The following is a 115,343-nucleotide window of genomic DNA, read 5'->3' as shown; positions in this document are numbered from 1 at the left end:
ACGACCTCCCCCGTAAGTGACGACGCCCTCGTCACGCACCCCTGCGGCGTACCCCGCCGTCCACAGCCCGCTTCCCTACGATGGGCCGGGTGACCAGTGACACCGCGACCGACGCCGTAGCCCGCAGCGCCGACCAGCCCGACCGGCGGCCGCCCGCGTGGCAGCGCAGGCTGCGCCGCTTCGGCCACGCGGACGGCCCCCGGCCCGATGTCCGCACCCGGCTGGTGCCCGCCTTCCCGGAGCCCGGCACCCGGCTGTGGGAGCTGTGCGGCGCGCGCCCGGCGCTCGCGGCGCGGCTGGCCCGCGCCTCCGGGTGGCTCTGGCCGCTGCTGGTGACGGTGTTCGCCGGGGTGCTGCGGTTCTGGCACCTGGGCAGCCCGGACAAGGTGATATTCGACGAGACGTACTACCCGAAGGACGCCTGGTCGCTGCTGCAGTTCGGCTACGAGGGCACCTGGGACAAGAACGCCAACGACGCGCTGGTCGGCCATCCCGCGCGGATCCTGCTGAACTCCGACCCGTCGTACGTGGTCCATCCCCCGATGGGGAAGTGGCTGATCGCCGTCGGTGAGTGGGCGTTCGGGATGAATCCGTTCGGCTGGCGGTTCACGGTGGCGCTGCTCGGCACGCTGTCGGTGTTCCTCATCTGCCGGATCGGGCGGCGGTTGCTGCGGTCGACGGCGCTGGGCTGCCTGGCCGGCGCGCTGCTCGCCGTCGACGGGCTGCACTTCGTGATGAGCCGGACCGCGCTGCTGGACCTCATCGTGATGTTCTGGGTGGTCGCCGCGTTCGGCGCGCTGCTGCTGGACCGGGACCGCACCCGGGCCCGGTTGGCGGCGGCGCTGCCCGTCGACGCGGAGGGGCTGGCGCATCCGGACGGCTCGGTCGGCGATCGGCTGCGGCTGGGCTGGCGGCCCTGGCGGATCACCGCCGGGATCTGCCTGGGCCTGGCGTCGGCGACGAAGTGGAACGGCCTGTACTTCCTCGCCGCGTTCGCGCTGATGTCGGTGGTGTGGGACATCGGGGCGCGCCGCACCGCCGGGGCGCGGCGCCCGGTGCGGTCGGTGCTGCGGCGCGATGTGGTGCCGGCGTTCGGCGCGACGGTCGTCGTGGCGGTCGCGACGTATCTGGCGTCCTGGTCGGGGTGGTTCGCCACCAAGGGCGGCTACTACCGCGAGTGGGCGACGACCCCCGAGGGCCGCACCGGCGCCTGGACCTGGCTGCCGGACTGGCTGCGCAGCCTGTGGCACTACCAGACCGAGGTCTACGCCTTCCACACCGGCCTGACGACCCCGCACACCTACCAGTCCAACCCGTGGAGCTGGCTGGTCCTGGGCCGCCCGGTCTCGTACTTCTACGAGGACCCGAAGGCCGGACACGACGGCTGCACCGCGGCGGAGGGCTGCGCCCGCGAGGTCCTGGCGATCGGCACCCCGCTGCTGTGGTGGGCCGCGTGCTTCGCGCTCCTGTACGTCCTCTACCGCTGGGTCTTCAAGCGCGACTGGCGCGCGGGCGCGATCGCCTGCGGGGTGGCCGCCGGCTATCTGCCGTGGTTCCTCTACCAGGAGAGGACGATCTTCCTCTTCTACGCCGTGGTGTTCATCCCGTTCCTCTGCCTGGCGCTGGCGATGATGATCGGCGCGATCATCGGCCCGCCCGGCTCCACGGAGCGCCGCCGCACCGTCGGCGCGGTCGGCGCGGGCGTCCTCGTCCTGCTCATCGTGTGGAACTTCATTTACTTTTACCCGATTTACACAGGTCTCCCGATTCCGAAATCGGACTGGCACCGGCGGATGTGGTTCGACAGCTGGGTGTGAGGCCGTTCCTCCGCCGACGGGAAGGCTGTCCCGGCGGGAGCCTGGGAAAGCAGGGCCGACCGGGGTCAGCTCCGGCGGGCCGGGCTTCCGGTGGCCGTCTCCGTGCGCTCCGCCGTCGTCGTCAGGATCCGCGCGGCGTGGGTCCACAGCAGCGCCCCGCCCGCGTCCGGGACGAGGTGGCGGCGGGCGCCGGGGATGCGGGCGGTCAGGCGGGCGCCGTGGTCCGGGGAGTGGGTGGTGTCCTCGGTGCCGTACCAGATGTCGGTGGGGACGGTGATCGCGGCGAGGTCGAGGGGCCAGCGGGACATGGCGAGGACGGTGTCGCGGGCGTAGCCGGCCGCGCCCTGGGCGAAGCCCTCGTCGAGGGCGCGGCGGTAGGCGGCGGCGAAGGCCTCGGTCTCGTAGACGGCGCGGTCGCAGGCGGGGCTGGTGGCCAGGACCATCTCCCGCATCGCCGCGGCGGTGAAGGCGGCGAAGAACTCCTCGGCGGCGGCCGGGTCGCGGGCGGTCAGCGCGACCAGGTCCCGTAGCCCGGCGTCGAGGCCGTCCGCGGTGGCGACCTCGTCCGCGGCGGAGACCAGGGCGAGGGATCCGGCGACGCCCGCGACGGCGCAGGCGAGGGCGAACGGCGCGCCCTGGGAGTTGCCGACGACGGCCGGGCGGCCCAGGCCGCGGGCCCGGCACAGCGCCGCCAGGTCGGCGGCGAAGCCGGTGAGGGTGCGGCCGGGCGCCGGGCTGGAGGCGCCGAGACCGGGGCGGTCGACGGAGACGAGGCGGACGCCGAGCCCGTCGACGACGTCCGCGCCGAACCCCAGCCACCGGCTGGTGGCGGCGCCCGGACACAGCACCACGGGCCGCCCGTCCGCCGGCCCCCACTCCGCCCAGCCGAGCAGCCGCCCGTCGGGCAGCCGGTCCGTACCGGTGCGGGCGGGGTTTCCTACGGGTGCCGGGGGCGCGGGGCGTGCGGTCATGGCGTCATCCTCGGCCGGGGGCGAGGCGGGGCGCATCCGGTTTTGCGGCGGGTGGTGACGGCGGACCCAAAGTGCCCCTTTACAACAGGGAACGCGCCCCGCACCGGAGCGTTCATCCGACCGTGCCCGGATCGAGACGGACCGGCACTCTCCGGGTTTCCGCCGTCCCATAGAGTGCGCACCAGGCCCCGGCTGAGCGGGGTGAGGCATCGGGAGGGGAACGGTCGCATGCGCCGTGAGGTGAAGTACGGGCTGATCGGCGGATCCGCGGCGCTGGTCGCCGGGGTGGTCGGCGGGTTCGCGCTGTTCGGCGGCGGTTCGGACGGTTCAAACGCGCAGGGGGTGACGGCCGCCGACGCCAAGAACGGCGGCTCCGGGACGAAGGCCGGGCCGGCGTCCGCGCAGGAGATCGCCACCACGTCCCGGGACTTCCTGGCCGCCTGGCAGTCCGCCGACGCCGCGAAGGCGGCGGAGCTGACCGACGATCCGGCCGCCGCGAAGACCGCGCTCGCCGCCTTCGCCAAGGAGGCCCACTTCAGCCGGGTCACCGTCAAGGCCGGCGCCCCCAACGGCGACAAGGTGCCGTACACCGTCAACGCGCAGATCTCCTACCAGGGCCACCAGGCGCCGTACTCCTACACCTCCGCGCTGCACGTGCGGCGCGACGGCGCCACCGGTGAGCCCCGGGTCAACTGGAACCTCGCCGTGCTGCACCCCTCGCTCACCAAGGGCGACACGCTGCGCACCGGGCCCTCCGGCACGGCGCCGATCAACGCCGTGGACCGCAACGGCAAGCCGCTGACCGCCAAGGACCACCCGGAGCTGGCCGGGGTGCTGGAGAGCCTGCAGGACAAGTTCGGCGGCAAGGCGGGCGGGACGCCCGGGATAGAGCTGGCCGTCCGCCACGCCGCGGACGGCAAGAAGCCCAAGCCCGACACCCCGCTGAAGGTCCTCAGCAAGGGCACCCCGGGCACCTTGAAGACCACGCTGGACCTCAAGCTCCAGACGATCGCGCAGCAGCAGGTCGACGCCCGCAAGAACGCCTCCGCCGTCGCGCTCAAGCCCAGCACCGGCGAGATCCTCGCGCTCGCCCACTCCCCCGCCAAGGGCTTCAACGTCGCCACCGGCGGCTCGCTGGCACCGGGCTCCACGATGAAGATCGTCACCGCCGCGCTGCTGATGGACAAGGGCCTGACCTCGCCGGGCAAGCAGCACCCGTGCCCGAAGTACACGAAGGTCGCGGGCTGGAAGTTCCACAACGACAAGATGAGCGAGATCCCGCACGGCACCTTCGCGCAGAGCTTCGCCGCGTCCTGCAACAACGCCTTCATCGGCGAGGCGAAGAACCTCAACAACGACGATCTGACGGTCGAGGCGCGGGACGTCTTCGGGATCGGCCTCAACTGGCAGACCGGCATCCCGACCTTCGACGGCACGGTGCCAGTGCAGGACGGCGCGCAGATGGGCGCGTCCCTGATCGGTCAGGGCGGGGTGCGGATGAACCCGCTGAACGTCGCCTCGCTCGCCGCGACCGCGCAGGCCGGTGTCTTCCGCCAGCCGTACATCGTCTCCCCCGACGTCGACCACCGGAAGCTGGCGACCGCGGCGCGCCGGATGAAGCCGGGGACCGCCTCGGCGCTGAAGTCGCTGATGCGCACCACCGCGGTGGCCGGTACGGCGGTCAAGCCGATGGCCGGGCTCAGCGGTGACATCGGCGCGAAGACCGGCTCGGCCGAGGTCGACAACCAGAAGAAGCCGAACGCCTGGTTCACCGCGTACCGCAACGACATGGCCGCGGCGGCGCTCGTCCCGGCCAGCGGCCACGGCGGCGACAACGCGGGCCCGGTGGTCCGCGCCCTGCTCTCCGCCGGCTGAGCATCCCGCGTACCGCGACCGCCCCGTACCGCCCTCCGGCGGTGCGGGGCGGTCGCGTTGCACCCGGAAAGTGAACGGATGGTGGCCGGGAAGAGGCCGTCCGGCATACACCTCGTGGCCGGCCGGTGAGAGACTGCTCACCTTTTCATCGCGTGGCCCGTACGCCCTTCGCTAGCGTGCGGGGCATGAGCGCCTTCCCGCCCAACCTCCCCCGTCCCGCGGCCGATCGGGCGCGTGCCCGCCGGGCCGCCCTCATCCGCCGGCGCCGCGCCACCGCACCCGCGGCGAACCCCGAGCCCACCGCATGACGCCCCTCGTCGTCGTGGCCGTGCTCATCGCCGCGGTCACCCACGCCAGTTGGAACGCCATCGCCCACGGCATACGCGACCAACTCCTCGCCTTCACCCTGGTCGGCGGCGCCGGTGCCGTCTGCGGCCTGGTCCTCCTCCCGTTCACCCCGCTCCCCGCGGCCGCCGCCTGGCCCTACCTCATCGGCTCCGCCGTGCTGCACGTCGTCTACCAGGCGCTGCTCATGCAGTCGTTCCGGCTGGGCGAGTTCGGGCAGATGTATCCGATCGCCCGCGGCACCGCGCCGCTGGTCGTCACCGTCCTCGCGGCGCTCTTCGTCGGCGAGGTGCCCGGGCCCTGGGCGCTCGCCGGGGTCGCGCTGGCCTCGGCCGGACTGCTCGGCGTCGCCCTGTGGGGGCTGCGCGGCTCGGGGGCGCGCCCGCAGTGGCCGGCGCTCCTCGCAGCGCTCGCCACCGGCCTGTCCATCGCCTCGTACACCACCGTCGACGGGCTCGGCGTCCGGGCGTCGGGCTCCTCGCTCGGCTACATCGCCTGGCTGATGCTGCTGGAGGGCATCGCCATCCCGCTCTGGGCGCTGGTCGTGCGGCGGCGCCAACTCCTCGTGCAGCTCAAGCCGTTCGCGCTGCGCGGGGCGGCCGGCGGGGTGCTGTCGGTGTTCGCGTACGGGCTGGTGCTGTGGGCGCAGACGCAGGCGGCGCTGGCGCCGATCGCGGCGCTGCGGGAGTCGTCGATCATCGTCGGCGCGGCCATCGGCGCGCTGTTCTTCAAGGAGCGCTTCGGCGCCCCGCGGATCGCGGCCGCCGGGCTGATGGTGGTCGGCATCGGGCTGATGCTGCACAGCTGACCCACCGGCACCATCAGGGGGCTCCGGCGCGGCCGGGGCTCCCTGCGCCGTTCAGCGGACGGGTGCGGAGGCGGCCAGGGCGCGGACGAGGGCCTGGGCGCGGGGGTCGGCGGTGACGCCGCGCTGCATGCCGTTGGTGACGTACCCGAGGGCGAGGCCCGACTCGGGGTCGGCGAAGGCGAGCGCGCCGCCGCGCCCGGGGTGGCCGAACGAGCCGGGCGCCAGCAGCGGCGAGGCCGCGCTGTGCAGCATGAAGCCCAGGCCGAAGCGGGTGTTCACGACGAGCGTGCGGTCCGGGCCCGCGGACTCCTCGGTGCGGGCCAGGGTCAGCGTGGCGGGTGCGAAGAGGCGCGGGTGGCCCTCGGGCGCGCCGGTGCCGTCGGCGTCGACCGGGCCGATGAGCGCGGCGTAGGCGCGGGCCAGCGAGCGGGCGGTGGCGATGCCGGCGGAGGCGGGCAGCTGGGCGGCGCGGTAGGCCGGGGCGTTCTCGTCGGGCGCCGGGGTGATGGCGGCGAAGGCGCGGCTGGTGAGGGACGCCGGGTCGCGGTAGGCCTCGGTGACCGACCGCTTGGGGCGCACCCGCAGGCCGCCCGCGGGGTCCTGCTCGGGCGCCGGGGCCTCGGCGAGGCGCCCGGCGCGGGCCTGCTGACCGGGCGGCAGACCGAGCCAGAGGTCGAGGCCGAGGGGGCCCGCGATCTCGTCGGCGATCCAGGCGCCGATGGTGCGTCCGGTGACCCGCAGGACGAGTTCGGCCAGCAGCCAGCTGTAGGTCTGCGCGTGGTAGCCGTGGTCGGTGCCGGGCGTCCAGGCGGGGGCCTGCGCGGCGAGCGCGGCGGGGCCGCTGACGCCGTCGACGGCCTGCTCGGGGGTGAGCGGGGTGTCGAGGACGGGCAGTCCGGCGCGGTGCGAGAGCAGATGGCGGACGAGGACGCGGTCCTTGCCCGCGGCCTTGAACTCCGGCCAGTACGTACCGACCGGTGCGTCCAGATCGAGGAGTCCGCGCTGGTGGAGGAGGAGCGGGACGACGGCGGCGACGCCCTTGGTGGCGGAGCGGACGACCTGGGCGGTGCCTTCCTCCCAGGGCGCGTCGGGGCGGCCGTCGGCGGCGGGGCCGAGGTCGTCGCCGCCGTCGCCGTGCTTCGTACCGGCCCAGAGGTCGACGACCTTGCGGCCGTCGCGGTAGACGGCGACGGCGGCGCCGCGCTCGCCGCGGTGGGTGAAGTTGGCCGTGAAAGCGTCCCGGACCGGCTCGAAGCCGTCCTCGACCCTGCCCTGGACGTCCACCACGTGTTTCCCGCTTCCCACTGTTCCGTCGCTTTGGTGACCCTTCAATGGTGCCTCGCGCGAAGCGGTGCTCATGACCGGGGCCGGTGCGGCGTGGGCTTCGTCACAGCGCCGCGGCCCCGCGTCGGCCGGCCCCGCGGGCGCCGGACGCGGCCGAACCGGCGCGGCCGTACCGGACGGTGGGTACGCCTCAGCTCGGCGCCGCGGTGCGGCCCCCGCGCAGGCCGGGCGAACCGGCCGACGGTCCGCCCGGCTTGGGCGGAGACGTCCCGATGGCCCGCCCGGCCCGCCGTACCCGCCCGCCGAGTTGCCGCCCGGCGGTGGCGGCGGAACGATGAGACGGGTGAGCGACGCACGCGAGGCCGTCGGGCCGCACCCGGAGCCGGATCCCGCCGCACCGCCCGGAAGGCTGCGCCGGATGCCGGCGCCGCCGGGCCCACCGGCCGCGTCCTACCTGCGGTATCCGCATCTGAACGGCGATCTGCTCTGCTTCACCGCCGAGGACGACCTGTGGGTCGCGCCCCTCGTGCCGGAGGGCACCGAGCCGGAGCGCGCCCGGCGGCTGACCGTCGACCGCACCCGGGTGGGCCATCCCCGCTTCTCCCCCGACGGCCGCCACATCGCCTTCACCACCTGGCGCTCCCTCGACCCGGAGGTGCACCTCGTCCCGGCCGAGGGCGGTCCCGCGCGGCGGCTGACGTACTGGGCCAGCACGGATGCCCGGGTCTGCGGCTGGACGCCGCCGGACCAGGACGGCGTCTCCCACATCCTGGCGGTCGCCTCGCACGGCCAGCCGTTCTCGTACTACTCGTGGGCCTACCGGCTGCCCGTGGACGGCGGGCCCGGTGCGCGGCTGCCGTGGGGTCCGGTGTCCGACATCGCCGTCGCCGATCTGGCCGGGGAGCGGCGCACCCTGCTGCTCAGCGGGAAGCCGCCGCACGAGCCGGCGTCGTGGAAGCGGTACCGGGGCGGTGCGATGGGCCGGATGTGGCTGCACGGCACCCGGTTGCTGCCGAAGCTGCGGGGCCATCTGGACGCGGTGATGTTCACCGGCGGGCGGATCGCGTTCCTCTCCGACCACGAGGGTGTCGGCAACGTCTACTCCTGTCTGCCGGACGGCTCCGACCTGCGCCGCCACACCGACCACGACGACTTCTACGCCCGGCACGCCTCGACCGACGGCTCCCGCATCGTCTACCAGTGCGCCGGTGACCTCTGGCTGGTCGACGACCTCGCGCCCGGCGCCCGGCCCCGGAAGCTGACGGTCCGGGTCGGCGGGCCGCGCACCGGGCGCCGGACGTACCAGGTGCCGACCGCCTCCAACGTCACCTCGCTGGCGGTGGACACCACCGGCCGGGCCAGCGCGATCGGCGTGCGCGGCAGCCTGTACTGGCTCACCCACCGCGACGGTCCGGCGCGCGCCCTGCACGATGTGCCGGGCGTGCGGGTGCGGCTGCCGGAGATGCTGGGCGACACCGGCCGGATCGCGTACATCACCGACGCGGAGGGCGCGGACGCCGTCGAGATCGCCGGGCTGCCGCGGGCCAGCGGGGCGGGCGAGCCGCGGCGGCTGGCGGCGGGGCGGCTGGGCATGGTCCAGGAGACGGTGGCGTCGCCGGACGGCACCCGGCTGGCGGTGGCCGCCCACGACGGCCGGCTGCTGCTGGTCGACGTGCGGCGGCCCGAGGACCGCGAGGCGGAGGAAGAGTCCGGGGTGGAGGGCGACGACTCCTCGGCCGAGCGTCAACTCCCCGACGAGGTCGCCGAGTTGATCCGGTCGGCGAACGGTCCGGTGCGCGATCTGGCGTTCTCGCCGGACTCGCGGTGGCTGACCTGGTCACATCCGGGGATCGGCCGGTCGCTGCGGCAGATCAAGATGGCCCGGCTCGCCGACCGGATGATCGTGGACGTCACCAACGGCCGGTTCGAGGACGAGCAGCCGGTCTTCACCCGCGACGGCCGCTATCTGGCGTTCCTGTCCTGGCGCGGCTTCGACCCGGTCTACGACGTGCACACCGGCGATCTGTCGTTCCCGCTGGGCTGCCGCCCGCACCTGGTCCCGCTGTCGTCCGCGACGCCGTCGCCGTTCGCGCTGTCGCCGGAGGGCCGGCCGGCCGCCGGCGGGCTCGATCCGGAGGAGAACCCGCCGCTGTCCGAGGGCCCGGTGCTGATCGAGGTGGAGGGGCTGCCCGACCGGGTCACGCCGTTCCCGGTCGCCGCGTCCAAGTACTCCTCGCTGCGGCCGGTCGCGGGCGGCGGTCTGGTGTGGCTGCGCTGGCCGATCTCCGGGGCGCTCGGCGAGACGTTCGCCAACCCGGACAACACCTCGGGCCAGCCCACCCTCGAACACTTCGACCTGGTCAAGGCGCGGCGCACCGAACTGACCTCCGCGCTCGACCGGTTCGCGCTCAGCGGCGACGGCACCCGGCTGGTCGTCAACGACGAGGGCGACCTGCGGGCCGTGCCCGCCACCGAACAGGCCGACAGCGACTCGACGGTCCATCTCGATCTGCGGCGCATCCTCCACGAGGTGCACCCGGAGGCGGAGTGGCGGCAGGCGTACGAGGAGGCGGGCCGGATCGTCCGGGCGTACTTCTGGGACCCGGGGATGTCCGGCATCGACTGGGACGCGGTGCTCGCGCAGTACCGTCCGCTGCTGGACCGCGTCGCCACCCCGGACGAGTTCGCCGATCTGCTGCGGGAGGTCCTGGGTGAGCTGGGCACCTCGCATGCGTACGTCGTCGGGGCGCGGCGCAACGAGGGCCCGCCGCACTACCAGCGGGCGATGGGCCTGCTGGGCGCCAACTTCGTGCCGCGCGAGGGGCGTTGGGTGCTCAAGCGGATCCTGCCGGGCGAGTCGTCGGACTCCAAGGCCCGCTCGCCGCTGGCCGGTACCGGCATCCGGGAGGGCGCGGCGCTGACGCACATCGACGGCCGCCGGGTCGATCCGGTGGCAGGTCCCTCGCCGCTGCTGTCGGCGGCGGGCGGGACGACGGTGGAGCTGACGTTCGCCCCGGCGGAGGGGACCGGGCCCGCGCGCCGGGTGGCGGTGGTGCCGCTGGTCGACGAGCGGCCGCTGCGCTACCAGGACTGGGTGCAGCGGCGCCGGGCGGTGGTCCGGGAGCTGAGCGACGGCCGGTGCGGCTATCTCCACATCCCGGACATGGGCGGCTCGGGCTGGGCGCAGTTCAACCGCGATCTGCGGATGGAGGTGTCGCGCCCGGCGCTCATCGTCGACGTCCGCGGCAACGCCGGCGGCAACATCTCCGAGCTGGTCATCGAGAAGCTGACCCGCACCATCATGGGCTGGGACCTCACCCGCGACGCGCAGCCCGTCTCGTACACGCAGAATGCGCCGCGCGGGCCGGTCGTGGCGGTCGCCGACGAGATGACCTCGTCCGACGGCGACATGATCACCGCGGCGTTCAAGCTCCAGGGCATCGGCCCGGTGGTGGGCATGCGCACCTGGGGCGGCGTGGTCGGGATGACCGGGCGGCACCGGCTCGGCGACGGGACGACGATCACGGTGCCGATGAACGCGGCGTGGTTCAAGGTGTACGGCTGGGGCGTGGAGAACCACGGCGTCGAACCCGACATCGAGGCGCTGCGCTCCCCCCTGGACTGGGCCGAGAACCGCCACCCGCAGCTCGGCGTCGCCGTCCGCACCGCCCTGGAACTCCTCGACCGCCACCCGGCGGCCACGCCCCCCGATCTCTCGGAGGCGCCCGATCTGCGGCGCCCGGAGCTGCCGCCGCGGTGAGGGCCCTGGGCGGGGCGGGGCGGGAGCGTACGGGCGGGGCTGCCGCCGGGAGCCGGGACGGTGCGGGCGTGCGGGCTCGGCGTCGGGGCTGCCGACGGGCCGGGTGAGCCGCCCAGGGCCCGGCCCCAGCTGCCGCCGCGCCGGGTGAGCCGGGGGCCCGGCCCCGGGCGGCCGTACATGCGGAAGGCGCACCTGGTGTGTGGTCCGGGTGCGCCTTGCGCATACGGGGCGGGCCGCCGGGGTCAGTACCCGGTGGGCTCCGTCGGTTCGGTGCCGCTCTCGGGCTCGCCCGGCCCGTCGGTGGTCCCCGCGCCGCGCCGGGCCGCCTCCGCGTCGGCCTCCGCGCGCGCCCGCTGTGCCAGTTGTTCGGCCTTGGCCTGGAACTGCTCCCTGAGCCCCATGCTGTTCACTCCCGTCCACTGTCGGGTGCCGGACGCGACCAGCCTTGCACGCACCGTGGGCACCCGCATTTCGATCAACCGGTGTGCGGCGGGCGGACGGCTGCGTGATCAACGGGGCGGCGCGGCCGGTTGGTTGACCGCCGGGCCGGGGCCGGGAAGGCCGCGGCCGGGCAGGTCCGGCACCCGGCCCCGCGGCCCGTCACCCGCCGCACGTCACCGCCCGGCCCGCGTCACCGCCCGGCCCGCGCCTTCTCGTCCGCCTCGCCGCCGGCGCCGACCAGCCCGACGTCCATCCCGTCGAGCCGGTCCCCGAACCGCCGCATCTCCCGCTGCCCGACCGTGCCGATCAGGGCGGGCAGGTAGCCGCGGACCGACTGCATCCCGCGCAGCCACCACTGGCCGTAGACGTGCGCGGAGCGCCGCTCGACGCCGTCCGCGATCCGGTCGACGGCGGGCCCCAGCGGATACGTCTTGTTCGACGGCCAGGGCAGCCGCGAGCGCAGCTCCCGCATGATGTCGTCCTGGTCGGCGCCGCGCACCATGTCCGTATCGGTCCAGCTCAGATAGGCGACACCAACCCGTACGCCCTTGTGGCCGACCTCGCCGCGCAGGCTGTGCGCGAACGCCTCGACGCCGGACTTGGAAGCGCAGTACGCCGTCATCATCGGCGCCGGGGTGAGCGCGGCGAGCGAGGCGATCTGGAGGAAGTAGCCGCGCGACTCGGTGAGGACGGGCAGGAAGGCGCGGGCGGTGACCGCGCCGCCGATGAGGTTGACCTCGATGACCCGCCGCCACGCGTCCGGATCGGAGTCGGCGAACGGGCCGCCGGTCGCCACCCCGGCGTTGGCGACGACCGCGTCGACCTTCCCGAACCGCTCCTTCACCTCGGCGGCGACCCGCGCCATCGCGGTGTGGTCGGTGACATCGGCGTACCAGTGGTGGGCCGGGCCGCGCAGCGAGAGCGCGACCTCGCGCAGCGCGTCCGGCTCCAGACCGACCAGCGCGAGGGTGGCGCCGCGCGCCGACAGTTTGCGGGCCAGCAGCTCACCCACCCCGCGCGCCGCCCCGGTGACCACCACGACCTGCCCCTGAAGCCCGTCGCGCCCGCTCATGCCGCTTCCCCCTTCGTCTTTCCGCCCTTACGCCGCGACGCGGTGTCGCCTGCCTTCTCTCCGGAAGGCTCCCTGAGGGATTCCCCGGGCTCCCCGGCTTTCTCTCCGGAAGGCTCCCTGACAGATCCCCCGGGCTCCGCCGTCAGATGTTCGGCCACCAGCGCGCGCAGCCGGGCCGCCACCGCGCCCGGGTCCTCCAGCGGGGTCATGTGTCCCAGGCCCGGCAGCTCCGTCAGGCGGCGGCAGTCGGGCAGGACGGACGCCAGCCGTCGCGCGTGCACCACCGGGGTGAGCCGGTCCGCGGTGCCGACCACGACCTCCGTCGGTACGGCCAACCGCGCGGCGCCGCCGGTGAGTTCGAGCCCGTACAGCACGTGTCCCCAGTGGGCGCGGACGCCGGCCGGGCAGGCGTGGACGATCCGGGCGCACGCCTCGACCTGTTCGGGGGAGGAACCGGCGCCCATCGTGGCGTACTTCAGGGCCGCCCTCGTCACCGGGCTGACGGGACCGAGCGGCGCCCGGGAGCCGAGCATCAGCCGGTGCGCCCGGCGGCGGCCCTCCGGGGTGCGCAGCGGGATGACCCGCGATTCGGCGGAGAGGTCGGCGGCGCCGGTGCTGCACAGCAGGGCGGCGGCGGCCCGGTCGCGCAGTGCGGGGCGGTCGGCCGCGGCCATGATCGTCATGCCGCCCATGGAGTGGCCGCCGACGACGGCGCGTTCGCCCGGGGCCAGCGTCGCCGCAAGGACGGCGATCAGGTCGTCGGCGAGGGCGGTGGTGCTGTAGCCGCCGGGCCCGGGGGCCGGGCTGCGGCCGTGTCCGCGCTGGTCGTAGACGATGACGCGGTGGTCGGCGGCGAGGTCGCGGACGACCGGCGCCCAGAAGGCGGTGGAGCAGGTCCAGCCGTGGGCGAGGACGACGGCCGGGGCGTCCTCGGGCCCGTGGATCTCGGTGTGCAGCCGCGCGCCGCCGGAGACGACGTGCAGCGTTTGGCGGGGCGACGGCGGGGCGTACGGTCCGCTGGTGACGTGTCCGGGGCGCTTCATACGGCGGCCTCCTCGGTGCGGGCGGCGGGGGCGGGGGTGCGGCGGCCGGCCGGCGGGCGCAGCAGGGCGTACTCGGCCAGGTCGACCCGGCGGGTCTCGCGCCGGAACTCGGCGGTGGTGCCGGGCCAGGCGGTGGTGTTGCGGCCGTTGGCGTCGAGGTACCAGCTGTCGCAGCCGCCGGTGGTCCACACGGTGCGCCGCATCCGCCGCTGCATGTGGTCGCTCCAGGCGGCCACCGCCTCGGGGCGGGCGTCGAGCGCGATCTCGCCGCCGAGGACGTCGAGTTGGTGCAGGTAGTCGGCGAGATAGTTCAGCTGGGACTCGATCATCAGGATCATCGAGCTGTTGCCCAGGCCGGTGTTGGGGCCGATGAGGGTGAGGAAGTTGGGGAACCCGTCGGCGCTGCCGCCGCGCAGCGACTCCATGCCGTCCTTCCAGCGTTCGGCGAGGGTGATGCCGTCGGCGCCGGTGACGCGCTCGGCGATCGGCATGTCGGTGACGTGGAATCCGGTGCCGAAGACGATCGCGTCGGCCTCGGTGCGGCTGCCGTCCGAGCCGATCAGGGTGGCGCCGTCGACCTCCCGCAGCCCGGCGGCGATCACGTCGACATTCGGCTTGGTGAGCGCCGGGTAGTAGCTGTTGGACAGCAGGATGCGCTTGCAGCCGATGCGGTAGTCGGGCGTGAGCTTGGCGCGCAGCGCGGGGTCCTTGACCGCCAGCCGCATGTGCGCGCGGCCGACGGCTTCGACCAGACCGAGTTCGTTCGGCCGCTTGGTGAAGGCGCTGACCTGGAGTTCCCGGATGCCCCAGAGGATGCCGCGGCGGGCGGCGCGGGTGGCGGGCACCGTGGCATGCAGCCAGCGCTCCAGCCCGGTGATCTTCCGGTCGGCGCGCGGCAGCACCCAGGCGGGGGTGCGCTGGAAGAGGCTGAGGCGGCCGACCTCGGGCTGGATCGCCGGGACGATCTGGATGGCGGAGGCGCCGGTGCCGATCATGGCGACGCGCTTGCCGCGCAGGTCGTAGTCGTGGTCCCAGCGGGCGGAGTGGAAGACCTTGCCGGGGAAGGTGGCGAGGCCCGGGACGTCGGGGATCTTCGGGTCGGAGAGCGGCCCGGTCGCCGAGACGAGGACGTCGGCGGTGAGCGGTCCGCGGGCCGTCTCGATCTCCCAGCGCAGCGCGTCGCCGTCCCACCGCGCGTGCTCCACCTCGGCGTGGAAGCGCAGGTGGGGGCGGAGCCCGAAGGTGTCCGCGACATGCTCCAGATAGGCGCGGATGTGCGGCTGCCCGGAGAAGTTCCGCGGCCAGCGGGGGTTGGGGGCGAAGGAGAACGAGTAGAGGTGCGAGGGCACGTCGCAGGCGCACCCCGGATAGCTGTTGTCGCGCCAGGTGCCGCCCACCGACCCGGCGCGCTCCAGGACCACGAAGTCGGTGATCCCCTCCCGGCGCAGCCGCACGGCCGCCCCCAGACCGCCGAACCCCGATCCGATCACCGCCACCCGCACGTGTTCCCGCTCGGACATGCCACCGCCTCCCCGGACCACCGACACCACCAATCGCGCCAGCAATCACTGGCACGGTTGGAGCGTAAGGCAGCTCCGTACCGAGCGGTAGAGGCCGCGCACAGGGAAGTTACCGGCGGTCGCACCCCGGGCCGCCGGCCGCGCCGCACATAAGGTGACCGGGTGGCCGCGAACGAGAACCCGAACGACCAGCCCAAGCAGCGCGAGTTCCGGATGACGGAGCTGGCCGCCGAAGCCGGTATCACCGTCCGGACGCTGCGCTTCTACCGCGAACGCAAGCTGATCCCGCCGCCGCGCCGCGAGGGCCGTATCGCCTGGTACAACGAGCACCACCTCGCCCGGCTCCGCTCCATCGCCGCCCTCCTGGAGCGCGGCCACACCCTCGGCGGCATCACCGAACTCCTCGCCGCCTTCGAGAGCGGCCGCGACGTCGGCGAACTCCTGGGCCTGGACTCGACGTTCGTGACCCCCTGGTCCGACGAGACCCCCGTCCGCCTCACCCCCGAGGAGCTGGCCGACCACTTCAGCGGCGACGTCACCGCGGAGAACCTCGCCGCCTCCCTCGACATCGGCTATCTCGCCGTCGACGGCGACGAGGTCGTCCACACCAGCCGCCGCCTCCTGGACGCCTCCACCGCCCTCGTCGCCCGGGGCATCCCGCTCGCCGCCGTCCTGGAGGCGGGCCGCGCCGTACGCACCCACGCCGACGCCGTCGCCGCCATCGCGACGACCCTGATCCGCACCCACCTCGTCGACCCGCCGACCGGCACGCCCCCCGCCCCGCAGGACATCGACCACCTCGCCGCCACCATCGAGGAACTCCACCCCGTCTTCCAGGCCGTCATCGACGCGGAGATCACCATGGCGATGGACCGCCGCGTCCGCGCGGAGCTGGACAGTTGGATGCGGGGGGAGGCGGGGGGCGGGGACGGGGAACGGGCGGAGGGCGAGGGAGGCGCTTAGCCGGGCGCCGAGCCGCCGCCGCTCAGCGCAGAGCCGGGATGTTCCCCTGCCGCCAATCGTCCACGCGTTTACGGATGCTGGGCACCATTGGCAGTCCGTCAACTTCCTCCGGAGCGAACCAGCGTACGGCCGTGGACTCATCCGATACAGCCGGCGTCCCCCCGACCGGTCGGCCAAGAAAACAGATCGAGAACTCTTGGCGCACCTCCCCATCGTCATAGGCAAACACATGCCCGGGATTGGTGTAGGTGCCGATAATTCCCGTCAACTCAATGTCGATTCCGGTCTCTTCACGGGTTTCCCGTACCGCACACTCGGGGAGCGATTCACCGAAATTCATGGCTCCACCCGGCAAAGCCCACATGCCGTTGTCCACGCGCCGTTGGAGCAGAATGCGCCCGGCCTCATCCACGACGACCACCGAGGCGGCCGGCACCAAGCTGTTGGCTTCCGGGGCGTTCGGCTCGTTCTCGTAGTCGCGCCTAGCCATCGCTTGCGTCTCCCCATACGGGCGTGCCGTTGCTCCACAGTTCCTCAACGTGTGAAGCGAAGCGGTCGAACATGCCGTCATCTTGGTAGCGGCGCAGATGAAGCGTCGGTGCATCATGCCCGACGCGATGCGTCAGGAGTGGAGTGGCGATCATGTCGTGGTCGAAACGGAAGATGGACAGGTACGCGTGACCGCCACTGAACCGGGCTTCGATCCCCGACTGAGACCTGATCTTGTCCAGCTCGGAGAGAGTGACACGGATACGGGTGGAGAGATTGAGCGCTACGCCCTCCTCTTTTTCCCGAGAACGAGTCAACTCACTGTCCGGGTCACCGATGAGGAACCGGACCCGACATCCTTGCGCCGCCTTTCGGCGTAATGCGGTCCCGAACCGGGACTGCTCAAGCCAGAAGAAGTAGTTGGTGTATCCGGCGAAGGTCAGCTCACGCTCCGCATTGGTGATCAATGACCGCCACAGGGACGCGGGACACCCGGAGCGGTACGGATACACCGAGACCACCTCGCGGTCAGGGCCAATCTTGACCGCCTTCTTCGCTGCTGCCGGCCACAACACGGACTCCCCCTCTCCAAGCACCTCACAGGTGATCCAGCGATGCCGTGCACGGGGCACTCTGCCGGTCTCGGTGATCCACCGGCCAACGGTCTTGATGTCCACACCGCACCGCTCGGCCAACTGGCGGTCCGTGACATGCGCTTGAGCCATGGCGCGCCGCAACGCTTCGTTCAAGGCTTCTCCCCAGGACGTTAGGGACGAATTCCACGGTAGACGTTCTCCGTACTCAACGGTCCCCGTACGGAGTGGAAACGCCCCTCACGAGGCGAAACGGTTGGACCATGAACGATCAGCAGACGAGAACCATGACGCCCCCGGTCCATCTGCCCTTGCCCGCCCTTGCTCCCGCCCCTGTCGCCGGATGCGCGGTGTGTGACGCGCTGAGCCGGCAACGGGACGATGCGCGGGCACGGGGTGACATGTCCAAGGTCTCGGACCGGAACGTCGAGATGCGCCGGCATCCGCACACAGGGGTGGGGAAGTGACCCGTACCGCGTACCGCTTCGTACCGTTCACCATCAAGCAGGACCTGGCCGCTGAGCCGACCTACTCGGCGTTCTGCGTGTCAGGGGACGAGAAGGAGTGCGAACAGTCATCGGACGAGTGGCTCACCCCGCATCCTGTCGAGGTCTGGATGCGTGAGCACACGAGGGAGACCGGTCACAGCCGGTACCGGCGTGAGTTCGTCGACTACGCAGAGGTGACGCAGCACGACGTCTAGTACCGAGATTCCCGCCCCGGCCTCTCCTACGAGAGGGATGGCGGCCGAGTCGGCGTAAGCGGTTCAGGGGTACAGAAGCCCCGTCCGGCGACGGTGAGGATGACCACGCCGGACGGGGCTGCCTGCTACCCGCTACACGTCAAATACGGCCGTCACCGGCGCATGATCGCTCCACCGCGTGTCATAGCTCTCCGCGCGTTCCACGAACGCCTTGGTCGCGCGGCGGGCGAGGCCCGGGGTGGCCATGTGGTAGTCGATGCGCCAGCCCGCGTCGGTGTCGAAGGCGCGGCCGCGGTAGGACCACCAGGAGTACGGGCCGTCGGTGTCCGGGTGCAGGGCGCGGACGACGTCGACGTAGCCGCCGGCGGACTCCGACAGCACCTCGGTCAGCCAGGCGCGCTCCTCGGGGAGGAAGCCGGACTTCTTCCGGTTGGCCTTCCAGTTCTTCAGGTCGGCTTCCTGATGGGCGATGTTCCAGTCGCCGCAGACCAGCACCTCACGCCCGTCCGCCGCCGCACGGGCGCGCAGGTCGGTGAGGTACGGCAGGAATTCCGCCAGGAAGCGCTCCTTCTCGTCCTGGCGCTCCGTGCCGACCTCGCCGGACGGCAGGTAGAGCGAGGCCACCGTCACACCGGGCAGATCGGCCTCGACGTAGCGGCCGCTCGCGTCGAACTCCGCCGAGCCGAAGCCGACCCGTACGGCGTCCGGCTCGCGCCGCGTGTAGAGCGACACCCCCGCGCGCCCCTTCGCCTCGGCCGGGGCGTGCACGGTGTGCCAGCCCTCCGGCTCGCGGACCTCCGCCGGGATCTGGGCGGTCTCCGCGCGGACCTCCTGAAGGCACAGCACGTCCGCGGCGGTCTCCGCCAGCCACGGCACGAAGCCCTTCTTGGCGGCGGCGCGCAGACCGTTCACGTTCACGGTGGTCACGGTGAGCAAGGCGGGCTCCTCAGGTTCGCAAGCGGCGGCAGCAGTCCCACGCGTTCCCCGTCACGGTGAGCACCCCGGCACGATAACCGGCCCACCGGGCCCGCCCGCAAAGCCGCTCGCCCGGTCCGGCGGGTGCGCCGTACGCTTTCCGGAATGGAGACCGGTGTGGAGATACGTCCCGTTCGCTACGACCACCCCGACGCGGTGGTCCTCGACGCGCTGGTGCAGCAGGAGTACGTCCGCCGCTACGGCGAGACGGACTTCACACCGCTCGACGCCGCGATGTTCGTCCCGCCGCGCGGCACGTACCTGCTCGCCTACGACGGCGACCGCCCGGTGGCCACCGGCGGCTGGCGGACCGAGGAGGACACCGCCAAGGGGTACGCCGCCGGAGACGCCGAGATCAAGCGGATGTTCGTGATCGAGGAGGCCCGGGGCCGCGGTCTGGCCCGGCGCATCCTGGCCGCCCTGGAGGCCGACGCCCGGGCGGCGGGCCGCACCCGGATGGTGCTGGAGACCGGCACCGAACAGCCGGAGGCGCTGTCCCTGTACGCGTCCTGCGGATATCTGATGGTCCCCGAACCGGAGAAGTTCGGGGAGTTCCGGACGTACGACGACAGCCGGTGCATGCGGAAGGCGCTGGCGTAGCGGCACGGGCCGCTCCGGCCCGGCCTTTCCCTCCGGAGCCGCCCGGTGCCGAAGAGGCCGCCCCGGGGCACCCTCCTGCGGGGCTCCCCCGTACTAGGGCCTCCCACGGCACCGCCGCGGTGGCCTCGGTCCGCCTGCGACGCCGACCGTGATCAGGTGGACGAAGCGGTGGCCGTCCGCCCGGTTTCCCTGACACGATCCGGGTGTGACCACGTTGTTCCTGATGGTCGGCCTGCCGGGGGCGGGGAAGACCACGAGGGCCCGGCAGCTCGCCGAGGAGCACGGCGCGCTGCGCCTGACGCCCGACGACTGGATGATTCCCCTGTTCGGCACGGCGGAGCCGGACGGGAAGCGCGATGTGCTGGAGGGGCGCATGCTCCGGCTCGCCTTGGACGCGGTCGGGCTGGGCACCGGCGTGGTGGTGGATTACGGCTGCTGGTCCCGGGACGAACGGTCCGCGATCCGCTGGCTGGCCAGGGCCGAGGGCGCGCGCTTCCGCATGGTCTACCTCCCGGTGGACGAGGAGACCCAACGCGCCCGGATCGCCCGCCGCCGGGCCACCGCCCCCGAGGAGACGCTCCCGCTGACCGAGGCCGACATCCGGCACGGGCGGGCGCGCTTCGAGGAGCCCGACGCGGCGGAGCTGGCAGGCCGTGGGGCCGCCGGCCCGCCCCCCGGCTGGGCGGACTGGCGGGCGTGGGCCGCCGACCGGTGGCCGTCGTTCACCTGACGGTGTGAGCCCCGCGCTCCAGGTCGCCCGCGAGGCCCCGCGCTCCCGCATGCGTCCGCGCCCCGCCCCGGGCGGCGTTTCCGTACCCTCCCGCCGGGCGCCTCCTCCTGTTTGACAGGTCTCCGCCGACCTCTCCATACTCATTCCACTAATCAACTAGCTAAAGGGGTGAGCCGGGTGCGCGACCAGAGCCCATGGGCGATCGAGGCCGACGGCCTGGGGAAGAAGTACCGCCGCGGCTGGGCGCTGCAGGACTGCTCGTTCCGGATCCCGGCGGGGCGTATCTGCGCGCTGGTCGGGCCCAACGGCGCCGGCAAGAGCACCTTCCTGGGGACCGCGACGCGGCTGGTGCAGCCGTCCACCGGCTCGCTGCGGCTGTTCGGGGTGCCGGTCTCCGACCCGGCGGCCTTGAAGCGGTTCGCGTTCCTCGCCCAGGACAAGCCGCTCTACCCGCGCTTCACGGTGGCCGAGACGCTGCGGATGGGCCGCGAGCTGAACCCGGACTGGGACCAGGCCCTGGCCGAGCGGATCGTGAAGTCCGGCAACGTCCCGTTCACCGCCAAGGTCGGCACCCTCTCCGGCGGCCAACGCACCCGCGTCGCCTTCGCGCTGGCCTTCGGCAAGCGGCCCGATCTGCTGCTGCTCGACGAGCCGATGGCCGACCTGGACCCGCTGGCCCGCCACGAGATGGCCGGGCTGCTGATGGCCGAGGCCGCCGAGCACGGCACGACCGTCCTGATGTCGTCCCACATGCTCTCCGAGATGGAGGACATGTGCGACTTCCTCCTCGTCCTCTCCGAGGGCCGGCTCCGGATGGGCGGCCCGACCGACGAACTGGTCCCCGCGCACTCCCTGGTCACCGGCATGGCCGCCGGCAACGGCCTCCCGGACGAGCTGTCGCGCCACCACACCGTCGTCGAATCCAAGGTCACCGGGCGGCAGTTCACCGCCCTGGTGCGCCCCGGCGGCCCGCTCTCCGACAGCTGGGACGTGCAGGTGCCGGGCCTGGAGGAGGTCCTGCTGGCGTATCTGCGGTCGCCGCAGGCGCCCACCTTGATCGCGGACGAGGCCCGCCTCGACGGCCCGGCCGCCGGACGTGCGGCATGACCACCGACATCCGGGCGGAGCACCGCCCCCGCCACGAGGAACACACCCCCGACATGAGCGACACCACCACCGGACGCGCCCGGGGCGGGCTGCTGCACGGCCTGCCCTGGCTGGTCTGGCGCCGCCACCGCACGGCCCTGGCCACAGGCCTGATCATCACCGTGCTGCTCTCGGCGTACTTCGCGTACCAGCACTTCGCCGTGGTCGACTTCGTCCAGCAGTACGGCTCCCGGGCCGGCGAGAAGACGACCGTGAAGTTCGGCGAGGAGTTCGGCCCAGCCTTCCGCGGCGGCGCCATGCTGCTGCAGTTCCTGCCCGCGCTCATCGGTCTCTTCCTCGGCGCCCCGCTGATCGCCGGGGAGCAGGAGCACGGCACGATCCGGCTGGTCGCCACGCAGTCCGTCAGCCGCGGCCGGTGGATCGCCGCCACGCTCGCGCTGCCGCTGACCGTCGTCGTGCTCTGCACCACCGCGCTGTCGATGACGTACCGGTGGATGTGGCTCCCGGCCCGCAGCATCGCGTTCCAGGGCGACTGGCTGATGAGCGGCCCGTTCGACGTCACCGGCCCGATGCTGCCGGCCATGGCGCTCTTCTACGCGGTCTGCGGCATCACCCTCGGCATGCTCCTCAAGCGGATGCTCACCGCGATGGTCGCCCTCGTCGTCTTCATGGGCGTGTTCAGCATCAACTGGAGCCGCCTCACCGAGCACCTGGCCCCGCTGCGGCACGCGTTCGCCCCGCTCGAACAGACCCCGTCGATCGCGGCGGACTCCATCTACATGGACAACTGGATCGCCACCGCCGACGGCAAGCTCTACGGCATCGGCACCTGCATCGACGAGCCCAGCGAAGCCGCCATCGACGCGTGCCGGGCCAAGATGGGCATCACCCAGGAGGTCACCGACTACTTCGCCTTCGACCAGATGGCGGGCATGCAGTGGCGGGGTTCGCTCATCCTGCTGGCGGCGAGCGTGCTGATCCTCGCCTTCGTGGCCTGGCGCGCCCACCGGCGGCCGCTCTGAGCGCCGACCGGCCCGTCGCCCCCGGTCACCAGCCGTGCCGCGCTTTGACAGCCGGTAGTGGCCGCACCATCATCAATCGGTCGGACCGTACGGAGTCCGGCTCCCACGGCCTACGGTGGCGGTGGGGGCGGCCGGGCCCGCACGGGGCCGCCGGGCCGCGACGGGTGGAAGAGTCGGAGAGGTGGTGAGCGTGGTCGAGTTCCGGATCGACCGGCGCAGTGGCGTGGCCACCTACCTCCAGATCGTCCAGCAGGTCCAGCAGGCGCTGCGGCTGGGCATCCTGGTCGAGGGCGACCGGCTGCCCACGGCGGCGCAGGTCGCGGCCACCACCAAGGTCAATCCGAACACCACGCTGAAGGCCTACCGCGAGCTGGAGCGCGAAGGCCTGGTCGAGCCGCGCCCCGGCCTCGGCACCTTCGTCAGCCGCACCCTGGCCCGCCCGGAATCCGCCGCCGACACCCAACTCCGCGAGGAACTCCGCGCCTGGATGACCCGGGCCCGCACCACCGGCCTCACCCGCGAGGACACCCAGGCGGAGTTCAACTCCGTGCTGCAGGAGACGTATCCGGAGGGGGGCTGACGGGGGCCGGGGGGGCCGGGGGGCTTTCCGGCTGCTGGCTGCCAGCTTCCGGGGGGCTGCTGGGACTGGCGTGCTGCTGGGCTTCCCTCGCTGTCGGGCTTCTCTCGACGTCGGGGGCCCATACTGCCGGGAGTCCTGCTGCCGGGGGCCTGTTGGGGCTGCTGGGCCACTGGGCTTGTCGTGCTGCCGCGACGTCGGGGCTTCCCTCGCTGCCGGGGACCGTGCCGCCGGGACCCGCGTGGCTGGTGCTTCCCGTGACGTCGGGGCTTCCCATGCCGTCGGGTTTCCCCTCTCCTCCGGGGGCCCGCGCCGCCGGGAGTCCCGCACTGCCGGGAGTCCCGCACTGCCGGGAGTCCCGTGCTGCCGGGGCGTCCGTGGCACTGCTGATGGGCGGTGCCGCCGGAGGCTCGTGGTGCTGAAGCTCTCGTGAGGCTGCCGGGGCGCTGTGGTGCCGGAGTTCTGCGCGCGCTGTCGGGGCTCCGCAGCCGGCTCTCCGTCTGCGACGTGGGGTCGCTGCCTGATCTCCGTCTGCGACGTGGGGTCGCTGCCTGATCTCCGTCTGCGACGTGGGGTCGCTGCCTGATCTCCGTCTGCGCCGATGGGCCTGCGCCGATGCCTCCGTCCGCGCCGCCGGATCCGCGGTGCTGGTGGCGGCCCCGGTCGCTGACGGCGGCCCGGGCGCCCGCCGGGCCCCGGGCCGCCGCCGGACGCCTGCCCGTCGTCACATCGCCCCCGAGAGTCCACGCGGCTCCCGGGGACGTCCCGGTTTCCAGTGGGCTCCGGCGGCTTCCGGGGCGTTCCCTCCGGGCTCCGCTTCGGCGGGCGTCCCGCCGCCTTCGGGCGCCTCGGCGGGACGCGCCCGTTACCGCAAGGGCCCTGCCCCAGGGGCGCTCCCGCTCGGCGGCGGCCCTGCCCCTGGGAGCGGGGCCGCCGGCCGGTCGACCGCTCCCGCTTGACCCTTACGTCACGTCAGGGCGCACCCTGTACGGGTAACGGGGGCGGCCGGCCCCGGACCCCTACGGGTGGTCCGGGGCTCCGCCGCGAGGAGCCATGACGGAAGGGCGCCGCGATGAGCTACACGGTCGGCCAGGTCTCCCGCTTCGCGGGAGTCACGGTGCGCACCCTGCACCACTACGACAAGGCCGGGCTGCTCAGCCCCGGCGACCGCAGCCCGGCCGGGTACCGCCTCTACAACGACGCCGACCTCGCCCGGCTCCAGCGGATCCTCTTCTACCGCGAGCTGGGCTTCCCGCTCGACGAGATCACCGACCTCCTCCGGGCTCCGGACGCCGACCTCCTCGACCGGCTGCGCGCCCGCCACCGCCGGCTCACCGAGGAGATCACCCGCCTCGGCCGCCTGGTCGAGGTCGCCGAGCGGGCCATGGAGGTCCAGCAGACCGGCGTACGGCTGACACCCGACGAACGGTTCGAGGTGTTCGGCGAGGTCGCCTTCGACCTCAGCTACGCCACCGACGCCCAGCGCAAATGGCAGGACAGCGCGGGCCACCAACGCGCGATGGCCCGCGCCGGCACCCACACCAAGGAGGACTGGGCCCGCCTCATGGCCGAGGCCGCCGCCTGGCGCACCCGCCTCCTCGCCGCCCACGACGCCGAGGAACCACCGGACGGCCCGACGGCGATGGACCTGGCCGAGGAACACCGCGCCCACATCAGCCGCTGGTTCACTCCCTGCCCCACCGACATGCACACCCGCATCGCCGACGACTTCCTCACCGACCCCCGCGCCTTCACCCTCCTCATCCCCCCATCGGAACAACGCCCCGGCCTGGCCTCCTACCTGCACACGGCCATCCACGCCAATGCGGTACGGGGGCCGGGGGCGGGGCCGGGATCGAGTGCGAGCCCCGGAAAGGGATCGGGCACAGGCGCGGGCGCAGGCGCGGGTGCGAAACCTGAGGCGGGGACGGGCACCGGGGCCTCGTCACCTGCGGCCGGAGTGAAGACGGAGCCGACCAAGGCCGCGACGGAACCAGCCGGAACGGAGTCACCTGAGACCACGCCGGAACCGGCCGGGACCGCGACGGAATCAGCCGGGTCCGCGGCGGAATCAGCCGGGGCGGGGCGCCCGTCACCGCCGGGAGCACCGCCCGCGCCCTGACCTCGTCGTACCGTCCGACGCACGGCCACGCACGCCCTGTCGGCCCTACCGGCGCACGAAGCAGCGCCACGCCGCCCACGGCCGCTGCCCTACACCCACCCGGCCTCCCTCAGAAGAAGACGGGAGGCACTTCGAGACGAACCGGTGCCCCCTCCCGGACGCCGGACGACACCCCCTAACAGCAGCCAGGCCTCCCTGTACGGCCGACCGGAGGCCCCGCACGGGGCGACGGATCGCGACAGGACACCACCGGGAAACAGAACAGCCCCCACGGGCCGCCCGCAAAGCCTCACCCCCAACGTCACCGGCCGGACTGAACGAGCCGGAGGGACTGGACAGACCGGGGGAGGACCGGACGGGCCGGGGGCCATGGGGGCCGGACGGACCGGGGGCCGGGGGACCGGACGGACCGGATCGACTCCCTTACGGACGGACCACCCTCATACGGGCCGAGCCGAACCGCCCGAACCACGCCTCACCCACAACCGCCCCGCTCTCCCCCTCCTCCTCTCCCCCGCCGCTCCAGTCTCAGTTCTCAAGGCTCCGGTCCACTCTCACGGCTCCGCCCCAGGTCCGCGCGCAGGGCTCCGGACTCACGGCTCCGGCCTCAGGTCCACTCTCAGGGCTCCGGGCTCACGGCTCCGGCCTCAGACCCACTCAGGGCTCCGGACTCACAGCTACCGACCCCAGGTCCGCTCTCAGCGCTCCGTCGCCGAATTGCCGGGCCGCACGCTCACGGAAGGCAAGCTCCATGAAGATCCTCATCACCGCCGCCGGCTCCTACGGCGACGTCGCCCCGTACACCGGTATCGGCGCCGCCCTCATCGCCGCAGGTCACGAGGTGGCGATCGCCACGCACGACACCTTCGCCCCGCTCGTCCGCGCCGCCGGACCGGAGTTCCGGCGGCTGCCCGCCGATCCGCACGCCCGGCGCCCCGGCGACGCCGGTCCCGGTGCCGGGCGCGGCGGTCAGCGGGCCCTGCTGCGCACCGCCGCCGCGTTCATCAACGAGCTGGGGGCGGGCATGGCCGACGCCGTCACCCCGGACACGGAACTGCTGCTGCTCTCCACGACCACCGCCCCACTCGGCCGCCAACTCTGCGAGGCCCACGGCATCCCCGCACTCGATCTGCCCCTCCATCCCACCGCCCCCACCAGGGAGTTCGCCCCCGTGGTGTCCGGCGGCCGGAACCTGGGCCCCTGGGGCAACCGCATCGCGGGCCGCCTCGCCCCCCGCGTCGTCGACCGGCTCTACGCCGACGCGACCCGGGCCCTCCGCACCCGCCTCGGCCTGCCGCCCGCCACTCCGGGCGCCGTCCGCCGCCGCATCGAGGCGACCCGGCCACGGGTGCTGCACGGCTTCAGCGAGGTCCTGCTGCCGCGCCCGGCCGACTGGCGCCCCGGCCTCGACGTCGTCGGCAACTGGTGGCCCTGGCACGCCCCCGACGCCCAACTCCCGCCGGAAATCCAGGACTTCCTGACCGACGGCCCGCCCCCGGTCTTCATCGGCTTCGGCAGCATGGCGGCCGGCGAGGGCGAACGTCTCGGCGCACTCGCCGTACGAGCCCTGCGCCGCGCGAAGGTCCGCGGCATCCTCCAGTCCGGCACCGCGGGCCTGACCACCCCGGCCACCCACCCCGCACCCGGCCACGAAACCCGCACCCACACCGCCCCTCACCCCACCGCCGACACGGGCACGAGCCCGGGCGCCTCCTTCACGGGAACGCGCACGGGAACCACCCCGGCCACCGGGACTCCCACACGCACCACGCACGCCCCAGGCACCGCGTCATGCGCACCCACCGCTTCGCCCGCACCCACCGCATCCGACGTCCTCACCATCGGAGAGGTCCCGCACGCCCTGCTCTTCCCCCGCACCGCCGCCGTGGTGCACCACGCGGGCGCCGGCACCTCGGCCGCAACGATCCGCGCGGGCGTCCCGAGCGTGCCCGTGCCGGTCACCGCCGACCAGCCGTTCTGGGCAGGCCGCCTGGCCACGGCGGGGGCGGCCACCTCGCCGATCCCGTTCGCCGCGCTCTCCGACGACGAGGCCGCCGACCGGCTGGCCGCCGCACTCATCCGCGCCACCACCGAGCCCGCACTCCGCGCCCGCGCCGCCGACGCCGCCCGCCGGATGGCCGCGGAGGACGGCATCGCCGCCGTAGTCTCCGCCGTGGCACACCTGGCCGACTGACAGCACCTACGACGAACCGGCCCACCCCTTCGCCCACACCTGCTCGCCCCGGCGCCCGCCCTGCGCCTCCCCGGCTACTCTCCTGCCGCACCCCCGTCCTCCACCGCGCCGGAGCGCGTCCGCGCGCCGGCGCTCCGGGCCGTTTCCGCGATGCCCTGGAGCGCCGCCAGATGCTGATGGAGCGCCAGCTCACCGGCGTCGGTGAGGCCGAGCCAGGTGCGGGGGCGCTTGCCCGCGTACCCCTTGCGGATGGCGACGTAACCGGCGGCCTCCAGCGCCGATGCGGCCTTGCTGAGCACCGAGTCGGACACCTGGCAGCAGTCGCGCACGGCGGCGAACTCCGCCTCGTCGCAGGCCGAGAGGAAGGACACCACCGCCAGTCGCGTCGGGTGGTGGATCACCGCGTCCAGCTGCGGCGCCCCGGACGCGCCGGGTCTGACGTCGCCGCTCACGCCGCCACCGGCTCGTCCCGCAGCCGCGCCAGCTCCTGCCGGGCGGCGGCGTTGCGCCACGCGAAGTTGCCCCACACGCAGATCCCCGCGACCACGTACACGGCGAGGCGTATCGCGAACCCTCCGGCCCCGAGCAGCGCCGCCGCACCCCACGTCACCGCGCACGCCGCAGCGGTGATCAGGAGCCCGTAACGACTGCGCCACAACCGGGCCGACCAGGGCACGTACCTCATGACGCCCGTGCGGCGCATGGCGATCCACCGCACCATGCGGACCGCCGGCACAGCGATGACCGCGACCATCAGCGCCACCAGGACCGAAATGCCGCTCCGGTCCACGCTCCAGCTCTGCACGGCGCCGACACCCATCACGATCAGCGCCAGGACCGGGCCGCACCACGCGGGGAAGATCTGCGCCTGGACCTCGGCCCGCGCCCGGGCCGCCTCGGCCTCCCGCAGCCCGCAAGCCGCATCCAGCGCCACGGCCTCCGCGCCGTCCCCCACCGCGCCCGGTGCATCCTCCTGCGCCGCCATCACGCTCACCGCCCCTCTCCCGGCACCCCGACCGGGCATCGAACCTCGTGCACCCCACCCTGCCACACACTTTCCATTGCGGAAAATACTTTCCCAGGAGGAGGACGAACGCCCACGGTCGCCAAGAAGGCCGGCCCCGGGACCGAACGCCGGGCCACTCTCGACACATCGGCCGAGCCGGGGACCCACCTCCCACCGACACGCCGAGGGCCCACCTCCCACCGCCCCCAACGCCCTCCCTCTCCTCAACTCACCCTGGACGGCCCCGACGTATCGACCGCCAAGCTGACCGCGAGCGCACCCAGCACCCCGCCCATCGCATACCGCTGGACCTTCAGCCAGGAGGGGCGGCGGGCGAGGAAGGCGGCTATCGCGCCGGCGGCGAGGACGATGACGAGGTTCACCGCGATGCTCACCGCGATCTGGACCGCGCCTAGGGCGAGCCCCTGAAGCAGCACATGCCCCTCGTCCAGGTCGATGAACTGCGGTATCAGCGAGAGATACATGACGGCGATCTTCGGATTGAGCAGATTCGTCATCAGCCCCATGGCGAAGAGCTTGCGGGGCGAATCAGGCGGTATGGCCTGCGGCGAGAAGACCGCGAGACCGCCCGGCTTCACCGCGTTCCACGCCAGGTAGACGAGGTAGGCGGCGCCCGCCAGCTTCACCGCGACGTACAGCTCGGGCACGGCGAGAAAGACGACCGACAGGCCCAGATTGGCGGCGAGCAGATACACCAGAAAGCCCAGCGCCACCCCGCCCAGCGAGATCACCCCGGCCCGACGCCCCTGCGTGATGCTGCGGGAGACGAGATAGATCATGTTCGGCCCGGGCGTGAGCACCATGCCCAGCGCCACCGCCGACACCCCGAGAACTTCACTCAACTCCAGCATGAAACCTCCTCAGTTCAGGAAAACCCGCCCCACGCCGATGGGTTGCATGACCGCCCCCTTGCCGTGCGCACCCGTAGGAGCGCCACGCATCACGGACCGCACAGCACGCCACCCCTCAGAGCAATCCCACCCACACACCACATTGCCCCGATGCCGAACACCAGCAGCACCCCCACGACCAAACACCAGAAATATCCAGCAATGCGCAGCAACGTCATCGCACATGACGGCGAAAGAACTACCGTCACAGGACCCTAGAACCACCCTCACCTCGGCGCAATAAAAACATTGCACCGAGTGCAATACTCTGGACGCCCTACGGGCGGGACCTCCGGCCGGAGACGAGCGCCACGGGCAGCGGCCGACCGACCAGGAGCCGGGACGGCCGACCGACCAGGACAACGACGGGGGAACAGCACCGTGCAGGACTACCGGAGCGTCGCCGACGCGGTGGCCGAGGAGATCAGGACCGGCGCGCTCCGGCCCGGCGACCGCCTCCCCCCGCAGCGCGCCTTCGCGCGGAAGCACGGCATCGCCGCCTCCACCGCGACCCGCGTCTACCAGGAGCTGGCCCGGCGCGGCCTGACCGTCGGCGAGGTGGGCCGCGGCACCTTCGTCCGCGCCGAACCCACGGCCACCGCCGCCTCCCCCGCGCTCACCGAGCCCGCCGGAAGCCGCATCGACCTGGAACTGAACTACCCCGTCGCCCCCGACCAGAGCGCCCTCCTCGCCGCCGGACTCGGCGGACTGCTGCGCCCCGACGGTCTCGCGCACGCGCTGCAACCGATCGGCACGGCCGGGCTCCCCGCCGTGCAGGAATCCGCCGCCGACATCCTCGCGCGCGGCGGCTGGCGCCCCGACCCGGCACGGATCCTCTTCGCCGGGAACGGCCGGCAGGCCGTCGCCGCCGCCGTCACCGCCCTGGTGCCACCGGGCGGCCGGCTCGGCGTCGAGGAGCTGACCTACCCGGTCGTGAAGGCCGTGGCCGCCCGCCACGGCATCACCCTCGTACCGCTGGCCATGGACGACGCGGGGCTCGTCCCCGAGGCCGTCGCGGAGGCGCATGCCGCCGCCCCGCTGCACGCCGTCTACGTCCAGCCGCGACTGCACAATCCGCTCTCGCTCACCATGCCCGACGCCCGCGTGGGGCAGCTGGCCGAGACCCTGCAACGGCTCGGCGTCCCCTCGATCGAGGACGCCGTCTGGTCCTTCCTCCGCGACGAACTCCCGCCGCTGGCCGCCCACGCACCCGAGTGCACCGTCCTGATCGACAGCCTCTCCAAACGTGCCGCCCCGGGCCTGACCCTCGGCTTCGTGGTCGCGCCCGCCGCGCTGAGCGGCGCGCTCTCCTCCGCGCTCCGGTCGGGCGGCTGGTCCCCCATGCGGTTCGCCCTGGAGGCCGCCCACCGCTGGCAGCAGGACGGCGTTCTGGCCACGCTGGTGACGGCCAAGAAGCGGGAGGCGACGGAACGCCAGAAGCTCGCGGCCCGGCACCTCGAAGGGTTCGACGTACGGAGCGACCCCCGCTCGTACCACTGCTGGTGGCAGCTGCCCCGGCCGTGGCGGGCGGAGACATTCGTCGCCGCCGCGGCCCGGCACGGCATCGGCGTGGTGCCCGCCGCCGCGTTCACCACCGGCCGCGGCCACGCCCCGAACGCCCTCCGCGTCGGACTGGCCTCGCCCCGGACGGACGTCCTCGCCCAGGCCCTCGGCACCCTCGCCGACCTCGCCCGCACCTCACCGGAGGGACTCGTCAGCGACTGACCTCACCCCGTAGGGGAAACCCCGGAAATCCCACAGGGCGCCCAACTACCTGCTCTCGCAACCCACTTGATGCTCTAAAATAACGCCCCCTACTGGACTCGCACGGACACCAGAAGGAGCGTCGTGGACGCCGAGACGGTGGCACACGCCTCAACTCCCGGGACGGCGGCACCGACCGCCCCCACCGCCTCCCCCTGGGAGCGCCCCTGCGGACCGGCCGACACACCGCGGCGCCTCGCCCGCCACGGCCGCCCCTCCGCCGGAATCCCGAACGGCACCCCACGATGACCGCACAGCCCCCGCCCGACTCCTCGGCAACCCCCAAGGGCCACCCCGACCGGCCGCCCACACCCACCACCTCCTTCACCGCGACGCCCACGGACCAGGCGCGGACGTACCAGACCGGCCGCGACCAGACCATCCACGAGCAGCATCACCACCACTACGCACCGACGCCCCCGCCCGCCTCCGACCGGCCGAAACGCCCCATGACGGTCGGCGTGACATGGTCGCTGGTGACCGCGGCGGTCCTGGCGCTCGGCGCCGTGGCGGGCGTGGTCCTGTGGGAACGGCACAAGGCCTCCACCACCGACCCGGCAGCCGCGACCGGCCCGACAGGGACCACCGCCCCTGCCACTCCCCCGGCCACACCGCAGCCGAGCCCGTCCCCGGACGCCGCGTCGAGCGCCCCGCCCACGCCGACCGCGAAGCCCACGCAACGGCCCGCGGCCCCCGCCGCCTCCACCGTCCCGGACCACTCCGGCCCGGTCCCCAACCCGGCGGCGGACCGCTGCCGTCCCTGGACGACGACCTCCCAGGCCCCCGGCGTACAGGTCCGCTCCTGCGCCCGCCTCGACGGCGGTCGCCTCTATCTGGCCGGCGAATGGCGCACCGCGTCCGGCCACGCCCTCGTGGACGTGTACCTCTGGCTGGAGGACGCCACCGGCAACGAGGTGATCTACCCCGGCCCCGACAAGCCGAACGGCGAGGGCTTCCACAGCATGCCCGCCTACCCCGAGCCGCGCGACGACGCCCCGCAGTGGCGGGAGGTGGAGGTCCGCCACGACCTGGTCCCCGGCAAGAAATACCAGGTCTGCATCTACGTGACGACGGCCGGCAGCCCCCGCCCGAACATCGGAAGCCCGAAGACGACGGGCCTCCAGTACGCCGTCACCTATCGCTAGCCGCTGGCGCCCGGCCCCACCAGCAGGAACGTCGCCACACAAGCTTCATGGACATTCACCGTCACGGCACGGGAGCGGAGCGGGAGCGCAGACGCCGATACCGGCACTCGCCGGCCTCTCCGCACCATTCCTGACGTCGCACCGATTCCCCTCAACGCAAGCGCCTTTCCCCAACGGTTCCTCAACCAACGGGGCATATCGTGACGCCGAACCCTCCGGGCGCTTCGCGTACCACGCGAAGCGCCCGGGTAGTTGCCGTACTCCACTGCTGTACGACGCGAAAGAGCCCCTCCCGGATCTCTCCGGGAGGGGCTCTCACGTCGGTGGACCTGAGGGGATTCGAACCCCTGACCCCCTCGTTGCGAACGAGGTGCGCTACCAGCTGCGCCACAGGCCCTTGCGACGAGTGAAACTCTAGCACCTCGATGGCGGTGCTCGGAAATCGCTTCCCGTGCTGGTCAGCGCGGGGGCTACTCGTTCGCGGCGCGCGGGCGGTCGTAGTCGTCCGGGTCGGCGGCCGCGTGGTCGGCGGGCGCCGGGGAGGCGTACTGGTCGAACAGCGGGGTGCGGCCCCGGGGGCGGCGGGCCGGGGCGGGCTGGTCCTGGCGCGGCGGCTCAGGGTGCTCGGCGGCGGCGCTGGAGCGGGCGGAGCTCCAGGCGTCGTCGGCGTCGAGGTCGACGTGGCTGGTGGCGCGGGGGGCGACCGGCGCGGTGACGTAGGTGGGGAGCGGTACGGGCACCGGCTCCCAGCTGCCGGGCGCCGGGTGGGGGCGCTCCCGTTCGCGCTGCTGGTCGACCCACTCGGCGTGGTCGGTCTCCTCCACGAGGGCGCGGCGGCCGGCCGCCTGGGCGGGCTCGGGGCGCGACTCCGGGTGGGGTTCGGCCGGGGCGTCAGCGGCGGGGTCGGCCGGGTGGTCGGCGGCGGGCGGCTGGTCCGCCGCCCGCGGAGGGCGGGGTCGGCCCTCCCGCAGCCGTTGCGCCGCCGCCTCCGCCTTGCGCTGATCCATGGTGAAGGTGAAGCGGCGGCGCTCCTGGGTGCGGAGGTAGACGATGTACGCGCTCAGGAGGAGGGCGGGGGCGGCGGGGGCCCAGAGGAAGGCGGTGCCGCCGACCGCGGCGACGACCGCGCCGACGGTGAAGGTGAGGAAGAGGACCGTGATGGTGCGCCGGCGGCGGGCCAGGACCTTGGCCCGCTTGGCGCGCTCCGCGAGCGAGGGGCGCGGCGGGTGGGCGGCGACCCGGGTGCGCGGGTCGGTCGCGGGATCGCCGGGGTGCCGGACGTCGGCCTCGTCGGGCCGGTGGTCCGGTTCCTGCTCGTCGGCGGCATCGTCGGCGAGGCCGTCCTGCTCCTTGTCGTAGCGGCGCTGCATCGCCGCACGGCCGGAGAGGAGCCGGATGGCCGTACTGAAGCGCTCCGTGGGACGCGCTTCGTTCAGCTCGTCCTGCCTACGGAGCCACATCGGCACCAAGTAGGCAGCCCAGGCCCCGACGATGACTGCGTAGATGAGGCCGCTGCTTCTCACGACTCACACGGTAGAGGGGTTTGCGGGGGGCCATCCGCCAATTGGGCCGGTGTGTCGCACGATCTGGCTGATATCTCGAACTTTTTTTGTGATTGTTGAGATCAGCACTCTCCGAATGTGGGTATTCGGTGGATTAATTCGAACACGTATTTCATTTGTGGGATGTGCTGGGCTTCTGCCGGCGCCAGCGGTTGAGCATGCCGTCGGGCACCTCTTCCGCGGTCAGCGCGAATACGGCGTGGTCACGCCAGGCGCCGTCGATATGCAGATAGCGCGGGCGCAGCCCCTCCTCGCGGAATCCGAGTTTCTCCACCACGCGGCGGCTGGGGGCGTTCTCCGGGCGAATGCAGACCTCGATGCGGTGCAGGCCCACGCTGCGGAAGCAGTGGTCGACGGCGAGCGCGACGGCGGTCGGAATGACGCCGCGGCCGGCGACCTCCTGATCGACCCAGTAGCCGATATGGCCCGAGCACATCGAGCCCCAGGTGATCCCGGCGACGGTGAGCTGGCCGACCAGGCGGCCGCGGTATTCGACGACGAACGGCAGCATCCGGCCCGCGTACGCCTCGGCCCGCAGATGGCGGACCATCTGACGGTAGGTCGGGCGGTGCGGTACGGGGGTGCCGGGCGGGGGCGGCGGGACCGTCGCCTCCCAGGGGCGCAGCCAGTCGCGGTTGCGGCGGTTGACCTCGCGCCAGGCACGCTGGTCGCGCAGTTTTATCGGCCGGAGGGTGACGTCGTTGTCCGTGAGGACGACCGGCCAGGGCGCGTTCAGTGGGTGCTCCGCGGGGGTCTGGGGTGATCGCCGCCGCGGATCTGGTCGACGGCGTGCGGCAGGAGCGCGGCGAGGACGGCGAGGCCGTCGCGCACGCCGCCGGTCGAGCCGGGGAGGTTGACGATGAGGGTGGCGCCGGCGACCCCGGCGAGGCCCCGGGAGAGGACAGCGGTGGGCACCGCCTCGCGGCCGGCGGCGCGCAGCGCCTCCGGGATGCCGGGGATGTCGCGGTCGAGGACGGCGCGGGTGGCCTCGGGGGTGCGGTCGGTGGGCGAGATGCCGGTGCCGCCGGTGGTGAGGACGGCGTCGTAGCCGGCGGCGACGGCCTCGCGCAGGGCGCGCTCGACGGGGTCGCCGTCCGGGACGACGCGCGGGCCGTCGACCGTGAAGCCCATGGCCGTCAGCCCCTCGACCAGCAGCGGGCCGCCCTTGTCCGGGTAGACGCCGGCGGCCGCGCGGTTGGAGGCGGTGACGACGAGGGCGCGCGGGGCGGTCATCCGCGGCTCCAGTCGCCGGACTTGCCGCCGGTCTTCGTCTCGACCCGGACGTCGGTGATCACGGCCGCCTTGTCGACCGCCTTGACCATGTCGACGACGGTGAGCGCGGCGACCGACACCGCGGTGAGGGCCTCCATCTCGACGCCGGTGCGGTCGGTGGTGCGGACCGTGGCGGCGATCTCGACGGCGTCGTCGGCGACGGTGAGGTCGACGGTGACGCCCGAGATGGCGAGCGGGTGGCAGAGCGGGATCAGCTCCGGGGTGCGCTTGGCGCCCATGATCCCGGCGATCCGGGCGGTGGCCAGCGCATCGCCCTTGGGCAGGCCCTCGCCCCGGAGCAACGCGACGACCTGCGGCGACACCAGGACGCGGCCGGTGGCGCGGGCGGTGCGGGCGGTGACGTCCTTCGCCGTGACGTCGACCATCCGGGCGGCGCCCGCCGCGTCGAGATGGGTGAGGTGTTGCTGGCCGCTGTTCATCGTTCTCCTGCTCCACACTGCCGCCTGTGCGACGACACCGTACCCCTGGGGCGCGAGGGCTATCCGAGCAGGACGACGTCGACGTCCTCGCCCGCCGCCACCTCGGTGGTGTCCTCGGGGACGACGATCAGGGCGTTGGCGTGGGCGAGCGCGCCGATGAGGTGGGAGCCGGCGCCGCCGACGGGGGTGACCGCAGCGGCGTCCGGGTCGTAGGAGCCGCGCAGGAACTGGCGGCGGCCCGCGGGCGAGCCGGTGATCGCCTCGGTGCACGCGGCGGGGACGGTGGCGCGGTGCACGTCGGGCAGGCCCATCAGCGTACGGATGGCGGGGCGGGCGAAGAGTTCGAAGGAGACGTAGGCGCTGACCGGGTTGCCGGGGAGGGCGAGCAGCGGGATGCGGTCGGGGCCGATGAGGCCGAAGCCCTGGGGCTTGCCGGGCTGCATGGCGAGCCTGCGGAACTCGATGCTGCCCTCCTCGGCGGAGAGGTCGGCGAGCGTCTCCTTGACCACGTCGTACGCGCCGACGCTGACGCCGCCGCTGGTGACCAGCAGGTCGGCGCGGATGAACTGGTCCTCCAGGGTGGCGCGGAGGATGTCGGGGTCGTCGGCGACGGCGCCGACGCGGTAGGCGATGGCGCCGGCGTCCCGGGCGGCGGCGGTGAGCTGGTAGCTGTTGGAGTCGTGGATCTGGCCGGGGCCCAACGTCTCACCGGGCTGGACCAGTTCGCTGCCGGTGGAGAGCACGACGACGCGGGGGCGCGGCCGGACCCGGACGGTGCCCCGGCCGATGGCGGCGAGCAGGGCGATCTGCGGCGGGCCGAGGACCGTACCGGCGCGCAGGGCGCGCTCCCCGGCCCTGACGTCGCTGCCCGCGGCGCGGATGTGGGCGCGGGCGGCGGCCGGGCGGTGCACCCGGACCTCGCCGGAGGCGCCCGTGGGGGACGTGCCGTGGGCCGCCATGGAGTCGGCGGGCCCGCCGCCGCTGCCGCCATCGGTCCATTCGACGGGGACGACGGCCTCGGCGCCGGGCGGGACGGGCGCGCCGGTCATGATGCGGGCGGCCTGGCCGGGGCCGACGGCGGGCAGCTCGCCGCTGCCCGCCGCGACGTCCCCGATGACGGTGAGGGTGGCCGGGAACTCCTCGGTCGCGCCCTCGGTGTCGGCGACCCGGACCGCGTAGCCGTCCATGGAGCTGTTGTCGAACGGCGGGAGCGCGGCCGGGACGGTGACGTCCTCGACCAGGACGCACCCCTGGGCGTCGAGCAGCTGGAGCTCGATCGGGTCCAGGGGGCGGATCTTGGCGAGGACGTCGTCGAGATGGCCGGCCACCGACCAGACACGGTGCGGACGGCGGGTCGGGTCGGTGGTACCGCTCAAGGCCCTACAACTCCTCGGTGACGTAACTGCGCAGCCAGGTCCGGAACTCCGGGCCCAGGTCCTCACGTTCGCATGCCAGTCTGACAATGGCACGGAGGTAATCGCCGCGGTCGCCGGTGTCATAGCGGCGGCCCTTGAAGACGACGCCGTGCACCGGGCCGCCCAGGGACGGGTCGGCGGCGAGCGTCTGGAGGGCGTCGGTGATCTGGATCTCACCGCCGCGGCCGGGGGCGGTCTCGCGCAGGACGTCGAAGACGGCCGGGTCGAGGACGTAGCGGCCGATGATGGCGAGGTTGGAGGGGGCCTGCTCCGGGTCGGGCTTCTCGACCAGATCGGAGACGACCACGACGTCGTCGTCGCCCGTGGGGGTCGCGGCGGCGCAGCCGTAGAGGTGGATCTGGGCGGGGTCGACCTCCATGAGGGCGATGACGGAGCCGCCGTGCCGCTCCTGTATGTCGATCATGCGCTGGAGCAGCGGGTCGCGCGGGTCGATGAGGTCGTCGCCGAGGAGGACGGCGAAGGGCTGGTCGCCGACGTGCGGGGCGGCGCAGAGGATGGCGTGGCCGAGGCCCTTGGGGTCGCCCTGGCGGACGTAGTGCATGGTCGCCAGGTCGCTGGATTCCTGGACCTTGCCGAGGCGGGACTCGTCGCCCTTGCGGTGCAGTGCCTCTTCCAGCTCGTAGTTGCGGTCGAAGTGGTCCTCCAGCGGCCGCTTGTTGCGGCCGGTCACCATGAGGACGTCGGAGAGGCCGGCGGCGGCCGCCTCCTCCACCACGTACTGGATGGCGGGCTTGTCGACGACCGGCAGCATCTCCTTGGGGGTGGCCTTGGTGGCGGGGAGAAAGCGGGTGCCGAGGCCGGCGGCCGGGATGACAGCCTTGCTGATCCGGGGGTGCGATGGGGTCATGCGCAGAACGATAACCGGCCCAAACGGAAGGATGATGAGTGTCCGGTGAATACTGCCCGAGAGCGGGAGCAAGGCCACACGGTGAGCATGGATCACGGTAGGAAACAGAGGTTGCGGCGGCATCTCCTGGAGGTGAGGAGAGCATTGCCGCCCGATGTCGCGGCGGTTTCCGGGGCCGAACTGGCCCGCCGGGCGCTGGAGCTGGCGGAGCTGGCGGACGCCGGGACGGTCGCGGCGTACGTGTCGGTGGGGCGCGAGCCGTCCACCCGCGCGCTGCTGGAGCGGCTGCACGGGGCCGGGACGCGGGTGCTGCTGCCGGTGCTGCTGCCCGACAACGATCTGGACTGGGCGCTTTACGAGGGCGCCGAACGCCTGGTCAAGGCGGGCCGGGGCCTGCTGGAGCCGGCCGGGCCGCGGCTGGGGCCCGAGGCCGTGACGGCGGCGGACACGGTGTTGCTGCCGGGTCTCGCGGTGGACCGGCACGGGCTGCGGCTGGGCCGCGGCGGCGGATCGTACGACCGGGTGCTGGCGCGTCTGGAGCGGGCCGGGGCGCATCCGGCGACGGTGGTGCTGCTCCACGACGGCGAGGTGCTGGACGAGGTCCCGGCGGAGGCGCACGACCGGCCGGTGGACGCGGCGGTGACGCCGTCGGGGGTGTGGCGGTTCGCGTCGCGGGAATGAGCGCGGGGCGACGGTTTCCGGCCGTTGCGGATTGACCGGAAATCGCCGCCGCGCGGCCCTGGCGTCCGGGCCACCGCGCGGCCCTGGCGCCCGCCGGACGGCCCGGCCGCCCCGAGCCCCGAAGCCGCCGGGCCCCCGAGCCCCCAAGCCTCCGAGCCTCCGAGCCTCCGAGCGCGAAACGGCCCCGGCCCCCGCCCGCATCGTGCGGGCGGGGGCCGGGGCCGTTCGGCTCGCGGTGCTCACGGGGTGAGCGTCAGCGTGTCCTTCGTGCCCTTCTTGACCGCGGCGTCGCCGAAGGCCCAGGGGAGGAGTTCGCCCTTGGCCCACTTGTCGGTCTGGTCGTAGTAGTGGGCGTCGTAGGCGTGGCCGGAGGCGCCGGTGAGGTTGATCCAGCGGGACTTGTCGAGGTCGGCGAGGTTGACGACCATCCGCATGGACGGGACCCACGTGACGCCGTAGCCGCCGGAGGCGTTCCAGCCGGTGGCGTTGACCGCCGCCTCGCCGCCGCCGACGTTCCACGGGCCGCGGTTGAAGAGCCCCTGGAGGACGCCCGGGCCCGCGGTGCCCAGCGTCTGGTTCTTCAGGAACAGCTGGTGCAGCCGGCCCCAGGTCCAGTTGTCGATGTTCTTGCCGAGCTTGGAGGTCAGCTCGTAGCGCGCGTCCTTCATGGCGTGCGCGAGGAGCTGGTCGCGGTTCTTGTCACCGGGGCGGCCGGGCAGGTCCTCGGTCTTCCACCAGGCGTTGTTCGGGTCGTCGAGGATCGCGCGGACCACCTCGTACCAGCGGTCGCCGCCGTCGGGCTGGGCCATGTCGGGGGCGCGCTCACCGCATTCGCGGACGAACTTGTCGAGGTCGTCGACGGGCCCGCTGCCCGCGGCCGGGCGGACGGTCAGGCACTGGCCCTTGACCCGCAGCTCCTTGGGCATCTTGTTGCCGAAGGCCAGCTTGAGGAGGTTGCGCCAGACGCCGTTGAAGTAGGCGGCGGCCGCGGAGTCCGGCTCCTGGGTGAAGTCCCAGCCGCCGAGGAGCTGCTGCGCCTCGCGGACGTACGGGTCGGAGATGTTGACCTTGGTCAGGTACGGCGTGAGGATCCGGGCGATCTGGCTGCTGTTGTCCTGCTGGAAGCTCTGCATGTCGTCCGTGGAGACCTTGCCGCCGTCCTTGATCTTCGACTCGATGAGGTCGTTGATCCGCTGGCTGCGGGCGCCGTAGCCCCAGTCCGTGGTCAGCAGGTAGGGGTACTTCTTCTCGTCGACGACGGCCTGGTTGGCGGTGACGATGTAGCCGCGGGCCGGGTTGTACTCCCAGGGGAGCGCGGACTGCGGGATGTAGCCGGTCCAGTGGTAGGACGGGTCCCAGCCGGGGGCCGGGAGGGAGCCGTCGCCCTTGCCGCGGACGGGGATGCGGCCGGGCGCCTGGTAGCCGATGTTGCCCTTGGTGTCGGCGTAGATGAGGTTCTGCGAGGGGACCTCGAAGTCGGCGGCGGCCTTGCGGAAGCTCGTCCAGTCCTTGGCGCGGTTCAGCTCGAAGACGGCGTCCATGGACTTGCCGGCGTCGAGCGCGGTCCAGCGCAGCGAGATCGCGTAGCCGTCGCCGCGGTCGGGGGCGGCGTTGCCGACCGGGGCCCGCTTGCCGACGGTGGCCAGCTCGTCGTCCCGGTCGGAGACTATGGGCCCGTTCTCGGTGGCGCGGACGGTGATCTCGCGGCTCGGTCCGCCGGCGACCTTGATGGTCTCCTTGCGGGTGGTGAACGGGCGGCGGCGGCCGTCGTAGAGATAGCCGTCGGTGGTGATCTTCTCCAGGTACAGGTCGGTGACGTCGGCGCCGAGGTTGGTCATGCCCCAGGAGACGTCCTGGTTGTGGCCGATGATCACGCCGGGCATGCCGGAGAAGGTGTAGCCCGCCACGTCGTAGTTGCACTTCGGGCCGGTGGTGCGGCAGTGCAGGCCCATCTGGTACCAGAGCGAGGGCATCTGCGGGGCGAGGTGCGGGTCGTTGGCGAGCAGCGGCTTGCCGGTGGTGGTGTGGGCGCCGGAGACGACCCAGGAGTTGGAGCCGATGCCGTTGCCGTTCGGGCCGAGCAGCGCCGGGATCTTGTCCAGCGACGTGGAGAGCGCGGAGAGCCGGGCCTGCAGGCCCTGGGTCGCGCCGCCGGCCGGGCCGCCGGGGGTGCCGTTCGCGGCGGTGTTGCCGGTGCCGGTGGCCTTGGGGTCGAACTCCTTGGTGACGGGGTTGACCGCGCCGCCCTCGACGATCGGCTTGTTGCGCCGGGACGGATAGGCCGGGTACAGCTCCGCGATCTGCTTCGGGCTGAGGCGGCTCGTCATCAGCGAGCGGTCGATCTCGTCCTGCATGTTGCCGCGCAGGTCCCAGGCCATGGCCTTGAGCCAGGCGACCGAGTCGACGGGCGTCCACTTCTCGGGCTTGTAGTCGTTCTGGAGGTCCAGCGCCGCGTACTCCAGGGAGAGCGCCGCGCCCTCGTGGTCCTTGAGGTAGGCGTTGACGCCCGCGGAGTAGGCCTGGAGGTACTTCTTGGTGGCCGGCGACAGCTTGGTGTCGTACTCCTGCTGCGCGATCCGGTGCCAGCCCAGGGTGCGCAGGAAGGCGTCGGTGTCGACCTGGTCCTTGCCGAACATCTCGGAGAGGCGGCCGGCCGTCATGTGGCGGCGGACGTCCATCTCCCAGAAGCGGTCCTGCGCCTGGACGTAGCCCTGGGCGCGGAAGAGGTCCTCATCGGAGTCGGCGTAGATCTGGGGTATGCCGTGCGCGTCGCGGCGGACGTCGACGGGGTCGGTCAGGCCCGCGAGCTTGAGCGACCCGGTGGTCTGCGGGAACGACGCCCGCACGGTGTTCACCCCCCAGAAGGCGCCGAACGCGATGCCCGCCACGAGCAGCAGCACGACCGCGACGGCGACGAGGCGGCCGCGCCGCCCCTTCTTCTTTTTGGGGGCTGAGCCGGTCTTGTTGGCGGGCATCTCTGTCCTTCGAGGGGCAGGGTGGGAGTGCTGGAGCAACGATAGGCCCACGGGTCGCGCGGCCCCTACGCGGCGTCATGACCAGCGCATCCAAGGTTCAAGTAATGGTAAATTGTTAGCCTCAGTAACTAGATACGGTAAGGATTACGCCAGGGAAAGGCCCCGGACCCGGCTCCCGGACCGCGCGCGGAAGGACCAGCTCCTGACTGTCGACCATCTCAACCAACTCCTGCTGCTCTGCTCGCTCGTACTGCTCGTCGCGGTGGCCGCGGTACGGCTCTCCTCGCGCAGCGGGCTGCCCAGCCTGCTCATCTACCTCGGGATAGGCATCGCCCTGGGGCAGGACGGCCTGGGCGGTGTGGACTTCAGCAATGCCGAGCTGACCCAACTGCTCGGCTACGCCGCCCTCGTCGTGATCCTGGCCGAGGGCGGTCTCGGCACGCAGTGGAAGGAGATCCGGCCCGCGCTGCCCCGGGCGGCGCTGCTCTCCACGCTCGGCGTCGCGGTGAGCGTGGGGGTCACCGCGGCGGGGGCGCACTACCTCGCCGGGCTGGACTGGCGGCAGGCGCTGCTGATCGGCGCGGTGGTGTCGTCGACGGACGCCGCCGCGGTCTTCTCCGTGCTGCGCTCGGTGCCGCTGCCGGCCCGTCTGACGGGTGTGCTGGAGGCCGAGTCCGGCTTCAACGACGCCCCGGTGGTCATCCTCGTCGTCGCCTTCTCGACCGCCGGACCGGTCGAGCACTGGTACGTCCTGATCGGCGAGATCGCCCTGGAGCTGGCGATCGGCGCGGCGGTCGGGCTGGCGGTCGGCTGGATCGGCGCGTACGGCATGCGGCACGTGGCGCTGCCCGCCTCGGGCCTGTACCCGATCGCCGTGATGGCCATCGCGGTCTCGGCGTACGCCGCGGGCGCACTGGCGCACGGCTCCGGCTTCCTCGCCGTCTACCTCGCCGCGGTGATCCTCGGCAACGCCAAGCTGCCGCACTCCGCGGCGACCCGCGGCTTCGCCGAAGGGCTGGGCTGGATAGGCCAGATCGGCATGTTCGTCCTGCTGGGCCTGCTGGTGACGCCGCACAACCTCCTCGACGACATCGTCCCCGCGCTGCTGATCGGGCTGATCCTGACGGTCGTGGCCCGGCCGCTGTCGGTCTTCCTCGGGCTGCTGCCGTTCCGGGTGCCGTGGCGGGAGGAGGCGCTGCTGTCCTGGGCCGGGCTGCGCGGCGCGGTGCCCATCGTGCTCGCCACCATCCCGATGGTGGGCCACGTACCGGGCAGCGAGCGGGTCTTCAACATCGTCTTCGTCCTCGTCGTGGTCTACACCCTCGTCCAGGGGCCGACGCTGCCGTGGCTGGCGCGGCGGCTGAAGCTGGGCGAGGGCGAGGCCGCCGACCTCGGCATCGAGTCGGCGCCGCTGGAGCGGCTGCGCGGCCATCTGCTGTCCACCTCGATCGGCACCACCTCCCGGATGCACGGCGTCGAGGTCGGGGAGCTGCGGATGCCGTCCGGCGCCGCCGTCACCCTCGTCGTCCGGGACGGCAAGAGCTTCGTGCCGACGCCGACGACGGTGCTGCGGCACGGCGACGAACTGCTGGTCGTCGCCACGGACCAGGTCCGCGACGCGGCGGAGAAGCGGCTCCAGGCCGTCTCGCAGGGCGGCAAGCTCGCCGGCTGGCTGGGCACCGTGGCGGAGGCGCCGGTGGAGGCGGTGCGCCGCCACGGCCGGCGGAAGACGGCCGCCACCGCCGGGCACGGCACGGGCGGCAGGCGTTCGCACCGCGACCGCGAGTGACGGATCGGTGCGCCGCCCCGGTACGCGGCGGCGCACCACCGATCCGCAGGAAGAACCCCGTGCGGCCCTGGTCGATCCCAGGGCCGCACGGATACCGGCCTGTACAATCTCCTCAGCACATCGACGAACCACTCTGCCTGATGCAGAGCTGGCGCGACCGCTCGGCGGCCGCGGCCCGGTGCGGGCCACGCGGTATCACTCGGTCCTGCGCGAGAGGACAGCTCTCGGCGCACCACCCGTGAGCACTCGCGGCCGTGCGCTACCAGGCAGCGGAAAGGCCCGGCCGTGGCATCCGCGGTCAAGGACTCCCGTCCCGGATACGGACAACTGCTGCGCACCCCCGGTGCGTGGACCTTCCTGCTGCCCGGCTTCCTGGCCCGGCAGCCCTTCGCCATGCTGACGATCTCCATCGTCCTGCTGGTCGAGCACACCACCGGCTCGTACGGCACCGCCGGAACGGTCTCGGCGACGACCGGTGTGGCGATGGCGCTGTTCGCCCCGCAGAGCGGCAAGCTCGCCGACCGGTTCGGGCAGCGCGCGGTGCTGCTGCCCGGCGTGCTGGTGCACGTCGCGGGCATCACCGCCCTGATCACGCTGGCCCTGTCGCACGCCCCCCTATGGGCGCTGCTCGCCGTCGCGGTGCCCACGGGCGCCTCGACGCCGCAGGTCGGCCCGATGGTGCGGGCCCGCTGGGCGGCGCGGCTGGGCGGCAGCCCGCTGCTGCCGACGGCGGCGGCGTTCGAATCGGTCACCGACGAGTTCACCTTCGTGGTCGGCCCGGTACTGGCCACGGCGCTGTGCACCGGCGTCCACCCGGCCGCCGGGCTGATCGCCGAGGCGGCGCTGACGCTGGCCGGCGGGCTGCTCTTCGCGGCGCAGCGGCGCAGCCAGCCGCCGGTCCACCGCGACCGCCAGGAGGGCGTGCCGCGCGTCTCGGCGCTGTCGGTGTCCGGTGTGCGGGTGCTGATCGTGGCGTTCCTCGGCATCGGCGCCGTCTTCGGCGGCATGCAGGTCACGCTGACCGCGTTCACCCAGGACATCGGCCGCCCCGGCATCAACGGCGTCCTCTACGGCATCTTCGCGGCGGGCAACATGCTGGCCGGTGTCGCCTGCGGTGCGATCGCCTGGAAGACCGGCCCGCGCCGCCGTCTGCTCGTCGCCTACGGGCTGCTGGCGCTGGCCACCGTCCCGCTGTGGGCGCTCACGGCGGTGCCGCTGCTGGCGGCGAACGGCCTGGCCATCGGGTTGTGCATCGCCCCAGCGCTGATCACCGGCTACACGCTGGTGGAGTCGCTGGTCCCGGCGGGCGCCCGTACGGAGGCGTTCACCTGGCTGACCGGCGCGGTGGCGCTGGGCCAGGCCGCGGCGGCGACGTCGGCGGGCCGGCTGGCCGACGCCTACGCGCCGAGCAGCGGCTTCCTGGTGCCGCTGGTCGGTACCGCGCTGGCGCTGGCGGTGCTGCTGGCGCTGCGCTCGCGGCTGCTGCCCCGAGGGGAGAGCCGCGTGATGACGCCGACCGGGGCGCCCTCGGGCGAGGCGGACGGCGCGGCGGCGGAGCGTGGAGTCGGTCACCGTACGGCGGCCACAGTGGACTGACGGGCCGGAATACTGCACTATGGATCGTCGTTAGCACTCATCGAGTGAGAGTGCCAGGAGGAAGACAAGTGCCGACCTACCAGTACCAGTGCACCGAGTGCGGCCAGGGCCACGAGGCGGTGCAGAAGTTCACCGACGACGCGCTCACCGAGTGCCCCAGCTGCCAGGGACGCCTCAAGAAGGTGTTCTCCGCGGTCGGCATCGTCTTCAAGGGCTCCGGCTTCTACCGCAACGACAGCCGCGGTGCGTCGTCCAGCAGCAGCCCGGCGAAGTCCTCCTCTTCCTCGACGAGCTCGTCCGACTCCTCGTCGTCCGGCTCCGGCTCGGACACGAAGTCGTCGTCCGGCACGTCGTCGACCGGCTCCTCGTCCTCGTCGGCGAGCAGCACCTCGGGCTCGGCGAGCAGCAGCTCCGCCGCCTGATTCCCGCTTCCCCGGACCCCCGCCGTCGCGCCGACGGCGGGGGTCCGGTGCGTCGCGGCACCCCGTAGGCTGACCGGCATGGCTGACGCGGAGATTGGCGTCATCGGCGGATCGGGTTTCTACTCCTTCCTCGACGACGTGACCGAGATCACGGTGGACACCCCCTACGGGAGCCCCAGCGACTCCCTGTTCCTCGGCGAGGTGGCCGGACGGCAGGTCGCCTTCCTACCCCGGCACGGCCGCGGCCACCACCTTCCGCCGCACCGCATCAACTACCGCGCCAACCTCTGGGCGCTGCGCTCCGTCGGCGTCCGGCAGGTCCTCGGCCCGTGCGCGGTCGGCGGCCTGCGGCCCGAGTACGGGCCGGGCACGCTGCTCGTCCCCGACCAGGTCGTGGACCGCACCAAGACCCGCGCCCAGACGTACTTCGACGGCGTCCCGCTCGCCGACGGCAGCATCCCGCGCGTCTTCCACCTGCCGTTCGCCGACCCGTACTGCCCCGCCGCCCGCACGGCCGCGCTGACGGCGGCGCGCGGCCGGGGGTGGGACGCGGTGGACGGCGGCACGCTCGTGGTGATCGAGGGGCCGCGCTTCTCCAGCCGCGCCGAGTCCCACTGGCACGCCGCACAGGGCTGGTCGGTGGTCGGCATGACGGGCCACCCCGAGGCGGCACTCGCCCGCGAACTGGGCCTCTGTTACGCCTCGTTGACGCTGGTCACGGACCTGGACGCGGGTGCCGAGACGGGCGAGGGCGTCTCCCACCACGACGTCCTGGAGGTCTTCGGGAAAAACGTCGGCCGGCTGCGCGAGGTGCTGTTCGACGCGGTCGGCGCCCTCCCGGCCACGGCCGGGCGGACCTGCGGCTGCGCCGAGGTGCACGACGGGTGGGACCTGGGGATCGAGCTGCCGTAGGGGCTACGGGCCTTACGCCTCGGGTCCGGGCCTCGCGCCTCGGGTCCGGGCCTTCGGCCTGGGGGGGACGCGGTGAGGCTCACGGGCCGGGTCGGCGCGGGTTTGCGGGCCGATGCGCCGCGCCCTTCGGGGCGGTTCCCTCCGGCGGGTGGCGGAGTTTTCCCCAACCGCCGAGGCCGTCCACAGGCCCGCACGCGCGGCGGGGAGAGCGGGCACGGTGGGGCCGTCGGTTCCCTTCCCTCACCGCAGGCGGTGTTCCCCGTGCCTCATTCCCCTCTTCTCGCGTCCACTCCGTCCGCCGTCCACCCGGCCCCGCTTCCGGCGCCGCTGCCCACGCCCGCGCCCTGTGAAGTGCCCCACTTCCCGCCGCTTCGGCTCGGTGGCGCACGGCGTCCGTGGCGCCGGGCCGCATGGTGGCGGCTGACCACGGCCGGGCTCGCGATCACGGCCGCGACATGGGCATTCGCGGAATTATCGGACGCGGGCCGGGATCCGTCGGGTGCCGGATGTGCCGCTTCGGCGGCGCCGGGGAGGCGGTGAGCCGTGCCGCAAGATCGAGTGGCATCCGCTTTCCGGCCGGGCGAAACTTTTCCGGGCGGCGGGGCTGCTGCCGCACGCCGCCCGGAGCGCGCCCGATATTTCCGCGGCGCCCCGGATGTGATCCGTACTGACGCGCTGGCCGCTCACTGGTTCGTGTGGGGTGGCTGGACACCGCCGCCCCGCGCTGACGTAAGTTGCGGTGCGCTTTGTTGGTGCACCGTCCGTAGAGAGCATGGAGAGAGGCCTACCGGTGAGCGAGAGCAAGAGCGTCCTGCAGGGGTTCAAGGACTTCCTGATGCGGGGCAACGTCATCGAACTCGCGGTGGCGGTGGTCGTCGGTGCGGCCTTCACCAACATCGTGAACGCGGTGGTGAAGGGCGTGATCAACCCGATCGTCGGCGCCTTCGGCTCGCAGAACCTCGACAACTACAAGACCTGCCTCACCACCTGCGTCGTCGACAAGAAGACGGGCGAGTTCACCGACGGCATCTACATCCTGTGGGGCTCGGTCCTCAGCGCGGTGCTGACCTTCCTGATCACCGCCGGGGTGGTCTACTTCCTCATGATCCTTCCCATGAACAAGTGGAAGGAGCGGATGGACGCCCGCAAGCCGGTGGACGACGCCCCGGCCGAGCCGACCGAGGTCGAGCTGCTGAAGGAGATCCGCGACGCCCTGATCGCGCAGCGCAACGGCTCCTCGTCGGCGTCGGAAGCCATCGGAACGGTCATCACGCAGAAGTCGCCGTCGTAGCGGCACCCCGCGGACGCCCCGGACCGCTCCACCGCCTCGCTCAGAGGTGGTGGGGCGGTTTTTCGTCGAGGAAGCGCCGCAGATCAGCGGCGGCGTCGGCCGCATCGCCCGTGGGGCGCTCGCCCCAGCCACGGTCCGAGTCGTCGTCGGAGCGGCGGGTGAGCGGATCGTCGAAGATCAACGCGGCCCGGGCCCGGCGGCGGGCGGCGGCCTGCTTCTCCTCGGCCTCCCGGGCGGCCCGCTCCTCGTCGGAGTCATCGGGCGCCCGGTCCGCGGCCTGCTCGTCCTGGGCCGGCCGGTCCGCCGCCCGGTCCGAGGGCCGCGACGTGGCGTCGGCCTCGGCGTCGGGCGCGGCGGAGCCGGTCGCTACGGGTGCGGGCCGCGGCTCGCGGTCGTCGGATGCGGAGGTGGTGCTCACCCCCTCAGGGTACGACCGACCCGGGCCGGACCCCCGGGCGCCCGCGGCGGGGGCATGCTCCGGCCCGGGCGGCGGCGTCGCTCCGGGACGCCTGGCAGGCGGCGGGCCGGATCACCAGCCCCCTTCACGGCGGGGGAGTTTCACGTCCAGCGGGACCACATCGGGCGCGAGCGACGGCGGGCGTACGGGCGTGTGGCGCCGCGAACGCCCGTCACCACGCCCCGACATGACATTGAAAATCATTACCGATATCGTGATCTCCGAGTCACTGCGGGACCGCGGTCCGGGGTTCCCGGACGCCGGGAGCCCGCGCATCTCGCGGCGTTGGGGAGTCATGGGACATCTGTTGATGGTCGAGAGCTGGGTGGGCTCGATGAGCCGGCTGCTGCCACGGGCGCTCACCGAAGCCGGGCACACGTTCACGTTCCTCACCCGGGATCTGCACCACTACCTGCGGTCCGCACCCGAGGGGGCCGCCCACCCGCTGCTCGGCGCCCGCAACGTCCTCACCACCGACACCAACGACACGGCCGCGCTGCTGCCGTACGTCCGCCGGCTGCACGGCACGCTGGGATTCGACGGGGTGCTCAGCTCCTGCGACTACTACCTGCCGACCGTCGCCGCCCTCGCCGGGGAGCTGGGGCTGCCGGGCCCGGGCGCGGACGCCGTCACCGCGGCGTGCCGCAAGGACCGCACCCGGCGCACGCTGGCCGCGGCGGGAGTGCCGGGGCCGCGGTTCGCCGTCTGCGACGGGTTCCCCGCCGCCGCCCTCGCCGCCGCGGAGATCGGCTATCCGCTGGTGGTCAAGCCGGTGGACCTGTGCGCGGGCATGTTCGTCCGGCGGGTGGACGACGAGCGGGAGCTGGCCGCGGCCCACCGCGCGCTGGACGCCTTCCCGGTCAACGCCCGCGGCCAGCACCGCGCCCCCGCGCTCCTGCTGGAGGAGCTGCTGGAGGGGCCCGAGGTCAGCGTCGAGACCGTGACCACCGGCGGCGTCACGCAGGTCATCGGCGTCACCGACAAGAGCGTGGGCGGCGCCCCGGCGTTCATCGAGACGGGGCATCTCTTCCCCGCCGCGCTCGCCCCGGGCGAAGCCGCCGCGGCGGCACGGACCGCATGCGCCGCGCTCGCCGCGCTCGGCCTGGACCAGCTCGTCGCGCACACCGAGATCAAGCTGACGGCGGACGGCCCCCGGGTGATCGAGGTCAACCCGCGCCCGGCGGGCAACCGCATCACCGAACTCGTCCGCCATGTCACCGGCGTCGATCTCGCGGCCGCCTGTGTGGCGCTGGCGCTCGGCGAGGCTCCTGACCTGGAGGTCCGGCCGACCGGCGTACCGGACGCGGCGATCGGCTTCCTGCTGCCGGAGTCGGACGGCGTGCTGACCGGCTACGGCCCGGCCGGGCGCGAGGCGCGGCAGGAGCTGGCGGCGGCGCCCGGCGTCCTGGAGGTGGTGCTGGCCGAGCCGGGCACCCGGGTGCGGGCCGCCGCCGACAACAACGGCTATCTGGGGCACGTCATGGCGGCGGGCAGCGGCGCACCGCCCGGTGACGCCCGCAGGTACGTCGCCGAGCTGCTCGGCACCGTCCGCCCGCGTGTGGCGGCGGAGCGATGAGCGCCCCGCCCGCCGTCCGGCCGGCCGCCGCCCCGCTCACCGGCTGGCCGGATCTGGAGACGCTGCAACAGGCCGTGCTGGCGGGCGCGTTCGGCCTCGATCCGCGGTCCGTACGGATCTCCACGGCGTTCGCCACCAGCCAGGCGGTGCGCCACGACGGACGGTCCGGCGGCTACCGCAACGAGGTGCTGAGCCTGCGGCTGGGCGCGGCCGTCGGCTCGTGCGCGGCGGAGCCCGGCGCGCTGCCGCCCGAGGCGGTGACGGACGCGGTGGGTGCGGACGTGGCGTCGCTGCTGGCGCATCCGCTGCCGGTGGTGCGGACCGCCGCGCTCGACGCGTATCTGATGCACCGCCTGCCGCACACCCCGGCGCACGGGGCACGGCCGCTGCCGCTGGCCGCGGGCACCTCCCTGGAGAAGTCCCGGGCGCGGGCGCGGGCCGTCGTGGAGCTGCTGGCCCCGAGGGTGCCCGCCGGGGGCCGGGTGCTGGTCGTCGGCGTCGTCAACTCCCTGCTGGAGGCGTTGCGTTCGTCCGGGCTGACGTATGTGCCGTGCGATCTGAAGGGCGGGATGACGGAGTGGGGCGAGGCGGTGGTGCGGGACGCGGCGGGTGCCGTCGAGGGCTGTGACGCGGTGCTCGCCTCGGGGATGACGCTCGGCAACGGCACGTTCGGGCCGCTGCGCGCGCTGGCCGCCGCGCGCGGGCTGCCGCTGGTGCTGTTCGCCCAGACCGGCAGCGCGGTATTGCCCCGCTTCCTCGGCGCCGGGGTGCACGCGGTGTGCGCGGAGCCGTACCCGTTCTTCTGGCTCGACGGCGGGCCCGGCACGCTGTACCGCTACGGCGGGGCGCCCGGCGTGGGCCGGCACGACGGGAGCGGCCGATGAGCGCGCCGCCGGCCGCGGCCGCACCCCCGGCGCCGCCGTGCGCACCACAGCGGCGGACACGGCCGGAGGTCGCCGATCCGCATCTGTTGTCGCTGGTCGGACGGACACCGCTGGCGCGGATCACCGCCGATCTGCCGGGTCCGCAGCCCGGGTTCTGGGCGAAGCTGGAGGGGCACGGCGTCGGCGGGATGAAGGCGCGGGCCGCGGTGTCGATGCTGCTGGGGGCGCGGGAGCGCGGTGAGCTACGGCCCGGTGCGCCGGTGGTGGAGTCGACGTCCGGCACCCTCGGCATCGGCCTGGCCTTCGCCGGTCAGGCGCTGGGCCACCCCGTCGTCCTGGTCGGGGACGCGGAGCTGGAGCCGTCGATGCGGCGGCTGCTGCGGGCGTACGGCGCGCGGGTGGAGCTGGCCGACCGCCCGGCGGCGCGCGGTGGCTGGCAGGCGGCCCGGCTGGCGCTGCTGCGCGCGGTGCTGGCGGAGCTGCCCGGCGCGTACTGGCCCGATCAGTACAACAACCCCGACAACCGCGCCGGTTACGCCTCGCTCGCCGCCGAGATCACCGGCGCGCTGCCGCGGCTGGACATCCTGGTGTGCAGCGTCGGCACCGGCGGCCACAGCGCCGGTCTCATCGGCCCGCTGCGGCGCGCCCGGCCCGGGCTGCGGCTGATCGGCGTGGACGCCACCGGCTCGACGATCTTCGGGCAGCGGGCCCGGCCCCGGCTGATGCGCGGGCTGGGCAGCAGCATCCATCCGCGCAACGTCGAGCACGCCGCCTTCGACGAGGTGCACTGGGTGGGCCCGGCCGAATCCGTCGACACCTGCCGCCGGTTGGCGCGTACCAGCTTCGTCAGCGGGGGCTGGAGCACGGGCGCCGCGGCGCTGGTGGCGGCGTGGGCGGCGCGGACGCATCCGGGCGCGGTCGTCGCGACGGTCTTCCCCGACGGGCCACACCGCTATCTGTCGTCCGTCTACGACGACGACTTCACCACCGCGCACGGCGTGGACTGCACCACCGCCCGCACCCACCCCGTCGAGATCCCCCATCCGCACGCGGCCGAGGCGACCGGCTGGACCCGCTGCACCACGGTCCTCGCCCCGCGCCCGGCACCCGCACCGCCCCGTCCCCCACAGGAGGCCCCCGCGTGAAGGCATCGCTGCGCACCACCCGCCTCGAACTCGCCGAGCCGCTGCGGATATCCCGCGCCACGATGGCCGCCCGGGACGCGGTGTGGTTCACGGTGGCGCACGGCGGGCTGCGCGGCCACGGCGAGGCGGTGGCCAGCGCCTACTACGGGCTGGACGCCGCCACGCTGGTGCGGCAGCTGCGTGACGCCTCGGCCGCGGTAGGGCGGCACGCCGACCCGGAGTCCGCGCTGGCGGCGCTGCGCTGCGGTGAGCTGGTGGCGGGGGCGCCGCCCGCCGTCACCGCCGCCGTCGAGTCGGCGCTGCTGGACCTCGTCGGCAAACGGTCCGGCCACGGCGGGTACCACCTGCTGGGCGCGGCCGGGCCGCCGTCCGCGCCGACCGCCCGCACCCTCGGCATCACCTCGCCGGAGCGGGCCGGGACGCTCGCCGCGCGCCTGGCCGGCCGCGGCTTCACCCTGCTGAAGGTCAAGGCGGGCTCGGCCGATCCGGAGGACGACCTCGCCCGCATCCGGGCGGTACGCGCCGCGGCCCCGCAGGCCCGGCTGCTGCTCGACCCGAACGGCGCGTGGAGCACCACACAGGCCCGGGAGCTGCTGCCGCGCTGCGCGGAGCTGGGGGTGGCGGCGGTGGAGCAGCCGCTCGCGCCCGGTGACCCCGAGGCGCTGGCCGCGCTGGCCGCCCGGTCGCCGCTGCCGGTGATCGCCGACGAGGACGCGGTGTCGTACGAGGACGCGAAGCGGCTGGCGGGCCGGGTGCAGGGCGTCAACGTCAAACTCGCCAAATGCGGCGGGGTGTTCGCGGCGCTGCGCATCGCCGAGCTGCTGGCGGACAGCGGCACGGAGCTGATGCTCGGCTGCCTGACGGCCAGCACCCTCGGCATCGCCCCCGCCGTCCATCTGGTGCACCGCGCCCGCTGGGTCGATCTCGACGGACATCTGCTCCTCGCCCACGATCCGTGGCGCGGCATCGGCGGCACGGACGGGACGGTACGGGCGGGCGACCGGCCCGGGTGGGGAGTGCGGCCGCGTGCCAGGGAGGAGCGTCCGGGGGCGGTGGCGGCCGGCTGAGGTACGCCGGGCGGTGACGCGAGGGAACCCCGGCGTCCCGGCTGCTCCCCTCGCCCGTCCGCGGATCACCGGCGGCGGGGCGACGCCACGCCGGATGAGGTCGTCGCGGTACTCCTTCGGTCGCCGCGACCGGGCGTACGGGGCGTCCGCCCCGGAGCGCGCGTTCCGCTCCGTGCGCCCCCGCTCAGACCTGCTCCAGCTCCTCGTGCCACCAGTGGTCACGGCCCGGTGTCCAGCCCACGGGGCGGGCGCAGCGGCTGATGACGAGGACGGGCGCCGTCACCTCGCGGCACGCGGCGTGGTTCAGGGCCCGGTCCAGGACCGGCTTCACGGGGCGGACGGAGCCCTCCCAGAACGCCGCGTCCGCGGTGACCAGCACCCGTGCCTCCGACTCCGGTATGCGCTCGGCGAGTTGCGGGGCGGTCAGCTGCACCGGGAGCGTGGTGCGGATGGCGTCGAGCTGTCCGCAGGCGAGCGTGACGATCACCGATTCCGGGACCAGCGGCAGATGGACGGCGACCCGGTCACCCGCGCCGACACCGAGGCGGCTCAGCACGGTCGCGGCGCGCTCCGCCCGGTCGAGGAGCATGCCGTGCGTCAGCTCCTCCAGCCGTCCCGGCTCGCCGGACCAGGTCAGCGCGGGCCGCGAGCCGCCCGGCCGACGGGAGGCCTGCGGCTCGGCGGAGCCATCTGCATGCTCTGAGGTCACACGGCGCAACATGCGGACCAGCCTGAAGATCGCCGATCAACGATCGCTGAACGTCCGCTGTACGCACCCGCCACCCGTTCCGCGCCGACGGGCACGGCCCGTGCGCCGGGCGCCCGTTCGCCCGCGGGCGCCCCCGGTGCGGCGCGGTCCGATACGCTACCGAAGGGCGCCGCGCCCGGCGACCATCTGACCCGTCGCCGCCGGCCATCTCGCTCCGCGCCGTGACGGACCGCATGTCAACCGGCCCTTCCGGGAACGCATCCCCGCGGCTGCGCCGTTCCGTATGCCCGGCACCGCGTCCCGTCTCCGGGCCTTCAGAAGTGCCGCGTCCCCTCGCCCGCCGGAATCTCTCGGGCCCTGCGACCCCCGACGATCTGCACGGCTCCGGCCCGCCCCCTTCCTGCCCCTCGTTCCGGGCACCCAATCCCCTCCCTCGCGACGGAAGTCGCCCCTGGTCTCCCACGCCCTGACGCGCGCCTCCGCGCCCCGGCGTGCCCACCCGCGCCGCGCGCCCCCTGCGCGCGCCCGTACGAAAGGCCGTCCCGTATGCCCACGTCCCCGTACATCCCGCCGTCCCCGCCGCCGTCCCCGCCGCCGCACGGGGCCGGGCCGGGCGGCCGGTGGGCGCTCGCCTCGGTGGCACTGGGCGCGTTCTGCGTCCAGCTGGACTCGTTCGCGCTGCATCTCGCGCTGCCCGTCATCCGGGGCGAACTGCCGGGCCCGGCGGCCCTGGGGCGCGCGGTGAGCGGCGGCTATCTCCTGGCGGCCGGGGCGCTGATGCCGCTCGCCGGGCGGCTCGGCGACGCGTACGGCAGGCGCCGGATGCTCCGTACCGGGCTGCTGCTGTTCGCCGCCGCGGCCGCCGCCTGTGCCCTCGCGCCATCGCTGCCGCTGCTGGTGGCGGCCCGGGTGCTCCAGGGTGCGGGCGCCGCGCTGATCATGCCGAACGGGCTGGCGCTGCTCACCCGGGTCTTTCCCGGTGCCCGGGGCCGGCGGATGACCGGGCGTGCCCTGGGGCTGGCCGGACTCGCCACCGCCTGCGGCCCGTTCGTGGGCGGCGCGGTCACGCAGTACGGCTCCTGGCGGGCGGTCTTCTGGCTGACGGCGCTGCCGGCGCTGGCGGCAGCGGCAGCGGCCCGGCGCCCCGCCGTGCGACGCGCCCCGGGGACGTCCCGGACCGCGTCGCATCCGGATGCCGCGGGCGCCGTGGCCGCCACGGGTGCCTGCGCCTGTCTGGCGCTCGGGCTGGGCGGCGGCCCCTGGTGGTGGGCCTGGCTGACCGCCGCGGCGGCGCTCGGCACCGGTTGCGTACGGCGGTCGCGGCGAACGGTGCCGCTCCTGGACCCGGCGCTGCTCCGCGACGGGCGCTATCTGCGGCTGACGGCCTCGGGGGCGGTGGCCAACGCGGCGACGGTCGCCCTGTTGTTCACCGTGCCGCAGCTCCTTGAGCGGGCCGCCGGGCTGGCGCCGGCCGCCGCCGGGCTGGCGTTCCTGGTTCCGGCAGCGGCGCTGGCCGCCGGTGGCCCGGCCGCCGGACGGGTGCGGCCGGCGGCCGGAACGGCGGTGATGACGGGCTGCCTGACCGTGGCGGCCGTCGCACTGGGGGCGCTGCCCCTGGGCGGTGCGGATCCGCTGCCGCTCCTGGTGGCGGCGACGGTCGCGGCGGCCGCGCTGGGGACGGCGGGCGCACTGGCCCTCACCGGGACGCAGGCCCTGGCGGCGGCCGACGGGGCGGGCGCGGCCGCGGGGGTGACCAAGGCGGCCTTGACCGTCACCGCCGGTCTGGGCCTCGCCCTGCCGCTCCCGGACGAGGGCCCCCGCCCCGCCCTCCTCGGGGCGGCCTGCCTGGCGACGGCGCTCGGCCTGACCGCCCCGGCCGCCCTCCGGACACTCCGGCGACTGCTGCGGAGGGGCGGGCAGGGCACGCCGGAATGACCACCGCCCGGCCCCGCCCCTCCGGCCGGGCGAACTCCGTCATGCAACCCCCGCGGGAGTTATCCACAGGCCCGGCGCGCCGCGCGCCGTCGGTCGTATGTTGAGTCCGCGAAACGAGCACGGAAAGTGACGCAGTGCAGGACAACGGGGGTGCGGTATGGGGAAGTTGGCGGTCGGCCGGCAGGTGGCGCGGCGCGGTTCGGGCGGGTGTGATGCCGGAGGGTGCCGAAGGAGCGGGGGCGGCGCCGGCCGGCGCCGGGCGGGCGGAGGTAGCTCCGTCCGACGAGGGGTGGGCGGAGGCGAAGCCGGCCGGCGCGGCGCGGACGGAGAGGCCACCGACCGGCGCGGTCCGGGCGGTCCGCGCGGACGTGACGCCTTCCGACGCCGGTGCCGTGCCCGACGCGGCGGTCCGCGCCGGGCACGGCGGTGGCTGGGGTGTCCGCCGTGGCTCCTGCGGTCAGGCGTCCGCCGCCACCGTGTCGGCGACCACGCAGCCGATGTTGTCCGGCGCGCCCGCCTCTCGCGCCAGCGTGACCAGTTCGCGCACGGCCTGTTCGGGGCCGGGTGCCGCGGTCAGCGCCTCCTGGAGGGTGCCCGGCGGCAGGACGGCGTGGAGCCCGTCGGTGCACAGCAGGTACCGCTCGCCCGGGCGGGCGTCCAGCAGCCGCAGGTCAGGGGCGAAACCCTCACCGCCGTCGAGGGCACGGGACAGCAGCGCGCGCTGCGGATGGCCGGGCGCCTCCTCCGGCGTGAGCCGTCCCTCGTCGATGAGGGACTGCACCAGGCTGTGGTCGTGGGTCAGCCGCACCAGCCGGGCGTCCCGCAGGACGTAGCCGCGCGAGTCGCCGATGTGCGCCAGCGCCAGCCGCGCCCCGGCGTGGAGCAGCGCCGTCAGGGTGCAGCCCGCCTCCGACGCGCCCTCGGCACCGAGCCGCCGGACCGCACCGTTGGCGCGGTGCGCGGCCTCCTCCAGCGTGTCGAGGAGATCCGCGGGCGCCAGGTCGCGCGTCTCCAGGGCCGTCAGTTCGCCGAGTGCGGTGGCCGCCGCCCGGCCGCCGGTCGTGCCGTATCCGTCGGCGACGGCGAGCAGCCGCCGCCCGGCGTGCACCGCGTCCTGGTTGGCGGTGCGGACGAGCCCGCCGTCGGTCAGGGCCGCGGCGCGCAGCGTCACGGGGGTGGGAGTGGTCGCCATGGTGGAGTCCTTCCGGGACAGTTGGTCGACGAGGAAGACGGCCAGGTCCCGGCGGGCCGCGGTGTCGGCCTCGACCCGTTCCCAGTAGGCGGCGACCACGGTGGCCGCCGTGCCCGGCGGCAGGGCGCACACCTCCCGGATGCGGGCCAGCGGCATCCCCAGCCGCCGCAGCCAGGCGACGAGCCGCGCCCGTTCCAACTGCGCGGGCGCGTAGCGCCGGTAGCCGTTTTGGGGGTCGACGTGTGCCGGGGGCAGCAGGCCGAGGTCGTCGTAGAGCCGCAGCGCCTTGGGCGAGAGCCGGCAGGCGCGGGCGAACGCCCCGATGGTCAGCAGCCCCGTCCCGTCTCCGCGGTCCCCGTACCCCGTCACCGTCCGCCCCTTCCCGTGCCGTCCGGCCGCCGTGGGGCGGGCAGCCGCCCGGCCCGGGCGCCCGGCCGTCCTCCTCGTACCGGGCCCGTCGCCCGGCTCCACCGATGCTGTGGCTTCCCCCAAGGACAAGGTCAACCGTGTCCGAAGGCGGGGTCCGGGCGCCTGCCGTCCGGTCCGTACCGGGCGGCGCCGGGCCGGCCGCCGGGCGCCGCACAGCCGGCTTCGGGGCACGCCGCCGCATGCCGGGCCCGCCGCCCCGCACCGGCTCCGGCGCGCACCCCGGCCATGGCGTGCGCCGCCGCGCCTGGCCACCGCACCGGCCCGCCGCTACGGCGCTTCGAGCCTGCTCAGGGCCGCCGTGGTGAGGGCCTGGACGCCCATGGTGAGAGTCGGGCGGGCGACGGGCGCGAAGCGCGGCGAGTGATTGGAGGGGATGTCCTGCGCCAGCCGCCCGGCGGCGAACGCCGTGTGGAACGCCTCCGGGTCCCAGCCGCCCAGCCACCAGTAGTAGAGCGGCGCCCCGGCGGCCGTCGCCAGCAGCCCCGCGTCCTCGCTGCCGGACGCCGGGTCGTACGCGAACAGCCGCTGCTCGCCGAAGAGCCCGGTGAAGGCGGAGTTGACCTGGCGCAGCGTCCGCGCGTCGTTGAAGGTCACCGGGAAGTCGTCCAGGACCGCGGTCTCGGGGAGCTGCTTCGCGCCCGACGCCTCCGCCTCGGCGCGGGCGATCCGGTCGATGGCCGTCAGCACCCGGGACCGCACCGCCTCGTCGAAGGTGCGGACGCTCAGCTTGACCACGGCATGGTCGGGGATGACGTTGGCGGTGTCCCCGGCCTGGAACGACCCGACGGTGACCACCGCCCGCTCGCCGGGCGCCACCTCGCGCGCCACCACGGACTGCACCCGCTGGACGAACGACGCCGCCATGACGATCGGGTCGACGGTGGTCTCCGGCCGGGAGCCGTGGCCGCCGCTGCCGTGGAAGGTGATCTTCAGGCTGTCGGCCGCCGCCATGCACACCCCGGGGCAGTACGCGATCAGTCCCGCGCCGAAGGGCGCCACGTGCTGGGCCAGCACCACATCCGGCGTCGGCACGATGCCCTCGGTGTAGAGGCCCGCGTCCAGCATCGCCCGGGCCCCGCCGCCGTTCTCCTCGGCGGGCTGGAAGAGCACCACCAGCGTCCCCGACCAGCGCGCCCGCCCGGCCGCGAGCAGATCCGCGGCGCCCAGCAGACAGCTGACGTGCACATCGTGCCCGCAGGCGTGCATCACACCGGGCACGGTCGACGCGTACGGCAGACCGGTGTCCTCGGTGACCGGCAGCGCGTCCATGTCGGCGCGCAGCAGCACCACCGGACCGGACCCGTTGCGCAGCACCCCGGTGACACCGGTCCCGGCTATCCCGGTGGTGACGTCGTAGCCGCAGGAGGTCAGCCGCCGGGCGACCTCGGCCGCCGTGCGCGTCTCCCGGAAGGAGAGTTCGGGGTGGCGGTGCAGGTCCTCGTAGAGGGCCACCAGATCGTCGAGGCGGCCATCGAGCGGTGCGAGCACGGCGTCGCGATCCGCGGCGGCGTCCGCGCCCGCGTCGCCGGGCCCCCTCCCGCCCGTGTCTCCATCGGCGGCTTCGGTCCTGGTCTCACGGTCCTCGTCACGGTGGCCCATACACGCATTCGATCACGGTCCGTCTGTCCGGGCATCCCTACCGGCCACCCCGGTACGGCGCGATCCGGGCGCCCGGCTGGCCGGACTTCGCGGGTTGGGCCCGGCGCTCTGGTGACACGCGGGCCGGACGCTGCCACCGTGGACCAGCACCTTCACGTCAATGACCGGAGGCGGACGTTGGCCACTTCATCCCCCCGACCGACCGGCGAGCCCACCAACCTCGTCGCGCACCTGACGGACCAGGCGCTGGGGCACCTCTTTTCGGCCGCGCTGCGTACCGCGGCCCACCACCGCATCGCCGACCACCTCGCCCGCGGCCCCCGCACCCCCGAGCAGCTGGCGGAGGCCACCGGCACCCATGCCCCGCATCTGCGCCGGGTGCTGCGGCTGCTCGCCAGCCGCGGCATCTTCCACGAGGACTCCGCCGGCACCTACCAACTGACGCCCGCCGCCCGCCTGCTCCGTACGGACGTGCCCGACTCGCTGCACACCGCGGTGCTGATGCTGACCGACACGCTGTTCCTGCGGACGTCGGAGCTGCTGGAGGAGACGGTCCGGGACGGCGCGGCGCCCTTCGAGCGCCTCTTCGGGCAGCCCCTCTTCCAGTACCTCCAGGGGGACGAGCGGGCCCGTGCCCTCCTCGACGACGGGATGACCTCCCTGTCGGCCACCGCGGACGAGGCCGTCGCGGCGGCCTACCCCTTCCCGGAGACCGGCACGGTCGTCGATGTCGGCGGTGGCCGCGGCGGACTGCTCCGCGCGGTGCTGCGCCGCCGCCCGGAGCTGACCGGCGTCCTCGTCGACCAGGCGCCGCCGCTCGCCCGGCATCTGCTGGACGACGACGAGCTGAAGGGCCGCTGGCGCACCGAGGAGGCCGACTTCTTCACCTCGGTCCCGGCGGGCGGCGACGTCTACGTCCTCAAGCATGTCCTGCACGACTGGACCGACGAGCGGTGCCGGGACATCCTGCGGACCTGCCGCGCGGCGATGGCGCCCGGCAGCCGGATATTGATCGTCGAGTCGGTGCTGCCGCCGGGCAACGCCCCGCACTTCGGCAAGACGATGGACGTCGCGATGATGGCGGTCGTCGATGGGCGGGAGCGGGGCTCGGAGGAGTTCGCGGCGCTGCTGTCGTCCAGCGGCTTCCGGCTCACCCGCGTCCTGCCGACCGCCGCGACGCCGTCCGTGGTGGAGGCGGTGGCCGAGTGAGCTGACCGGGCGTCGGCCGGTTCGTTCCGCGGGCTGGAGGCGGCACCGCCGGCCATCGCGAACGCCTCCGGCCGGGCCGAGCCGGGGCGACCGGGCCGGGCCGGCAGGGGTCGGCGGTGGCTGCGCCGGTCCGCGGGGTGGTGCGCGTACCGTCGGGGCGACGTGATCACGCAGGGGCGGATCACCGGCTGACCCTGGAGGAAGCGCACCGTGCCGGTCCGTATGCGAGCCCGCCGCACCGACGAGGCGCACCGCGCCTCCACGCCGCTGGAGCTCTTTTTCGACCTGTGTTTCGTCGTGGGCATCGCCCAGGCCGGCCGTCAGCTCGTGCACGCCCTCGCCGAGGGCCATCCCGGCCACGGCATCAGCGGCTACCTCATGCTCTTTTTCGCCATCTGGCTGGCCTGGCTGAACTTCAGCTGGTTCGCCTCCGCGTACGACACCGACGACACGCTCTACCGGATCACGACGCTGGTGCAGATCGCGGGCGTGCTGATCCTGGCGGCGGGGGTGCCGCGGGCCTTCGAGGAGAGTCAGTTCGCGGTCGTCTGGTTCGGCTTTCTGGTGATGCGGCTGGCGATGGTCAGCCAGTGGCTGCGGGCCGCGCACGGCTGCGGCGGCGAGGAGCGCCGGACCGCGCTGCGGTACGCGGGCGGGGTGAGCCTGTGCCAGGTCGGCTGGCTGGGGCTGCTGTTCGCACCGGAGCAGGGCCGCCCGTGGGTGTTCCTGGTGATGGCGGTGGCGGAGCTGTGCGTACCGCTGTTCGCGGAGCGGCACCGGGCGACGGCGTGGCATCCGGGGCACATCGCGGAGCGGTACGGCCTGTTCACCATCATCGTGCTGGGCGAGACGATCGCGGCGGCCACCGTCGCGGTGCAGTCCGCGCTGGACGAGCACGACGAGCTGGGGGCGCTGCTGCCGATCGCCGCCGGCGGGCTGCTGCTGGTCTTCGCCGCGTACTGGATCTACTTCGCGGTCCCTATCCATCTGCATCTGCGCTCCAGCCGTCAGGCGTTCGTCTGGGGGTACGGCCACTACGTCGTGTTCGGCTCGGCGGCGGCGATCGGCGCGGGCATCGAGGTCGCGGTGGAGCAGTCGGTCGGCGCCTCGCATCTGTCGCTCCTGGCGGCGTCCGCCTGTGTGACGGTGCCGGCCGCACTGTTCCTGTTCAGCGTCTGGCTGCTGCACTCGCGCCATCAGAAGCGGGGCTGGGCACAGCAGCTGGTGCTGCCCCTCGCCGCCGTCGCGGTGCTGGGCTGCACCTTCGCCGGGACGTACGCGGTGTTCGCGTCCGGCCTGGTGTGCGCGGCGGCGGTCGCGGCGGGCGTCACCCTGACCTCCCGGCAGGGCGCGGCGCTGAGCGCATGACCCGGGCGGGGTGCGCCGCCCGCCGGGGTCCGGCGCTCCGACGGGAGCGCTCCGCGCCTGCGCCACTCCGGTGAACGGAGCAGTTCCCCGGCCCGACCGGGGGAATTGCGGCATCCGATTTCGGCGTCCGGAACGGTTCCCCCGGTCGCGTGAGCCGCGCCCTGCCGGCCCGTACGGCGCCGGCGGGCCGCCCGTGGTCCGGTCAACGGGGCGTCACGCGCCGGTCTGACTCCTCCGGCGTACGCCCGTGACCTGCGACTCCTCGGCATTGGAGGTCAACTCGTGGACACCTAGGGGATTTTGCGGGGAATTTTCAGCCATGTTCCGCCCCTGCCGACGGGCCGTCACCGGCACCCCGTAAGGGAACGTAAACCGCGACACTCCGACCTCTTTCGGGCGTACATTCCGGGCGTTCGGGTCTCGCGATCCGGATGCGGGGACGGAGGCCCGGGCGGCGACACGACGACCTCGCGGTAGGGTGCAGATTGCCCTTTTTATGCCTACGAGCCCTTCGCCCGCAGGCATCTGAGGGCCCGTACCGCCCGTTTGTGTCCGACCGCCGTACCCGACCGTCCGCATCTGATCCGTATCTGAGGAGACGCCAGCCATGGCCGCCCGCCACGCTCAGCCCCGCGCGCGCAGAAGCATGTCCCGCCGCGGGAAGGCCGTGAGCGGTCTCGCGCTGACCACGTTGATGGGCACCGCCCTGTGGGCCTGGCCCGCATCCGGCGATGACCACGACGCTCAGCAGGAGGCCAAGAACGGCACCCCCGCGTCGGTATCCGGTCCGGAGAAACCGTCCGGTGCCAAGACCGTCGCGAACGCCACACGCCCCATCCCGGGCCTGAGCGACGCGGAACGGAAGCGGATACCGTCCGACTCCCGCCAGGTCCTCGTCGTGCGGGGCGCGGACAAGGACTCCTTCGACTCCAAGGTGGTCCTCTACACCCGCGCCAAGGGGTCGGACGACTGGCGCGCCGGTGAGCAGTGGGCCGCCCACAACGCCGCGCACGGCTGGACCGACGACCACCACTACGGCGACCTGCGGTCCCCGGAGGGCGTCTTCGACCTGACCGACGCCGGTGGCCTGCTGCCCGCGCCCAAGGGCACCAAGCTCCCCTACGACCACAACGACAGCTTCGTCGCCAACGGCACCGGCGTGGAGGGCGAGCCCCTGGCGGGCGCGTTCGACTACGTCATCGCCATCAACTACAACCGCGTGGCCGGCACCTCGCCGCTGGATCCGGAGCGCCCGGACGGCGACGAGAAGGGCGGCGGCGTGTGGCTGCACGTCGACCACGACGGCCCCACCCAGGGCTGTGTGAGCCTCAAGCCCGAGGTGATGCGGGAGCTGCTGCGGACCCTGGACCCCGCGCAGCACCCGGTCATCGTGATGGGCCCGGGGGCCGGCTGACGGCCCGCCGGCCGGGCCCCGCGCCCGGCCGGTCCGCCGCATCCGGGGCCGCCCCGCGCGTCGGCGCCCCGTCCGTCACTCCCCTGCCCCGTGCCGCACCCGCCGTGGTACGCATGGGGCATGGCTGACGCAGCGCACCGCCACGACGCCCTGACCGATGTGCCCGGCCTGTCGGTGGGGCACGCCCAGCGCATCGGCTCCGGCCAGCTGTCCGGCACCACCGTGGTGCTCGCGCCCGAGGGCGGCGCGATCGCCGCGGTCGATGTGCGCGGTGGCGGGCCCGGCACCCGCGAGACCGACGCCCTCGACCCCCGCAATCTCGTCCAGCGCGTCGACGCCGTCGTCCTGACCGGCGGCAGCGCCTTCGGGCTCGACGCCGCGTCCGGGGTCGCCGCCTGGCTGGAGGAGCACGGCCGCGGCTTCCGCGTCGGCCCGGACCCCTCACAGGTGGTGCCGGTCGTCCCGGCCGCCGCCCTCTTCGACCTCGGGCGCGGCGGCGACTGGCGGGCCCGGCCGGACGCGGCGCTGGGCCGGGCCGCGGTCCATGCGGCGCACCACGCACCGCCGGGCGGTCCCGTCGAGCGCGGCAACGTCGGCGCCGGTACGGGCGCGGTGGCCGGCGGGCTCAAGGGCGGGATCGGCACGGCGAGCGTGCTGCTGCCGTCCGGTGCCACCGTCGCCGCGCTCGCCGCCGTCAACGCCGCCGGCTCGCCCGTCGATCCCCGTACCGGCGTGCTCTACGGGGACCTCCTCGGGGCGGACGGGGCGCCCGCCGTGCCGCCCGATCCGGAGCGGCACGCGGCGGCGGTCCGGGCGCTGGCCGCGGCGCGCGAGACGTCCCGGGAGCGGTCGGCGGCCTCGGCCCGGCCGCCGCTCAACACCACCCTCGCGGTCGTCGCGACGGACGCCCGGCTCACCCGTGCCCAGGCCCAGAAGCTGGCCGGCACCGCGCACGACGGGCTGGCCCGCGCGGTGCGCCCCGTCCATCTGCTCTCCGACGGCGACACCGTCTTCGCGCTGTCCACCTGCGGCCGCCCGCTCGCCCCGGAGGCAGCGGGCACCGACCCGGCGTTCACGGTGCACGCCGAGACCGGCGCGCTCAACGACCTCCTCGCCGCCGGCGCCGACGTCCTGACCCGCGCCGTCACCGACGCGCTCCGCACCGCCGTCACCGTCGACGGCCCCGGCGGCCACTTCCCCTCGTACACGGAGCTGTACGGCGAGGCGGAGCCGCCCGGGGCGCGGGGCGCGTCCGGCGGCGCCGCGGACCCCGGGCAGCCGTAGCGAGGCGCCCCGCGTCGTGCAGAGGCCGGGTCCGTCGCGGTCAGGCCCCGCTGGCCCCCAGCGCCGCCCCCGCCACATACGTGACGATCATCGCCAGCGCCCCGCCCCCGGTGTTGCGGAGGATCGCGGGCACCGCCGGGGCGGAGCCGAGGCGGGCGCTCAGCCAGCCGCACAGGGCGAGGGCGGCGAGCACCGAGACGACCGTGACCGGCAGGCGCAGGCCGTCCGGTGGCAGCACGATCGCCAGCAGCGGGAGCAGGGCGCCGACGGTGAAGGCGAGGAAGCTGGCGCCGGCCGCGTGCCAGGGGTTGGTCAGTTCGTCCGGGTCGATGCCCAGCTCCACCTCGGCGTGGGCCCGCAGCGCGTCGTGCGCGGTCAGCTGGACGGCCACCTCGCGGGCCAGCTTCGCGCTCAGGCCCTTCGCCCTCAGCAGGCCGGTCAGCTCGATGAGTTCGGCCTTCGGCTCGGTGGCCAGCTCCCGCCGCTCCTGGACCAGCGCGGCCTTCTCGGCGTCCCGCTGGGTGGAGACGGAGACGTACTCGCCCGCCGCCATCGACATGGACCCGGCGAGCAGCCCCGCGAGTCCGGCGGTCAGCAAGGTGGTGCGGGAGCTGGTCGCTCCGGCGACGCCGACGACGAGGCCCGCGGTGGAGACCACGCCGTCGTTGGCGCCGAGCACCGCGGCGCGCAGCCAGTTGAGCCGTCCGCCCAACCCGCCGCCGTGCGCCTCACCGTGATCGGGAGTCTGCTCGCTCATGTCCGCAGACTCTCATCCGCGGCCCCGCTCCCGGTGCCGACGCCACCGCATCGCGACAAAACGGCCGATGGTAGAACGGCTGTATGCCCGCTCCGCCGCCCCCCGCACCCACGCTCGTCCAGTCGCCCCGCCCCGTACCCGAGCGGCGGCGCCTGTGGTGGCACCGGCTCTTCCTCGGCCTGTGGTACCGCCCGGTGGAGGTCCTGGACGAGGCCCGGGACCGTTCCGCCTGGAGCGCAGCGGTGGTGTTGTGCCTGGTCAGCGGCGTTGTCGGGGTGTTGTCGGCGGACGCCTTCCAGGGTCAGTGGGCGGCCGACCCGAGTGCGGCGCTGAAGCTGATGGGGCTGGCCGTCGGGTGCGTCCTGGCCGCCAGCTTCGCCCTGGGCGCGGCCACCCACGCCATCGCGCGCACGCTGGGCGGCAACGGCCGCTTCGCGCCGACCGCGAGCCTGTTCATCGTGCTGTTCTGGGTGACCGACCTGCCGCGGCTGCTCCTGGCGACCTGGCTGCCCCCGCAGGCCACCTTCGTCCAGGCGCTGACGTGGACGACCTGGGGCTTCGGCTACGTGCTGGCCGTGCTGCTGATACGCGGTCAGCACCATCTGCCGACGCACAAGGCGGCGGCCGCGATCTCCGTGCAGATGCTGGCGGCGCTGGCGCTGCTCAAGCTCGGCCCCGCGCAGTGACCCGGCAGGCTCAGCGGCGGCGCGTCAACTGCCGTACGAGCGAGGCGAACGCCTCGCGCTCGGCGGCGGTCAGCTCCACGCACTCGGCGGGCGGACCGGCCGGGCCCGTCTGCCGCGGCACCCGGTCCAGCAGCGCCCGGCCGTCGCGCCCGGTCGCCGTGCGGTGCTCCTCACGGCGCAGCAGCCGGAGCAGCCCGATGACCCAGACCACGCTCGCGACGCCGAGCACGGCGAATCCGATCAGCTGAAGGGTCTCGACGGTGAGGAGCATGCGGTCCTCCAGGGCGACGCGGGCGGGGTGGCTGCGGTGGGCGGGGCGGATGCCGTGATCGGGGAGAATGCGGGCCGGGTCTCGCGGAACTCTACGGGCACCACGTGAAGTCCTGTACCCCTCAGGAGAATTACCGGTATTGCAGTAGTTCACACCATTATGCGGGAACTGCCTGCCCGCTCCGGCCGTCCGTCCTCCCGCCGCCTGGGCCGTCTCCTCTCCGGGGCGGCAGAATGCGCCCCGCCGCCTTGGACACCGCGGCGCCTTCCCGCACTCCGGACCCTCCTCGACGATGGCCGCACCCGTCCGCGAGGTGAGGAGTACGCACGTGCCGCAGCCGTCCCCGCAACCGCCGCCTCCGCAGCAGCCACAACCCGCCGGGGAGTCGGGCCGACCGCCCGCCCGCGCCCTCGACGGACTGCTCGTCGCCGACTTCAGCCGGGTCCTGGCGGGCCCGCTGGCCGCGGCGACCCTCGCCGATCTGGGCGCCGATGTCGTCAAGGTGGAGCGGCCCGGCGCCGGTGACGACACCCGGGCCTGGGGCCCGCCGTTCGGCCCCGACGGCACCGCCGCCTACTTCGACGCCGCCAACCGCTCCAAGCGCGGCCTCGCGCTGGACCTCGGCGACCCCGACGACGCGGCCGCCGCCCGCGAACTGGCCCGCCGCGCCGACGTCCTGATCGAGAACTTCCGGCCCGGCGCCCTCACCAAGTACGGCCTCGACGCGGCGTCCACCCGGGCCGCCAACCCGCGCCTGGTGCACTGCTCGATCACCGGCTTCGGCTCCGGCGGCGGCGCCCATCTGGCCGGGTACGACTTCGTGGTGCAGGCGGTCGGCGGGCTGATGAGCATCACCGGCGAGCCCGGCGGCACGCCGCTGAAGGCCGGGGTGGCGCTCGTCGACGTCCTCACCGCGAAGGACGCCACCACCGCGATCCTCGCCGCGCTGCACCACCGCGAGCGCACCGGGCGGGGCCAGCTGGTGGAGGTCAATCTGCTGTCGTCGCTGCTGGGCTCGCTCGTCAACCAGGCGTCCGGGCATCTGGCGACGGGGCGCGATCCGGGGCCGCTGGGCAACCGGCACCCGAGCATCGCGCCGTACGAGACGCTGGCCTGCCGGGGTGGGCTGCTGGCCGTCGCGGCGGGCAACGACCGGCAGTTCCGGGCGCTGACGGAGGCCCTGGGCGCGCCGGAACTGGCCGACGATGATCGCTTCCGTCGCAACCAGGACCGGGTGCAAAACAGAGCAGAACTGGTCGAACAGCTGGAGAAGTTGCTTTCCTCGGATACACCGCAGTCCTGGACGGAACGTCTCACCGCGGCCTCCGTGCCCTGCGGCCCCGTCAACACCCTCTCCGAGGCCCTGGAGTTCGCGGAAGGGCTGGGGCTGGCGCCCGTGACTCCCGTGGGAGAGGGGAGAATTCCCCAGATCAGCAGTGCGCTGCGGCTCTCCGAGACGCCCGTCACAGCGCCGACGCCGCCACCGCGTCTGGACGAACACGGCACACCGCTGCGAACCTGGCTGTCGGGCCCTCCCGACCACCCCCTTCCACCATGCGTGTGACCTTGCCCACAAGTTCAGGCCATCCGCAACCAATTCCCGCCGTACGTGCTGTTTACCAGCACGGATCACACAACACCCTTGTATGGAGCAGCTCGTGACATCGCCGGACAACTCCACCACTACTCGGTCCCGCACCTCGCACCAGCTGCTCCAGCCGCCCGAGCAGGACGCCTTCGCGGCGCCGCGCCCCGGTCGCCGGACCCGCCGCGCCCTCGCGCTGACGGCGCTGCTCGCGGCCGGTGCGCTGACGCTCTCGGCATGCGGCGGCAGCGCCGAGGCCGGTTCGGGCGACGGGAAGAACGGACAGGCGGGCGCGGACGCCGCCGCCGCCAAGGACGCCTCGGACGCCAAGATCACGGTTTCGTCGAAGGACGGCGCGACGGACGCCAGCATCAACGACACCGGAGTCAAGGTCACCGGCGGCAAGCTGACCGATGTGAAGCTGACCGTCGCCGACAGCGGCGCCCCCGTCGAAGGGGCCATATCGGGCGACGGCACCTCCTGGAAGCCCGGCGTCCAGCTGGAGCGGGGCACCAAGTACAAGCTGGTGGCGAACGCCAAGGACGCCAAGGGCCGCTCCGCCACCGAGAACGCGACCTTCAGCACCGTCTCGTCGGACCACAGCTTCATCGGCAACTACACGCCCGACGACGGCAAGACCGTCGGCGTCGGTATGCCGGTGTCCTTCAACTTCGACAAGGTCATCACCAACAAGAAGGACGTCCAGTCCCACATCACGGTGACGTCCGACAGCGGCCAGGAGATCGTCGGCCACTGGTTCGGCGCGCAGCGTCTCGACTTCCGGCCCGAGGAGTACTGGAAGGCCAACTCCAAGGTCACGATGAAGATCGACCTGGACGGCGTGCAGGGCGGCGACGGCATCACCGGTGTGCAGTCCAAGACGGTCACCTTCACCATCGGCCGCTCGCAGGTCTCCACCGTCGACATGAACACCCAGATCATGACGGTCAAGCGGAACGGCTCGGTCCTGAAGTCCGTCCCGATCTCGGGCGGCAGCCCCGATCACCCGACCTACAACGGCCAGATGGTGATCTCTGAGAAGTTCGTGCAGACCCGGATGGACGGCTCGACGGTCGGCTTCGGCGGCGAGTACGACATCAAGGACGTCCCGCACGCCATGCGGCTCTCCTCCTCCGGCACCTTCATCCACGGCAACTACTGGGGCTCGCCCTCGATCTTCGGCAAGTCCGGCACCAGCCACGGCTGCGTCGGCCTGCGCGACGCCAAGGGCGGCGGCGGGGACACCCCCGGCAAGTGGTTCTTCAACGAGTCGCTCGTCGGCGACGTGGTGATCGTCAAGAACTCCCACGACAAGACCGTCCAGCCCGACAACGGCCTCAACGGCTGGAACCTCTCCTGGGACCAGTGGAAGGCGGGCAGCGCGGTCTGACCCCCGGCGGGACACCTCGCGCCCGCCCCGCACATGCACGGAAACCGGCGGCCGGTCCTCCTCGGGAGGGCCGGCCGTCGCGTGTGGCAGATGCGTGCGGGCGCCGGCCGCTTCACCGTCCGCGATGACGCCGACCGCACGGACGGACGCGGCCTACCGTATGCGCTGGAGCAGCACGCACACCCCGAGGGCGAGCGGGTAGCAGCCGACGCCCGCCCATACGAGTGCCCTGCGCGAGGTGCGGCGCCCCTGGAGGGCAAGCCCCAGACCGATGTGAGTGATCGCCAGGGCGGCGAAGGGCAGGTCCTTGCGCGTCCCCTCGGAGAACGACAGATAGAGGAAAGTCCAGGGGAGAAGGATCGCGAACGGCAGGAGCATGCGCGACCAGCCGCGTATCTCACGCTCCGCGAATTCCCTTGCCGGGTCGACGGGATCGAGCGGCGGCAGCTCGCCGTTGCCGTCGTCGAAGATCTTCATCACCGCGTGACGGTAACAAGATGCCGCGGCGCCCGTGGCCGCCTGTGGACAAGCCGGCCGGGCCCGATTCCTCGGGCCCGGCGGGACGGCACGCGCGCACCCCTGGCGGGGCCGGACGCGCGCGCCGGGCCGGTCAGGCCGCCGCGTCGAAGCCGGTGTCGTGGGCCATGCGCTTCAGTTCGACCAGGGCGTGCTTCTCGATCTGGCGGATCCGCTCGCGGGTCAGGCCGTGCTGCTTGCCGACCTCGGTCAGCGTGCGCTCGCGGCCGTCCTCTATGCCGTAGCGCGCCTTGATGATCGAGGCGGTGCGCTGGTCGAGACGGTCGATCAGATCCTCCAGCTCCTCGCTGCGCAGCAGGGAGAGCACGGACTGCTCGGGCGACGCGGCGGAGGTGTCCTCCAGCAGATCACCGAACTGGGTGTCGCCGTCGTCGTCCACCGACATGTTGAGGCTGACCGGGTCGCGGGCCCAGTCGAGGACGTCGGTGACGCGGGCGGGCGTGGAGCCCAGCTCCGCGGCGACCTCGGCGGGCTCCGGGTCGCGGCCGTTCTCGCGGTTGAACTCCCGCTGGACGCGGCGGATGCGGCCCAGCTCCTCGACGAGGTGCACGGGCAGCCGGATCGTGCGCGACTGGTCGGCGATGGAACGGGTGATGGCCTGGCGGATCCACCACGTGGCATACGTGGAGAACTTGAAGCCCTTGGCGTAGTCGAACTTCTCCACCGCGCGCACCAGACCGGCGTTGCCCTCCTGGATCAGATCCAGCAGCGGCAGCCCGGCTCGCGGGTAGCGCCGCGCGACGGCGACGACCAGCCGGAGGTTGGAGCGGATGAAGACGTCCTTGGCCCGCTCGCCCTCCGCGACCAGCGCCGACAGCTCTTCGTGGCTCGCGCCGGCGGCATTGCCGTCGGTCACGGCCTCGTCGAGGATCTTCTGCGCATACACGCCCGCCTCGATGGTCTGGGACAGCTCGACCTCCTTGGCGGCGTCGAGCAGGGGCGTGCGCGCGATTTCGTCGAGGTACATGCCGACCAGGTCGCGGTCGGCGATCTCCCCGCCTACGGCGCGAACACTGCTGCCCCCGTCAGCACCGCTGCTGGTGGTCTGACGACGGGCGACGGCACGGGTTGCCATGCGTGAGCTCCCTTTGCGATGAGTCGGTGATGAGTCGTTCGCGGGACGGTGGACGCGGAAGCCCGGGGTGACCGAACTGCCCCGTCCGAAGGAAACAACGGCTGGAAACCGGACAGAATTCCCAAGCTGCCCGTCTATTTTTCTGATCATGCAGTACCCTGCGCGGTCACCTACGGCGGCCGGCCGCTGCCGGAGCGGGAGAATCCCAGGTCAGACGGGGTTCCCGGCACTGCCCGCGACTCCGGCACCCCGGGGGCCGTTCCGTCGCCTGAGACGTCCGTCACCTCGATGGCGGCTTTGCGTCCCCGGTGCCGCCCACGCATCCGGCGCCCGCCGGACCGCGCAGCGACTCCACAGCCTCGACGACCCCTGTGACCTGGGTGGCATCTGAAGCCTCAGCGGCACCCGTGGCCCCGGCTCCCCCGTCTCGAAGACGGCCCGGGCCCTCCCCGGGTTGCCTCGAATCCCCCATGACGGCCGAATCCTCCCGAAACCGCCCATGCCCCCTCGGAATTCCCGGCACCGCCCCGCAGGGCCGGCCCGACCTGCCCGGATGCGGCAGGTCGTCCTCCGGGTGCGGGCAGGATCGCGCCCGCTCCCGGGGCCCGCTGATCCAGTTGACGGGCGCGGGGCGCGGGTGTCGCCTGGACAGGAGGGGCAAGCGAGAGGAGCCCGTCATGGAGAACCCTGCTCCGCGCCACGGCGCGCGGGCCGCCGGTACACACGGCGCGGTCGAACGGGAGCACGGCGCGAGCGCCGATGCCCCGGCCTCGGGCACGGAGCCCGCCGCGGCGCACCCCCGGGGCGGCCGCCGGCTGCCGGCCAAGGTGGTGTGGCCCGTCATCGCGGCGCTCGGCTTCGGCTGCTACACGATCTGGATCGACCACACCGGCGGCTCCAGCGGCGGCCATGCCGCGCTGCTCGGGCTGATCGCCGCCGTGGTCACCGGTGCGCTGGGGCTGGTGCTCGTGCACTTCCAGTCCACCATGATCACCGACACCCGGGCGCTCGCCTACGGCGCGCTGTTCGGCTCCAGCATGGGCTGGCTCTACAACCTCAGCGGCCCGTCCGTACTGAAGTCGTCGGCCTGGGGGCTGGTGATGGGCGCGGTGATGTTCGTCGTCTCGCTCTACATCTTCCGCGGCCACCGCGTCCGCGAGCCGCACGGCCTGCACCGGCCCCGTAAACAGCACAGGCACGGCCACGGCACCCCGCACGGCGCGCATTGACCGCACGCCGCACGGAACGGCCGATCGTGCGGAATGGCCGACCGTGCGGAATGGCCGACCGTGCACCGCGGGCCCGGCGCCCGCCCACGCCCGGGCACCTCGATCGCGAGGGTCCGGGCGCGGGCGGGCCGGGCGCGGGCAGGTCGGCGTACGTCGGGCGCCCGCGTGGCCCGGGTCCCCTCCCCCGGCCTCCCGCCCCCCGGCCCCGCCCCTCCCCCTACCTCCGCACCGTCCGCACCCCCTCATCCGGCCGCCAGCTCTGGACGATCATCGTGGCGTCCCGCACCGCGACCCGGACGATCTCCGTCACCTCGGTCCGGAAGAGGAGGAACGGCTCCGGTGGCCGGACCTCGTCCGCGTAGCGCCTGATCACCTCCGTGTCGGTCATCTCGACAGCCCGGCCGGAGACCCGGACGTCGCCGTCCGTCAGGTCCGTGCCGGGGCCCGGGTTGGCGTGCAGGGCGAACCGGGGGTCGGTGCGCAGGTCGGCGCCCTTGCGGGAGCCCGTCAGCATGCCGAGCCACAGCTCGCCGAAGCGGAAGTCCGCCTCCAGGCCGGTCAGCCGCGGGGAGCCGTCCGCGCGGAGCGTGCCCAGCACATGGTGCCGATACCGCCCGAACCGCTCCCGCACCTCCCGGACGAACTCCGGCTCCCGCGCCTCGGCCACCGCCCAGCCGACACCGCGCGGCACGGCCGGCCCCGGCCCGCTCCCCGCCCGTGCGCCCGGCGTCCCTGAAGGCGGCGCCGCCCTGCTCGGAACCTCGGCGCCGGAAAGCCGCACCTCCGGGCCCGGCGCGCCCGCGCCCGTCCCGCTGTCTGCGTCTGCGCTTCCTGTCATGCCTCCACGGTCGCCCCCCAACCGGACATCTGCTGTCCGGATTCCTCCACGCTTCCGACCACTCGGCGCATCGGCGGGCCGCTCCCGGGCCCGCTACTCACCCAGTGGCACCCCCTGCGAGGCGCGGACCCACGCGGCGTCGCCGGTCAGCTCGGCGTCGCCGGAATTGACCGTGCCCTGGCGCTCGAACATGAGGATGCGGGTGCCGGGCGCGGCCACGGGCCGGTGGCGCAGCCCGCGCTCGACCGTGAACATCTGCTGCGGGCCGAGCACCACCGGCGCGCGGTCCGCCAACTCCAGGGTCAGCTCACCCGCGAGCACCAGGAAGAACTCGTCGGTGTCGGGGTGGGCATGCCAGACGTAGGCGCCCTCCACCTTCGCTATCTTGACGTCGTAGTCGTTGACCACGCCGGCGATCCGCGGCGACCACGTCTCCTCGAAGGACCCGAAGGCGGTCGCCAGGTCCGTCGCCCCGGCCGCGCGCGACGGGCCGCCGACGCCCGGCTCCCCGGCCCCCTCCGCCGCGCCGGACGACCGCTCCACCTCGTCAACTGCGCTGCTTTTCTCCATGACTTCATGGTGCCAGCCACCACTGACAACGCACCGGCGCGCAGCCCGCCGGCCGCTCTCCGGTCCGGCGGTCCCCGCGCCTCCGTCCCGCGTCCCCGTCCCGGCGGCCGATGCCACCTCCGTCGCACGGCACGGGGGTCTAGGTCCGCAGCCCGTTACCCGGCGGCGCCCGTGCTCCTAGCCTCACGGACATGACGGCACACCACGGCACCTTCGACGAGGCCCTGGAGCGGCTGCACTCCACCGGACCGGAGTTCCACGGCTATCTGAGCAACCACGGCCCCATGGCGGTCGAGGCCCTGGCCCGCCACGGGCAGGGGCGCACCGTCCACCGCTGGCTCGATGCGTACTCCGCGCAGCTGGAGGACGTACCGAGCGCCCGCGAGACCCTCACCGACGCCAACTGGCGGCAGGCCCTGGGGGATCCGCGGCGGGTCACCGACTGGACCGGCCACTTCACCCGCGCCGTCGCCGAGCGCCCCTGGCGCGAGGTGCTCGCCGAGTGGTGGCCCCGGCTGCTGCCCGGCATCGCGGGCGCCGCCACCCATCCCGCCATCCGCGTCGGCCACATCGTCCGCACCCTGCTGGCCGAGGACGCCACCCAGCCACGCCTCGCCGAACTGGCCCACGCCCTCGGCTACTGGGCGGCCCGGCACACCACGCTGCCGGTGGCGCCGGCGCCGGGCGGGACGTCCGCCCCCGATGCCGCGCTGGACGCCCTGCCGCGCGTCGCCGACCAGCGGACGAGCGCGATCGGCGGCCTCGCCCAACTGCCGGACACACCGGGCTGGCAGGCGGCCGCCGAATCCGTCCGGGCGCCGCGCGATCCCGACGACGCCCGGGCGCAGCTCACCGCGCTCGTACAGGCGGCGACCCACCGCTACGCCGATCACGGGCACGGCGAGGGGGTCATGCTGGTCCACGCGGCGACCGCGCCCAACGCGGTGCTGCGCACGCTGCCCGCGCTGCCGCGTTCCCTGTGGGCGCCGTCGTTCGCCGTGGCGTGGGCCGCGAGCGCCGCGCTGACCTCCGTCTACGGGACGGCGGACGCACTGCCCCCGCTGCGCACCGGACCGCTCACCCCGGAGGAGGTCTTCCGGCGGGCCACCGAGCACGGCGATGCGCACGCGCTCAAGATGACCGACACCGCGCTGGATGTGGCGTCCTGGACCCCGGACGGCGACGACCGTGCGCTGACCGCCGCGCTCCGCTCCCTGGAGCTGATCGAGCCGGGCGTCTGACCTGCCGTGATGCGCCTGAGAACGGATGGGTGTGGGCGTCCGCGTTCGGCGCGCCGAGCGCCCCTACCGGCGGCGGTCTCAGCCGAACTGCAGCGACCGCTTCGCCAGCCCCATCCAGAACCCGTCGATCACGCTCCGCCCGCCCCCGGCCTGCCCGTGCGCGTCCGCGGCGCCGAGGGTGACGAAGAGCGGTGCGAAGTGTTCGGTGCGCGGATGGGCCAACTGTCCGGCGGGGGCCTTGTGCACGAAGTCGAAGAGCGCGTCGAGGTCGCCGCCGGCCAGGGCCCGCTGCCCCCAGTCGTCGAACTCCGCCGACCAGGACGGCACCCCCGGCCCCTGATGGCGCAGCGCGGCGAGGTTGTGGGTGAAGAAGCCGCTGCCGATGATCAGCACGCCCTCGTCACGCAGCGGCGCCAGCTTGCGGCCGAGGGCGAAGAGCGCGCGGGGGTCGAGGGTCGGCATCGAGATCTGCAGGACCGGCACATCGGCCTGCGGGAACATCTCGACGAGCGGGACGTACGCGCCGTGGTCGAGCCCGCGGTCCGGGAGGTCCTGCACCGGCGTGCCCGCCGTCCGCAGCGTGCGGCGGATCCGGTCGGCCAGCTCCGGCGCGCCGGGCGCCGCGTACCGGACGCGGTAGTAGTGCTCCGGGAAGCCCCAGAAGTCGTGGACGAGAGGGGTGGTGACCGTGGCGCCGAGGGCGAGCGGGGCCTCCTCCCAGTGGGCCGAGACGATCAGTACGGCGGTGGGGCGCGGCAGGTCGGCGGACCACGCCGCCAGTTGGCCGGGCCAGACGGCGTCGTCGGCGAGCGGCGGCGCGCCGTGGCTGAGGTAGAGGGCCGGCATCGGCTTCTCGGACATCGCGACTCCCCGGTGATCGTCGTGGGTGCGGGACGGACCCGGGCGGGCCCACAGGAACATCCCGGAAGCCCTTCCGGCATCTACTTGAACTTTCAAGCGAATGCTTCGAGACTACCCCACCGACTACCCCACCTCCGTCACAGTTGTTCAATCTTCAAGAACGACCGGGACGGTGCGAGAATGGATGGCATGAGCACCGAACCCGCAGCCGAGCCGCGCTGGCTCAGCGACGAGGAGCAATACGCCTGGCAGTCCTACCTCCACGCCACCACGCTGCTGGAGGATCACCTCGATCGCCAGCTGCAGCGTGACGCCGGGATGCCGCACGTCTACTACGGCCTGCTCGTCCAGCTCTCGCGCGCCCCCCGGCGCCGGATGCGGATGACCGAACTGGCCCAGAACGCCAAGATCACCCGCTCCCGCCTCTCGCACGCCATCGCCCGCCTGGAGAAGAACGGCTGGGTGCGACGGGAGAACTGCCCGTCGGACAAGCGCGGCCAGCTCGCCCACCTCACCGACGAGGGGATGCACGTACTGGAGAAGGCGGCGCCCGGACACGTCGCCGCGGTGCGCGGTGCGCTCTTCGACCGCCTCTCCCCCGAGCAGGTCGGCCAACTCGCCGAGATCTGCCGGGTCATGGCGGACGGCCTGCAGCCGAAGGGCGCCGACCTGCCCTGGCTCCGCTGAGACACGGCGGACCCGACCGACCCGCGCGGCGACCGGCCCCGGCGAAGCACCCTCCGGGGCGCTCCGCCGCCGAGCCCTGACGCCCGGTTCTTGGTAATTTGTCCGCCATGCGCGCCAGGTTCAAGCTCGCCGCCTGCCGAATACCCCGCCCGACGCGCACGCGGCACCGCACCCGGCGGCCACCCACCGGCTCCGCCGCGTCCCCGCGGGGCTTCGCCGGGCGGCTGCGGACCCACCTGTGCCGGGCGCCGGGCACCTTCCTCTGGCTGGGGATCCTGCTGGTGACCTCGGTGATCATGCACCGGTTCAGCCCGGACGTCCTGACGGACTTCCTCCAGCAGCGCTCCACCAACATCCACAACCTGCTGCACTCCCCCGGCCGAGTGCTCCTGACCAGCGCACTCTGGCTGGACGGCGGCGGCTGGCCGCTCTACTTCGTGCTCTACAACCTCCTCCACGCCCCCGCCGAACGCTGGCTCGGCACCCGCCGCTGGCTCGCCGTCCTCGGCACCGCGCACATCGGCGCGACATACCTGAGCGAAGGGGTGCTGGCCGTCGCGATCCACACGGGCGCCGCCCCGCGCTCGGCGGTCAACACCCTGGACGTGGGCGTCAGTTACGCCCTGGCAGGCGTCGCGGCCGTCCTCACCTACCGCCTCACCGGCCCCTGGCGGTACGCCTACGCGCTCGGCGTCCTCGCCTTCTACGGTGCGCCGCTGCTGACCGGCCGCGGCTTCACCGACGTCGGCCACTGCGCCGCCGCACTAATCGGCTTCGCCTGCCGGCCGCTCACCCGCGGCGCCTCCGGAACGGCCGGACGCCCCGGAGCCACGGCCCCCACGACGGACACCGGCAGCCCGACGGCCACCGGCGCACCCGGCAACGCCGACGGGAGCAACGCCCTCCGCACCGCCGGACCGGGCACCGCCACTCCACTGCCGCACCGTAAACCCGGAATCCGCGACGCCCGCCGGATGACGTAACCCCGCGCGCGGACACCCGCCCGGCACCGGAGGGTGAGCCGTATGAAGCGGTGCATATCCGCGGCGTTCGCCGCCGGCGCGTCGGCCGTGGCCGCGGCCGTCGCCCTGTGCGCGCCCACCGCCCCGCTCTCCATACCCCCGGGGGCGGCCGGCCCCCAGCACCCCGACACACCCACCGGCCCCGCACCGCCCGGTGGCCGGCACGGTCCGTGCGCCCTGCGCGGCGTCAGCGACGACGTCGGCGAGACCACCGCCACCCCCGAGGGCTACGTCCGCGCCCGCGGCACCGTGAACGCCCTCACCCTCTTCATCGACTTCCCGGACGCCCGCGCCGCCATCAGCCCGCGCGCCCGGTACGCGGAGTTCTTCCCCGCCGCGTCCGACTACTTCCACCGCAGCTCCTACGGCCACCTCCGCTACCGCCCCACGCCGCTGCTGCGCTGGCTGCACATGACGAAACCGCTCGCCGAGTACGGCATAGAGCGCGGCGCCACCTTCGACGCGGGCTCGGACAGCGGCTACCACGCCCTCGCGCGCGAGATCGTCCGCGCCGTCGACTCCTCCGTCGACTTCCGCGACTACGACCTCGTCAACGTCATCGCCGCCCCCAACGCGGGGCCGCCCGCGACCCGCACGGTGCTGTCGGTGACGTTCAGCGGCGGCGACATGGGACTGCGGACCGACGACGGGGTGCCGTTCCGCAACGCGTCGTTCCTCTGGAGCAGACAGCCGGGACCGAGCGCCTTCCGCGTGGTCAACCACGAGAACGCCCACTCCTTCGGACTGCCCGACCTCTACTTCACCGACGGACGCGAGGCACCGTCGGCGGTCGGGCACTGGGACCCGATGGACGAGGACTGGGGCCCGAGCAACGACTTCCTCGGCTGGCACAAATGGAAGCTCGGCTGGCTCGCCGCCGACCAGATCGACTGCGTGCCCCCGGGCAGCCCGGTGGCCGACCACACGCTGACACCACTGGCCACCCCGGGCGGCACGAAGATCGCCGTCATCCCGACCTCCGCCCACACCGCACTCGTCGCCGAGGCGCGCACCCGGGGGCCGCTCGATCCCGCACTGTGCCGCCCCGGCGTCCTCGTCTACCGCGTCTCGGCCGAGGTCCGCTCCGGCGGCGGACCGCTGCAGGTCATGGACGCGACACCGGGCAGCGGCGGCTGCCACACCGGCGACCGCTACGTCGACGCCGAACTCTCCGACGCCGCCTACCGCCCCGGCACCACCTTCACCGACCGCGACAGCGGCACGGCCCTCACCGTGCTGGAAACCGCCCCGGACGGGACGTTCCGCATCCGCGTACGACCGCCTTCGCTGCCTTCGCCGCCGGAGGGGTGAGGGGGGTTGGGATGGGGGCGGGCGGAGGTTGGGGTGGGCGGGGGTGAGGGGGCTGCTGCCCGCTGCTCTCTCCCCTTCCCCCCGGGGGCCCTCCCCCTCCCCCACCCCGCCCCTCACCCCTCCCCCGCCTCGCCCCTCCAGTGCTGCTGGCCGATGGCGATCAGCCTTAGCTGCCAGCGGGCCGCCTCGACGACTCGGGCCCGTGCCGCCTCGGCGTCCTCGGCGCCCTCCGTGTCGAGGATCGCCGCCGCGGTCGTCACCAGCCGGTCGACGAACAGGTCGGCCAGCATCCGCAGATCGCGCTCGGCCCACCCCTGCGCCGTCGGCTGGGTCGCGAGCGCCTCGGCCACCTCGGCGCCGAACCGCTCCAACTGGTCCGCGATGGCCTGCCGTACGGCCCGCACCCCGCCGTGGCGTTCGCGCGCGACGAACCGTACGTGGGCGGGGTACTCGCGGACGTGCCGGTCGATCACGGCCACCGCACTCTCGATCTGCGCCTCCACCCCCGCCTGCTCGATCAGGACCGTCCGCACCATGGCGTGCAGGCTGTCGAGCGCCTCCTCCACGAGCGCGACGCCCAGTTCACCCAGGTCGCGGAAGTGCCGGTAGAAGGCGGTCGGGGCGATGCCGACCGTCCGCGTCACCTCCCGCAGCCCCAGACTGCTCAGACTCTGCTCCTCCAGCAGCCCGAGGGCGGCGTCGAGCAGTGCCTGACGGGTTTTCTGCTTCCGGGCCTGGCGGACCCCTACGGTGTGACTCACGTCATCCAGTAAACAAGCGTTCTCCCAACTTCTCCACCCGGCGACGCCCTACACTGAAGGAAGTGAGTGAACAACTGTCCTCCGAATCGGAAAGGCAGAACGATGCTCTTTCTCGTCGCAGCCCTCCTCATGATGGGGATCCTGCTGGGCGCCGCGGCACACCTCCCGTTCTCCGTCACTCTCCTCGCCGCCGCCGTCATCGCCGGCTGGCTGCTCGTCTTCTCCGTACGTGAACGCCGCCACCCCGCCGAGGGGGCGACCCGATGACCCTCACCTCTCTCACCTCCCTCGCCAAGCCGCTCATCGGCCGCCCGAAGGGCGCCGCGCCCGGCGCTTCACCCGAGGCCGTGTCCGGCACCGCGTCCGATGCTGCGTCACACTCTTCAAACACCGGCGGGGGCGAGTCGGTTGCCGTGGGGGCGGAGCGGGTGGAGACGGCGTCCGCCGACGGCATGGCCGTCGCGTCCTTCGTGCTCGGGCTGCTCGGCACGCTGGTGTTCAACGTCGTTCTGGGGCCGTGCGCCCTCGTTCTCGGCACGCTCGCCCTGGCCCGCCGAACCCGCCGCCGCGGCCGCGCCGTTCTCGGCCTCGCCCTCGGCGCCGCCGACCTGATCATCCTGGCCGTTCTGACCACCGCCGACGCCACCGTCAGCTGGCACCTGGGCGGCTGACCGGCTGTCCGGCTGTCCGGCTGTCCGGCTGTCCGGCTGTCCGGCCCGCTGTACTTCCTGATGCCGCTCGCGACGCCCGGCCGGGGCGTGCTGCTCTGCTCTGCTCGGCCGGCCTGGCCGCCCTCGCCGCCAACAGCACCCTGTTCGACGTCGCGTCCCTCTCCTACCGGTCGCGTCCCTCTCCCACCGCCGACTCGTCACCCCGCCCGCGCTGCTCAGCCGGGTCGGCGCCGTCCACCGGTGGACGGCCTACGGGGTCATCCCGCTCGGCTCCCTCTTCGGCGGCGCGCTCGCCACCGGCGCCGGACTGCGGCCGACCCCGTGGATCTGCGCGCCGGGCATGCGGTCGGCGGCGCTGTTCGTGGTCCTCTCCCCGCTGCGCTCACTGCGGGACGTACCCGCCGAGGGCGCCGCCGCGGGCTGACGGGCGCCGCGCCCGGGTCACCCCGTCGCATCGGCCGGGGTGCACCGCCCCGGGCGGCCTCCGATGCTGGTGCGGGGCGGGCTGTTTCCGGGGTGCGCGCCGGCGGGCGGAGCGGCGGGGCGCCCGACCACGTCGCGAAGGAGCGAGGACCCGATGAGGCTTGTCGTCGATCTCAACCGGTGCCAGGGGTACGCGCAGTGCGCCTTCCTCGCGCCCGATGTGTTCACCCTGCACGGCGTGGAGGCGCTGATGTACGACCCGCAGCCCGCCGACGACCGGCGCCGGCAGGTGCTCCGCGCCGCGCACGCCTGTCCCGTCCAGGCCATCACCGTCGAGGACGAGAGCCTGGCGCCGGCGGACGGGCGGGAGGGCGGGTCCCGTGTCGGTTAACGGCAGCCTGGAGGCCTTCCGCCGCGAGGGCCGCATCGTCGTCGTCGGTGCCTCGCTCGCGGGGCTGCGGGCCGCCGAGACGCTCCGTGCGGAGGGCTTCCGCGGCACGCTCACGATGATCGGCGACGAGCCCCACGAGCCGTACGACCGGCCGCCGTTGTCCAAACAGGTGCTGCTCGGCCTCGTACCCCCCGACCACACGGCGCTGCCGCGGCGGCGCGCCGTCGACGCCCGGTGGCGGCTGGGCACCGCGGCCACCGGTCTCGATCCGGCCGCCAAGCAGGTGACGCTCGCCGACGGCGACACGGTCGCCTACGACCGGCTGCTGATCGCCACCGGCGTCCGTTCCCGCCCCTGGCCGAACGAGCTGGAGTCCGATCTGGACGGCGTGTTCGTGCTGCGGACCCGGGACCATGCGGCCCGGCTGCACCACCGGTTGTCGGCCGGTCCGCGCCGGGTGCTGGTCATCGGCGCCGGGTTCACCGGTTCCGAGATCGCCTCGGCGTGCCGCGGGCGGGGGCTGCCCGTCACGGTCGCGGAGCGCGGGCCGGCCCCGCTGGTGGGCGCGCTGGGCGGGGTGATCGGCGAGGTGGCCGCGGAGCTGCAGCGTGCGCACGGCGTCGATCTGCGGTGCGGGGTGCAGGTCACCGGCCTGGAGGGGGACCCCGCCGGACGGGTGCGGCGGGCCCATTTCTCGGACGGGACGGCCGTCGAGGCGGAGGTGGTGGTCGTCTGCCTGGGCGCGACCCGGAACACCGAATGGCTGGCGGGCTCCGGTCTCGGCGCGGGTCCGCGCGGTATCGCCTGCGACGCCGGCTGCCGCGCCTTCGACGTGCGGGGCATCGTCACGGACGACGTCTTCGTCGCCGGGGACGTGGCCCGCTCGCCGCATCCGCTGTTCGGCTACCAGTTCCTCTCCCTGGAGCACTGGGGCAACGCGGTCGCGCAGGCCGAGACGGCGGCGCACAACATGATCAGTGCCAGTGCGGACCGGCGTCCGCACCTGTGGATGCCGTCGTTCTGGTCCGCGCAGTTCGGCGTCAACATCAAGTCCGTCGGCGTCCCGCCCATGGCCGACCAACTCCTCGTCACCCAGGGCTCGCTCGCCGACCACCGCTTCACCGCGGTCTACGGGCACCAGGGCCGCGTCATCGCGGCCACCACCTTCGACCAGGGGAAATGGCTGGAGTTCTACGAGCGGCAGATCGAGCGGGCGGCGCCGTTCCCGCCGGAGTTCCCCACCGTCGACCGACGGCCCGAGGGGCTCCACCCGGTGCCGGCCGGTTTCCCCGATCCCTCGCTGCCCTCCCACGGCCCCACCGTCACCCTCAGCGGCCACTCCCCCGCCGACCGGCGCCTCACGTTCACCCCACGGCGCGCATGACCCGGCGCGCGCCCCTGGGAAGGCGGCCCGCCCGTGCCGCCTCCGCCCCGAGGACCGGGACGACACCTCCCCGGTCCGCCCGCCCGAAGCCCGGAAGGAACCGCCATGACGTCGGCCTCACCCCTGCGTCAGATCCTCGACCCCGCCCACCGCGCCGACCCCTACCCCCTCTACGCGGAGCTACGGAAGACCCCGGTGCTCCGGGACGAGGCCGGCCCCTATCTGGTCAGCACGTACTGGGAGATCCAGGAGCTGCTGCACGACCCGCGGGTCAGCTCCGACGTCCGCAACCTGAATCCGGAGGCCGCCGCGTTCCTGGGGCAGGAGGAGGACCCGAACCTGCCGCCGACGTTCCTGCGCCTCGACCCGCCCGACCACGACCGGCTGCGCGACCTGGCGATGCGGCCGTTCGGCCCGCCGCACAGCCCCCGCCGCATCTCCGACATGCGCGGCGAACTGGCCGGCATCGTCACCGACCTGATCGACGGCTTCCGGGGTCGGGACCACCTCGATCTCGTCGACAGCTTCGCCTACCCCTTCCCCGTCACGGTGATCTGCCGGCTGCTCGGCGTCCCGCGCGAGGACGAGCCCCGCTTCCACGTCTGGGCCGACACCCTCGCCGCCGGGCTCGACCCCGTCCAGGGCACCCCCGAGGAGCGCGAGGCGCAGCTGCAGACCGTCCGGCGGGCCCGCGCCGACCTCGCCGCCTACCTCGACGGACTGATCAAGGAGCGCCGCCAGGCGCCCCGGGACGACATGCTCTCCGCGCTCGCCGCCGACCACGGGCCGGCGGGCCGGATGTCGCCGATGGAGATGGTCAGCACCGCGGCCCTCCTCCTGATCGCCGGCCACGAGACCACGGTCAACCTCATCACCAACGGCATGCTCACCCTCCTGCGCCACCCCGGTCTCCGCCACCGCCTCCGCGACGAGCCCGACCTCGCGGCGCCGTTCGTCGAGGAACTGCTGCGCTTCGACCCGCCCGTCCAACTCCTCCCGCAGCGCACCACGTTGGCGGACATCGACATCGCCGGGACCACCATCCCCAAGGGCGCCTCCCTCTGGCTGCTCCTCGCCTCCGGCAACCGCGACCCCCGCCGCTTCCCCGACCCCGACCGCTTCCTCCCCGAACGCCCCGACAACCAGCATCTGAGCTTCGGCAGCGGCATCCACACCTGCTTCGGCGCGCCCCTGGCCCGCCTGGAGACCCAGATCGCCCTCACCGAACTCACCCGCCGCCTCACCGGCCCCCACCTGGCCGAGGACCCCCCGCCCTACCGCCGCAACGCGGTCCTCCGCGGGCCGCGGCACCTGCCGGTGGTGATCGAGGGGCTGACCGACTGACCGGCCGGGGCGCGGCCCGCCGCGCCCTCACGCCTCCAGGTCGGCGGCGTGGTCGGGAACGTAGTTCTGCAGTTCGCGCGGCGGGCGGCGGTAGCCCGTGGCGGGCGGGCGCGGCGGCAGGTCGAGCACCGGCGGGGTGACCTCGGTGTACGGCACCGTCGACAGCAGATGGGCGATCATGTTCAGGCGGGCCCGGCGCTTGTCGTCGCTCTCGACGACGTACCAGGGCGCCTCCGCGATGTCGGTGTGCACGAACATCTCGTCCTTGGCCTGCGAATACTCCTCCCAGCGGGTCAGCGACTGGAGGTCCACGGCGGAGAGTTTCCAGCGGCGTACGGGGTCTTCGAGGCGGCGCCGGAAGCGCTGTTCCTGTACCTCGTCGCTGACCGAGAACCAGTACTTGCGCAGCAGGATCCCGTCCTCGACCAGCATCCGCTCGAAGATCGGGCACTGCCGCAGGAACCTCTGGTGCTCGGCGGGTGTGCAGAACCCCATGACCCGCTCGACGCCGGCCCGGTTGTACCAGCTGCGGTCGAAGAGGACGATCTCCCCGGCGGCCGGGAGGTGTTCCGTGTAGCGCTGGAAGTACCACTGGGTGCGCTCGCGTTCGGTGGGCCGGGGCAGCGCCACGATCCGCGCCACGCGGGGGTTGAGGTATTCGGTGACGCGCTTGATGGTGGAGCCCTTGCCGGCCGCGTCCCGTCCCTCGAAGACGACGACGATCCGGGCGCCCGTCCCGCGCCCCCACTCCTGGAGCTTCACCAACTCCGTCTGCAGCCGGTACAGCTCCCGCTCGTACCGCGCCTTCGACAGCCTCCGGCGGCCGCCGCCCTTCCGCTTGCCCTCCTCGCCCCCCTTATCCCCCTTGTCGCCCTTTGCGTCCGCCATACCCCGACGGTACGGGGGAACACGGCGGCGAGGTCAGCGGTACGGGCCGAACGGGGCAGCCGTCCGCACGTCCGGCGGCGGCCGCAGACCGGACCCCGCCTGCCGTTCGCCGCCCACGGCTACCCCTCCCCCTTCTCCGCCCGTAGCAGCAGATTCACCGGCTCGCCGCCGTCCCCGTCGACCGTCCCCTGCGGCGGCTCCCAGACCACACGGGCGAACCCCGAGGCGAGCAGGGTCTCCTCCAGCGTTCCGCAGGCCCAGTGGTGCACGCGCAACGTGGTCGGGGGAACGGTGGGCACGGAGATCGTGTACCGGTCCCCGTCCCGGGGGTCCACGGGGCGGTGCACGACGAACCCGTTCGCCTGCGGAACGCCCACGGGCAGCCCCGGATTGCCCACCAGCGCGAACAACCGGCCCGAGGGCGCGAGGTTGGCGCAGATCCGCTCGCACATCCGCGCCAGGGTGCGCCGGCTGTCGGCGTAGTGGAGCACCGCCGCCGCGACCGCCACCGAGAACTCCCCCAGCACCGGCAGGGTCGTCAGGTCGTGCACCTCGTACCGCACCCCCAGCGGCTCCCGCTCCTCCGCCCGCCGCGCCTCGGCGACCATCCCCGCGGACACGTCCACCCCCACGACCCGGCCCGCCCCCCGCCGCTTCAACCACCGCGCATACACCCCCGCCCCACACCCCACATCCAGCACACTCGCCCCCTCCACCGCCCCCAGCGCCCGCAACAGCCAGGGCATCTCGACCCGCTCCCGGTAGGGCCCCACCACCCGCTCGACCTCCGCGTCCCGCACCGCCACCGCGTCATATTGCTGAACCATGGGAGCCTCCCGCTGCGTACCGGATACCGGACGCCGGACCTGTTCCCGTGCGTGAGGCCTGGCGCACAGATTTGCCGCCGATTGCCCCTCAATGGCTCTCCGGGGCAGGTGGCTGCCGCGGTGCCGGACCCGGGATGGGGGACGAGGCGGGGCCACGGCGGCATGGGGACGAGGTGGGGCCACGGCGGCATGGGGGACGAAGCGGGGCCGGACACTACCGGGGATGCCCGCCCGGACACCCACCACAGCCCCACCACCCACCCCCATCCGCTAACCTGTCTGGGACCGCCGCTGCCGGCGGTCCCCTTCTTGCCGGAACCGGAAGAATCTCCCAGCATTCCTCCGCGTTCCACGCAGGACCCCGCCTCCGTAGCTCAGGGGATAGAGCACCGCTCTCCTAAAGCGGGTGTCGCAGGTTCGAATCCTGCCGGGGGCACGCTTAAGTAGCAGGTCAGAGGCCCTGTCACCCCTTGGGGTGACAGGGCCTCTGACTTCCGGCACGGATTTGGCACACATGGGGGTGTGCGCCAAGGGGGGGCTGTACCGCGATGCCCGCCACGGACGAACTGGCCAAGCGCGCCGCCACGACAACCTGGTCGCCCGCCTGGAGAGCCTCATGGAGGCCGAGCCGTTATGCGACCGCACATGAACCGGGCTCCGGGCAACGACTGAGCCGTGCCCTGGCGCCGGGTGCCGCCCTCCCATCTTTCGGGCAGTGCCCGGCGAACCTCTGCACGGATCAGGCAGCGATCACACTGCAACGCCCTCCAGGGCGGCCACCGCGCCGGCTGCCTCGCGCGCCTTCCGCTCTGCCTTCTCCAGCTTGGCCTTCGCCTTGGCCAGTTGCTTGGCACGGCGCTTGTGCATCTTCTTCGAGACCTCATCGAGGCGGTCGGGGAAGAGGTGGCCGTACGTGTCCAGCGTCAGGGTCGCGGACTTGTGGCCGAGCATCGTCTGGACGACGTTGACGTCCGCGCCGCCGGCGATGGCGAGCGAGGCCGCCGTGTGCCGCAGCTTGTATGGGGTGAGCTTGAGGTGGCCGAGGTCCGCCTTGGTGACCGCCGGTGCGAAGAACCGCTGCCGGAAGTTACGGGCCCGCAACGGGCCGCCCTGCGGTGCGGTGAACAGGAGCTCACTCTCTCCTCGTCCGTCGACGTGGAGCCTCAACTCCTCGACGAGGAACCGCGGGATCGGCACGGACCGGCGTTCGTGGTTCTTCGGACTGCCGAGGTAGAGCTTGCCGTTGTCCTCGACGTACGCCTCGACGACGTGCACGCGGCACACATCGAGGTCGACACGGCCCACCTTCAGCGCGGACGCCTCGCCCCAGCGCAGGCCCGTGTAGGCAAGCAGCAGGATGAGGACGCGGTACGCGACGGGGGTCGTGCGGCCGGATGATGTGAGGGCCGACCGCCTCGCCCCCCCCCCGCGTGCCCCACCGCCCAAGCCAGGATTTCCCCCTGCCAAGGCAACCCCGCCCGCGTCCCACCCCGTTCCCCCTGTGTGACAGGTAGGGAATCGACGGGAAACCCATGGCAAGGACGCGAGAGTGACGGGTGCGGCGCCGGGGTTCGAGGAGTTCGTGGCTGCTCGTGGGCCGCGGCTGTTGCGGATCGCGTGGTTGCTGACGGGCGATGCGCACCAGGCGGAGGACCTTCTGCAGACCGTTCTCGCCAAGGTGTGGCCCAAGTGGCGGCGGATCGCTGCGGGGCATCCGGAGGCGTACATCCGCAAGGCGCTGGTGCACACGCATGCGTCGTGGTGGCAGCGGCGGTGGCGCGGGGAGGTGCCGTGCGGGGAGATGCCGGATCGGGTTGCGGCGTCGGATCCGTTCGGGGACGTGGATCTGGAGATGACGCTAGGGGCGGTGGTGCGGCGGCTGCCGCCGCGGCAGCGGGCCGTCGTCGTGCTGCGGTACTTCGAGGATCTGAGCGTCGAGCAGACCGCCGCGACGCTCGGGTGCCGGCCGGGGACGGTCAAGAGCCAGGCGGCGAAGGCACTCCGCACGCTCCAGGCGGAGTTGGGGGCGGCCGGAGCGGCGATGCGGGCGGGTGCGGGCCGTGAGCGGTAGCAAGGACGAGCGGGAGTGGCGGGCGCTGCTGGAGCGGGCCGTCCCGGAGTTGCCCGCGCCCGGTGACCGGCTCGGGCAGGTGCGGTGGCGGATCCGACGGCGTCGGCGCCGGCGGGCGGCCGCCTGTGCCGGGGCGCTGGCCGTGGCCTGCGGGGCGACGGTGGCGTCCCTCGTACGGCCGCCCGTCGCGCCCGATCCGCCTGCCGCGCCGGCGCCCGCGGCGTCGCACGGGAACCGGACCGCGAGCTATCCCGGACTGTTGGGTCTGGCCGTGCGGTTGGCGCCGGGGTGGACCTCCTGGAGCGTGACGGACCCGGCGACGGGTGAGGCGCTCGGTTTCGCCGCCACGCGGCCGAGGGCGGGCGAGCCCACCTGCGCCGAGGACCGGCCGAAGGGTGTGCCGTGCGCGCCCGCCGTGGACCTCGGGCGGGGCGATGCGCTGATCGTCTTCCGCACGGGGAACGTCCCGGACGCCACCGACTCACCCCGGCTGCGCAGGTCCAAGGCGCTCGGCGGCCTCTGCCGGGCGGTCGGGGCGACGCAGCAGTGGGACGCAGGCCGCCCGCTCCCGCCCGGTGACGGCCGCGCGCCGGTGCCGGTGCGGGCCTCGGTGTGTCTGCGCGAGGCGCCGGACGGTGTGCGCGCCGCGGCCGAGGACATCGTCGGGTCCGCGCACCTCGGCGGCTCCGGCACGGCCGGGCCCGACGCCGGGCGCTGAACCAGCGGGACGGGCAATCCGCCCCGCACATAACTCCGCGGGGATTCCGTAGAGCCGCGAAGCCGAAGAGATCCGTCGATCCGCAACTCCGAAGAGGCCCGTAGATCCGTAGATCCGCAAGGCCGAAGAGATCCATAGATCCGTGGAAAGGACGCCGACGTGCGTATACGTCACCGTCGTACCGTGTGGGCCGCCGTGGCGTGGGCCGCTCTTGTGGTGAGTGCCGGGTGCGGAGGCCCGACCGAATCCAGGACGACCGTGTCCGTGCCGCAGGCCGCGGGGCGGTCCGCGGCTCCAGCACAGCGGGCGGACCGGCTGCCCGGTCTGGGGCCCCGGACCCTTGCAGAGATTCCGGCGCGCACCCGGCAGGCAGTGGTCGTCACTGGCGCGGGCCGGAACTCGTCGAGGTCCGAGGCCGTGCTGTACGAGCGGACGGACGCCGGGTGGCGGGCCGGGGAGTCCTGGCCTGCGCGCAATGCGCTGCGCGGCTGGACCGCCGGCCATCGGGTGGGCGATCTCCGCTCCCCGGTCGGCGTGTTCACGCTGAGCGATGCGGGCGGGCGGCTCGCCGACCCCGGTAGCGCGCTGCCGTACAGCCGGTCTCCCGGCTTCCGGGTGGGGGGCACCGGTTTCGCCGGGGAGCCGCTGGCCGGGTCCTTCGACTACGTGATCGCCATCGACTACAACCGCAAGCCGGGCACCTCGCCGCTCGACCCGACGCGGCCCCTGGGTGAGGAGAAGGGCGGGGGCATCTGGATCCATGTCGATCACGGCGGTCCCACGCACGGCTGCATCGGTCTGGAGCGTGGGCATGTGCGGCGGCTGCTGCGCCTGCTCGATCCGGCGCGCCATCCGGTCGTCGTCATGGGCGATGCCGCATCGCTGGCCTCCTGAGCAGGCCGTATGCGTGGAGGTATGTGTGAAGGTCCCGGTCCGGTCGGTGGTTCCAGGGCATTTCGCATACCGCTCGCCGGCCCGGGGTGCGAGGGCCGGAGCGCCGGGGGCGGCTGCCGGCGGAGGCGACAGCGGCGGCCTGGTGGTCGGCCGGGGCGGGAAGTGGCGGCGCGGTGTCGTCGGTCCGGTGCCCGGCGTGCGGGCGGGCCGTCCGCACGCTCGGCGCGTCACTGCCTGCGTGGTGGGCACCGCCCGCTCACTTCTGCTGTGCGGGGCCGGATCGGGGTTCGCCGATGCGTGCGTCCATGCCGTCGGCGACGGGCCGGGCGGGGCCCTGACTGCGTGTGCGGCGCTCGGCGCCCGTTGGCGTCCCACGGGCGTAGCGGCCCGGGGTGGTGCCCAGGAACCGTGTGAAGTGGCGGGTCAGATGCGGCTGGTCGTAGAAGCCGCTCGCGGTCGCCGTCTCCGCCGGGGGCAGGCCGTCGAGGAGCAGGCGGCGGGCGCGGTCGACGCGGCGGGCCATCAGATAGCGGTGCGGGGCGATGCCGAACGCGGCGGTGAACGCCCGTACCAGGTGGGCCGGGTGGGCGTGCAGCAGCCGTGCGGCCTCGTCCAGGCGTACGCCGGAGGTCAGCCGCTCGTCGAGGAGGTCGCGCAGGGCGTGGGCCACGCCGTGGCCGGGTGCCGGCGGGTCGGTGCGCAGGCGGGGGCGCAGATGGCCGCGGAGCCGCTCGGCGATCAGGGTGAGCCGGCTCTCGGCCTCCAGCTCGTCGCCCGGGGACGCCAGGGCCGTGTGCAGCTGGCCGACGCGGTGGCGCAGCAGGGGGTCGGCGAGGTCCGGGCCGTCCACCGCCGGGCCGATGAAGCCCTCGTCCAGCTGGGTCAGGTCCAGGTAGAGGACGCGTTTGCGGAAGCCGCGCGCGGTGGCGGACGAGCCGTTGTGCGGGACCTGGGGCGGGAGCAGGGAGACCGTGTCGTGCGGGGTGCCGTGCGCGCGGCGGTTCAGGTCGTAGCGGACGGCGCCGTCGTCGACGATCAGCAGCGTCCACACGTCGTGCAGGTGCATCGGGTAGGCGTGCTCGGTGAACCGGGCGTGCAGCACCTCCACGACCCCCGGGACCCCGGGGCGCCATGCGGACACCTCCTGCCGCGCCACCATGCAAAGAACGTACAAGAAGGCGCGGCGGGGAAGTTGGCAGCCTCGGGGCATGACGAACGAGAACGCCCCGGTACGTTTCGACACCAAGATCGCCGTGCTGCTCCGTGACGACCTGGCGGTCTGGCAGCGGCTGAACGTGACCGCCTTCCTGGTCAGCGGCGTCGGACCGGAAATCCCCGAGATCATCGGCGAGCCCTACGCCGACGCCGACGGCGTCCCCTATCTGCCGATGTTCCGCCAGCCCGTGCTGGTCTTCGAGGGGACGAAGGAGACCCTGACCGCCGCCCACGGCCGCGCCCTGGCCCGGTCGCTCCCGCGGTCGGTGTTCACCTCGGACCTCTTCGCGACGGGCAACGACCGCGACAACCGCGCGGCGGTACGGGCCGTGCCGACGGGACAGCTGGACGTGGTGGGACTGGCCGTGTACGGGCCGCGCAACGCTGTGGACAAGGTGGTCAAGGGGGCGCGGATGCATCCGTGAGGGGCGTCTGAGCTGCGCGGATGCCCGCCCGGCCGGTGTGCTCCCCGGCGGGGCCGCGGGCCGGGTGGCGTGCACGGAGCGGAGTTGTCCACAGGCTCGGCGTGGTCGGGTGGATTGCTCGTACGCTTCATGCATGGGTGAGGTCGACGTGGCAGAAAGCGCAGGCAGTGTGATGGTGGGCGAGCCGGATGCGGGCGAAGCGGTGCAGGTGCTGCGCCGGGTGTTCGGTTACGACGCGTTCCGCGGGAGTCAGCAGGAGATCATCGAGCATGTGATCGGCGGCGGGGACGCCGTCGTGCTGATGCCGACGGGTGGCGGCAAGTCGCTGTGCTACCAGATCCCGTCGCTGGTGCGGCCGGGCGTCGGCATCGTGATCTCGCCGCTGATCGCGCTGATGCAGGACCAGGTCGATGCGTTGCGGGCGCTGGGTGTGCGGGCCGGGTTCCTCAATTCCACGCAGGACGTCGAGGAGCGGCGGCTGGTGGAGGCGGAGTTCCTCGCCGGGGAGCTGGATCTGCTGTATCTCGCGCCCGAGCGGCTGCGCGTCGAGCAGACGCTGAGCCTGCTGGACCGCGGCAAGATCTCCCTCTTCGCGATCGACGAGGCGCACTGCGTCGCCCAGTGGGGCCACGACTTCCGGCCCGACTACCTGGCGCTGTCGATGCTGCACGAGCGGTGGCCGCAGGTCCCGCGGATCGCGCTGACCGCGACGGCCACCGAGGCGACGCACACCGAGATCACCTCGCGGCTGTCGATGGGCGACGCCCGGCACTTCGTGGCGAGCTTCGACCGGCCCAACATCCAGTACCGCATCGCGCCGAAGAGTGAGCCGAAGCGCCAGCTGCTGGAGCTGCTTCGCACCGAGCACGCCGGGGACGCCGGCATCGTCTACTGCCTCTCCCGCGCCTCGGTGGAGAAGACCGCGCAGTTCCTGGCGGAGAACGGCATCGCCGCGGTGCCCTACCACGCGGGGCTGGACGCCCGGACGCGCGCCGCGCACCAGTCGCGCTTCCTGCGGGAGGACGGCCTGGTCGTCGTCGCCACCATCGCGTTCGGCATGGGCATCGACAAGCCGGACGTACGGTTCGTGGCCCATCTGGACCTGCCGAAGTCCGTGGAGGGCTACTACCAGGAGACGGGCCGTGCGGGGCGGGACGGCCAGCCGTCGACGGCGTGGCTGGCGTACGGCCTGCAGGACGTGGTGCAGCAGCGGAAGATGATCGACGGTTCGGAGGGCGACGACGCGCACCGGCGGCGGCTGTCGGCGCATCTGGACGCGATGCTCGCGCTGTGCGAGACGGTGCAGTGCCGCCGGGTGCGGCTGCTGGCCTACTTCGGCCAGGAGAGCACGGCGTGCGGCAACTGCGACACCTGCCTGGCGCCGCCGCAGACCTGGGACGGCACCGTGCCGGCGCAGAAGCTGCTGTCGACGATCGTGCGGCTGAAGCGGGAGCGGGGGCAGAAGTTCGGCGCCGGCCAGATCATCGACATCCTGCTGGGCCGCAAGACCGCGAAGGTCGTCCAGTTCGACCACGACGCGCTGAAGGTCTTCGGCATCGGCACCGATCTGCGCGACGTCGAATGGCGGGGCGTGGTACGGCAGTTGCTGGCGCAGGGGCTGCTCGCCGTCGAGGGGGATTACGGCACGCTGGTGCTGACCGAGGCGAGCGGCGAGGTGCTGCGCGGCGGCCGCGAGGTGCCGATGCGGCGGGAGCCGGAGAAGGCGGCGCGCGCGGCGAAGGCGAAGTCGTCGAAGGGCAAGCGGGCCCCGGTCGATCTGCCGGAGGCGGCGCTTCCGGTCTTCGAGGCGCTGCGTGCCTGGCGCGGCAGCACGGCGAAGGAGCAGGGCGTCCCGGCGTATGTGATCTTCCACGACGCGACGCTGCGCGAGATCGCCGTCGCCCGCCCGGCCACCACCGCCGAACTGGGCACGGTCAACGGCGTGGGCGAGAACAAGCTGGCGAAGTACGGTGCGCAGATCCTGGAGGTGCTCGCGGACGGCGACGGGGCGAGCGGCGGCGCGGCGGCTGCCGGACAGCCGGTCGGCGCGGCGGCTGCCGGGCAGCCCCTCGGCGCGACGGCGCAGGCCGCGGCGGCAGCCGCCGCGCCCGCGGCCCGGCGCGCGGCCGGCCCGAGCCACTTCGACGGACCGGCGGGCGCCGCGAGCCTGCCCGAGCCCCCGCCGGAGGACTGGGACGCGCCGGAGCCGCCGGAGGACATCGACTGGTGACGGTCAGCGGCACGGGCTGAGGCCGATGCCCGGTGCCGGGGCGGCGGGACGCCCCGGCACCGGCCGGCGAAAGCCTTCGAGCAACAGGGGAATCCGCAGGTCAGGGAGTGTGTTCGTGTACGGGGGAAGGCGGGGGAAGGTGCAGGACCGCGCGGGCGCCGCCGTCGGGGGCGCGGGTGAAGCGAAGATCGATGCCGAGGACCGCGGCCTGGCCGACGGCGATGGTCAGGCCCAGACCGTGGCCGCGGCCACGGCCCGGCGCATCGGTACGGAAGCGCCGCGGGCCGTGGCGCAGCAGATCATCGGGGTAGCCCGGGCCGTGATCGCGTACCTCGATCGTCGGCGCGCCGCCCGGCACGCCGCCCGGGACCGCGTCGACGGTGACCACGACGGGCGGACGGCCGTGGCGGTGCGCGTTGAGGACGAGGTTGGTGAGGATGCGGTCCAGGCGCCGCCGGTCCGTTTCGACGACGCCGGAGGACACGATCCGTACCTCCGTGTCGAGCCCGGTGGCGGACACACAGCGCCCGACGAGCATGGCCAGATCGTAGGAGCCGAGGTCGGCGTGTTCGGCGCCGGAGTCGAGGCGGGAGATCTCCAGCAGATCCTCGGTGAGCCGGTGCAGCGCCCGCAGCCGGTCGTTGATCATCTCCTTGGGGCGGCCCTCCGGGAGCAGGGCGGCCGAGGCCAGGATGCCCGTCAGCGGGGTGCGCAGTTCGTGTGCGACATCGGCGGTGAAGCGCTGCTCGGCCTGGAGCCGGCTCTGCAGCGACCCGGCCACCGAATCCAGTGCCGCGGCGACCGCCGCCACCTCGTCGCCACCGGCCGCGCCTCCCCCGGCGTCCGCGCCCGCCCCGCCGGGCCCGCCGCCCGGTGCCGCGCCGACCCGGGCGTCCAGATCGCCCGCGGTGATCCGGCGGGCGACGGCCGCGGTCCTCGTCAGCCGGCGGCTGATCCGGTGCGCGAGGAACAGTCCGGCGAGCGCCACCGCCGCCGCGGCCAGCACCGCCGACCCGAGGATGGCCGTGTCGAACTTCTCCAGCGACCGGCTGGTGTTCCCGTAGGGCGACCACACCGCCATGATCTGATCGCCCGCGGGCGCCGCCGCCCACATGACGGGACGCCCCCGATACGTACCGACCATGCTGCCCTGCCCGCCACTGCGCACCAGCTTGCGGAGCGGTTCGGGTAGTTGGGGCGGGTCCAGGACGGAGTTGATGCCTTCGCGGGAGGTGCCGTACTCGAAGAGATCCAGGGCGATGTCGAGATCCGCACGCGTCTCCTTGCGTACCTGGCCGACGGTCTGACGGGCCACCGCGTTGTGCACCAGCACGCCGAGGACCGCGGCGACGGCGCAGCACACTGCGGTCACCGTCAACGCGATCTTCCACCGCAGGGAGACCGCCGCGCGGCGCACCGCCCGACGGCCCAACGCGATGAGCCGACCCGGCACGCCACGCGGGGTCGCACGACGGAGGGGTGAGGGGTGGGGAGGGGTGGGGGCGGGAGGGGAGGGGGGAGGCCCCCCGGAAGCTCCACGCCGCCACCACGCCCACCTCATCGCCACCCTCCCCGCGGCCTCATCGCCCCCGGCGGCCTCATCGCCACTCTCCGCGCGGCGAGGGCGCAGCGGCAGGTCCGGTGAGGGGCCCGGCGGCAGGTCCGGTGGGGGATCCGGCGGCAGGCGGCACAGGCGGGATCGGCTCCGGGGTGCCGCTGCGGGCGGGCTGGGGTTTGTGGGCGTCGTCGAGGGTGAGGTCCCAGAGCGTCATCCGGTCCTTGTCCCAGAGGTAGTCGGTGACGCTGACGTAGCGCGGGTCCTTGGTGGGTTCGCGGACGACGAGGTGGCCGGCGGCCAGTTCGACGCCGGCCAGGACGCCGCGCAGGGCCAGGACCCGGGTGACGACCTGGTGCCGGACGCTGTAGACACGCAGGTCGCTGGTGCGGTCGTCGAGGTCCACGGCCATGATCAGTTCGGGTTTGCCGTCGTCGGTGAGGTCGTGGAGCACCGGGCGGCGCACGGAGCCCGGCGCCGGTGGCTTTAGCCCGTCGGCGGCCAGGTCGGCGTCGAGGACGGCGCGCGGGTCGGCGTCGGCCATGTTGCCGCTCGGGATGTGCGGGATGTGCGGTACGGGTTCGAGGGCGACAGGGTTCTCGCTCCTGCTCGGCGGGGCGGGCGAGTGGTCCGTCCAGAGCGCGAACGGCGCCTTCACCTCTCTGGCCCGCCCGTCGCTCTGCAGCCCCTCGAACCCCGCGCACCCCGTGACGAGGGCGAGCGGGAGCAGTACGGCGAGCGGCACCCGCGCCCGTGGACGCATCCGGTCACCGCCTCCCCTGCGCGGCGGGCACCACGGGGCGGGACCACGGACCCGCCGACTCCGGCAGGACCGCACGCATGAATCGGTACATATGGAGTCAAGTTACCCAAGGGTGGCGTGCGGCGGAGGGTTCGGGTGGGCCATTCCGTGACGGGACCGTACGCAGAGATCGCGGTGACTGTTACACGACGTACGGTTTCCCGTGAAACAAGCTCCGTAGCGTAAGGGCCGCGGAATCGGTCCGGGGCCGGTCCCGGGGGCGGTCGTGTGAACGGTGGAGATCCGTGCCCGGGACGGGCCTCGGAGCGGCCGCGAGAGCGCACGGGCCGGGCGAACGCATCGTCGTCGTCCGACCGTGTCCGCCCGTTCCGTCCTGACGAGGAGTGCCCGATGTCCGACCAGCGTCGCTCTGTGATCCGCACCGTTGCCGTCGCGTCCGGTGCGCTCGTCGCGCTGCTGATGCCCGCCGGTGCGGCCGTCGCCGCCGACACGACCGGTCCGGTGGTCGGCGACCGTACGGCGATCATGCTGCCGGACAACGGGCTGGCCGGGCTGGCGGAGAAGGTGGGCCATCTGCCGACGGCGCTCCTTCTCGCCGGGCTCGGCGCGCTGCTGGCGTTCGGCATGGTGGGCCTGGCGATGCGCCGGCGCCGCCAGGACTCCGCACTGAGCGGCACGACGGCGAACCGCCACGGGGCCTGACGGACCGCCCGGGAAACCGGCTACCCGGCCCGCAGGCCGACCCGCCACCCGGCCACAGGCCACAGGCCGCCCGACCACCCGCCTCACGGACCGACCGACCACGGCCCGCCCGCAACGCCGCTCACGACTGCCCCTCAAGCCCGCTGCTCAGGCACCGCCCCGCGCCGCCCACCCACCAAGGCGCCGACCAGCCGAGCCACGACCGACCGGCACGCCAACCGACCGGCACACCAACCAGCCGGGCAACCAACCGGCTGGGCACCGGCCGCCCCACCGCCCGGCATCGGCCTACCGCCCCACCACTCCGCGGCCCCCGCACCCCGCCTCACTCCGCGCATAGAGCGCCACCCACCCGCCGTGCACCATCCGGCTCCGGCAGCGGACGAACGCCTCCCGGAGTGTGGCGCGTTTGGCGATTTCCTGGTCGCTGGGGTCCTCCGGCTGGTCGGGGCCGTCGCCGACGACCACGATGCGGCCGGTCGGAACGGTGAGCATCCGGGCGCGGATGATGTCGCCGGAGCGTTCGGTGCCGTAGAGGGTGCCGGAGGCGACCGGGTCGCGGTGCAGGGCCAGATCGCGCAGGTCACGGTAGGCGTCGGGGTGAGCGGCGGCCCAGATGCGGCGGCGGGCCGGGGTGAAGAGCAGGCCGTCGCCGGGCCCGGCGAGTGCGCGTACGGCCCGGGCGACGGCCCTGGCGTCGTCGACCCGGCTGACGGGCATCCGCAGCCGGATGTCCACCGGCAGCAGCGCCACGACGACGAGGCCCAGCGTGAGGGCGCGCCGCCGTAGCCGGGTGCCGGTCTGGCCGTCCTCCCCCACCGGGCGCAGCAGCCGGGCGAGCGCCGCGCCGGCCAGCAGCGCGAAGCCCGCCATGGAGAAGAGGACGTAGCGGTCGACGTAGGCCGGTTCGGCGGTGGAGAGCAGGAAGAGGAGGAGGGTGGGCAGCAGCAGGAGGGGGAGGCCGAGGGCGCGCAGGCCGATGGGGCCGCGGGAGCGGATGCGGGCGCGGGAGGCGGCGATGCCGGTGGCGGCGAGGACCGCGAAGGTGAGCAGTTGCAGCGGGTCGGGCCACGTCAGCCAGCTGAGCTGGTCGGACTGGCGGGTGCTGCAGAGGGCGAGCGGGGCGAGTGCGGCGAGGACGCCGGTGGCGGTGAGCGCCCAGGTGCGCAGGGTGCGGCGCGGCAGCCGGCCGAGGACGAGCGCGGCGCCGTGCACCGGCAGCACCAGGGCCGCGAACTCGTGCAGCAGACACGCCGTGAGCAGCAGGGCCGCATAACCGCCCCACAGCGCCCGGCGCGGGCGGCCGGGCGTTTGCCGGGTGTGGACCGCGATCCGTACGAGCAGACAGCCGGCCCAGACGACCAGGGCGCAGACCAGCGCGTACGAGCGGCCTTCCTGGGCGTACTGCTGGACGGGCGGGAGCAGCGCGAACGCGATGCCGGACCAGCGGCCGGTGCGGGGGCCGACGAGGAGGTTTCCGAGGAGCGCGACACCGGCGGCGGCCGCTGTCATGGCGGCGAGGGACGGCAGCCGCAGGGCTACGACGTCCTCGCCGAGGATGCGTCCGACGGCGCCGCCGAACGCCGGGCCGAGGAGCCCGCCGGGTCCCAGGATCGCTTCGTAGCCGGTGAACCAGAGGTGCATCAGCGCGTAGTAGAGGCCGTGCACCACATCGATGTGGCGGAGGGTGGCAACGAGCGCGGCGGGGGTGCGATGTGCCATGTCATACGTGACGACCTCGTCGCGCCACATGGCGCCGCCGCGGCGCAGTCCCCAGACGCCGAGTGCGCACATCAGCGCGGCGGGCGCCAAAACCACCGCGTCCCGCGGCCGCCGGGCGGGCGGCGCGGGGGTCCGTGCCGGGGTTTCGGGGGCCGGTTCGGTTCGGGTGGCGTCGATGGCGGGCTCCGGTCGCGTGCGGTGCGGGCGGGTCGGGCGGCTGCCCGGGCCCGCCGGGAGGTGCTCCCCGGAGAGGGGCGGTTACATGCTCGCCCCTGGGGAGGGCCCGCTCTCGCATCCCTTACGGGCCGGGCCGCCGCTCCCCCGGACGGCGGGACGGCTCCGCTCCCTCTGGCACATCGCCCCCGCGGGGGCCGGCCGCGCTTCCCGTAAGGGTCGAGGCCATGCCCCGTACGGGACCGTCCGGACCGAAGGGCCCGAGACGGCGAAGGCCCCGTAGGGGTGAGGCCCGGCTCCCCGTACGGGACGGGGAACCGGACCTCACCCCGTACGGGGCCAAGGCTCAGCCGAGGCGGGTCAGCTTCGCGCCGAAGGTGGGCTCGGTCAGGTCCTCGGCGAGGGCGACGGGCACCTGCTGGGTGCTGTCGCCGCTGCCGACGGTCAGCACGCCGACCTTCGTCCCGGCCTTGGCGGTGTGCGGAACGGTCTTGCCGCCGTTGCCGATCGAGAAGGCGGCCTGCAGACCGGGCCAGCCCACCGCGGTGAGGTCCTTGGTGGCGACGACGGGCGTCTCGCCCCCGAGACCGTCGTCGACGTAGCCGACGACCTGCCCCTTCTTGACGACGGTGTCGGCGACCAGCGCCTCCCGGGCCGCCTTGATCACCTTCCCGCTGTTCTCCAGCGCCAGCGCGAGGTGGGCGTTGGGGTCGGTGCTGTTGGCACGCTGGTCCATCGTGACGCCGAGCAGCAGCTGGTCCTTGCCGCCGACGGTGCGGTACGCGGCCCACATGAAGGCGCCGCCGGCCGGGGTGCTGGAGCCGGTCTTGATGCCGCGTACGACGTACGGCATCGTCGTGAGCAGGCTGTTGTTGTTGAACAGCCGCTCCGGCAGCCCGTCGATCTGGACGTTCTCGGTGGCGACGACGGCGCGGAAGGCACCGTTCTTCATCACCTCACGGGCGAGCTTGAGCTGGTCGACGGCGGTGCTCACCGTCGTCTTCGCCAGGCCGCTGGGGTCGGTGTACGTCGTGTTCGTCATGCCGAGCTTGCCGGCGGCGGCGTTCATCTTCTTCACGAACGCCTCCTCGCTCCCGGCGTCCCACCGCGCCAGCTGGCGGGCGGCGTTGTTGCCGGAGGGGATCATCAGCATCTGGAGCATCTGCGTCTGGTTGAAGCGCTGCCCCTCCTTCAGCGGCACCCGCGACTCGTCCTTGTTCTTCGAGTCGGCCGCCGCCTTGGCGTCGATGGTGATGGTGGCGCCCTTCTCGCCCTTCTTCAGCGGGTGGTCGTTCAGGATGACGTAGGCGGTCATGACCTTGGCGACGCTCGCCGTCGGCACCGGCTTCTGCGGCCCCGCCGTGCCGAGGCTGCCCACGCCGACGACCTCCGCCGCGGACTGCCCCTGACCGGGCCACGGCATGGCGAGCTTGCCGCCCTTGAAGGTGAACGCGGTCGACTCGCCGACGGCCAGCGTCGGCTCCGGCAGCGTCCGCAGCGACTGGACGACCACGAAGATGATCGCCAGCAGGATGACCAGCGGCGTCCAGATCTTGAACCGCCGGACGACGGTACGCAGCGTGGTCTCGGGCGGCGGCGGGGTGTTGGTGAGCTGCGCGAGCAGGTCGAGGGGCGGCAACGGCTCCTGCCGGGTCCGCTCGCTCTCGGGCAGCGCCGCCGGCTGCGGGCCTGCGGCGGCCGCACCGGACGTGCCGGAGGCGCCGGACGCGGGCTTGCCGGCTGCGGACTTGTCCGCCTGGGCCTTGCCGGACGGCGACGGGCTCGCCGCGGCGGCACCGGCTTCCTTCTCCCCCGCCTTGCCGGCCGTCTTGCCGAGGGAACGTCCGGCGGCACCGGTGTCGTCCGACTTCAGCGCGACGAACTGACTGGTCCGCTCGGCATCCCGCTCGGCGGCCGCGGCCTTGCCTGCGGTCTCGTCGCTGCTCTTGCCGGTGCTCTTGCCGTCGGCCTTGGGCTCGTCCTTGGGGGCCTTCGGGTCCTTGGGGGCCTTCGGGTCCTTGGCGTCGGAGGCCTTGGCGTCCTTGGTGTCCTTGGATTCCCCGGAGTCCTTGGACGAGCCGGTGTCGGCCTTGGCGTCCTTGGCGTCCTTCGCGGACTTGGCGCCGGTCGGCGGGGCGATGCGGAAGGCGGTGGTGGGCGGATCGACCGGGTCGGCGTCCGCACCGTCCTTGTCATCGGCCTCGGCCTGGGCCTTGCCACCGGCCTTGCCCTTGCCCTTGTCCTTACCCGCAGCCTCGGCCTTGTCCGCGGCCTCGGCCTTGTCCGCGGCCTCGGTCTTGTCCGCGGCCTCGGGCTTGTCGTCCTTGCCCTTGTCCGCGGCTTCGGGCCCGGCCTTGTCCGCGGCCTTGGGCTCTTCCCCGCCCTCGGGCTCCGCCTTCTCCGCCGGCTGCTTCTTCTCCTCGGACTTGGCGTTCTCGTCCCCGGACTTCGCGATGGTGAAGACGCGGGTGGCGTTGTCGGCGGGTTCCTCGTCCGCGCCGGACTTCTTGCCCTTGGTCGTGAAGACGGCCGTCGGCCGGTCCACGTCGTCGTCCTCGTCCGACGCGTCGCCGCCGTCCGTCACAGAGGCGTCGTCACCCTCGGCGCCGGAGGCCGGGGCGTCGTCCTTGGCGCTCGCGTCCTTCGCGACGGACGCCTCGGGCTCCGCGGCCTTGGCTTCCTCGCCCTTCGGACGCTTTCCGCCGCCCTTCTTCCCGGCGTCGCCGCTCCCGGCCTTCGCTTCACCGGCGGACCCGGCGGCATCCGCACCCTCGTCACGGGTGTCGTCGACGTCATCGGCAGCGGCGCCGTCACCGCTCGCCGCCCCGGCGTCGTCCGCCGCGGGCCGCTTGCCGGAGCCGTCCCCGGCGTCCGCACCGGACGTCGCGGCACCCTCGGCGGCGGAGCCCTTCGCGCCTGCCGCAGCAGCGCCTATGACCTTTGCGGATCCCTTTGCACTGCCGCCGTCGGCCGCGCTGTCACCATCCGTGTCGGCACCGTCGGAGGCGTCGCCGGAGGCAGCGCCGTCGGAGTCGTCCGCGCTCTCGGCGTCGTCGTTCTCGGGGTCGTCGTCCTTCCCCGCGACCCAGGCGGCGACGGCGGCCCGCAGCCGGTCGTTGCCGGGGCCGTCGCCGTTCTTGGCCGCACCGTTCGCCTCGGCGGTCTTCGCAGCCTCGCCGGTCTCGGCAGCCTCAGGGGCCGCATCGGCCTCAGAAGCCCCGTCCGCCGCCTTCTCCGGCTTCTTCGGCGCCTCCGCGTCCCCGTACGCCTCGGCAGCCCCAAAGGCCCCGCGTCCGGCCTTCTCGGCCTTCTCGGGCTCCGCGGGCTCCGCCGTCTTCTCCGTCGCCTCCGCCGGCTCCCCCCGGAGGACGGCGAGGCGCGGGTCGTCCGCGGCCCGCGCCTTCCCCGACGCCTGCTTCTTGCCCGACTTGTCGGGGGACTCGCCCGCCACCGATGTCTCCTTCGTATGTCGCACTGTCTGACCAGTGTTCCCAAGTGTCCTGTGTCCGCACGGCGCGGATGCCGCCGCCCCACGCCACCTCGTTCCGCCGCGCCGCGGAGGTAGCCGTCGACGTGCTAGACGAGAACGACATACCTGCAGGTTCCCTGCCGAACCCCCCACGCACTCTCGACAGATGAATGTGAGAGGGGTCACCCTGTCATGCATCCACGCGGGGAGGCATGGATGGGCAGGAGCCGCAGAACAATTCCGGAGGAGCTTCTGCTGCTGGCTTTGGACCCGGCAACGGGCACCACAGCGCAGCCGCAGTCGCTCGACCTCGGCCTGGCCGGGGCCCAGCTAGTGGAGCTGGCTCTGGCAGGACGGATAGCCCCGGACGGGGATCGTATCGCCGTGGTGATGCCACGGCCGACCGGAGATCCGACTCTGGACTCCGCGCTCGAACTGCTGCGCCGACGCGGCAGTCCGGTGCGCGCGGTCCACTGGATCGGCGGGCCCCGACTGGGGCTGCGCCAGACGTATCTCTCGCATCTCGAACGCTGCGGCATGGTCCATGCCGTGGAGGGGCAGATGTGCGGGGTGCTGCCGACGACGCGCTACCAGGCGACGGAGACGGCGATCAGCCGGGAAATCAGGGCCCGGCTCGACACCGCGATCCGCACCGGCGTACCGCCGGACCCGCGGACCGCGGCGCTCGCCGCGCTGGCCCATGCGGTCGGCCTCGGCAAGCACCTCTACCCGGGGAACGAAGGGCGCTCATCGCGCTCCCGCCTCCGGGATCTGATCCGGCACGACCCCATGGGCGGTCTGGTCGCGCACGCGGTCATGGACGTCCAGAACGGCGTCGCGGCGCAGCCGCGGCGGACACCGGCGGCGGGCTCGGGCCACGGCCCGGCGCGTCAGCCGGCCGGCCGGGGCGCGGCGAACGCGTCCGGAGTGCCGGTTCCCTCACGGCATGGGCACGGCAGCATGGCCCGGGCCGGCGCACGATGATCACTGGGGGCGTGCGGGGCGGCGTGCGCGCCGTCCGCACGCTCCCGTAATGCTCCGGGCGGTGCCCCGGCCGGCGTCCCGTACGCCGCCGGGGCACCGGCCGTTGCAGAACCGTCCCCACGAGCCCGTTCGGGAGCCGCAGTTGGCGCGGGGTGGCGGGCCGGCCGCTCCGGACGGCGGCCGGTCCGCCACCCCGCGCAGTGGCGTGCTCGCCTTCTGTGTGCATTTGACTGCGCGGTGTCCACCCGGGGTGGCACTCTGCTGGCACGGAACAACAGCAGTACGGACCCGGAGGTGCACGTCCCGTGGCGTCCCATGTCAACCCCACCGTCCGACGACGCCGGTTGGGCCAGGAGCTGCGCAGGCTCCGTGAGCTCAAGGGCATGACGGCGGAGGAGGTGGCCGAGCGGCTGCTGGTCTCCCAGTCGAAGATCAGCCGGCTGGAGAACGGCCGCCGCAGCATCAGCCAGCGCGACGTCCGTGACCTGTGCGGCGTGTACGAGGTCGACGACCGCCGGATAGTGGAATCCCTGATGCAGATGGCCAAGGACTCCCGGCAGCAGGGCTGGTGGCACGCGTTCGGCGACATCCCGTACAGCGTCTACATCGGGCTGGAGACCGAGGCCGCCTCGCTGCGGGTCTACGAGTCGCTGGTGGTCCCCGGTCTGCTGCAGACGCCGCGGTACGCCCGGGCGGTGATCCCCGGGGTGCTGCCGGAGCTGCCGCCCGACCAACTGGAGAAGCGGACCCAGGTGCGGCTGCGGCGCCAGGAGCGGGTCGATGATCCCGAGAATCCGCTGCGGCTGTGGGTGGTGCTCGACGAGAGCGCGCTGCGGCGGGTGGTGGGCGGTCACGCCGTCATGCGGGAGCAGCTGGAGCATCTCGTCGAGATGAGCGCCCTGCCGCATGTGACGGTGCAGGTGCTGCCGTACGACACGGGAGCGCACGCCGGGATGTCCGGCACGTTCTCCATTCTCGAATTCGATGCGACCTCCGATTCGAGCGTGGTCTACATCGAAGGCGTCACGAGCGACCTGTATCTGGAGAAAGCGAACGACGTCAACAAGTACACGATCATGTACGAACATCTTCGGGCACAGGCGCTGAATGCCGACCAGAGCCGGGAATTCATCGCGGCTGCCGCCAAACGACATGCGGATGCTCTGAGTTGAGGTCCGCACCAGGGAATTCGATCCCGCCCGGGAGGAGTCCCACAGGGCGGGAAAGGCCGGTCGGAGAGGGGCGAAAACCGGCCCCCGGCGGCGGGATCCGGCAAGGTACACCTGCGCCCGGCGCCGTGAAAAGAGATCCAGAAGCACGCCATTCGGACGGGTGAACTGCTCCTGCTGCAAGTGATGTTGGCGCGTAGCGTCGGCACGACCGAATCCGCAGCAACTCACAGTAGCCGGAGCGAACAGTGAACAAGGTCATGCAGCCCAATTCCGCGTTCTCCTGGACGAAGTCGTCGTACTCCGCCAGCGGTGCCTGCGTGGAAATCGCCGTGCCGGCCGCCGAGGCCATTGCGGTGCGCGACTCCAAGGACCCCGAGGGCCCGCGCCTCACCTTCGACAACTCCGCCTGGAGCACCTTCGTGTCGGATGTCGCCGGCGGCGCCTTCGACCTGGCCTGACCGGCCCGTCAGACCGCCGCGCACCCGTCGCGCGGCCCCGAGCCCTCTCGACCGGATCCCCTGTCCAGGCCGAGGGGGCTCTCCCCTGTCCGGCGCCGGGTGCGGCCCCCTGTACCGGGCCGGACGGGCGGCTTAAGCTCCGGCGACCGAGCCGGGGCGTGCGCCCGGCGTGAGCGAGGGGAGTCGTCATGACGGATCCGGCCCAGAGCGTGTCCACGGTCCCCGCCCCGGGGCTCGCCTCCCGGGCGGCGCGGACCGGGAGTTCTCCGGTGCGCGACATCCTGGCGCTGACCGCGCGCCCGGAGGTGATCTCGTTCGCCGGCGGGCTGCCCGCGCCGGAGCTGTTCGACGCCGAGGGGATAGCCGACGCGTTCCGGCACGTGCTGGCCGAGCAGCCGCGGCGGGCGTTGCAGTACTCACCGACCGACGGCGATCCGCAGCTGCGCGCCACGGTCGCCGCCCGGGCCACCGCGCGGGGGCTGGCGACCGCCGCGGACGATCTGATCGTGACCACCGGGTCGCAGCAGGGGCTGACGCTGCTGACGACGGCGCTGCTGGAACCCGGTGACGTGGTGCTCGTCGAGGACCCGTGCTATCTCGCGGCGTTGCAGATCTTCTCGTTGGCGGGGGCGCGGGTGGTGCCGGTGCCGACGGATGACGAGGGGCTGGACCCGGAGGCGCTGGACGAGATCGCGGCGCGGGTCGGGCCGAAGCTGCTCTATCTGGTGCCGACGTTCCAGAACCCGACGGGCCGGACGCTGCCGGAAGAGCGGCGGGCGGCGGTGGCGTCGGTGGCGGCCCGGCGGGGGTTGTGGATCGCGGAGGACGATCCGTACGGGGAGCTGCGGTTCGAGGGCGAGCCGGTGCCGTGGATCGCGTCGTTCCCGGGGGCGGAGGACCGTACGGCGTTGCTGGGGTCGTTCTCGAAGGTGATGGCGCCGGGGCTGCGGCTGGGGTGGCTGCGGGCCCCGGCCGGGCTGCGGCGGGCCTGTGTGATCGCGAAGCAGGCCGCTGACCTGCACTCCTCCACCGTCGATCAGGCGGCGGCCGCGCGCTATCTGGCGGTGGCGGATCTGGACGCGCATCTGGTGCGGGTCCGGGAGGCGTACCGGGCGCGGCGCGATGCGCTGCTCGGCGGGCTGGGCGGTGCGCTGCCGGCGGGGTCGCGGTGGAACCGTCCGGCGGGCGGCATGTTCGTCTGGGCGACGCTGCCCGCGGGGTACGACGCGACGGCGCTGCTGCCCGGGGTGGTGCGGCACGACGTGGCGTACGTCCCCGGGGCGCCGTTCTTCGCGGGGCCGCCGGACGCGGCGGCGATGCGGCTGTCGTTCGTGACGCATCCGCCCGAGGAGATCGGGGAGGGTCTGGTCCGGCTGGGCGCGGCGCTGCGCGAGGCGCGTCCGGCGGGCTGAACGAACGCGGGTGGGGCGGTGAACTCGGGGGCGCCGCCGGGGGCGTGCGGCGCACGCGGTGCGCGGGGGCGCGGGGTGGGCGGGCGCGGGGGCACGGGCGGCCATCTCCCCTTCTCCGTACGCCCGTTGAGCCCGTCACGCTCTTCTCCGCGCCCCGGTCCGCGGCCGGCGACGCGCTTCCGGTGGGCCGGATCGGGGGAGAATCGTGGGCAGGCCAGGGACCTCTCAGGAGGCCGGATGAGCACACACCCGCACGATCCCGCGGCACGGCCCGGTGGCGGGGAGCCGGACGGCGTCCCGCCCGCCGCTCCCGCCCCACCTGCCGCCGATCCGCCCGCACCCGATCCGCTCGGCGCCGCCCCGCTCGCCCTCGATCCGCCCGCCGCTGATCCGCCCGTCCTGGATCCACCCGCTGCCGATCCGCCCGGTGGCGCACGTCCCGGGCCGGGCGGCCGATTCGGGGCGCGGATGCGGGCGGCCGGGCGGTGGCTGCGGGCGCATGCGGGGCACACGCTGGTGGTGGCGGTGGCCGCGGCGGTCGCCGGGGCGCTCGTGCCACCCGGGGTGGAGGCACTCCGGCAGGCGTTCGAGGAGCCGCCGCCGGGCTGCCCCGGGGCGGGCTGCGACGGGAAGAGTCCGGCCGCTCAGTGCTCCGCGGACGCGGTCACCTGGGAGCCGAAGGCGGGCAACCCCGTACGGATCCAGCTGCGCCACAGCGCGTCCTGCGGCGCCGTGTGGGGGCGGATCGTCAACGGGGAGCCCGGGGACACGGTGACGATCCGGGTGCGGGGCGGCTCGTCCCGTAGCGCGGTCATCAACTTCGGGCACGACAAGTACACCGACATGGCGACGGTCGGGCGGACGTTCCGGGTGCGGGTGTGCGCGGTGCCGTCGACCGCTGCGCACCGGGTCGGGAAGTGGGTCACGTACTGCTTCGAGGGCACGGACCGGTCGGACTGGGAGTGAGGCCGCAGGTGCCCGACCGGGTGCCGGTGGCTTCGTCCGTGGCGCGTTCCTCCCGGCAAGTCGGTGGTGCCGCGCGGGATCCCGCTCCCGCGCGGCCGGTCGCCGTGCCGCGGGTGCGGGACGGTGGTGGCCGTGCTGGTCGGGCCTGCGGAGCCCGGCGAAGTGTCCGCACATCGTGGGGGCGGCGGCGGACGGGGGACAACGCCCCGGCCGGTCAAGAGCAGGCAAAATCGTTCGGCTTGGTGACTGTCGTTCACATCCATGACCTTGGGGGCCTTGACCGGCCCGCGCGGCGGACGGTTCAATCCCCACGTCCCCGCTCCCGCACGGGGAACCGCCCAACGGGACGTCACGGCGAAGTGGTCCACGTTCACCAGGCGGACCCCTGGAGGGGGCATGAACAGTCTCGACTGGGCCGTGCTCATCGGCTATTTCGGTGTGATGGTCGCGATCGGCGCGTGGTCCCACCGGCGGGTCGACGACGTCGGCGACTTCTTCACCGCGGGCGGCCGGATGCCGTGGTGGCTGTCCGGCATCTCGCACCACATGTCCGGCTACAGCGCGGTGATGTTCACCGGCCATGCGGGTATCTCGTACCAGTACGGCGTCACGTCATATGTCACATGGTCGTTCCCGATCGCGATGGGGATCGCCATCGGGGCGCGGCTGTTCGCGCCGCGGCTGAACCGGCTGCGGTCGCGGCTGCACGTGGCCTCGCCGCTGGAGTACCTCAAGAGCCGCTACAACCTGCCGACGCAGCAGGCGCTGGCCTGGTCGGGGGTGTTGCTGAAGATCGTGGACGTGGGCACCAAGTGGGCGGCGATCGCGACGCTGCTGTCGGTGTTCACGGGCATGTCGCTGAACCAGGGCATCCTCATCACCGGTGTGGTCACCGGGATCTACTGCACGGTCGGCGGGCTGTGGGCGGACGCGCTGACGGAGTTGGGGCAGTTCGTCATCCAGTTGCTGGCCGGGGTGGCGATGTTGGTGACGGTGCTGGCGCAGCTCGGTGGTGTCGGGGCGCTGTGGACGGCGTGGGACCGGCTGCCGGCGGGGCACACGGCGCCGACCGCCGGGCCGTACACGCTGACGTTCCTGCTGGCGTACCTCTTCATCAAGACCTTCGAGTACAGCGGCGGGATGTGGAATCAGGCGCAGCGGTACATGGCGACGCGCAGTGCGCGGGAGGCGGTGCGGTCGGCGCGGTTGTCGGCGGCGCTGTGGCTGGTGTGGCCGGCGGTGCTGTTCTTCCCGATGTGGATGGCGCCGCTGCTGGTGCGGGCGCAGAAGCCGGATGCGTCGGACGCGTATGCGCTGCTGACCGAACGGCTGCTGCCGCACGGGCTGCTGGGCCTGGTCGTGGTCGGGTTCTTCTCCCACACGATGGCGATGTGCTCGTCGGACGCGAACGCGATCTCGGCGGTCGTCACCCGGGACATCGCGCCGGCGCTGCCGAAGGTGGGCGAACGGGTGCGGGGCTGGTCGCACCGGGCGGGGCTGCTGGCGGCGCGGCTGTCGACGGTGGCGTTCCTGGCGCTGTCGATGGCGATCGCGACGCAGGTCAACTCGCCGGCGTTCAAGGACATCATCACCGTGGTCATCAAGTGGGTGGCCGGGCTGGTCGGGCCGATCTCGATCCCGTTCCTGCTGGGCATGGTGCGGCAGTGCCGCCGGTCCGGGCCGACGGCGGCGCTGGTGTCGTGGGCGGCGGGCCTGTTCGCGTTCTGGCTGACGAACTACGGGCTGGACGGGGTGCAGCTGCAGATCCAGATCGTGGCGCCGGTGGCCACCTCGCTGGTGCTGTTCCTGCTGATCGGACTGGTCAGGCCGGAGGACACCCCGGAGCGGGACGCGGTCCTGGAGCGGATCAACGGGGACGGGGACGGCAGCGACGGGTTCGGGGCGTCCCGGCGGCTCCCCGGGCAGCGGACGGACGGGGCGGCGGGGCGCGCGGGGAGGACGTGAGGGGCGCGCGGGTGCCGGGCGCGCGCCGGGGCCGGGTGACCGTCGGGGCCGGGTGACCGCCAGGCCACATCCGGGCCGGGTGACCGTCGCGCCGTGCCCCGGGCCGGGGGTCCGCGCCCGCGGCGCCGGTGCGGTGGGCTCTCCTCCGGTGGCCGTTCGTCCGCGTCCGTCAGGCCCTCGGGTAGCGGGCCAGCCACCCCGGGGCGGAGCCGGCGGGGCCGTGCAGGGCCGGTCCCTGGGTCATCTCCAGGGCGAAGTCGTCGGCGAGTTGGAGGATGGTGTCGCGGCCCTCCAGCTCGACCAGCCAGACCGGGGGCAGCGCGGTCTCGCCGTGCAGGGTGCCGAGGAGGTTGCCGCAGACGGCGCCGGTGGAGTCGCTGTCGCCGCCGTGGTTGACGGCGAGCAGCAGACCGTGGCGGACGTCCTCGGCGACCAGTGCGCAGTAGACGCCGATGGAGAGCGCCTCCTCGGCCGTCCGGCCCGCGCCGAGCGACTCGACCCGTTCGGGCGTCGGCATGCCCTGCCGTACGGCGCCGAGCGCGCGCTTGAGGGCCTCGGTGGTCTCCTCGTGGCCGGGGCGGGTGGCGAGGTGGGCGAGGGCCTTCTGGACGGCGCTGTCGAGGTCGTCGCCGCGGGCCAGGGCGTGGCTGATGACGGCGAAGGCGCCGGCCGCGAGGTAGCCGGTGGGGTGGCCGTGGGTCTGGGCGGCGCACTCGACGGCGAGCTGGAAGACGAGCTGCGGCTCCCAGCCGACGAGCAGGCCGAACGGCGCGGAGCGCATCACGGCGCCGCACCCCTTGGAGTCGGGATTCTTCGGCTTGTCCAGGGTGCCCATGGTGTCGTCGCCGAGGCCGGTCAGGCAGGCGCGGCCCGGTGCGCGGCGGGAGTACAGCCACTCCTCGCGGGCCAGCCAGCCGTCGTCCTCCTTGCGCTCGTCCGGCCCCCAGTCGCGCTGGGTGGCGGCCCAGCGCAGGTAGGCGCGGTGCACGTCGGTGGGCGGGTGCCAGGCGCCGGTGTCGCGGCGGACCTGGGCGCGGATCAGGCCGTCGACGGTGAAGAGCGTCAGCTGGGTGTCGTCGGTGACGGCGCCGCGCCGCCCGAAGGCGGGCACGAAGTCGGTGATGCCTTCCGGGCCGTGGGCCTCGCGGATGGCGTCCAGGGAGTCGGACTCGATGCCGGCGCCGAGCGCGTCACCGATGGCACCGCCGAGCAGGCAGCCGCGGACCCGGCTGCGGAAGTCCTGCTGTTCGGTACGGCCCCAGATGGCGGTGGTGCCGGTGCCGCCTGCCGCTGCGTTCACTGTGCCCTCCCGAACCCCACAACGCCCGTCCGGCCCCGTACGGACCCCCTGGCGCAGCACTGTAATCGACCATGATTGATCGGTTAAGGACAGGAACGGAATGCGACAAGACGCACATCAGGTGGCTTTTGAACGGTCCGCTCCCGATCGGTACGCGTCCGCCCGAGACCTCCGGACCAGGCGGCCACGGCGGACGAGGCGCCCGGCGAACGCGCAGGTGGCGGCGGGATTCCGGGCGACGGGCCACGTTCAGCCGGGAGTTCGAAGATGGCGGCGGGCCGGGATGGGCATGCTCACCACATGTCCGAGTACGAGTGGGACCGCACCACGATGGCCGTCGTCGCCACCGCGCTCTCCGGCGACAGCGACGGCGCGGTGGAACTTCTCCGGCCGCTTCCGCACCGCGATGTCTGCCATGTCGCGGTCCGGCTGGCGGCCATGGCCGCGGACGCGCTGATCACCGCCGCGCAGGACGCCGGCGGCGACAGGGCACAGGCGCTGTCGCAGTGGCAGCAGTGCATCCTCCAGCACGAGGCGGAGTACGACGGGGGCGCGTCGCCCTAGAGCACCCGGACCGGACGAGCTCCCTAAGGCGGGGGCGCCGGGGCGGACTCCCCGGGGCGGGGGCGCCGAGGCCCGGCGAGGGGCGCCCGTATGCCGCCGGGCGCCCCCGTACCACCGCCGTGCGCCTCAGTCGAGGACGGGCAGCAGCTCCGGCAGATGGCCGTCCGAGGCGTGCGCGGCCCGCTGCCGCTCCTCGGACACCGGGCCGTACGTGGTGTTGCGGGCGCGCGCCGGACGGCCCGCGGCGTCGGCGATGGCCAGCAGGTCCTGGATGGAGCGGTAGGAGCCGTAACTGGAGCCCGCCATCCGGGAGATGGTCTCCTCCATCAGGGTGCCGCCCAGGTCGTTGGCGCCGGAGCGGAGCATCTCGGCGGCACCCTCCGTACCGAGCTTGACCCAGCTGGTCTGGATGTTGGTGATGTACGGGTGGAGCAGCAGCCGCGCCATGGCCGTCACCGCGCGGTTGTCGCGGGTGGTGGGGCCGGGACGGGAGATGCCCGCGAGGTAGACCGGGGCGTTGGTGTGGATGAACGGCAGGGTGACGAACTCCGTGAAGCCCTCGACGCCCTTCTCCCGCGCCGACTTCTGGATGTCGGCCAGCAGCCGCAGATGCCCCAGCCAGTGCCGCGGCTGGTCGACATGGCCGTACATCATCGTCGACGACGAGCGGATGCCCAGCTCATGGGCGGTCTTGATGACCTCGACCCAGGTGGCGGTGGGCAGCTTGCCCTTGGTGAGGACCCAGCGGACCTCGTCGTCGAGGATCTCCGCGGCGGTGCCGGGGATGGTGTCGAGGCCGGCGGCCTTCGCCTCGGCCAGCCAGTCCCGGATGGACAGGCCGGTGCGGGTGGCGCCGTTGACGACCTCCATGGGCGAGAAGGCGTGGACGTGCATCCCCGGGACGCGCTCCTTGACGGCGCGCGCGATGTCGAAGTACGCCGTGCCGGGCAGGTCGGGGTGGATGCCGCCCTGCATGCACACCTCCACCGCGCCGACGTCCCACGCCTGCTCGGCGCGGTCGGCGACCTGCTCCAGGGAGAGCGTGTAGGCGTCGGCGTCGGTGCGGCGCTGCGCGAAGGCGCAGAACCGGCAGCCGGTGTAGCAGACGTTGGTGAAGTTGATGTTCCTGGTGACGATGTAGGTGACGTCGTCGCCGACGGTGTCGCGGCGCAGCTCGTCGGCGATCTTGCACAGGGCGTCGAGGGCCGGGCCGTCGGCGTGCAGCAGCGCCAGCGCCTGCGGATCGGTGAGCCGCGTCGGGTCGTCGGCCGCCTGCTTCAGGGCCTCGCGGACATCGGCGTCGAGGCGGGAGGGCGCCATTCCGGGGGCGGCGGCCTCACGCAGCGCCTCCCAGTCGCCGTAGACCTCGTCGAAGTCGTCGCGGCGGTCGCCGGTGCGGCCCTCGGTGTCGATGGTGCGGTGCAGATCGGTGCGGCCCGAGGGGGCCAGCGAGAAGCCCTCGTCGGGCTCCTGCCAGGGGCGGCCCACGACGGGGGCGTCCTCGTCGGCCAGGCCCGTCTCCGGGTCGGCGAGGGCCCGGACGTGCGGGAGCAGCCGGGGGTCGAGCCAGGGCTCGCCGCGCTGGAGGAACTCGGGGTAGATGGGGAGCCTTTCGCGCAGCTCGAAGCCGGCGGTGGCGCAGCGTTCGGTCAGCTCCTCGATCTGCGGCCAGGGACGCTCGGGGTTGACGTGGTCGAGGGTCAGCGGGGAGACGCCGCCCCAGTCGTCGATGCCTGCGCCGATGAGCATCTCGTACTCGCCGTCGACCAGATTGGGCGGCGCCTGGATGCGGGTCGAGGGGCCCATGACGAGCCGGGCCACCGCGATCGTCGCGGCCAGCTCCTCCAGTTCGGCATCGGGCATGCCGCGCATCGCCGTGTCCGGCTTGGCGCGGAAGTTCTGCATGATCAGTTCTTGGATGCCGTGGTACGCGCGCTGGATACGGCGCAGCGCGAACAGGGACTCGGCACGCTCCTCGTACGTCTCCCCGATGCCGATCAGCAGCCCGCTGGTGAAGGGGACGTTGGAGCGGCCGGCGTCCTCCAGGACGCGCAGCCGGACGGCCGGGTCCTTGTCGGGCGAGCCGTAGTGGGGGCCGCCGGGTTCGCTCCAGAGCCGCTCGGCGGTGGTCTCCAGCATCATGCCCAGCGACGGGGCGACGGGCTTGAGCCGCTGGAAGTCCGTCCAGGACATCACCCCGGGGTTGAGGTGCGGCAGCAGCCCGGTCTCCTCCAGGACGCGGATGGCCATGGCGCGGACGTAGGAGATCGTGTCGTCGTAGCCGTGCGCATCCAGCCACTCGCGGGCCTCGGGCCAGCGCTCCTCGGGCTTGTCGCCGAGGGTGAACAGGGCTTCCTTGCAGCCCATTTCCGCGCCGCGGCGGACGATGTCCAGCACCTCTTCGGGGGACATGAACATCTCGTGGCCGGCCCGGCGCAGCTTGCCGGGGACGGTGACGAAGGTGCAGTAGTGGCATTTGTCGCGGCACAGCCGCGTCAGGGGGATGAAGACACCGCGGGAGTACGTGATGACCCCCGGCCGTCCGGCGGCCTCCAGGCCCGCGTCCCGGACCCGGGCGGCGCTCGCGCACAGGTCCTTGAGGTCGTCGCCGCGGAGCTGGAGGAGGACCGCGGCCTCGCTCACGTCCAGCGCGACGCCGTCGCGGGCCCGGCGCAACGCCCGGCGCACGGCGTTCGCGGCGGGCGGCGCGGAAGGCTCCGTGCCACCGCCCGCCGACGGCGCGTCCGCTCGGTGTGATCCCTGGTCAGGTACCTGCGCGCTGGAAGTCATCCTCCGAGCATACGAGCGCGCACCGACACCGGAACAAGATCACTGCAATCCGGCGAGCAGAGCCTCCGAGTACTTACGCGTTATGAACTCCATGGCGTGCCCGTCGGGGTCGTCGATGTACACGCCGCGGCCGCCGTCGTGGTGGTTGATGGCCTGGGGGTTCGTATGCCGGGGATCGGCCCAATAGGGAAGGTTCCTGTCCTTTATCCGGGCGAAGATCTCGTCGAACTCGTCCTCCGTCACCAGGAACGCGTAGTGCGTGGGGGCGAACTTGCCGTCGGGTGCGACATGTTCCGCGTAGTCGAGCACGACGCCGTTGTCGAGGGTGACGGCGGCGAACGGCCCGTACGCGCGGGGCTCGGGGGCGCCGAGCATCTCCGCGATGAAACGGGCGGAGGCGAATCGGTCGGTGCTGTGGACGATCGTGTGGTCGAGCTGCGGCATGGTCATCTCCTAGGAGCCGCCGGCTACCGGGCGGGGCCGCCTCCCGTACGGGGACGGCCGTCCTGCCCGCCCCCGTACGGAAACACCCCGTTTCTTCGACGGTACGCCCGGCCGCACGGCGCCGGATCGGTCCACGGACGGGGCTCTGGGGGCGGGAGGGTCGGACGGTGGTCCTAGGACGCGTCGTCCTGGGACGCGTCCTCCTGGGGCGTGTGCGCGGGAGGCCCCCGGGGCGGGCCGGCTTGGGGCGGGGTGCGGGCGGGCGGCCCCGTACGGGACGTCCGGGCCGCGTGGGGCGCGAGCGGTGCGCCCCGGTGGCGGGCCCGTTCGCGTCCGGGCCCGGTGGTGGCGTACCGGCGCCTCAGAGGTACTGCGCGTAGTCGTCGAGGGTCCGCAGCACCTCGGGCTCACCGGCGGGCGGCAGTTGCAGCACCACCTCGCCGATGCCGAGGTCCCGGTAGTGGGCCAGCTTGCCGGGCGTGGGGCGGACCGCGTACGGCACCACGGCGGGCTCGCCGGTGCGTCCGGCGGCCGTCCACACCGTGCGCAGCGCGGGCAGCGCCTCGCCGAGACCGTGGCCGCCGATGGGCAGCCAGCCGTCGGCGTAGGCGGTGAGGTCGGCGAACAGCCGGGGACCGGCGGCGCCGCCGAGCAGGACACGGGGCGCGCCGCCGGCCGGCTTGGGGTGGGCCAGCGAGGCGCGCACGGAGCCGAACGGGCCCTCGTAGGCCGTGGGTTCCGGCGCCCACAGGGCCCGCATCAGCGCCATCCGGTCGCGGACCAGGTCCCGGCGGGTGGCCCAGTGCACCCCGTGGTCGGCGGCCTCCTCGACGTTCCAGCCGAAGCCGACGCCGAGGGTGAACCGGCCGCCGGAGAGGAAGTCGAGGGTGGCGATCCGCTTCGCCAGGTCGATGGGGTCGTGCTGGGCGACGAGCGTGATGCCGGTGCCCAGCCGCAGCCCCTCGGTGACCGCGGCCGCCTGGCCGAGCGCGACGAACGGGTCGAGGCAGCGGCCGTACTCGTCGGGCAGCGGCTCCCCCATGGGCGCGGGGGTCTCCCGGGCGGCCGGGATGTGGGTGTGTTCGGGAAGGTAGAGGCCGTGGAAGCCGCGCTGCTCCAGCTCTCTGGCCAGGCGGTCCGGCCGGATCGTCTCGTCGGTGAGGAAGATCGTGGTCGCGATCCGCATCCGCGCGCACCTCCGTGTGAACCGTGTCGGTCAGCGCATGTTGCCTCACCGTCGGCGGGTTATCCACAGCCCTTTCCCGCCGTGTCACACCCGCGTACAACAGTTTTCACGCGGCGACACACGCGAGGTGCCGGCGACGCGGTCCGGGCCCGGTGCCGGGCCTCGCACGGGCCGCCGCGCACACGCCGGACAGCGGCATCGGACAGAGACATCGGAAGACGTCAGAGCGGTATCAGCGGTATCGGAGCGACATCAGGGGGCGGGAATGGAACGGCGCGAGGTACTCAGACTCTCCGCGGCCACGGGCACGGCCGGGGCCCTGGCCCTCGGGCCCGTACGCTTCGCCGCCGCGGCACCGGCGTCCGGCGGCGGCGCAGGCGATGGTGGCGGCGGTGCCACGCTGACCCGCACGGTCGGCGGTCATCTGCCGCCGGGCACCCCGGACCATGTGTACGTACCGGTCGAGGTCCCGCCCGGCGTACGGGAGATCGCCGTGGCGTACCGCTACGACCGGCCCGACGTCCCCGAAGGCACCGTCGGCAACGCCTGCGACATCGGCATCTTCGACGCACGCGGCACCGACCCCGGCGGCCGGGGCTTCCGCGGCTGGTCCGGCGGCGCCCGCAGCACCTTCTTCCTCCGCGCCGACGACGCCACCCCCGGCTACCTCCCGGGCCCGGTGCGCCCCGGCACCTGGCACCTCGTGCTCGCCCCGTACACCCTCGCGCCGCAGGGCCTGACCTACGAGATCACCGTGACGCTCCGCCTCGGCGACCCCGGGCGCACGCCGCCGCCGGCGTATCCGCCCGAGCGCGCCCGGGGCCGCGGCCGAGCCTGGTACCGCGGGGACGGCCACCTCCACTCCGTCCACTCCGACGGGCGGCGCACCCCCGCCGAGATCGCCGCGCTGGCCCGCGCCGCGCGCCTGGACTTCATCAACACCTCCGAGCACAACACCACGTCCTCGCACCGCGCGTGGGAGGGCCTGTGGGGCGACGACCTGCTGATCCTCACCGGCGAGGAGATCACCACGCGCAACGGCCACCTCGTGGCGCTCGGCACCGACCCCGGGGCCTTCCTCGACTGGCGGCGCCGCGCCCGCGAGACCGCTCCCGGCGCGTACGCCCGGGCCGTCCACCGCGCCGGCGGGCTGGCCATACCGGCGCACCCGCACGCCTCGTGCATCGGCTGCTCCTGGAAGTTCGGCCTCGACGGTGCCGACGCGCTGGAGGTGTGGAACGGCCCGTACACCGCCGAGGACGAGACCGCGCTCGCCGGCTGGGACAACGCCCTGGTGGCACACGCCCGGGGCGACCGTCCCCGGTGGCTGCCCGCCGTCGGACACAGCGACGCGCACCGCGACCCCGACGTCATCGGCCTGCCCCAGACCGTCGTCCTCGCCGACGACCTGTCCCGCCACGCCCTCCAGGAGGGCATACGGGCGGGCCGCGTGTGGATCGCCGAATCCGCCGGCGTCGACCTGTCCTTCGGCATCAGCGGCCCCCGCGGCGAACACGCCGGCATCGGCGAACGGCTCACCCTGCCCGCCACCGCACCGGCCACCGTCCGCCTCACCGTGTCCGGGACGCCCGGCTGCACCGCCTCCTTCCACACGGACCAGGGCAGGCTCCACAGCGCCCCGATACCGACGGACGGCCCGGTCACCCTCACATGGACCACCAGCCCGGCGCGGGCCGCGTATGTCCGCGCGGAGGTGCGGTATCCGGCGGCGAACCCCGGTACGCCCGGCCGGATGGCGGCGCTCACCAATCCGGTGTTTCTGGAGGTGGGCGAGGGCGGGGTGGGGTGAGGGCGGGGGGAGGAGGGTGCGGGTTGGGGTGGTCGGGCTGGGCCGGGTGAGGTGGCGCCGGGGCCGACGGGCTGCACGGCCGGTGCGGGGCGGCTGCGGCAGCACGGCCGGTGCGGGGCGGTGTTGGCCGGCCCGCGCGCGACCGGAGCGCGGCCGGGGCGCCCCAGGGCCCGGCTTGACTGGAGCGCCGCGTGGCCGGGCATGGTCGGGCCGCGACAGGGCTGGGCGTAGCCAAGCCGGGGCAAGGGCGCGCGCAGCCAGGTTGCGGCAAGACCGG

General features: G+C 73.7%; 100 protein-coding genes, 2 tRNA genes and 1 pseudogene (1 of these 103 cut by a window edge). 59 read left to right on the top strand and 44 right to left on the bottom strand.

Translation table 11 applies throughout. The annotated features are described in order from the left end of the window. On the top strand, position 1 holds a 1-nt sliver of the coding sequence (locus tag ABT345_RS07685; protein WP_345090427.1) for a hypothetical protein. 236 nt of this gene lie to the left of the window's left edge; a 1-nt sliver of its 237-nt coding sequence is all that appears in the window; its start codon lies beyond the left edge, outside the window; the stop codon is cut by the window's left edge — 1 of its three bases falls inside, at position 1. A gap of 79 nt (positions 2-80) precedes the next feature. Beyond that, positions 81-1,817 (top strand): dolichyl-phosphate-mannose--protein mannosyltransferase, encoded by a 1,737-nt coding sequence (locus ABT345_RS07680; RefSeq protein WP_345090424.1) that lies wholly within the window; start codon positions 81-83, stop codon positions 1,815-1,817. Between the two features lie 65 nt (positions 1,818-1,882). Here the strand turns inward: ABT345_RS07680 and ABT345_RS07675 are convergent, their stop codons facing one another. Further along, positions 1,883-2,788: an alpha/beta fold hydrolase gene (locus tag ABT345_RS07675; protein WP_345090421.1), complete on the bottom strand. Its 906-nt coding sequence runs from the start codon at positions 2,786-2,788 to the stop codon at positions 1,883-1,885. Positions 2,789-3,016: 228 nt separating this feature from the next. Here ABT345_RS07675 and ABT345_RS07670 point away from each other — a divergent pair, with 228 nt between their 5' ends. Both ABT345_RS07670 and ABT345_RS07665 read left to right on the top strand, forming a co-directional pair. Beyond that, entirely contained in the window at positions 3,017-4,663 is a 1,647-nt protein-coding gene (locus ABT345_RS07670; protein WP_345090419.1) for a penicillin-binding transpeptidase domain-containing protein, read from the top strand. Between the two features lie 304 nt (positions 4,664-4,967). Then, positions 4,968-5,816: an EamA family transporter gene (locus ABT345_RS07665; protein WP_345090416.1), complete on the top strand. Its 849-nt coding sequence runs from the start codon at positions 4,968-4,970 to the stop codon at positions 5,814-5,816. Positions 5,817-5,867: 51 nt separating this feature from the next. Here the strand turns inward: ABT345_RS07665 and ABT345_RS07660 are convergent, their stop codons facing one another. Next, on the bottom strand, positions 5,868-7,103 hold the full coding sequence (locus ABT345_RS07660; RefSeq protein WP_345090413.1) for a serine hydrolase domain-containing protein: 1,236 nt from the start codon (positions 7,101-7,103) through the stop codon (positions 5,868-5,870). Positions 7,104-7,518: 415 nt separating this feature from the next. On the opposite strand from ABT345_RS07660, the gene ABT345_RS07655 reads away from it, so the two are divergent. After that, on the top strand, positions 7,519-10,860 hold the full coding sequence (locus ABT345_RS07655) for a S41 family peptidase (RefSeq protein WP_345090792.1): 3,342 nt from the start codon (positions 7,519-7,521) through the stop codon (positions 10,858-10,860). Positions 10,861-11,102: 242 nt separating this feature from the next. Here ABT345_RS07655 and ABT345_RS07650 read toward each other — a convergent pair whose 3' ends face one another. The 4 genes from ABT345_RS07650 to ABT345_RS07635 all read right to left on the bottom strand — a co-directional run bounded on the left by ABT345_RS07650 (position 11,103) and on the right by ABT345_RS07635 (position 14,936). Beyond that, positions 11,103-11,261 carry a hypothetical protein gene (locus ABT345_RS07650; protein WP_345090410.1) on the bottom strand — a complete coding sequence of 53 codons (159 nt, stop codon included), beginning with the start codon at positions 11,259-11,261 and terminating at the stop codon, positions 11,103-11,105. Between the two features lie 230 nt (positions 11,262-11,491). Beyond that, complete coding sequence (locus ABT345_RS07645; protein ID WP_345090407.1) at positions 11,492-12,373, bottom strand: SDR family oxidoreductase; 882 nt, start codon at positions 12,371-12,373, stop codon at positions 11,492-11,494. Beyond that, positions 12,370-13,416 (bottom strand): alpha/beta fold hydrolase, encoded by a 1,047-nt coding sequence (locus ABT345_RS07640; RefSeq protein WP_345090404.1) that lies wholly within the window; start codon positions 13,414-13,416, stop codon positions 12,370-12,372. Before ABT345_RS07640 ends, ABT345_RS07645 begins: the two co-directional genes overlap by 4 nt. Beyond that, positions 13,413-14,936 (bottom strand): flavin-containing monooxygenase, encoded by a 1,524-nt coding sequence (locus ABT345_RS07635; protein ID WP_345090401.1) that lies wholly within the window; start codon positions 14,934-14,936, stop codon positions 13,413-13,415. The genes ABT345_RS07640 and ABT345_RS07635 overlap by 4 nt, the downstream gene beginning before the upstream one ends. A 213-nt stretch (positions 14,937-15,149) precedes the next feature. Between ABT345_RS07635 and ABT345_RS07630 the strand changes: the two genes are divergently transcribed. Then, complete coding sequence (locus ABT345_RS07630) at positions 15,150-15,899, top strand: MerR family transcriptional regulator (RefSeq protein ID WP_345090789.1); 750 nt, start codon at positions 15,150-15,152, stop codon at positions 15,897-15,899. Positions 15,900-15,921: 22 nt separating this feature from the next. On the opposite strand, the gene ABT345_RS07625 is transcribed toward ABT345_RS07630, so the two are convergent. Then, entirely contained in the window at positions 15,922-16,389 is a 468-nt protein-coding gene (locus tag ABT345_RS07625; RefSeq protein ID WP_345090398.1) for an NUDIX hydrolase, read from the bottom strand. Next, positions 16,382-17,137 (bottom strand): DUF5919 domain-containing protein, encoded by a 756-nt coding sequence (locus tag ABT345_RS07620; RefSeq protein WP_345090397.1) that lies wholly within the window; start codon positions 17,135-17,137, stop codon positions 16,382-16,384. Before ABT345_RS07620 ends, ABT345_RS07625 begins: the two co-directional genes overlap by 8 nt. Before the next feature lie 307 nt (positions 17,138-17,444). On the opposite strand from ABT345_RS07620, the gene ABT345_RS07615 reads away from it, so the two are divergent. Beyond that, on the top strand, positions 17,445-17,684 hold the full coding sequence (locus tag ABT345_RS07615) for a DUF7848 domain-containing protein (RefSeq protein WP_345090395.1): 240 nt from the start codon (positions 17,445-17,447) through the stop codon (positions 17,682-17,684). A gap of 132 nt (positions 17,685-17,816) precedes the next feature. Here the strand turns inward: ABT345_RS07615 and ABT345_RS07610 are convergent, their stop codons facing one another. Then, complete coding sequence (locus tag ABT345_RS07610) at positions 17,817-18,620, bottom strand: exodeoxyribonuclease III (protein WP_345090392.1); 804 nt, start codon at positions 18,618-18,620, stop codon at positions 17,817-17,819. A gap of 156 nt (positions 18,621-18,776) precedes the next feature. Between ABT345_RS07610 and ABT345_RS07605 the strand changes: the two genes are divergently transcribed. The 7 genes and pseudogenes from ABT345_RS07605 (at position 18,777) to ABT345_RS07575 (ending at position 27,011) form a co-directional block, all read left to right on the top strand. Beyond that, on the top strand, positions 18,777-19,259 hold the full coding sequence (locus tag ABT345_RS07605) for a GNAT family N-acetyltransferase (RefSeq protein WP_345090786.1): 483 nt from the start codon (positions 18,777-18,779) through the stop codon (positions 19,257-19,259). A gap of 205 nt (positions 19,260-19,464) precedes the next feature. Then, positions 19,465-19,989, top strand: coding sequence for a P-loop nucleotide/nucleoside kinase family protein (locus tag ABT345_RS07600; protein ID WP_345090389.1), 525 nt, complete (start codon positions 19,465-19,467; stop codon positions 19,987-19,989). A gap of 177 nt (positions 19,990-20,166) precedes the next feature. Then, positions 20,167-21,096, top strand: a complete 930-nt coding sequence (locus ABT345_RS07595) for an ABC transporter ATP-binding protein (RefSeq protein ID WP_345090386.1) — start codon at positions 20,167-20,169, stop codon at positions 21,094-21,096. Further along, positions 21,093-22,118, top strand: coding sequence for an ABC-2 membrane transporter-related protein (locus tag ABT345_RS07590; RefSeq protein WP_345090383.1), 1,026 nt, complete (start codon positions 21,093-21,095; stop codon positions 22,116-22,118). Before ABT345_RS07595 ends, ABT345_RS07590 begins: the two co-directional genes overlap by 4 nt. Before the next feature lie 181 nt (positions 22,119-22,299). Beyond that, a complete protein-coding gene (locus ABT345_RS07585) occupies positions 22,300-22,698 on the top strand; it encodes a GntR family transcriptional regulator (protein WP_345090380.1) in 399 nt (132 codons plus the stop codon). Positions 22,699-23,767: 1,069 nt separating this feature from the next. Then, a pseudogene (locus tag ABT345_RS07580) lies at positions 23,768-24,538 on the top strand (MerR family transcriptional regulator); the annotation flags it as partial. Between the two features lie 1,030 nt (positions 24,539-25,568). After that, a complete protein-coding gene (locus ABT345_RS07575) occupies positions 25,569-27,011 on the top strand; it encodes a glycosyltransferase (protein WP_345090377.1) in 1,443 nt (480 codons plus the stop codon). A 74-nt stretch (positions 27,012-27,085) separates the two neighbouring features. Here the strand turns inward: ABT345_RS07575 and ABT345_RS07570 are convergent, their stop codons facing one another. The 3 genes from ABT345_RS07570 to ABT345_RS07560 all read right to left on the bottom strand — a co-directional run bounded on the left by ABT345_RS07570 (position 27,086) and on the right by ABT345_RS07560 (position 28,889). Continuing rightward, positions 27,086-27,463, bottom strand: coding sequence for a transcriptional regulator (locus ABT345_RS07570; RefSeq protein WP_345090374.1), 378 nt, complete (start codon positions 27,461-27,463; stop codon positions 27,086-27,088). After that, the gene (locus ABT345_RS07565; RefSeq protein ID WP_345090371.1) at positions 27,460-28,005 is read right to left on the bottom strand and encodes a hypothetical protein; all 546 of its coding nucleotides are present in this window, start codon (positions 28,003-28,005) and stop codon (positions 27,460-27,462) included. Before ABT345_RS07565 ends, ABT345_RS07570 begins: the two co-directional genes overlap by 4 nt. Positions 28,006-28,241: 236 nt before the next feature. Next, a complete protein-coding gene (locus ABT345_RS07560) occupies positions 28,242-28,889 on the bottom strand; it encodes a LysE family translocator (RefSeq protein ID WP_345090368.1) in 648 nt (215 codons plus the stop codon). Positions 28,890-29,309: 420 nt separating this feature from the next. On the opposite strand from ABT345_RS07560, the gene ABT345_RS07555 reads away from it, so the two are divergent. Together ABT345_RS07555 and ABT345_RS07550 are read left to right on the top strand one after the other, a co-directional pair. Then, positions 29,310-30,653, top strand: coding sequence for an aminotransferase-like domain-containing protein (locus ABT345_RS07555; protein WP_345090365.1), 1,344 nt, complete (start codon positions 29,310-29,312; stop codon positions 30,651-30,653). 284 nt (positions 30,654-30,937) lie between these two features. Continuing rightward, complete coding sequence (locus tag ABT345_RS07550; protein WP_345090362.1) at positions 30,938-31,837, top strand: hypothetical protein; 900 nt, start codon at positions 30,938-30,940, stop codon at positions 31,835-31,837. Between the two features lie 324 nt (positions 31,838-32,161). Here ABT345_RS07550 and ABT345_RS07545 read toward each other — a convergent pair. The 7 genes from ABT345_RS07545 to galU form a co-directional block, all read right to left on the bottom strand. Then, positions 32,162-32,234 (bottom strand) — tRNA-Ala (locus tag ABT345_RS07545). A 73-nt stretch (positions 32,235-32,307) separates the two neighbouring features. Beyond that, the gene (sepX, locus tag ABT345_RS07540) at positions 32,308-33,360 is read right to left on the bottom strand and encodes a divisome protein SepX/GlpR (protein ID WP_345090359.1); all 1,053 of its coding nucleotides are present in this window, start codon (positions 33,358-33,360) and stop codon (positions 32,308-32,310) included. Between the two features lie 151 nt (positions 33,361-33,511). Then, positions 33,512-34,135, bottom strand: coding sequence for a GNAT family N-acetyltransferase (locus tag ABT345_RS07535; protein ID WP_345090783.1), 624 nt, complete (start codon positions 34,133-34,135; stop codon positions 33,512-33,514). Then, positions 34,132-34,632, bottom strand: a complete 501-nt coding sequence (locus ABT345_RS07530) for a MogA/MoaB family molybdenum cofactor biosynthesis protein (RefSeq protein ID WP_345090356.1) — start codon at positions 34,630-34,632, stop codon at positions 34,132-34,134. Before ABT345_RS07530 ends, ABT345_RS07535 begins: the two co-directional genes overlap by 4 nt. Beyond that, positions 34,629-35,111, bottom strand: a complete 483-nt coding sequence (gene moaC, locus ABT345_RS07525; protein WP_345090353.1) for a cyclic pyranopterin monophosphate synthase MoaC — start codon at positions 35,109-35,111, stop codon at positions 34,629-34,631. The genes ABT345_RS07530 and moaC overlap by 4 nt, the downstream gene beginning before the upstream one ends. Positions 35,112-35,170: 59 nt before the next feature. Then, positions 35,171-36,487, bottom strand: coding sequence for a molybdotransferase-like divisome protein Glp (gene glp / locus ABT345_RS07520; RefSeq protein WP_345090350.1), 1,317 nt, complete (start codon positions 36,485-36,487; stop codon positions 35,171-35,173). Between the two features lie 4 nt (positions 36,488-36,491). After that, positions 36,492-37,394: a UTP--glucose-1-phosphate uridylyltransferase GalU gene (gene galU / locus ABT345_RS07515; protein ID WP_345090347.1), complete on the bottom strand. Its 903-nt coding sequence runs from the start codon at positions 37,392-37,394 to the stop codon at positions 36,492-36,494. Between the two features lie 87 nt (positions 37,395-37,481). Here galU and ABT345_RS07510 point away from each other — a divergent pair, with 87 nt between their 5' ends. Beyond that, positions 37,482-38,075 (top strand): 5-formyltetrahydrofolate cyclo-ligase, encoded by a 594-nt coding sequence (locus ABT345_RS07510; RefSeq protein WP_345090344.1) that lies wholly within the window; start codon positions 37,482-37,484, stop codon positions 38,073-38,075. Between the two features lie 239 nt (positions 38,076-38,314). Here ABT345_RS07510 and ABT345_RS07505 read toward each other — a convergent pair whose 3' ends face one another. Beyond that, on the bottom strand, positions 38,315-41,050 hold the full coding sequence (locus ABT345_RS07505; RefSeq protein WP_345090341.1) for a penicillin acylase family protein: 2,736 nt from the start codon (positions 41,048-41,050) through the stop codon (positions 38,315-38,317). Positions 41,051-41,252: 202 nt separating this feature from the next. Between ABT345_RS07505 and ABT345_RS07500 the strand changes: the two genes are divergently transcribed. The 5 genes from ABT345_RS07500 (at position 41,253) to mscL (ending at position 47,060) form a co-directional block, all read left to right on the top strand. After that, the gene (locus ABT345_RS07500; RefSeq protein WP_345090781.1) at positions 41,253-42,839 is read left to right on the top strand and encodes a potassium/proton antiporter; all 1,587 of its coding nucleotides are present in this window, start codon (positions 41,253-41,255) and stop codon (positions 42,837-42,839) included. Between the two features lie 285 nt (positions 42,840-43,124). Continuing rightward, entirely contained in the window at positions 43,125-44,435 is a 1,311-nt protein-coding gene (locus ABT345_RS07495) for an MFS transporter (protein WP_345090338.1), read from the top strand. Between the two features lie 68 nt (positions 44,436-44,503). Next, a complete protein-coding gene (locus ABT345_RS07490) occupies positions 44,504-44,857 on the top strand; it encodes an FmdB family zinc ribbon protein (RefSeq protein WP_345090335.1) in 354 nt (117 codons plus the stop codon). A gap of 78 nt (positions 44,858-44,935) precedes the next feature. After that, entirely contained in the window at positions 44,936-45,769 is an 834-nt protein-coding gene (locus ABT345_RS07485; protein ID WP_345090331.1) for an S-methyl-5'-thioadenosine phosphorylase, read from the top strand. A 790-nt stretch (positions 45,770-46,559) separates the two neighbouring features. After that, positions 46,560-47,060, top strand: a complete 501-nt coding sequence (gene mscL / locus ABT345_RS07480; protein WP_345090328.1) for a large conductance mechanosensitive channel protein MscL — start codon at positions 46,560-46,562, stop codon at positions 47,058-47,060. Between the two features lie 40 nt (positions 47,061-47,100). Here the strand turns inward: mscL and ABT345_RS07475 are convergent, their stop codons facing one another. Then, a complete protein-coding gene (locus ABT345_RS07475) occupies positions 47,101-47,478 on the bottom strand; it encodes a hypothetical protein (protein WP_345090325.1) in 378 nt (125 codons plus the stop codon). Between the two features lie 334 nt (positions 47,479-47,812). On the opposite strand from ABT345_RS07475, the gene ABT345_RS07470 reads away from it, so the two are divergent. Genes ABT345_RS07470 through ABT345_RS07455 form a run of 4 tightly spaced genes read left to right on the top strand, consistent with a single transcriptional unit; the run spans position 47,813 to position 52,189 of the window. After that, complete coding sequence (locus tag ABT345_RS07470; RefSeq protein ID WP_345090323.1) at positions 47,813-49,093, top strand: ATP-grasp domain-containing protein; 1,281 nt, start codon at positions 47,813-47,815, stop codon at positions 49,091-49,093. Then, the gene (locus ABT345_RS07465; protein WP_345090320.1) at positions 49,090-49,977 is read left to right on the top strand and encodes a hypothetical protein; all 888 of its coding nucleotides are present in this window, start codon (positions 49,090-49,092) and stop codon (positions 49,975-49,977) included. Before ABT345_RS07470 ends, ABT345_RS07465 begins: the two co-directional genes overlap by 4 nt. Then, complete coding sequence (locus ABT345_RS07460; protein ID WP_345090317.1) at positions 49,974-51,122, top strand: PLP-dependent cysteine synthase family protein; 1,149 nt, start codon at positions 49,974-49,976, stop codon at positions 51,120-51,122. Before ABT345_RS07465 ends, ABT345_RS07460 begins: the two co-directional genes overlap by 4 nt. Beyond that, the gene (locus ABT345_RS07455) at positions 51,119-52,189 is read left to right on the top strand and encodes a dipeptide epimerase (RefSeq protein WP_345090314.1); all 1,071 of its coding nucleotides are present in this window, start codon (positions 51,119-51,121) and stop codon (positions 52,187-52,189) included. The genes ABT345_RS07460 and ABT345_RS07455 overlap by 4 nt, the downstream gene beginning before the upstream one ends. A 184-nt stretch (positions 52,190-52,373) precedes the next feature. On the opposite strand, the gene ABT345_RS07450 is transcribed toward ABT345_RS07455, so the two are convergent. Next, positions 52,374-52,898, bottom strand: coding sequence for an AMP-binding protein (locus ABT345_RS07450; protein ID WP_345090311.1), 525 nt, complete (start codon positions 52,896-52,898; stop codon positions 52,374-52,376). 546 nt (positions 52,899-53,444) lie between these two features. Here ABT345_RS07450 and ABT345_RS07445 point away from each other — a divergent pair. Then, positions 53,445-54,833: an MFS transporter gene (locus ABT345_RS07445; RefSeq protein ID WP_345090309.1), complete on the top strand. Its 1,389-nt coding sequence runs from the start codon at positions 53,445-53,447 to the stop codon at positions 54,831-54,833. A gap of 457 nt (positions 54,834-55,290) precedes the next feature. On the opposite strand, the gene ABT345_RS07440 is transcribed toward ABT345_RS07445, so the two are convergent. After that, a complete protein-coding gene (locus tag ABT345_RS07440; protein ID WP_345090306.1) occupies positions 55,291-56,394 on the bottom strand; it encodes a MerR family transcriptional regulator in 1,104 nt (367 codons plus the stop codon). A 327-nt stretch (positions 56,395-56,721) separates the two neighbouring features. Next, the gene (locus ABT345_RS07435) at positions 56,722-58,053 is read right to left on the bottom strand and encodes an amidohydrolase (protein WP_345090303.1); all 1,332 of its coding nucleotides are present in this window, start codon (positions 58,051-58,053) and stop codon (positions 56,722-56,724) included. Between the two features lie 177 nt (positions 58,054-58,230). Here ABT345_RS07435 and ABT345_RS07430 point away from each other — a divergent pair, with 177 nt between their 5' ends. The 4 genes from ABT345_RS07430 to ABT345_RS07415 all read left to right on the top strand — a co-directional run bounded on the left by ABT345_RS07430 (position 58,231) and on the right by ABT345_RS07415 (position 63,328). Next, entirely contained in the window at positions 58,231-59,262 is a 1,032-nt protein-coding gene (locus ABT345_RS07430) for a methyltransferase (RefSeq protein ID WP_345090300.1), read from the top strand. Between the two features lie 210 nt (positions 59,263-59,472). After that, on the top strand, positions 59,473-60,630 hold the full coding sequence (locus ABT345_RS07425) for a low temperature requirement protein A (protein ID WP_345090297.1): 1,158 nt from the start codon (positions 59,473-59,475) through the stop codon (positions 60,628-60,630). Positions 60,631-61,237: 607 nt separating this feature from the next. Beyond that, entirely contained in the window at positions 61,238-62,044 is an 807-nt protein-coding gene (locus tag ABT345_RS07420; RefSeq protein WP_345090294.1) for a L,D-transpeptidase family protein, read from the top strand. Positions 62,045-62,164: 120 nt separating this feature from the next. Continuing rightward, positions 62,165-63,328 (top strand): P1 family peptidase, encoded by a 1,164-nt coding sequence (locus tag ABT345_RS07415; protein WP_345090291.1) that lies wholly within the window; start codon positions 62,165-62,167, stop codon positions 63,326-63,328. Positions 63,329-63,368: 40 nt separating this feature from the next. On the opposite strand, the gene ABT345_RS07410 is transcribed toward ABT345_RS07415, so the two are convergent. Next, entirely contained in the window at positions 63,369-64,085 is a 717-nt protein-coding gene (locus ABT345_RS07410) for a VIT1/CCC1 transporter family protein (RefSeq protein WP_345090288.1), read from the bottom strand. Between the two features lie 83 nt (positions 64,086-64,168). Between ABT345_RS07410 and ABT345_RS07405 the strand changes: the two genes are divergently transcribed. Beyond that, positions 64,169-64,771 (top strand): Yip1 family protein, encoded by a 603-nt coding sequence (locus ABT345_RS07405; protein WP_345090285.1) that lies wholly within the window; start codon positions 64,169-64,171, stop codon positions 64,769-64,771. Between the two features lie 10 nt (positions 64,772-64,781). On the opposite strand, the gene ABT345_RS07400 is transcribed toward ABT345_RS07405, so the two are convergent. Next, positions 64,782-65,042, bottom strand: a complete 261-nt coding sequence (locus tag ABT345_RS07400; RefSeq protein ID WP_345090282.1) for a hypothetical protein — start codon at positions 65,040-65,042, stop codon at positions 64,782-64,784. A 328-nt stretch (positions 65,043-65,370) separates the two neighbouring features. Between ABT345_RS07400 and ABT345_RS07395 the strand changes: the two genes are divergently transcribed. Both ABT345_RS07395 and ABT345_RS07390 read left to right on the top strand, forming a co-directional pair. Then, positions 65,371-66,606, top strand: coding sequence for a CaiB/BaiF CoA transferase family protein (locus tag ABT345_RS07395; protein WP_345090279.1), 1,236 nt, complete (start codon positions 65,371-65,373; stop codon positions 66,604-66,606). Between the two features lie 82 nt (positions 66,607-66,688). After that, complete coding sequence (locus tag ABT345_RS07390; RefSeq protein ID WP_345090276.1) at positions 66,689-68,017, top strand: L,D-transpeptidase; 1,329 nt, start codon at positions 66,689-66,691, stop codon at positions 68,015-68,017. A 153-nt stretch (positions 68,018-68,170) separates the two neighbouring features. On the opposite strand, the gene ABT345_RS07385 is transcribed toward ABT345_RS07390, so the two are convergent. Beyond that, positions 68,171-68,497, bottom strand: coding sequence for a hypothetical protein (locus tag ABT345_RS07385; protein ID WP_345090273.1), 327 nt, complete (start codon positions 68,495-68,497; stop codon positions 68,171-68,173). A gap of 130 nt (positions 68,498-68,627) precedes the next feature. Then, positions 68,628-69,629 carry a sigma-70 family RNA polymerase sigma factor gene (locus ABT345_RS07380; RefSeq protein WP_345090270.1) on the bottom strand — a complete coding sequence of 334 codons (1,002 nt, stop codon included), beginning with the start codon at positions 69,627-69,629 and terminating at the stop codon, positions 68,628-68,630. Between the two features lie 677 nt (positions 69,630-70,306). Here ABT345_RS07380 and ABT345_RS07375 point away from each other — a divergent pair. Then, positions 70,307-70,858 (top strand): hypothetical protein, encoded by a 552-nt coding sequence (locus tag ABT345_RS07375; RefSeq protein WP_345090267.1) that lies wholly within the window; start codon positions 70,307-70,309, stop codon positions 70,856-70,858. 217 nt (positions 70,859-71,075) lie between these two features. Here ABT345_RS07375 and ABT345_RS07370 read toward each other — a convergent pair whose 3' ends face one another. Beyond that, entirely contained in the window at positions 71,076-71,549 is a 474-nt protein-coding gene (locus ABT345_RS07370; RefSeq protein ID WP_345090264.1) for a pyridoxamine 5'-phosphate oxidase family protein, read from the bottom strand. Between the two features lie 240 nt (positions 71,550-71,789). Continuing rightward, entirely contained in the window at positions 71,790-72,266 is a 477-nt protein-coding gene (locus ABT345_RS07365) for a cupin domain-containing protein (RefSeq protein ID WP_345090261.1), read from the bottom strand. Positions 72,267-72,457: 191 nt separating this feature from the next. Between ABT345_RS07365 and ABT345_RS07360 the strand changes: the two genes are divergently transcribed. Continuing rightward, a complete protein-coding gene (locus ABT345_RS07360) occupies positions 72,458-73,507 on the top strand; it encodes a questin oxidase family protein (protein WP_345090258.1) in 1,050 nt (349 codons plus the stop codon). Positions 73,508-73,585: 78 nt separating this feature from the next. Here the strand turns inward: ABT345_RS07360 and ABT345_RS07355 are convergent, their stop codons facing one another. Beyond that, entirely contained in the window at positions 73,586-74,368 is a 783-nt protein-coding gene (locus tag ABT345_RS07355) for a dioxygenase family protein (RefSeq protein ID WP_345090255.1), read from the bottom strand. Between the two features lie 180 nt (positions 74,369-74,548). Between ABT345_RS07355 and ABT345_RS07350 the strand changes: the two genes are divergently transcribed. The 3 genes from ABT345_RS07350 to ABT345_RS07340 all read left to right on the top strand — a co-directional run bounded on the left by ABT345_RS07350 (position 74,549) and on the right by ABT345_RS07340 (position 77,388). Continuing rightward, positions 74,549-75,055: a MarR family winged helix-turn-helix transcriptional regulator gene (locus ABT345_RS07350; protein WP_345090252.1), complete on the top strand. Its 507-nt coding sequence runs from the start codon at positions 74,549-74,551 to the stop codon at positions 75,053-75,055. 107 nt (positions 75,056-75,162) lie between these two features. Beyond that, positions 75,163-76,038: a rhomboid-like protein gene (locus tag ABT345_RS07345; protein ID WP_345090249.1), complete on the top strand. Its 876-nt coding sequence runs from the start codon at positions 75,163-75,165 to the stop codon at positions 76,036-76,038. A gap of 42 nt (positions 76,039-76,080) precedes the next feature. Next, complete coding sequence (locus tag ABT345_RS07340; protein ID WP_345090246.1) at positions 76,081-77,388, top strand: M6 family metalloprotease domain-containing protein; 1,308 nt, start codon at positions 76,081-76,083, stop codon at positions 77,386-77,388. 113 nt (positions 77,389-77,501) lie between these two features. Here the strand turns inward: ABT345_RS07340 and ABT345_RS07335 are convergent, their stop codons facing one another. Then, positions 77,502-78,149, bottom strand: coding sequence for a TetR family transcriptional regulator (locus ABT345_RS07335; protein WP_345090243.1), 648 nt, complete (start codon positions 78,147-78,149; stop codon positions 77,502-77,504). Positions 78,150-78,251: 102 nt separating this feature from the next. Between ABT345_RS07335 and ABT345_RS07330 the strand changes: the two genes are divergently transcribed. From ABT345_RS07330 to ABT345_RS07310, 5 genes are all read left to right on the top strand, one after another. Next, complete coding sequence (locus ABT345_RS07330; RefSeq protein ID WP_345090241.1) at positions 78,252-78,416, top strand: hypothetical protein; 165 nt, start codon at positions 78,252-78,254, stop codon at positions 78,414-78,416. Further along, a complete protein-coding gene (locus ABT345_RS07325) occupies positions 78,413-78,820 on the top strand; it encodes a DUF4190 domain-containing protein (protein ID WP_345090238.1) in 408 nt (135 codons plus the stop codon). The genes ABT345_RS07330 and ABT345_RS07325 overlap by 4 nt, the downstream gene beginning before the upstream one ends. Positions 78,821-79,397: 577 nt before the next feature. Beyond that, complete coding sequence (locus tag ABT345_RS07320; protein ID WP_345090235.1) at positions 79,398-79,634, top strand: ferredoxin; 237 nt, start codon at positions 79,398-79,400, stop codon at positions 79,632-79,634. Beyond that, a complete protein-coding gene (locus tag ABT345_RS07315; protein WP_345090233.1) occupies positions 79,624-81,018 on the top strand; it encodes an NAD(P)/FAD-dependent oxidoreductase in 1,395 nt (464 codons plus the stop codon). Before ABT345_RS07320 ends, ABT345_RS07315 begins: the two co-directional genes overlap by 11 nt. Before the next feature lie 105 nt (positions 81,019-81,123). Next, positions 81,124-82,362, top strand: a complete 1,239-nt coding sequence (locus tag ABT345_RS07310) for a cytochrome P450 (protein ID WP_345090230.1) — start codon at positions 81,124-81,126, stop codon at positions 82,360-82,362. Between the two features lie 27 nt (positions 82,363-82,389). Here the strand turns inward: ABT345_RS07310 and ppk2 are convergent, their stop codons facing one another. Continuing rightward, a complete protein-coding gene (ppk2, locus tag ABT345_RS07305; protein WP_345090227.1) occupies positions 82,390-83,250 on the bottom strand; it encodes a polyphosphate kinase 2 in 861 nt (286 codons plus the stop codon). A gap of 119 nt (positions 83,251-83,369) precedes the next feature. Then, positions 83,370-84,077: a class I SAM-dependent methyltransferase gene (locus ABT345_RS07300; RefSeq protein ID WP_345090224.1), complete on the bottom strand. Its 708-nt coding sequence runs from the start codon at positions 84,075-84,077 to the stop codon at positions 83,370-83,372. 363 nt (positions 84,078-84,440) lie between these two features. Between ABT345_RS07300 and ABT345_RS07295 the strand changes: the two genes are divergently transcribed. After that, positions 84,441-84,513, top strand: a tRNA-Arg gene (locus ABT345_RS07295). 314 nt (positions 84,514-84,827) lie between these two features. On the opposite strand, the gene ABT345_RS07290 is transcribed toward ABT345_RS07295, so the two are convergent. Then, on the bottom strand, positions 84,828-85,523 hold the full coding sequence (locus ABT345_RS07290; protein ID WP_345090221.1) for a tyrosine-type recombinase/integrase: 696 nt from the start codon (positions 85,521-85,523) through the stop codon (positions 84,828-84,830). A gap of 103 nt (positions 85,524-85,626) precedes the next feature. Here ABT345_RS07290 and ABT345_RS07285 point away from each other — a divergent pair, with 103 nt between their 5' ends. The 3 genes from ABT345_RS07285 to ABT345_RS07275 all read left to right on the top strand — a co-directional run bounded on the left by ABT345_RS07285 (position 85,627) and on the right by ABT345_RS07275 (position 87,760). Continuing rightward, on the top strand, positions 85,627-86,148 hold the full coding sequence (locus tag ABT345_RS07285; RefSeq protein WP_345090218.1) for a SigE family RNA polymerase sigma factor: 522 nt from the start codon (positions 85,627-85,629) through the stop codon (positions 86,146-86,148). Continuing rightward, on the top strand, positions 86,138-86,866 hold the full coding sequence (locus tag ABT345_RS07280) for a hypothetical protein (protein ID WP_345090215.1): 729 nt from the start codon (positions 86,138-86,140) through the stop codon (positions 86,864-86,866). Before ABT345_RS07285 ends, ABT345_RS07280 begins: the two co-directional genes overlap by 11 nt. A 165-nt stretch (positions 86,867-87,031) precedes the next feature. Beyond that, on the top strand, positions 87,032-87,760 hold the full coding sequence (locus tag ABT345_RS07275; RefSeq protein WP_386460794.1) for a L,D-transpeptidase family protein: 729 nt from the start codon (positions 87,032-87,034) through the stop codon (positions 87,758-87,760). Between the two features lie 256 nt (positions 87,761-88,016). On the opposite strand, the gene ABT345_RS07270 is transcribed toward ABT345_RS07275, so the two are convergent. After that, on the bottom strand, positions 88,017-88,919 hold the full coding sequence (locus tag ABT345_RS07270; protein WP_345090212.1) for a helix-turn-helix transcriptional regulator: 903 nt from the start codon (positions 88,917-88,919) through the stop codon (positions 88,017-88,019). 49 nt (positions 88,920-88,968) lie between these two features. On the opposite strand from ABT345_RS07270, the gene ABT345_RS07265 reads away from it, so the two are divergent. Both ABT345_RS07265 and recQ read left to right on the top strand, forming a co-directional pair. After that, entirely contained in the window at positions 88,969-89,400 is a 432-nt protein-coding gene (locus tag ABT345_RS07265) for a DUF2000 family protein (protein WP_345090209.1), read from the top strand. A gap of 172 nt (positions 89,401-89,572) precedes the next feature. After that, a complete protein-coding gene (gene recQ, locus ABT345_RS07260) occupies positions 89,573-91,630 on the top strand; it encodes a DNA helicase RecQ (RefSeq protein WP_345090776.1) in 2,058 nt (685 codons plus the stop codon). Between the two features lie 100 nt (positions 91,631-91,730). Here recQ and ABT345_RS07255 read toward each other — a convergent pair whose 3' ends face one another. Next, positions 91,731-93,047, bottom strand: a complete 1,317-nt coding sequence (locus ABT345_RS07255) for a sensor histidine kinase (protein WP_386460799.1) — start codon at positions 93,045-93,047, stop codon at positions 91,731-91,733. Positions 93,048-93,228: 181 nt separating this feature from the next. Continuing rightward, positions 93,229-93,948: a hypothetical protein gene (locus tag ABT345_RS07250; protein ID WP_345090206.1), complete on the bottom strand. Its 720-nt coding sequence runs from the start codon at positions 93,946-93,948 to the stop codon at positions 93,229-93,231. A 390-nt stretch (positions 93,949-94,338) separates the two neighbouring features. Here ABT345_RS07250 and ABT345_RS07245 point away from each other — a divergent pair, with 390 nt between their 5' ends. Next, positions 94,339-94,650 carry a hypothetical protein gene (locus tag ABT345_RS07245; RefSeq protein ID WP_345090203.1) on the top strand — a complete coding sequence of 104 codons (312 nt, stop codon included), beginning with the start codon at positions 94,339-94,341 and terminating at the stop codon, positions 94,648-94,650. Positions 94,651-94,938: 288 nt separating this feature from the next. On the opposite strand, the gene ABT345_RS07240 is transcribed toward ABT345_RS07245, so the two are convergent. Beyond that, the gene (locus ABT345_RS07240) at positions 94,939-96,468 is read right to left on the bottom strand and encodes a glycosyltransferase family protein (protein ID WP_345090200.1); all 1,530 of its coding nucleotides are present in this window, start codon (positions 96,466-96,468) and stop codon (positions 94,939-94,941) included. Between the two features lie 424 nt (positions 96,469-96,892). Then, positions 96,893-99,997 carry a D-alanyl-D-alanine carboxypeptidase gene (locus ABT345_RS07235; protein ID WP_345090198.1) on the bottom strand — a complete coding sequence of 1,035 codons (3,105 nt, stop codon included), beginning with the start codon at positions 99,995-99,997 and terminating at the stop codon, positions 96,893-96,895. A gap of 234 nt (positions 99,998-100,231) precedes the next feature. On the opposite strand from ABT345_RS07235, the gene ABT345_RS07230 reads away from it, so the two are divergent. The 6 genes from ABT345_RS07230 to ABT345_RS07205 all read left to right on the top strand — a co-directional run bounded on the left by ABT345_RS07230 (position 100,232) and on the right by ABT345_RS07205 (position 106,972). Then, complete coding sequence (locus ABT345_RS07230) at positions 100,232-100,999, top strand: GOLPH3/VPS74 family protein (RefSeq protein ID WP_030289299.1); 768 nt, start codon at positions 100,232-100,234, stop codon at positions 100,997-100,999. A gap of 305 nt (positions 101,000-101,304) precedes the next feature. Beyond that, on the top strand, positions 101,305-102,171 hold the full coding sequence (locus ABT345_RS07225) for a helix-turn-helix domain-containing protein (RefSeq protein WP_345090194.1): 867 nt from the start codon (positions 101,305-101,307) through the stop codon (positions 102,169-102,171). A 257-nt stretch (positions 102,172-102,428) separates the two neighbouring features. Further along, positions 102,429-102,629 (top strand): DUF397 domain-containing protein, encoded by a 201-nt coding sequence (locus ABT345_RS07220; protein WP_345090191.1) that lies wholly within the window; start codon positions 102,429-102,431, stop codon positions 102,627-102,629. A 188-nt stretch (positions 102,630-102,817) separates the two neighbouring features. Further along, a complete protein-coding gene (locus tag ABT345_RS07215) occupies positions 102,818-104,041 on the top strand; it encodes an aminotransferase-like domain-containing protein (protein WP_345090188.1) in 1,224 nt (407 codons plus the stop codon). Between the two features lie 237 nt (positions 104,042-104,278). Next, the gene (locus ABT345_RS07210) at positions 104,279-105,007 is read left to right on the top strand and encodes a DUF2690 domain-containing protein (protein WP_345090185.1); all 729 of its coding nucleotides are present in this window, start codon (positions 104,279-104,281) and stop codon (positions 105,005-105,007) included. A 396-nt stretch (positions 105,008-105,403) separates the two neighbouring features. Continuing rightward, positions 105,404-106,972, top strand: a complete 1,569-nt coding sequence (locus ABT345_RS07205) for a sodium:solute symporter family protein (RefSeq protein WP_345090182.1) — start codon at positions 105,404-105,406, stop codon at positions 106,970-106,972. A gap of 169 nt (positions 106,973-107,141) precedes the next feature. On the opposite strand, the gene ABT345_RS07200 is transcribed toward ABT345_RS07205, so the two are convergent. Then, complete coding sequence (locus ABT345_RS07200) at positions 107,142-108,272, bottom strand: ADP-ribosylglycohydrolase family protein (protein WP_345090179.1); 1,131 nt, start codon at positions 108,270-108,272, stop codon at positions 107,142-107,144. A 300-nt stretch (positions 108,273-108,572) separates the two neighbouring features. Between ABT345_RS07200 and ABT345_RS07195 the strand changes: the two genes are divergently transcribed. Then, entirely contained in the window at positions 108,573-108,836 is a 264-nt protein-coding gene (locus ABT345_RS07195) for a hypothetical protein (RefSeq protein WP_345090176.1), read from the top strand. Between the two features lie 126 nt (positions 108,837-108,962). On the opposite strand, the gene ABT345_RS07190 is transcribed toward ABT345_RS07195, so the two are convergent. The 3 genes from ABT345_RS07190 to ABT345_RS07180 form a co-directional block, all read right to left on the bottom strand. Then, positions 108,963-111,626 (bottom strand): bifunctional FO biosynthesis protein CofGH, encoded by a 2,664-nt coding sequence (locus ABT345_RS07190; RefSeq protein WP_345090172.1) that lies wholly within the window; start codon positions 111,624-111,626, stop codon positions 108,963-108,965. Between the two features lie 39 nt (positions 111,627-111,665). Beyond that, positions 111,666-112,070 carry a VOC family protein gene (locus ABT345_RS07185; RefSeq protein ID WP_345090169.1) on the bottom strand — a complete coding sequence of 135 codons (405 nt, stop codon included), beginning with the start codon at positions 112,068-112,070 and terminating at the stop codon, positions 111,666-111,668. Between the two features lie 361 nt (positions 112,071-112,431). After that, a complete protein-coding gene (locus ABT345_RS07180; protein ID WP_345090167.1) occupies positions 112,432-113,256 on the bottom strand; it encodes a TIGR03619 family F420-dependent LLM class oxidoreductase in 825 nt (274 codons plus the stop codon). 265 nt (positions 113,257-113,521) lie between these two features. Between ABT345_RS07180 and ABT345_RS07175 the strand changes: the two genes are divergently transcribed. Then, positions 113,522-115,066, top strand: coding sequence for a CehA/McbA family metallohydrolase (locus ABT345_RS07175; protein ID WP_345090164.1), 1,545 nt, complete (start codon positions 113,522-113,524; stop codon positions 115,064-115,066). The last annotated feature ends 277 nt before the right edge of the window (positions 115,067-115,343 follow it).

Origin of the sequence: Streptomyces sp. NPDC000404, assembly GCF_040300365.1 — a bacterium.
GTDB lineage: Bacteria > Actinomycetota > Actinomycetes > Streptomycetales > Streptomycetaceae > Streptomyces > Streptomyces ramulosus.
This window is presented reverse-complemented; position numbering and strand designations above follow the sequence as displayed.

Coding starts and splice junctions, on each gene's coding strand:
- ABT345_RS07400 (WP_345090282.1), bottom strand. CDS start 65,042: ATGCTCCTCACCGTCGAGACCCTTCAGCTGATCGGATTCGCCGTGCTC.
- ABT345_RS07360 (WP_345090258.1), top strand. CDS start 72,458: ATGACGGCACACCACGGCACCTTCGACGAGGCCCTGGAGCGGCTGCAC.
- ABT345_RS07405 (WP_345090285.1), top strand. CDS start 64,169: ATGCCCGCTCCGCCGCCCCCCGCACCCACGCTCGTCCAGTCGCCCCGC.
- ABT345_RS07505 (WP_345090341.1), bottom strand. CDS start 41,050: ATGCCCGCCAACAAGACCGGCTCAGCCCCCAAAAAGAAGAAGGGGCGG.
- ABT345_RS07375 (WP_345090267.1), top strand. CDS start 70,307: ATGGAGAACCCTGCTCCGCGCCACGGCGCGCGGGCCGCCGGTACACAC.
- ABT345_RS07345 (WP_345090249.1), top strand. CDS start 75,163: ATGCGCGCCAGGTTCAAGCTCGCCGCCTGCCGAATACCCCGCCCGACG.
- ABT345_RS07550 (WP_345090362.1), top strand. CDS start 30,938: ATGACCGCACAGCCCCCGCCCGACTCCTCGGCAACCCCCAAGGGCCAC.
- recQ (WP_345090776.1), top strand. CDS start 89,573: ATGGTGGGCGAGCCGGATGCGGGCGAAGCGGTGCAGGTGCTGCGCCGG.
- ABT345_RS07245 (WP_345090203.1), top strand. CDS start 94,339: ATGTCCGACCAGCGTCGCTCTGTGATCCGCACCGTTGCCGTCGCGTCC.
- ABT345_RS07420 (WP_345090294.1), top strand. CDS start 61,238: ATGGCCGCCCGCCACGCTCAGCCCCGCGCGCGCAGAAGCATGTCCCGC.
- ABT345_RS07185 (WP_345090169.1), bottom strand. CDS start 112,070: ATGCCGCAGCTCGACCACACGATCGTCCACAGCACCGACCGATTCGCC.
- ABT345_RS07625 (WP_345090398.1), bottom strand. CDS start 16,389: ATGGCTAGGCGCGACTACGAGAACGAGCCGAACGCCCCGGAAGCCAAC.
- ABT345_RS07175 (WP_345090164.1), top strand. CDS start 113,522: ATGGAACGGCGCGAGGTACTCAGACTCTCCGCGGCCACGGGCACGGCC.
- ABT345_RS07675 (WP_345090421.1), bottom strand. CDS start 2,788: ATGACCGCACGCCCCGCGCCCCCGGCACCCGTAGGAAACCCCGCCCGC.
- ABT345_RS07465 (WP_345090320.1), top strand. CDS start 49,090: ATGAGCGCCCCGCCCGCCGTCCGGCCGGCCGCCGCCCCGCTCACCGGC.
- ABT345_RS07635 (WP_345090401.1), bottom strand. CDS start 14,936: ATGTCCGAGCGGGAACACGTGCGGGTGGCGGTGATCGGATCGGGGTTC.
- ABT345_RS07590 (WP_345090383.1), top strand. CDS start 21,093: ATGACCACCGACATCCGGGCGGAGCACCGCCCCCGCCACGAGGAACAC.
- ABT345_RS07460 (WP_345090317.1), top strand. CDS start 49,974: ATGAGCGCGCCGCCGGCCGCGGCCGCACCCCCGGCGCCGCCGTGCGCA.
- ABT345_RS07415 (WP_345090291.1), top strand. CDS start 62,165: ATGGCTGACGCAGCGCACCGCCACGACGCCCTGACCGATGTGCCCGGC.
- ABT345_RS07680 (WP_345090424.1), top strand. CDS start 81: ATGGGCCGGGTGACCAGTGACACCGCGACCGACGCCGTAGCCCGCAGC.
- ABT345_RS07205 (WP_345090182.1), top strand. CDS start 105,404: ATGAACAGTCTCGACTGGGCCGTGCTCATCGGCTATTTCGGTGTGATG.
- ABT345_RS07650 (WP_345090410.1), bottom strand. CDS start 11,261: ATGGGGCTCAGGGAGCAGTTCCAGGCCAAGGCCGAACAACTGGCACAG.
- ABT345_RS07670 (WP_345090419.1), top strand. CDS start 3,017: ATGCGCCGTGAGGTGAAGTACGGGCTGATCGGCGGATCCGCGGCGCTG.
- ABT345_RS07310 (WP_345090230.1), top strand. CDS start 81,124: ATGACGTCGGCCTCACCCCTGCGTCAGATCCTCGACCCCGCCCACCGC.
- ABT345_RS07265 (WP_345090209.1), top strand. CDS start 88,969: ATGACGAACGAGAACGCCCCGGTACGTTTCGACACCAAGATCGCCGTG.
- ABT345_RS07445 (WP_345090309.1), top strand. CDS start 53,445: ATGCCCACGTCCCCGTACATCCCGCCGTCCCCGCCGCCGTCCCCGCCG.
- ABT345_RS07220 (WP_345090191.1), top strand. CDS start 102,429: ATGCAGCCCAATTCCGCGTTCTCCTGGACGAAGTCGTCGTACTCCGCC.
- ABT345_RS07330 (WP_345090241.1), top strand. CDS start 78,252: ATGCTCTTTCTCGTCGCAGCCCTCCTCATGATGGGGATCCTGCTGGGC.
- ppk2 (WP_345090227.1), bottom strand. CDS start 83,250: ATGGCGGACGCAAAGGGCGACAAGGGGGATAAGGGGGGCGAGGAGGGC.
- ABT345_RS07640 (WP_345090404.1), bottom strand. CDS start 13,416: ATGAAGCGCCCCGGACACGTCACCAGCGGACCGTACGCCCCGCCGTCG.
- ABT345_RS07665 (WP_345090416.1), top strand. CDS start 4,968: ATGACGCCCCTCGTCGTCGTGGCCGTGCTCATCGCCGCGGTCACCCAC.
- ABT345_RS07195 (WP_345090176.1), top strand. CDS start 108,573: ATGTCCGAGTACGAGTGGGACCGCACCACGATGGCCGTCGTCGCCACC.
- ABT345_RS07560 (WP_345090368.1), bottom strand. CDS start 28,889: ATGCTGGAGTTGAGTGAAGTTCTCGGGGTGTCGGCGGTGGCGCTGGGC.
- ABT345_RS07215 (WP_345090188.1), top strand. CDS start 102,818: ATGACGGATCCGGCCCAGAGCGTGTCCACGGTCCCCGCCCCGGGGCTC.
- ABT345_RS07380 (WP_345090270.1), bottom strand. CDS start 69,629: ATGGCAACCCGTGCCGTCGCCCGTCGTCAGACCACCAGCAGCGGTGCT.
- ABT345_RS07230 (WP_030289299.1), top strand. CDS start 100,232: ATGGGCAGGAGCCGCAGAACAATTCCGGAGGAGCTTCTGCTGCTGGCT.
- ABT345_RS07435 (WP_345090303.1), bottom strand. CDS start 58,053: ATGGGCCACCGTGACGAGGACCGTGAGACCAGGACCGAAGCCGCCGAT.
- ABT345_RS07180 (WP_345090167.1), bottom strand. CDS start 113,256: ATGCGGATCGCGACCACGATCTTCCTCACCGACGAGACGATCCGGCCG.
- ABT345_RS07300 (WP_345090224.1), bottom strand. CDS start 84,077: ATGGTTCAGCAATATGACGCGGTGGCGGTGCGGGACGCGGAGGTCGAG.
- ABT345_RS07270 (WP_345090212.1), bottom strand. CDS start 88,919: ATGGTGGCGCGGCAGGAGGTGTCCGCATGGCGCCCCGGGGTCCCGGGG.
- moaC (WP_345090353.1), bottom strand. CDS start 35,111: ATGAACAGCGGCCAGCAACACCTCACCCATCTCGACGCGGCGGGCGCC.
- ABT345_RS07250 (WP_345090206.1), bottom strand. CDS start 93,948: ATGCGTCCACGGGCGCGGGTGCCGCTCGCCGTACTGCTCCCGCTCGCC.
- ABT345_RS07325 (WP_345090238.1), top strand. CDS start 78,413: ATGACCCTCACCTCTCTCACCTCCCTCGCCAAGCCGCTCATCGGCCGC.
- ABT345_RS07355 (WP_345090255.1), bottom strand. CDS start 74,368: ATGTCCGAGAAGCCGATGCCGGCCCTCTACCTCAGCCACGGCGCGCCG.
- ABT345_RS07365 (WP_345090261.1), bottom strand. CDS start 72,266: ATGGAGAAAAGCAGCGCAGTTGACGAGGTGGAGCGGTCGTCCGGCGCG.
- ABT345_RS07655 (WP_345090792.1), top strand. CDS start 7,519: ATGCCGGCGCCGCCGGGCCCACCGGCCGCGTCCTACCTGCGGTATCCG.
- ABT345_RS07210 (WP_345090185.1), top strand. CDS start 104,279: ATGAGCACACACCCGCACGATCCCGCGGCACGGCCCGGTGGCGGGGAG.
- ABT345_RS07470 (WP_345090323.1), top strand. CDS start 47,813: ATGGGACATCTGTTGATGGTCGAGAGCTGGGTGGGCTCGATGAGCCGG.
- ABT345_RS07510 (WP_345090344.1), top strand. CDS start 37,482: ATGGATCACGGTAGGAAACAGAGGTTGCGGCGGCATCTCCTGGAGGTG.
- ABT345_RS07350 (WP_345090252.1), top strand. CDS start 74,549: ATGGATGGCATGAGCACCGAACCCGCAGCCGAGCCGCGCTGGCTCAGC.
- ABT345_RS07410 (WP_345090288.1), bottom strand. CDS start 64,085: ATGAGCGAGCAGACTCCCGATCACGGTGAGGCGCACGGCGGCGGGTTG.
- ABT345_RS07530 (WP_345090356.1), bottom strand. CDS start 34,632: ATGACCGCCCCGCGCGCCCTCGTCGTCACCGCCTCCAACCGCGCGGCC.
- ABT345_RS07190 (WP_345090172.1), bottom strand. CDS start 111,626: ATGACTTCCAGCGCGCAGGTACCTGACCAGGGATCACACCGAGCGGAC.
- ABT345_RS07575 (WP_345090377.1), top strand. CDS start 25,569: ATGAAGATCCTCATCACCGCCGCCGGCTCCTACGGCGACGTCGCCCCG.
- ABT345_RS07630 (WP_345090789.1), top strand. CDS start 15,150: ATGACGGAGCTGGCCGCCGAAGCCGGTATCACCGTCCGGACGCTGCGC.
- ABT345_RS07390 (WP_345090276.1), top strand. CDS start 66,689: ATGGAGCAGCTCGTGACATCGCCGGACAACTCCACCACTACTCGGTCC.
- ABT345_RS07485 (WP_345090331.1), top strand. CDS start 44,936: ATGGCTGACGCGGAGATTGGCGTCATCGGCGGATCGGGTTTCTACTCC.
- ABT345_RS07320 (WP_345090235.1), top strand. CDS start 79,398: ATGAGGCTTGTCGTCGATCTCAACCGGTGCCAGGGGTACGCGCAGTGC.
- ABT345_RS07340 (WP_345090246.1), top strand. CDS start 76,081: ATGAAGCGGTGCATATCCGCGGCGTTCGCCGCCGGCGCGTCGGCCGTG.
- galU (WP_345090347.1), bottom strand. CDS start 37,394: ATGACCCCATCGCACCCCCGGATCAGCAAGGCTGTCATCCCGGCCGCC.
- ABT345_RS07645 (WP_345090407.1), bottom strand. CDS start 12,373: ATGAGCGGGCGCGACGGGCTTCAGGGGCAGGTCGTGGTGGTCACCGGG.